111 protein-coding genes, 1 tRNA gene and 1 pseudogene (1 of these 113 running past the window's edge) are annotated in these 111,986 nt (G+C 66.0%); 32 read left to right on the top strand and 81 right to left on the bottom strand.

Annotated features, from left to right (window positions below; genetic code table 11):
• The 8 genes from ASD28_RS29715 to ASD28_RS29680 form a co-directional block, all read right to left on the bottom strand.
• On the bottom strand, positions 1-3,183 hold the 5' portion of the coding sequence (locus ASD28_RS29715; RefSeq protein ID WP_056137126.1) for an efflux RND transporter permease subunit. The gene continues 57 nt to the left of window position 1, outside the view; only the first 3,183 of its 3,240 coding nucleotides appear in the window; it begins with the start codon at positions 3,181-3,183; the stop codon falls past the left edge of the window.
• Complete coding sequence (locus ASD28_RS29710) at positions 3,180-6,296, bottom strand: efflux RND transporter permease subunit (RefSeq protein ID WP_056137124.1); 3,117 nt, start codon at positions 6,294-6,296, stop codon at positions 3,180-3,182. The genes ASD28_RS29715 and ASD28_RS29710 overlap by 4 nt, the downstream gene beginning before the upstream one ends.
• Before the next feature lie 142 nt (positions 6,297-6,438).
• Positions 6,439-7,776 carry an efflux RND transporter periplasmic adaptor subunit gene (locus tag ASD28_RS29705; protein WP_056137122.1) on the bottom strand — a complete coding sequence of 446 codons (1,338 nt, stop codon included), beginning with the start codon at positions 7,774-7,776 and terminating at the stop codon, positions 6,439-6,441.
• Between the two features lie 289 nt (positions 7,777-8,065).
• Positions 8,066-9,937: a signal peptide peptidase SppA gene (sppA, locus tag ASD28_RS29700; protein ID WP_056137120.1), complete on the bottom strand. Its 1,872-nt coding sequence runs from the start codon at positions 9,935-9,937 to the stop codon at positions 8,066-8,068.
• 11 nt (positions 9,938-9,948) lie between these two features.
• Positions 9,949-11,424: a sodium:solute symporter gene (locus ASD28_RS29695; protein ID WP_056137118.1), complete on the bottom strand. Its 1,476-nt coding sequence runs from the start codon at positions 11,422-11,424 to the stop codon at positions 9,949-9,951.
• 45 nt (positions 11,425-11,469) lie between these two features.
• Positions 11,470-11,898: a hypothetical protein gene (locus ASD28_RS29690; RefSeq protein ID WP_056137117.1), complete on the bottom strand. Its 429-nt coding sequence runs from the start codon at positions 11,896-11,898 to the stop codon at positions 11,470-11,472.
• Between the two features lie 214 nt (positions 11,899-12,112).
• On the bottom strand, positions 12,113-13,606 hold the full coding sequence (locus ASD28_RS29685) for an NYN domain-containing protein (RefSeq protein ID WP_056137115.1): 1,494 nt from the start codon (positions 13,604-13,606) through the stop codon (positions 12,113-12,115).
• Between the two features lie 93 nt (positions 13,607-13,699).
• Positions 13,700-14,122 (bottom strand): DUF1810 domain-containing protein, encoded by a 423-nt coding sequence (locus ASD28_RS29680; RefSeq protein WP_056137112.1) that lies wholly within the window; start codon positions 14,120-14,122, stop codon positions 13,700-13,702.
• A 52-nt stretch (positions 14,123-14,174) separates the two neighbouring features.
• Between ASD28_RS29680 and ASD28_RS29675 the strand changes: the two genes are divergently transcribed.
• Both ASD28_RS29675 and ASD28_RS29670 read left to right on the top strand, forming a co-directional pair.
• Positions 14,175-14,384 (top strand): DUF3820 family protein, encoded by a 210-nt coding sequence (locus tag ASD28_RS29675; RefSeq protein WP_056137110.1) that lies wholly within the window; start codon positions 14,175-14,177, stop codon positions 14,382-14,384.
• A 72-nt stretch (positions 14,385-14,456) separates the two neighbouring features.
• Positions 14,457-14,870: an ester cyclase gene (locus ASD28_RS29670; protein ID WP_056137107.1), complete on the top strand. Its 414-nt coding sequence runs from the start codon at positions 14,457-14,459 to the stop codon at positions 14,868-14,870.
• A 12-nt stretch (positions 14,871-14,882) separates the two neighbouring features.
• Here the strand turns inward: ASD28_RS29670 and ASD28_RS29665 are convergent, their stop codons facing one another.
• Complete coding sequence (locus ASD28_RS29665; protein ID WP_056137106.1) at positions 14,883-15,320, bottom strand: MarR family winged helix-turn-helix transcriptional regulator; 438 nt, start codon at positions 15,318-15,320, stop codon at positions 14,883-14,885.
• Between the two features lie 155 nt (positions 15,321-15,475).
• Here ASD28_RS29665 and ASD28_RS29660 point away from each other — a divergent pair, with 155 nt between their 5' ends.
• From ASD28_RS29660 to ASD28_RS29630, 7 genes are all read left to right on the top strand, one after another.
• Positions 15,476-16,177: a pirin family protein gene (locus ASD28_RS29660; protein WP_056137105.1), complete on the top strand. Its 702-nt coding sequence runs from the start codon at positions 15,476-15,478 to the stop codon at positions 16,175-16,177.
• A gap of 134 nt (positions 16,178-16,311) precedes the next feature.
• Positions 16,312-16,692 (top strand): response regulator transcription factor, encoded by a 381-nt coding sequence (locus ASD28_RS29655; RefSeq protein WP_056137104.1) that lies wholly within the window; start codon positions 16,312-16,314, stop codon positions 16,690-16,692.
• Between the two features lie 10 nt (positions 16,693-16,702).
• The gene (locus tag ASD28_RS29650; protein ID WP_056137103.1) at positions 16,703-17,797 is read left to right on the top strand and encodes a HEAT repeat domain-containing protein; all 1,095 of its coding nucleotides are present in this window, start codon (positions 16,703-16,705) and stop codon (positions 17,795-17,797) included.
• Entirely contained in the window at positions 17,794-19,218 is a 1,425-nt protein-coding gene (locus tag ASD28_RS29645; RefSeq protein WP_156404005.1) for a glycosyltransferase, read from the top strand. Before ASD28_RS29650 ends, ASD28_RS29645 begins: the two co-directional genes overlap by 4 nt.
• On the top strand, positions 19,218-20,849 hold the full coding sequence (locus tag ASD28_RS29640) for a hypothetical protein (RefSeq protein ID WP_056137102.1): 1,632 nt from the start codon (positions 19,218-19,220) through the stop codon (positions 20,847-20,849). Before ASD28_RS29645 ends, ASD28_RS29640 begins: the two co-directional genes overlap by 1 nt.
• Before the next feature lie 102 nt (positions 20,850-20,951).
• A complete protein-coding gene (locus ASD28_RS29635) occupies positions 20,952-22,583 on the top strand; it encodes a family 43 glycosylhydrolase (RefSeq protein ID WP_056137101.1) in 1,632 nt (543 codons plus the stop codon).
• An 80-nt stretch (positions 22,584-22,663) separates the two neighbouring features.
• The gene (locus tag ASD28_RS29630) at positions 22,664-24,832 is read left to right on the top strand and encodes a bifunctional diguanylate cyclase/phosphodiesterase (protein ID WP_056137100.1); all 2,169 of its coding nucleotides are present in this window, start codon (positions 22,664-22,666) and stop codon (positions 24,830-24,832) included.
• On the opposite strand, the gene ASD28_RS29625 is transcribed toward ASD28_RS29630, so the two are convergent.
• Positions 24,805-27,090: a sensor histidine kinase gene (locus ASD28_RS29625; protein WP_056137098.1), complete on the bottom strand. Its 2,286-nt coding sequence runs from the start codon at positions 27,088-27,090 to the stop codon at positions 24,805-24,807. The genes ASD28_RS29630 and ASD28_RS29625 overlap by 28 nt on opposite strands.
• A gap of 215 nt (positions 27,091-27,305) precedes the next feature.
• On the opposite strand from ASD28_RS29625, the gene ribA reads away from it, so the two are divergent.
• Genes ribA through ASD28_RS29605 form a run of 4 tightly spaced genes read left to right on the top strand, consistent with a single transcriptional unit; the run spans position 27,306 to position 31,048 of the window.
• Complete coding sequence (gene ribA / locus ASD28_RS29620) at positions 27,306-27,953, top strand: GTP cyclohydrolase II (protein WP_056137096.1); 648 nt, start codon at positions 27,306-27,308, stop codon at positions 27,951-27,953.
• A 38-nt stretch (positions 27,954-27,991) separates the two neighbouring features.
• On the top strand, positions 27,992-29,416 hold the full coding sequence (locus ASD28_RS29615; RefSeq protein WP_082577664.1) for a serine protease: 1,425 nt from the start codon (positions 27,992-27,994) through the stop codon (positions 29,414-29,416).
• Positions 29,413-30,381: an FHA domain-containing protein gene (locus tag ASD28_RS29610; protein WP_056137095.1), complete on the top strand. Its 969-nt coding sequence runs from the start codon at positions 29,413-29,415 to the stop codon at positions 30,379-30,381. The genes ASD28_RS29615 and ASD28_RS29610 overlap by 4 nt, the downstream gene beginning before the upstream one ends.
• A gap of 19 nt (positions 30,382-30,400) precedes the next feature.
• Complete coding sequence (locus ASD28_RS29605) at positions 30,401-31,048, top strand: dihydrofolate reductase family protein (RefSeq protein WP_056137093.1); 648 nt, start codon at positions 30,401-30,403, stop codon at positions 31,046-31,048.
• A 53-nt stretch (positions 31,049-31,101) separates the two neighbouring features.
• Here ASD28_RS29605 and ASD28_RS29600 read toward each other — a convergent pair whose 3' ends face one another.
• Positions 31,102-31,413: a hypothetical protein gene (locus tag ASD28_RS29600; protein ID WP_056137091.1), complete on the bottom strand. Its 312-nt coding sequence runs from the start codon at positions 31,411-31,413 to the stop codon at positions 31,102-31,104.
• Positions 31,414-31,503: 90 nt separating this feature from the next.
• Here ASD28_RS29600 and ASD28_RS29595 point away from each other — a divergent pair, with 90 nt between their 5' ends.
• Together ASD28_RS29595 and ASD28_RS29590 are read left to right on the top strand one after the other, a co-directional pair.
• Entirely contained in the window at positions 31,504-32,577 is a 1,074-nt protein-coding gene (locus tag ASD28_RS29595; protein ID WP_229412319.1) for a sensor histidine kinase, read from the top strand.
• Positions 32,578-32,584: 7 nt separating this feature from the next.
• Positions 32,585-33,301, top strand: a complete 717-nt coding sequence (locus ASD28_RS29590; RefSeq protein ID WP_056137089.1) for a LytTR family DNA-binding domain-containing protein — start codon at positions 32,585-32,587, stop codon at positions 33,299-33,301.
• Here ASD28_RS29590 and ASD28_RS29585 read toward each other — a convergent pair whose 3' ends face one another.
• Positions 33,302-34,909, bottom strand: coding sequence for a protease pro-enzyme activation domain-containing protein (locus ASD28_RS29585; RefSeq protein ID WP_056137087.1), 1,608 nt, complete (start codon positions 34,907-34,909; stop codon positions 33,302-33,304).
• Between the two features lie 166 nt (positions 34,910-35,075).
• On the opposite strand from ASD28_RS29585, the gene ASD28_RS29580 reads away from it, so the two are divergent.
• Entirely contained in the window at positions 35,076-36,188 is a 1,113-nt protein-coding gene (locus tag ASD28_RS29580) for a Gfo/Idh/MocA family protein (RefSeq protein WP_056137086.1), read from the top strand.
• Positions 36,189-36,229: 41 nt separating this feature from the next.
• Here ASD28_RS29580 and ASD28_RS29575 read toward each other — a convergent pair whose 3' ends face one another.
• Together ASD28_RS29575 and ASD28_RS29570 are read right to left on the bottom strand one after the other, a co-directional pair.
• On the bottom strand, positions 36,230-37,165 hold the full coding sequence (locus ASD28_RS29575; RefSeq protein WP_056137084.1) for an SMP-30/gluconolactonase/LRE family protein: 936 nt from the start codon (positions 37,163-37,165) through the stop codon (positions 36,230-36,232).
• 44 nt (positions 37,166-37,209) lie between these two features.
• The gene (locus ASD28_RS29570) at positions 37,210-39,339 is read right to left on the bottom strand and encodes a hypothetical protein (RefSeq protein ID WP_056137082.1); all 2,130 of its coding nucleotides are present in this window, start codon (positions 39,337-39,339) and stop codon (positions 37,210-37,212) included.
• 307 nt (positions 39,340-39,646) lie between these two features.
• Here ASD28_RS29570 and ASD28_RS29565 point away from each other — a divergent pair.
• Positions 39,647-40,040: pseudogene (locus ASD28_RS29565) on the top strand (IS1595 family transposase); the annotation flags it as partial.
• A gap of 322 nt (positions 40,041-40,362) precedes the next feature.
• Positions 40,363-41,586, top strand: coding sequence for an acyltransferase family protein (locus ASD28_RS29560; protein ID WP_056137079.1), 1,224 nt, complete (start codon positions 40,363-40,365; stop codon positions 41,584-41,586).
• Between the two features lie 20 nt (positions 41,587-41,606).
• Here ASD28_RS29560 and ASD28_RS29555 read toward each other — a convergent pair whose 3' ends face one another.
• From ASD28_RS29555 to ASD28_RS29390, 34 genes are all read right to left on the bottom strand, one after another.
• Positions 41,607-42,170, bottom strand: a complete 564-nt coding sequence (locus tag ASD28_RS29555) for a phasin family protein (RefSeq protein ID WP_056137077.1) — start codon at positions 42,168-42,170, stop codon at positions 41,607-41,609.
• A gap of 186 nt (positions 42,171-42,356) precedes the next feature.
• Positions 42,357-44,270, bottom strand: a complete 1,914-nt coding sequence (locus ASD28_RS29550; protein WP_056137075.1) for a GGDEF domain-containing response regulator — start codon at positions 44,268-44,270, stop codon at positions 42,357-42,359.
• 84 nt (positions 44,271-44,354) lie between these two features.
• Positions 44,355-45,272, bottom strand: coding sequence for an ion transporter (locus ASD28_RS29545; protein ID WP_082577663.1), 918 nt, complete (start codon positions 45,270-45,272; stop codon positions 44,355-44,357).
• Positions 45,269-45,703 (bottom strand): VOC family protein, encoded by a 435-nt coding sequence (locus ASD28_RS29540; RefSeq protein WP_056137072.1) that lies wholly within the window; start codon positions 45,701-45,703, stop codon positions 45,269-45,271. Before ASD28_RS29540 ends, ASD28_RS29545 begins: the two co-directional genes overlap by 4 nt.
• A complete protein-coding gene (locus tag ASD28_RS29535; protein WP_056137070.1) occupies positions 45,693-46,247 on the bottom strand; it encodes an NADPH-dependent FMN reductase in 555 nt (184 codons plus the stop codon). The genes ASD28_RS29540 and ASD28_RS29535 overlap by 11 nt, the downstream gene beginning before the upstream one ends.
• Before the next feature lie 69 nt (positions 46,248-46,316).
• Positions 46,317-46,625: a hypothetical protein gene (locus tag ASD28_RS29530; protein ID WP_056137068.1), complete on the bottom strand. Its 309-nt coding sequence runs from the start codon at positions 46,623-46,625 to the stop codon at positions 46,317-46,319.
• A 3-nt stretch (positions 46,626-46,628) separates the two neighbouring features.
• Positions 46,629-47,852, bottom strand: coding sequence for an MFS transporter (locus tag ASD28_RS29525; RefSeq protein ID WP_056137066.1), 1,224 nt, complete (start codon positions 47,850-47,852; stop codon positions 46,629-46,631).
• A 92-nt stretch (positions 47,853-47,944) separates the two neighbouring features.
• Positions 47,945-48,457, bottom strand: coding sequence for a 2-C-methyl-D-erythritol 2,4-cyclodiphosphate synthase (gene ispF, locus ASD28_RS29520; protein ID WP_036230599.1), 513 nt, complete (start codon positions 48,455-48,457; stop codon positions 47,945-47,947).
• A 15-nt stretch (positions 48,458-48,472) separates the two neighbouring features.
• The gene (ispD, locus tag ASD28_RS29515) at positions 48,473-49,177 is read right to left on the bottom strand and encodes a 2-C-methyl-D-erythritol 4-phosphate cytidylyltransferase (protein ID WP_056137421.1); all 705 of its coding nucleotides are present in this window, start codon (positions 49,175-49,177) and stop codon (positions 48,473-48,475) included.
• 10 nt (positions 49,178-49,187) lie between these two features.
• Positions 49,188-49,880, bottom strand: a complete 693-nt coding sequence (locus ASD28_RS29510; protein WP_156404027.1) for a hypothetical protein — start codon at positions 49,878-49,880, stop codon at positions 49,188-49,190.
• A 10-nt stretch (positions 49,881-49,890) separates the two neighbouring features.
• Positions 49,891-50,448 carry an NUDIX domain-containing protein gene (locus ASD28_RS29505; protein ID WP_056137065.1) on the bottom strand — a complete coding sequence of 186 codons (558 nt, stop codon included), beginning with the start codon at positions 50,446-50,448 and terminating at the stop codon, positions 49,891-49,893.
• A 158-nt stretch (positions 50,449-50,606) separates the two neighbouring features.
• A complete protein-coding gene (locus ASD28_RS29500; RefSeq protein WP_056137063.1) occupies positions 50,607-51,038 on the bottom strand; it encodes a hypothetical protein in 432 nt (143 codons plus the stop codon).
• Between the two features lie 153 nt (positions 51,039-51,191).
• A complete protein-coding gene (locus ASD28_RS29495; protein ID WP_056137060.1) occupies positions 51,192-51,512 on the bottom strand; it encodes a DUF2818 family protein in 321 nt (106 codons plus the stop codon).
• Between the two features lie 7 nt (positions 51,513-51,519).
• Positions 51,520-53,046, bottom strand: coding sequence for an NADH-quinone oxidoreductase subunit NuoN (gene nuoN, locus ASD28_RS29490; RefSeq protein ID WP_056137058.1), 1,527 nt, complete (start codon positions 53,044-53,046; stop codon positions 51,520-51,522).
• Positions 53,047-53,067: 21 nt separating this feature from the next.
• Positions 53,068-54,591, bottom strand: coding sequence for an NADH-quinone oxidoreductase subunit M (locus tag ASD28_RS29485; protein WP_056137056.1), 1,524 nt, complete (start codon positions 54,589-54,591; stop codon positions 53,068-53,070).
• 16 nt (positions 54,592-54,607) lie between these two features.
• Entirely contained in the window at positions 54,608-56,725 is a 2,118-nt protein-coding gene (gene nuoL / locus ASD28_RS29480) for an NADH-quinone oxidoreductase subunit L (RefSeq protein ID WP_056137054.1), read from the bottom strand.
• Between the two features lie 45 nt (positions 56,726-56,770).
• Positions 56,771-57,079, bottom strand: a complete 309-nt coding sequence (nuoK, locus tag ASD28_RS29475) for an NADH-quinone oxidoreductase subunit NuoK (RefSeq protein WP_029757428.1) — start codon at positions 57,077-57,079, stop codon at positions 56,771-56,773.
• Positions 57,076-57,741, bottom strand: a complete 666-nt coding sequence (locus ASD28_RS29470) for an NADH-quinone oxidoreductase subunit J (protein WP_056137052.1) — start codon at positions 57,739-57,741, stop codon at positions 57,076-57,078. Before ASD28_RS29470 ends, nuoK begins: the two co-directional genes overlap by 4 nt.
• Before the next feature lie 26 nt (positions 57,742-57,767).
• Complete coding sequence (nuoI, locus tag ASD28_RS29465) at positions 57,768-58,256, bottom strand: NADH-quinone oxidoreductase subunit NuoI (protein WP_029757430.1); 489 nt, start codon at positions 58,254-58,256, stop codon at positions 57,768-57,770.
• 13 nt (positions 58,257-58,269) lie between these two features.
• Positions 58,270-59,337, bottom strand: coding sequence for an NADH-quinone oxidoreductase subunit NuoH (gene nuoH / locus ASD28_RS29460; protein WP_371831819.1), 1,068 nt, complete (start codon positions 59,335-59,337; stop codon positions 58,270-58,272).
• Between the two features lie 36 nt (positions 59,338-59,373).
• Entirely contained in the window at positions 59,374-61,704 is a 2,331-nt protein-coding gene (gene nuoG / locus ASD28_RS29455) for an NADH-quinone oxidoreductase subunit NuoG (RefSeq protein WP_056137049.1), read from the bottom strand.
• A 21-nt stretch (positions 61,705-61,725) separates the two neighbouring features.
• The gene (gene nuoF / locus ASD28_RS29450) at positions 61,726-63,021 is read right to left on the bottom strand and encodes an NADH-quinone oxidoreductase subunit NuoF (protein ID WP_056137046.1); all 1,296 of its coding nucleotides are present in this window, start codon (positions 63,019-63,021) and stop codon (positions 61,726-61,728) included.
• The gene (nuoE, locus tag ASD28_RS29445) at positions 63,018-63,494 is read right to left on the bottom strand and encodes an NADH-quinone oxidoreductase subunit NuoE (RefSeq protein ID WP_036230634.1); all 477 of its coding nucleotides are present in this window, start codon (positions 63,492-63,494) and stop codon (positions 63,018-63,020) included. Before nuoE ends, nuoF begins: the two co-directional genes overlap by 4 nt.
• 17 nt (positions 63,495-63,511) lie before the next feature.
• Positions 63,512-64,765: an NADH-quinone oxidoreductase subunit D gene (locus tag ASD28_RS29440; RefSeq protein ID WP_056137044.1), complete on the bottom strand. Its 1,254-nt coding sequence runs from the start codon at positions 64,763-64,765 to the stop codon at positions 63,512-63,514.
• Positions 64,765-65,358: an NADH-quinone oxidoreductase subunit C gene (locus ASD28_RS29435; protein WP_056137042.1), complete on the bottom strand. Its 594-nt coding sequence runs from the start codon at positions 65,356-65,358 to the stop codon at positions 64,765-64,767. Before ASD28_RS29435 ends, ASD28_RS29440 begins: the two co-directional genes overlap by 1 nt.
• A gap of 18 nt (positions 65,359-65,376) precedes the next feature.
• The gene (locus ASD28_RS29430; protein WP_036230641.1) at positions 65,377-65,853 is read right to left on the bottom strand and encodes an NADH-quinone oxidoreductase subunit B family protein; all 477 of its coding nucleotides are present in this window, start codon (positions 65,851-65,853) and stop codon (positions 65,377-65,379) included.
• Between the two features lie 3 nt (positions 65,854-65,856).
• Entirely contained in the window at positions 65,857-66,216 is a 360-nt protein-coding gene (locus ASD28_RS29425) for an NADH-quinone oxidoreductase subunit A (RefSeq protein WP_056137041.1), read from the bottom strand.
• Positions 66,217-66,513: 297 nt separating this feature from the next.
• Positions 66,514-66,598, bottom strand: a tRNA-Leu gene (locus ASD28_RS29420).
• A 210-nt stretch (positions 66,599-66,808) separates the two neighbouring features.
• The gene (secG, locus tag ASD28_RS29415) at positions 66,809-67,249 is read right to left on the bottom strand and encodes a preprotein translocase subunit SecG (RefSeq protein ID WP_056137038.1); all 441 of its coding nucleotides are present in this window, start codon (positions 67,247-67,249) and stop codon (positions 66,809-66,811) included.
• Positions 67,250-67,439: 190 nt separating this feature from the next.
• Positions 67,440-68,186: a triose-phosphate isomerase gene (tpiA, locus tag ASD28_RS29410; RefSeq protein WP_056137036.1), complete on the bottom strand. Its 747-nt coding sequence runs from the start codon at positions 68,184-68,186 to the stop codon at positions 67,440-67,442.
• A 99-nt stretch (positions 68,187-68,285) separates the two neighbouring features.
• Positions 68,286-69,272 (bottom strand): NAD(P)H-quinone oxidoreductase, encoded by a 987-nt coding sequence (locus tag ASD28_RS29405; protein ID WP_056137034.1) that lies wholly within the window; start codon positions 69,270-69,272, stop codon positions 68,286-68,288.
• Positions 69,273-69,584: 312 nt separating this feature from the next.
• Positions 69,585-69,911, bottom strand: a complete 327-nt coding sequence (locus ASD28_RS29400; RefSeq protein ID WP_036230653.1) for a KGG domain-containing protein — start codon at positions 69,909-69,911, stop codon at positions 69,585-69,587.
• Positions 69,912-70,080: 169 nt separating this feature from the next.
• Complete coding sequence (locus ASD28_RS29395; protein ID WP_056137032.1) at positions 70,081-70,695, bottom strand: tetratricopeptide repeat protein; 615 nt, start codon at positions 70,693-70,695, stop codon at positions 70,081-70,083.
• 62 nt (positions 70,696-70,757) lie between these two features.
• Positions 70,758-71,531 (bottom strand): GIN domain-containing protein, encoded by a 774-nt coding sequence (locus tag ASD28_RS29390; RefSeq protein ID WP_056137030.1) that lies wholly within the window; start codon positions 71,529-71,531, stop codon positions 70,758-70,760.
• Between the two features lie 303 nt (positions 71,532-71,834).
• On the opposite strand from ASD28_RS29390, the gene ASD28_RS29385 reads away from it, so the two are divergent.
• Positions 71,835-73,187 (top strand): pitrilysin family protein, encoded by a 1,353-nt coding sequence (locus tag ASD28_RS29385; protein WP_056137028.1) that lies wholly within the window; start codon positions 71,835-71,837, stop codon positions 73,185-73,187.
• A gap of 11 nt (positions 73,188-73,198) precedes the next feature.
• Positions 73,199-74,617, top strand: coding sequence for a pitrilysin family protein (locus tag ASD28_RS29380; RefSeq protein WP_056137026.1), 1,419 nt, complete (start codon positions 73,199-73,201; stop codon positions 74,615-74,617).
• A 33-nt stretch (positions 74,618-74,650) separates the two neighbouring features.
• On the opposite strand, the gene ASD28_RS29375 is transcribed toward ASD28_RS29380, so the two are convergent.
• The 12 genes from ASD28_RS29375 to rpsO form a co-directional block, all read right to left on the bottom strand.
• The gene (locus ASD28_RS29375; protein WP_056137417.1) at positions 74,651-74,839 is read right to left on the bottom strand and encodes a hypothetical protein; all 189 of its coding nucleotides are present in this window, start codon (positions 74,837-74,839) and stop codon (positions 74,651-74,653) included.
• Between the two features lie 79 nt (positions 74,840-74,918).
• Positions 74,919-76,811, bottom strand: coding sequence for a response regulator (locus ASD28_RS29370; protein ID WP_056137024.1), 1,893 nt, complete (start codon positions 76,809-76,811; stop codon positions 74,919-74,921).
• A gap of 10 nt (positions 76,812-76,821) precedes the next feature.
• Entirely contained in the window at positions 76,822-78,159 is a 1,338-nt protein-coding gene (locus tag ASD28_RS29365; protein WP_056137022.1) for a sensor histidine kinase, read from the bottom strand.
• A complete protein-coding gene (locus ASD28_RS29360; protein WP_056137020.1) occupies positions 78,156-79,184 on the bottom strand; it encodes a SpoIIE family protein phosphatase in 1,029 nt (342 codons plus the stop codon). Before ASD28_RS29360 ends, ASD28_RS29365 begins: the two co-directional genes overlap by 4 nt.
• Entirely contained in the window at positions 79,172-79,639 is a 468-nt protein-coding gene (locus ASD28_RS29355) for an anti-sigma regulatory factor (protein ID WP_082577662.1), read from the bottom strand. The genes ASD28_RS29360 and ASD28_RS29355 overlap by 13 nt, the downstream gene beginning before the upstream one ends.
• Positions 79,639-79,995, bottom strand: coding sequence for an STAS domain-containing protein (locus tag ASD28_RS29350; RefSeq protein ID WP_056137019.1), 357 nt, complete (start codon positions 79,993-79,995; stop codon positions 79,639-79,641). Before ASD28_RS29350 ends, ASD28_RS29355 begins: the two co-directional genes overlap by 1 nt.
• A gap of 9 nt (positions 79,996-80,004) precedes the next feature.
• Complete coding sequence (locus tag ASD28_RS29345; protein WP_056137018.1) at positions 80,005-80,874, bottom strand: STAS domain-containing protein; 870 nt, start codon at positions 80,872-80,874, stop codon at positions 80,005-80,007.
• A gap of 336 nt (positions 80,875-81,210) precedes the next feature.
• Positions 81,211-81,423 carry a hypothetical protein gene (locus ASD28_RS29340; protein WP_056137016.1) on the bottom strand — a complete coding sequence of 71 codons (213 nt, stop codon included), beginning with the start codon at positions 81,421-81,423 and terminating at the stop codon, positions 81,211-81,213.
• A 182-nt stretch (positions 81,424-81,605) separates the two neighbouring features.
• Positions 81,606-81,929 carry a type II toxin-antitoxin system RelE/ParE family toxin gene (locus tag ASD28_RS29335; protein WP_056137014.1) on the bottom strand — a complete coding sequence of 108 codons (324 nt, stop codon included), beginning with the start codon at positions 81,927-81,929 and terminating at the stop codon, positions 81,606-81,608.
• A gap of 8 nt (positions 81,930-81,937) precedes the next feature.
• Positions 81,938-82,213 carry a type II toxin-antitoxin system Phd/YefM family antitoxin gene (locus tag ASD28_RS29330; protein WP_056137012.1) on the bottom strand — a complete coding sequence of 92 codons (276 nt, stop codon included), beginning with the start codon at positions 82,211-82,213 and terminating at the stop codon, positions 81,938-81,940.
• Between the two features lie 162 nt (positions 82,214-82,375).
• A complete protein-coding gene (gene pnp, locus ASD28_RS29325) occupies positions 82,376-84,484 on the bottom strand; it encodes a polyribonucleotide nucleotidyltransferase (protein ID WP_056137010.1) in 2,109 nt (702 codons plus the stop codon).
• A 226-nt stretch (positions 84,485-84,710) separates the two neighbouring features.
• Positions 84,711-84,980 carry a 30S ribosomal protein S15 gene (gene rpsO / locus ASD28_RS29320; protein WP_056137414.1) on the bottom strand — a complete coding sequence of 90 codons (270 nt, stop codon included), beginning with the start codon at positions 84,978-84,980 and terminating at the stop codon, positions 84,711-84,713.
• Positions 84,981-85,169: 189 nt separating this feature from the next.
• On the opposite strand from rpsO, the gene ASD28_RS29315 reads away from it, so the two are divergent.
• The 4 genes from ASD28_RS29315 to ASD28_RS29300 all read left to right on the top strand — a co-directional run bounded on the left by ASD28_RS29315 (position 85,170) and on the right by ASD28_RS29300 (position 87,985).
• Positions 85,170-85,673 (top strand): hypothetical protein, encoded by a 504-nt coding sequence (locus ASD28_RS29315; RefSeq protein ID WP_056137008.1) that lies wholly within the window; start codon positions 85,170-85,172, stop codon positions 85,671-85,673.
• A 14-nt stretch (positions 85,674-85,687) separates the two neighbouring features.
• A complete protein-coding gene (locus ASD28_RS29310) occupies positions 85,688-86,194 on the top strand; it encodes a hypothetical protein (protein WP_056137007.1) in 507 nt (168 codons plus the stop codon).
• Positions 86,195-86,258: 64 nt separating this feature from the next.
• A complete protein-coding gene (locus ASD28_RS29305; protein ID WP_056137005.1) occupies positions 86,259-87,008 on the top strand; it encodes a hypothetical protein in 750 nt (249 codons plus the stop codon).
• 356 nt (positions 87,009-87,364) lie between these two features.
• On the top strand, positions 87,365-87,985 hold the full coding sequence (locus tag ASD28_RS29300) for a phasin family protein (protein ID WP_056137004.1): 621 nt from the start codon (positions 87,365-87,367) through the stop codon (positions 87,983-87,985).
• An 80-nt stretch (positions 87,986-88,065) separates the two neighbouring features.
• On the opposite strand, the gene pssA is transcribed toward ASD28_RS29300, so the two are convergent.
• The 6 genes from pssA to ASD28_RS29270 form a co-directional block, all read right to left on the bottom strand.
• On the bottom strand, positions 88,066-88,926 hold the full coding sequence (gene pssA, locus ASD28_RS29295; RefSeq protein WP_056137002.1) for a CDP-diacylglycerol--serine O-phosphatidyltransferase: 861 nt from the start codon (positions 88,924-88,926) through the stop codon (positions 88,066-88,068).
• A gap of 85 nt (positions 88,927-89,011) precedes the next feature.
• The gene (locus tag ASD28_RS29290) at positions 89,012-89,776 is read right to left on the bottom strand and encodes an SIMPL domain-containing protein (protein WP_056137000.1); all 765 of its coding nucleotides are present in this window, start codon (positions 89,774-89,776) and stop codon (positions 89,012-89,014) included.
• 221 nt (positions 89,777-89,997) lie between these two features.
• Positions 89,998-91,014, bottom strand: a complete 1,017-nt coding sequence (gene ilvC, locus ASD28_RS29285) for a ketol-acid reductoisomerase (protein WP_056136998.1) — start codon at positions 91,012-91,014, stop codon at positions 89,998-90,000.
• Between the two features lie 73 nt (positions 91,015-91,087).
• Positions 91,088-91,579 (bottom strand): acetolactate synthase small subunit, encoded by a 492-nt coding sequence (gene ilvN, locus ASD28_RS29280; RefSeq protein ID WP_056136997.1) that lies wholly within the window; start codon positions 91,577-91,579, stop codon positions 91,088-91,090.
• Positions 91,579-93,303 carry an acetolactate synthase 3 catalytic subunit gene (locus ASD28_RS29275; protein WP_056136995.1) on the bottom strand — a complete coding sequence of 575 codons (1,725 nt, stop codon included), beginning with the start codon at positions 93,301-93,303 and terminating at the stop codon, positions 91,579-91,581. Before ASD28_RS29275 ends, ilvN begins: the two co-directional genes overlap by 1 nt.
• Before the next feature lie 372 nt (positions 93,304-93,675).
• Positions 93,676-94,302 carry a glutathione S-transferase family protein gene (locus ASD28_RS29270; RefSeq protein WP_056136994.1) on the bottom strand — a complete coding sequence of 209 codons (627 nt, stop codon included), beginning with the start codon at positions 94,300-94,302 and terminating at the stop codon, positions 93,676-93,678.
• Positions 94,303-94,468: 166 nt separating this feature from the next.
• On the opposite strand from ASD28_RS29270, the gene ASD28_RS29265 reads away from it, so the two are divergent.
• Genes ASD28_RS29265 through ASD28_RS29250 form a run of 4 tightly spaced genes read left to right on the top strand, consistent with a single transcriptional unit; the run spans position 94,469 to position 96,773 of the window.
• A complete protein-coding gene (locus tag ASD28_RS29265) occupies positions 94,469-95,038 on the top strand; it encodes an RNA polymerase sigma factor (protein WP_056136992.1) in 570 nt (189 codons plus the stop codon).
• The gene (locus ASD28_RS29260) at positions 95,035-95,463 is read left to right on the top strand and encodes a DUF3619 family protein (protein WP_056136990.1); all 429 of its coding nucleotides are present in this window, start codon (positions 95,035-95,037) and stop codon (positions 95,461-95,463) included. The genes ASD28_RS29265 and ASD28_RS29260 overlap by 4 nt, the downstream gene beginning before the upstream one ends.
• A gap of 3 nt (positions 95,464-95,466) precedes the next feature.
• The gene (locus ASD28_RS29255; RefSeq protein WP_056136988.1) at positions 95,467-96,234 is read left to right on the top strand and encodes a DUF3106 domain-containing protein; all 768 of its coding nucleotides are present in this window, start codon (positions 95,467-95,469) and stop codon (positions 96,232-96,234) included.
• A 29-nt stretch (positions 96,235-96,263) separates the two neighbouring features.
• The gene (locus ASD28_RS29250) at positions 96,264-96,773 is read left to right on the top strand and encodes an RDD family protein (protein ID WP_082577661.1); all 510 of its coding nucleotides are present in this window, start codon (positions 96,264-96,266) and stop codon (positions 96,771-96,773) included.
• 1 nt (position 96,774) lies between these two features.
• On the opposite strand, the gene ASD28_RS29245 is transcribed toward ASD28_RS29250, so the two are convergent.
• Both ASD28_RS29245 and ASD28_RS29240 read right to left on the bottom strand, forming a co-directional pair.
• Entirely contained in the window at positions 96,775-97,278 is a 504-nt protein-coding gene (locus ASD28_RS29245; RefSeq protein ID WP_056136987.1) for a thioredoxin family protein, read from the bottom strand.
• 10 nt (positions 97,279-97,288) lie between these two features.
• Positions 97,289-97,981 carry a cytochrome c biogenesis CcdA family protein gene (locus tag ASD28_RS29240; RefSeq protein ID WP_056136985.1) on the bottom strand — a complete coding sequence of 231 codons (693 nt, stop codon included), beginning with the start codon at positions 97,979-97,981 and terminating at the stop codon, positions 97,289-97,291.
• 173 nt (positions 97,982-98,154) lie between these two features.
• Between ASD28_RS29240 and ASD28_RS29235 the strand changes: the two genes are divergently transcribed.
• The 3 genes from ASD28_RS29235 (at position 98,155) to ASD28_RS29225 (ending at position 100,728) form a co-directional block, all read left to right on the top strand.
• A complete protein-coding gene (locus tag ASD28_RS29235) occupies positions 98,155-98,898 on the top strand; it encodes a response regulator (protein WP_056136984.1) in 744 nt (247 codons plus the stop codon).
• Positions 98,895-100,196 (top strand): ATP-binding protein, encoded by a 1,302-nt coding sequence (locus ASD28_RS29230; RefSeq protein WP_056136982.1) that lies wholly within the window; start codon positions 98,895-98,897, stop codon positions 100,194-100,196. The genes ASD28_RS29235 and ASD28_RS29230 overlap by 4 nt, the downstream gene beginning before the upstream one ends.
• A 61-nt stretch (positions 100,197-100,257) precedes the next feature.
• A complete protein-coding gene (locus ASD28_RS29225; RefSeq protein WP_082577689.1) occupies positions 100,258-100,728 on the top strand; it encodes a MarR family winged helix-turn-helix transcriptional regulator in 471 nt (156 codons plus the stop codon).
• 3 nt (positions 100,729-100,731) lie between these two features.
• Here ASD28_RS29225 and ASD28_RS29220 read toward each other — a convergent pair whose 3' ends face one another.
• On the bottom strand, positions 100,732-101,337 hold the full coding sequence (locus ASD28_RS29220) for a TetR/AcrR family transcriptional regulator (RefSeq protein ID WP_056136979.1): 606 nt from the start codon (positions 101,335-101,337) through the stop codon (positions 100,732-100,734).
• Positions 101,338-101,419: 82 nt separating this feature from the next.
• On the opposite strand from ASD28_RS29220, the gene ASD28_RS29215 reads away from it, so the two are divergent.
• Positions 101,420-102,157 carry a 3-oxoacyl-ACP reductase family protein gene (locus ASD28_RS29215; protein WP_056136977.1) on the top strand — a complete coding sequence of 246 codons (738 nt, stop codon included), beginning with the start codon at positions 101,420-101,422 and terminating at the stop codon, positions 102,155-102,157.
• Here the strand turns inward: ASD28_RS29215 and ASD28_RS29210 are convergent.
• The 12 genes from ASD28_RS29210 to iscR form a co-directional block, all read right to left on the bottom strand.
• Positions 102,085-103,113 (bottom strand): hypothetical protein, encoded by a 1,029-nt coding sequence (locus tag ASD28_RS29210; RefSeq protein ID WP_056136975.1) that lies wholly within the window; start codon positions 103,111-103,113, stop codon positions 102,085-102,087. The genes ASD28_RS29215 and ASD28_RS29210 overlap by 73 nt on opposite strands.
• A 68-nt stretch (positions 103,114-103,181) precedes the next feature.
• Positions 103,182-103,901, bottom strand: a complete 720-nt coding sequence (locus ASD28_RS29205) for a S4 domain-containing protein (protein WP_056136973.1) — start codon at positions 103,899-103,901, stop codon at positions 103,182-103,184.
• Complete coding sequence (gene ltaE, locus ASD28_RS29200) at positions 103,898-104,935, bottom strand: low-specificity L-threonine aldolase (protein WP_056136971.1); 1,038 nt, start codon at positions 104,933-104,935, stop codon at positions 103,898-103,900. The genes ASD28_RS29205 and ltaE overlap by 4 nt, the downstream gene beginning before the upstream one ends.
• Positions 104,932-105,807 carry an SAM-dependent methyltransferase gene (locus ASD28_RS29195; RefSeq protein ID WP_056136969.1) on the bottom strand — a complete coding sequence of 292 codons (876 nt, stop codon included), beginning with the start codon at positions 105,805-105,807 and terminating at the stop codon, positions 104,932-104,934. The genes ltaE and ASD28_RS29195 overlap by 4 nt, the downstream gene beginning before the upstream one ends.
• Entirely contained in the window at positions 105,794-105,988 is a 195-nt protein-coding gene (iscX, locus tag ASD28_RS29190; RefSeq protein ID WP_036230754.1) for a Fe-S cluster assembly protein IscX, read from the bottom strand. The genes ASD28_RS29195 and iscX overlap by 14 nt, the downstream gene beginning before the upstream one ends.
• 16 nt (positions 105,989-106,004) lie before the next feature.
• Positions 106,005-106,343, bottom strand: a complete 339-nt coding sequence (fdx, locus tag ASD28_RS29185) for an ISC system 2Fe-2S type ferredoxin (protein ID WP_056136967.1) — start codon at positions 106,341-106,343, stop codon at positions 106,005-106,007.
• Between the two features lie 208 nt (positions 106,344-106,551).
• Positions 106,552-108,456, bottom strand: a complete 1,905-nt coding sequence (gene hscA, locus ASD28_RS29180; RefSeq protein ID WP_056136965.1) for a Fe-S protein assembly chaperone HscA — start codon at positions 108,454-108,456, stop codon at positions 106,552-106,554.
• Between the two features lie 95 nt (positions 108,457-108,551).
• On the bottom strand, positions 108,552-109,067 hold the full coding sequence (hscB, locus tag ASD28_RS29175; RefSeq protein ID WP_056136963.1) for a Fe-S protein assembly co-chaperone HscB: 516 nt from the start codon (positions 109,065-109,067) through the stop codon (positions 108,552-108,554).
• A gap of 16 nt (positions 109,068-109,083) precedes the next feature.
• Positions 109,084-109,407 carry an iron-sulfur cluster assembly protein IscA gene (gene iscA, locus ASD28_RS29170; protein ID WP_056136961.1) on the bottom strand — a complete coding sequence of 108 codons (324 nt, stop codon included), beginning with the start codon at positions 109,405-109,407 and terminating at the stop codon, positions 109,084-109,086.
• Between the two features lie 103 nt (positions 109,408-109,510).
• Positions 109,511-109,909 carry a Fe-S cluster assembly scaffold IscU gene (gene iscU, locus ASD28_RS29165; RefSeq protein WP_056136959.1) on the bottom strand — a complete coding sequence of 133 codons (399 nt, stop codon included), beginning with the start codon at positions 109,907-109,909 and terminating at the stop codon, positions 109,511-109,513.
• A 31-nt stretch (positions 109,910-109,940) separates the two neighbouring features.
• Complete coding sequence (locus tag ASD28_RS29160) at positions 109,941-111,197, bottom strand: IscS subfamily cysteine desulfurase (protein WP_056136957.1); 1,257 nt, start codon at positions 111,195-111,197, stop codon at positions 109,941-109,943.
• On the bottom strand, positions 111,197-111,694 hold the full coding sequence (gene iscR / locus ASD28_RS29155; RefSeq protein ID WP_056136955.1) for a Fe-S cluster assembly transcriptional regulator IscR: 498 nt from the start codon (positions 111,692-111,694) through the stop codon (positions 111,197-111,199). Before iscR ends, ASD28_RS29160 begins: the two co-directional genes overlap by 1 nt.
• Between the last annotated feature and the right edge of the window lie 292 nt (positions 111,695-111,986).

Raw genomic sequence — 111,986 nt, 5'->3', positions numbered from 1 at the left:
GTCCGCGTTGCGGCGGCGGAGCTTGTCGAGGTAGACGTAGACGACGGGTGTGGTCAGCAGCGTCAGGAGCTGGCTCGCGACCAGGCCGCCGATGATGGCGATGCCCAGCGGCTGGCGCAGCTCGGAGCCCTCGCCGAAGCCGATCGCCAGCGGCAGCGCGCCCAGCGCCGCCGCCAGGGTCGTCATCAGGATCGGGCGGAAGCGCAGCAGGCACGCCTCGCGTACGGCCTCCGTGGCCGACAGGCCGCGCGCGCGCTCCGCTTCCAGCGCGAAGTCGATGATCAGGATCGCATTCTTTTTCACGATGCCGATCAGGAGGAACACGCCGATCAGCGCGATGATGGAAAACTCCATGTGGAACAGCAGCAGCGCCAGCACGGCGCCCACGCCGGCCGACGGCAACGTCGACAGCACCGTGATCGGATGCACCAGGCTTTCGTACAGGATGCCGAGGACGATGTAGATGACGACGATGGCGGCGAGGATCAGCAGCGGCTGCTGCTGGCTCGATTCCTGCGCCTGCTTGGCCTGGCCCTGGAAGCTGCCGCGCACATTGGTCGGCATGCCGATATCGGCCTCCGCCTGCTTGACCGCCTGCTGCGCTTCCGACAGCGAAAAACCCTGCGCGAGGTTGAACGAGATCGTCGTCGCCAGCTCGCCGTCCTGGTGGTTGACTGAGCTCGGCGTCGAGCGCTCCGCGAAGTGGGCGATGGCGGACAGCGGCACCATCGTGGTGGCGGACGACGACAGCGCCGCGCCGCCGGACGGATCGCGCGCGGCCGTCAGGTTCGCGGGCGCGGCGGGCGTGCCGGCGGCGGCCGTGGGCGCGTTCTTGGCCGGCACATACACGTCGTCCAGCGCGGCCGGCGAGCGCGCATACTGCTGCGCGACGCCCATGATCACGTGGTACTGGTTCAACTCGTCGTAGATGTTGGCGACCTGGCGCTGGCCGAACGCGTCGTACAGCGCGTTGTCGATGTCCTTCGCGCTGATGCCGAGGCGCGCGGCCGTCTGCTTGTCGATGTCGACATAGGTCTCGACGCCGTTGTCCGCCTGGTCGGTGTCGACGTCGGTCAGCGCCTTCTGCCCCTTCATCGCGTCCGCCAGCTTCGTCGCCCACGTTTTCAGGTCGGCGCGGTTGTCGCTTTTCAAGGTGTACTGGTACGTGGAGTTCGACTGGCGCCCGCCCATGCGCAGGTCCTGCACGGGGTTCAGGAACAGCTGCACGCCCGTCACCTGCGCGAGCTTCGGCCGCAGGCGCGCGATCACGGCCTGGCCGCTCTCGCCCTTGGCGCGTTCGTCGACGGGTTTCAGATTCAGGAACATGAAGCCGCCGCCCGCGCGCGAGCCGCCCGTGAAGCCGACGACGGTGTCGACGGCCGGATCGCTCTTGATGATGTTCACGAGCTGGCGCAGCTTGCCCTGCATGGCCTGGAACGAGATGCTCTGGTCCGCGCGCAGGCCGCCGTTGACCTGGCCCGTGTCCTGCTGCGGGAAAAAGCCTTTCGGCGCGGCCGAGAACAGATACACGTTCAGGCCGACGACGAACACGAGGATCAGCATCACGAGCGGCTTCATGTCGAGCGCCCAGTCGAGCGCGTGCTCGTACGACTTCAGCACGCCGTCGAAGGCCCGCTCGGCCCAGCGCGCGAGGCGGCCCTGCTTGCGGCCCACGTGGTCGTGCAGCGCCTGGCCCGGTTTCAGCAGCATCGCGCACAGCATCGGCGTCGTCGTCAGCGAGATCACGAGCGAGATCATCACGGCGGCCGACAGCGTGACGGCGAATTCGCGGAACAGCCGGCCCACCTGGCCGCCCATGAACAGCAGCGGGATGAACACGGCGACGAGCGACAGGCTGATGGACAGCACCGTGAAGCCCACTTCCTGCGCGCCCAGCAGCGCCGCCTTCATGCGGTCCATGCCCTGCTCGACGTGGCGGCTCGTGTTTTCCAGCACGACGATGGCGTCGTCGACGACGAATCCCGTCGCCACCGTGAGCGCCATCAGCGACAGGTTGTTCAGGGAGAAGCCCAGCAGGTACATCACGCCGAAGGTGCCCAGCAGCGAGACGACGGTCGCCACGGCCGGCACGACGGTCGCGCGCACGCTGCGCAGGAACACGGAGACCACGAGCACGACGAGCAGGATCGAGATCATCAACGTCATCTCGATCTCGTGCAGCGACGCGCGGATGGAATTGGTGCGGTCCGACGCGACCTGCATGCGCACGTCCTGCGGCAACTGGGCCTGCAGCTGCGGCAGCAGCGCGCGCACGCCGTCCACGGTCTCGATGACGTTGGCGCCCGGCTGGCTCGTCACCAGCACGATCACGGCGGGCTGGCCGTTGAACAGGCCCAGCGTGTTGATGTTCTCGACGCCGTCCCAGACCGTGGCGACGTCCTGCAGGCGGATGGCGGAACCGTTGCGCCATGCGACGACGAGGCCCTTGTAGTCGGCCGCCGTGCGGCCATTGGTCGGCGTGTTCGCCTGCGAATAGATCTGCAGGCGCATGCCCTGCCCTTCCAGCGCGCCCTTCGGCCGGTTGGCATTCGTCGCCTGGATGGCGGCGCGCACGTCCTCGGTCGACAGGCCGTACTGGTTCAGCTGGTACGGGTTCAGGTCGACGCGCACGGCCGGCAGCGAGCCGCCGCCGATCTCCACGTCGCCCACGCCCTTTACCTGCGCGAGCTTTTGCTGCACGACGTTCGACACGTCGTCGTAGATCTGGCCGGGCGAACGCGTCTTCGACGTCAGCGCCAGGATGATCACGGGCGCGTCGGACGGATTGGCCTTGCGGTACGTCGGATTGCTGCGCAGGGTGGCCGGCAGGTCGGCGCGCGCCGCGTTGATCGCGGCCTGCACTTCGCGCGCGGCGGAATCGATCTGGCGCGTCAGGTCGAACTGCAGGTTGATGCGGGTGGAGCCGTTGCCGCTGCTGGACGTCATCTCGTTGACGCCCGCGATCACGCCCAGCCGCCGTTCCAGCGGCGTGGCGACCGACGTCGCCATCGTGTCCGGACTGCCGCCCGGCAGGTTGGCCGACACGGAGATCGCCGGAAAGTCGACCTGCGGCAGCGGCGACACGGGGAGCACGAAGAACGCGCCGATGCCCGCCAGCGCGATGCCGATGGTCAGCAGCACCGTCGCGATGGGCCGCTTGATGAACGGCTGCGAGAGACTCATGCGCCCGCTCCGCCGGGTTTCACCGCGCCGCCGGGTTTGGCGGGTTCCGCGCCGCTCCAGCGCCGCGCGAGGCGGTCGAACGCGAGGTAGATGACGGGCGTCGTGAACAGCGTGAGCAGCTGGCTGACGATCAGGCCGCCGAAGATCGCGAGGCCCAGCGGCCGGCGCAGCTCGGCGCCCTCGCCCCAGCCGAGCATCAGCGGGATGGCGGCGAACAGCGCCGCCAGCGTCGTCATGATGATCGGACGGAAGCGCAGCATCGCGGCCTGGTGGATCGCCGTCCGCGGGTCCTTGCCCTCGTCGCGCTCGGCCTCGATGGCGAAGTCGATCATCATGATCGCGTTCTTCTTCACGATGCCGATCAGGAGGATGATGCCGATGATGCCGATGACGCCGAGGCCCTGTCCCGTGATCCCCAGCGCCAGCAGCGCGCCGACGCCGGCCGACGGCAGGGTCGACAGGATGGTCAGCGGGTGGATGTAGCTCTCGTACAGCACCCCCAGCACGATGTACACGCAGACGACGGCCGCGAGGATCAGCCACAGCTGGTTCGACAGCGACGCCTGGTACGCGCCGGACGCGCCGAGGAACGTCATGGTCACGGAGCCCGGCAGGCCGATCTCCTGCGCGACTTCCTTGATCGCGGCGACGGCGGTGCCCAGCTTGATGCCGGACGCGGTGTCGAAACCGATGGTCGTCGCCGGGTATTGCGCCACGTGCGTGATCTGCAGCGGCGCGGCCTGCTCCGTGATGGAGGCGATCGCGGACAGCGGCGTCGGCGCACCGGAGCCCGTGCGCAGCTGCAGGTCCGACAGCGCGTCGAGCGACATCTTGTCGTCCTGCTGCGCTTCCAGGATCACGCGGTACTGGTTCGTCTCCGTGAAGATGGTCGACACGATGCGCTGGCCGAACGCGCTGTACAACGCGTCGTCGACGTTCGACGCCGTCACGGACAGGCGCGACGCGCTGTCGCGATCGATGTTGACGTAGGCGGCCGCGCCGGTGGCGCCCGCGTCCGTGACGACGTTCGCCAGCTCCTTGCGGCGCGCCATCGCGTCGACCATCTTCTTCGCCCACTCCGTCACCGTCTTCGTGTCCGCGCCCTCGATCGACAGGCGGTACTGGGTCGGTCCCGTCTCGGCGTCGATGGTGAGGTCCTGGGTCGGCTGCAGGTACAGCGTGACGCCGGCCACGTTCTGCGCCACGCGGCGGCGCAGGCGGTTCATGACGTCCTGCTGGTCGTCGTGCTTCGCCTTCAGGTTGATCAGCATGGTGCCCGTGTGGAGCATCGTGTTGTTGGCGGCATCCACGCCCACGGTCGACGCGAGCGATTCGACGTCCGGGTCGGCCAGGATCTCGCGCGCGGCGGCCTGCTGCATCTCGGCCATCGAACTGTACGAGATCGCCTGGCGCGCTTCCACGCGCGCCTGCAGCTGGCCCGTGTCCTGCGTGGGGAACAGGCTTTTCGGGATGAACGTCCACAGGATCGCCGTCAGCACGAGCGTGCCCAACGCGACGAGCAGGGTCAGGCCCTGGCGCGCGAGGACCCAGTTCAGGCCGCGGTCGTAGTGGCCGACGGTCCAGTCGAAGAACGACTGGAACTGACGCTCGAAGCCCGACCTGTGCGACTTGTCGTGCTGCGTTAGCCAGCGCGCCGACATCATCGGCACGAGCGTCAGCGACACGACGGCCGAGATCAGGATCGTGATGGCGAGCGACACGGCGAATTCGCGGAACAGCCGGCCCACGACGTCGCCCATGAACAGCAGCGGGATCAGCACGGCGATCAGCGACACGGTCAGCGAAATGATGGTGAAGCCGATCTGCGTGGCGCCCTTCAGCGCGGCGTCCATCGGCTTCTCGCCTTCCTCGATGTAGCGCGAGATGTTCTCGATCATGACGATGGCATCGTCGACGACGAAGCCCGTTGCGATCGTCAGCGCCATCAGCGACAGGTTGTTCAGGCTGTACCCGAGCAGGTACATGATGCCGAACGTGCCGACGAGCGAGATCGGCACCGCGAGGCTCGCGATCACGGTGGCGCGGATGCTGTGCAGGAACGCGAAGATCACGAGCACGACGAGGACGACGGCCAGCACGAGCTCGATCTGCACGTGTTCGACGGAAGCGCGGATGCCGTTCGTGCGGTCCGACAGCACGTCCATGTGGATGCTCTGCGGCAGGCTGGCCTGCAGCTCGGGCAGGCGCTGCTTGATGGCGTCCACGGTGGCGATCACGTTGGCGCCCGGCTGGCGCTGCACGTTCAGGATGATCGCCGGCTTCATGTTCGCCCATGCGCCCAGCTTGACGTTTTCCGCGCTGTCGACGACCTTCGCCACGTCGCCCAGGCGCACGGGCGCGCCGTTCTTGTACGCGACGATCAAATTCGTGTAGTCGGGCACCGTCACCAGCTGGTCGTTGGCGTTGATGGTGTAGGCGCGCAGCGGGCCGTCGAAGCTGCCCTTGGCGCTGTTGGCGTTGGCGTTCGTGATCGCGGTGCGCAGCGTGTCCAGACCGAGGCCGTTGGCGGCGAGCGCCTCGGTGTTGGCCTGGATGCGCACGGCCGGACGCTGGCCGCCCTGCAGGGTGACGAGGCCCACGCCCGTCACCTGGCTGATCTTCAGCGCGAGACGCGTGTTGACGAGGTTCTGCACCTCCGTCAGCGGCATCGAATCGGACGTGATGGCGAGCGTCAGCACGGGCGCGTCGGCCGGGTTGACCTTGGCGTAGACGGGCGGCGCCGGCAGGTCGGTCGGCAGCAGCGAGCCGCCGGCATTGATCGCGGCCTGCACTTCCTGCTCGGCCACGTCGAGCGTCTGCCCAAGCGTGAACTGCAGGGTGATCACGGAGACGCCGGCCGCGCTGTTGGAACTCATGCGCGCCAGGCCCGACATCTGGCCGAACTGGCGTTCCAGTGGCGCCGTCACGGTGCGCGCCATCACTTCCGGACTCGCGCCCGGGTACAGCGTCTGCACCTGGATCGTCGGGAAGTCGACCTGCGGCAGCGCGGACAGCGGCAGGAATTTATAGCCGACGAGGCCCGCCAGCACGATCGCCAGCATCAGCAGCGACGTGGCGACGGGGCGGCGGATGAACGGTGCGGATGGGCTCATCGACCATCTCCGTCACACGCGAGACCGTCGCCCCGGCGCAGGCCGGGGCCTAAGTTTTTCGAGCCGACGCGGTGCGAGCAGTACTTGGGTTCCCGCCTGCGCGGGAACGACGTGCACAAGTCACGGGTTCCAGCAAACTGCATCATTGCGCCGCCCCTTCCTGCTGGCGGCGGCGGTGCTGGCCGCCCTGGCCCTGGCCCTGCTTCGCGCCAGCGGCACCGGCACCGCGCGCCGGATGCTCGCCCGGCAGCGTCACCTTCGCGCCATCCTTCAGGCGGTCGGCGCCTTCCGTGATGACGGTCTCGCCGCCTTTCAGGCCGCTCGTGATCTCGACGCGCTCGGCATCCTCCTCGCCCCGCTTCACGTTCGTCAGCTTCACCGTGCGGGTCTGCGGATCCAGCACGTAGACGTAGTCGCCGTTGGCGCCGTGGCGCAATGCCGTCACCGGCACCGTGATCGCGTTCTTGATGACGTTCACCTGCAGGCGGACGTTCACGAACTGGTTGGGGAACAGCTTGGAGGCCTCGTTGCCGAAGCGGGCCTTGGCCTTGACGGTGCCGGTCGAGGTGTCGACCTGGTTGTCCAGCGCCATGAAGCGGCCCTGCGCCAGCTCGCGCGTGCGGGTGCGGTCCAGCGCCGTCGCGGGCAGCGTGGCGTTCGCGTTGATGCGCGCCTGGATCGCGGGCAGGTGGTCCTGCGGCACGGCGAATTCGACGTCGATCGGCGATTGCTGGGTGATGACGGCGATGCCGTTCGCATCGCTGCTGGCCACCAGGTTGCCGATGTCCACCGTACGCAGGCCCACGCGTCCGGCGATCGGCGCGCGCACCTGCGTGTAGCCGAGGTTGATCTGGGCGATGCCTTCGGCCGCCTTGTCGGTCGTGACGGCGCCCTGCAGCTGTTTCACGAGGGCCGCCTGCGTGTCGACGTCCTGGCGCGCGATCGAGTCCTGCTGGAGCAGGGTCTGGTAGCGGGACAGCAGGACCTTGGCCGATTCGAGCTGGGCCTCGTCGCGCTGGCGCTGGCCCGTCGCCTGCAGCAGCGCCATCTGGGACGGGCGCGGGTCGATGGTCGCCAGCACCTGGCCCTGCTTGACGAGCTGGCCTTCCGTGAACAGGATTTTCTGCAGCACACCACCGACCTGCGGCCGCACGGTCGCGACGGCGGCCGGGGTCACTGTGCCGAGGGCGTCCAGCACGATCGGGATGTCGGCATGCTCGGCCTTGCCGACGCCGACCGTCGTTGCCGGCATGCCGCGCCCGCCGCCCGGACCACCGCGGCCCGCCCCTGGTCCGCCCGCGCCCTGCCTGCCCGCGCCGCCGGGCGCGCCCTGCGGCTGCTGGTGCACGAGGTGCCAGGCGAGCCAGCCCAGGCCGCCCATCGCGACGATGGCGATGAGGATCCCGATGATGCGGGTGCGGCGCGAGCGCTTGGGGTGGGTCGGGGTTTTATTCTTGTCGGGTGTGACGGTCGAATCCATGCTGATCCCTGGTGGCCGAGTGTTCAAAAGCACAATAAAAGTTCCCTTGAATGTAGCACGCCCAAGAGGGACTTTATGTTTCGTAACGTACGGACAGCCAATCGTTCAGCCTGGTGAGCGGGCGACGTGCCCGGGCGTGGATAGTTGCATCTTTACATGGCTTTACACCAAAGCCGCCTACATGCGGGGAGATCGAAACAAAACGGGCGCGGGAAGATTCCCGCGCCCGTGTTGCCGTGTATGGTTGCCCGACTACATGCTGTTACAAAGATTAACGCTCCGGAAAGGTTCAGGGCACCCCGCACAGGCAGTGCGTGACGGCCGCGAACGGCTGTTTGCGGTCCGCGACGGCCGACAGCCAGCCGAGGTCCCTGGTGATGCCCGCCGTCGCGTTGCCGCCCAGCGCGGCCGCGCCGAGGTCGACCGGCAGCAGGCCCAGCTTCACTTGCACGTTCAGGATCTGCGCATTCGACAGGCCCATGCGCTCGAGCACGCGCTCGGCCAGCGTGGTCGGCTGCTCGGCATACATGACGCGGAAATCGTCGCCCAGCCTGGCGCGCTTGGCGGCCGAGCGCAGCGCGTCGCCGTAGCTGCCCAGGCGGTCGACGAGGCCGCGTTCCTTGGCCTGCGTGCCCGTCCACACGCGGCCCTGGCCCACTTCGTCGATCTTGGCCGGCGTCGTCTTGCGCGCGATGGCGGCCTTGGTCGTGAACTCGTCGTACACGTGGTTGATGCTCGACTGGATCAGCTGGCCGAAGCGCGGATCGAGGGGACGCAGCGGATTGTAGGCGTCCGCGAGCCACGTGGTCGTCACGCCGGCTGTGTGGATGCCGAGTTTGTCGACGACCTTGTCCGCGGTCGGGAGGATGGCGAACACGCCGATCGAACCGGTGACGGTGGACGGGTCGGCGATGACTTCGTCGGCCGCCATCGAGATCCAGTAGCCGCCCGACGCGGCCACGTCGCCCATCGACACGACGACGGGCTTGCCGGCCGCGCGCGTCAGTTCCAGCTCGCGCCGGATCAGTTCCGAACCGTAGGCGCTGCCGCCCGGCGAATTGACGCGCAGGACGACGGCCTTCACCGACGAATCCTCGCGCACGCTGCGGATCAGGTTCGCCGTCGAGATGCCGCCGACCATGCCGGGGCCGCCCGTGCCTTCCGTGATGTCGCCGGCCGCGACGACGACGGCGACCGCGTCGCCGAACGGCTTCTCCGGATTGCGCGCCATGTAGTCGCCGAAGCTCACCTGGCGGAAGCTCTTGATGTGGTCGTCGTACGCACCGCGCTTGATGAACATGTCGCGCACTTCGTCGCGGGTCTTGACGCCATCGATCAGCTTCCAGTCCAGCGCCACCTTGGCCGCGTTGCCGTTGGCCGCCTGCAGGCGCTGCGGCAGCTCGTCGATGCCTTTCGCGATCGACCCCGCCGGCAGCTTGCGCGCCTTCTCGACTTCGGCCGTGTACGCGGTCCACAGCCCGTTGTACAGGAACGCGTCCGCCTCCTGCGCGGCCTGCGACGGGCCGTTGCCGATGAACGGCTCCGCGAAGCTTTTATACGTGCCGACCTTCATCAGGTTGACGGTGACGCCGACCTTGTCCAGCGCGTCGCGGTAGTAATTGCGGTGGCGGCCGAAACCTTCGATCAGCACCATGCCCATCGGATGCAGGTAGATCTCGCTGGCGTGCGCGGCGATCAGGTAGCGCTTCTGGTCGAAGTTGCCGCCCCAGACGACGACGCGCTTGCCGGCCGCCTTCACGCGCTCGATGCCCGCGCCGATCTCGCGCACGGAGGCAAGGCCGCCACCATCCAGCTCGTCCAGCAGCACGAGGACTTCGTTCACGTTGCTGTCCTTCGCGGCGCCGTCCAGCGCCTTCAGCACGTCCGGCAGGCGCACGAGGCGGCGGCCGTTGCCCGCCAGGCCGGCGACGACGGAATCGCGCACGCTGCCCGCGCGTTCCTCGACCAGTTCGCCCTTCAGGTCGAGCACGAGTGCCGTCTTGGGCGCCAGCGGCTTGAGGCCGCCGCCGAACAGGGCCCAGAAGAAGGCGATCAGGATGACCAGGAAGATGAGGTTCAGCACGAAGCGGCGGGTGGCGTCGAGGCCGCGCCACAGCGCGCCGATGCCGCGGCGCAGGGAGGAGAAAGGCTTGAATGACATTGAGGCTCCGGCTAGTTGAGTTTCGGTTCGGTCAGTGCGGACGGCTCGGCGCGGCGCGAGATCGCGAACAGGCCGGCGAATACGAGGGCGCCGTTCACGATCAGCAATTCGAGGCCGAGGCGGTAACTGCCCAGCAGCGCATGCTGGTTATACTCCAGCAGCGCGCACACGATCGGCGCACCGATGGTCACCACGGGCACGAGGCGGTCGTGCAGCGTCCGCGTCGTCATCATGCCGAAGGCGAACAGACCGAGCAAGGGTCCGTATGTATAGCTGGCCAGTTTCAGGATGACGACAATCATGCTGGGATTGTCCACCCATTTGAACACGAGCACCATGGCCAGGAACAGCGCGGCGAACGCGAGGTGCACATGGCGGCGCAGGCGCACGCGCTGGCGTTCCGTCAGGTCGATGCGGCGCTTGATGCCGAGGATGTCGATGCAGAACGTGGACGTCAACGCCGTGATGGCGCCGTCGGCACTGGGAAACAGCGCCGAGATCAGCGCGACCAGGAAGATGATCTGCACCGCGGCGGGCAGGTGGCCCATGACGACCGCCGGGAAGATCTTGTCACCCGTCGCCGTCACGCCGGCGCTGGGCGCGTACAGGTACAGCAGGCCGCCCAGGAACAGGAAGGCGCACAGCACGACGACCAGCACGGCCGTGAGGCTCAAGAGGTTCTTCTGCGAATCCTGCAGGGTCTTCACGGAGATCGTCTTCTGCATCATTTCCTGGTCCATGCCCGTCATCGTCAGCACGATGAAGACGCCGGCCACGATCTGCTTGAGCCAGTAGCCGGGGCTGTCCGGGTCGTGCGTGAACACGCGCGCGAGGCCCCTGTCCTGCATCTGCCGCAACGCCTCGGGGATCGTCAGGTCGAGCTGGCCCAGCATGAACGCGACGCAGGCGAACAGGCCGGCCAGCATGCACGTCGTCTGCAGCGTATCGGTCCAGACGATGGTCTTCACCCCGCCCTGGACCGTGTACAGCAGGATCATGCCGAGGATGACGAAGGTCGTGAGCCAGAACGGGACGCCGAGGCTGTCGAGGATGATGGTCTGCAGGACCGCGACGACGAGGTACAGCCGCGCCGTGGCGCCGAACAGGCGCGACAGGATGAAGAACCCGGCGCCGCTCTGGTAGGCGCGCCGGCCGAGGCGCACGTCGAGGTAGTGGTAGATCGAGGTCAACCGGAGGCGGTAGTACAGCGGCAGCAGCAGGTAGACGACCGCGATGTAGCCGATCACGTAGCCGATGAGGATTTGCGCATAGCCGAAGCCGTCGGCCCCGACTGCGCCAGGCACGCTGATGAAGGTGGCGCCGGACAGCGTGGTGCCGACCATGCCGAACGCGACGAGCATCCAGTTGCTGCTCTTGTTACCGATGAAAAAACTGTCGTTGTTGGCACCCCGCCCCGTGGCCCAGGCGACGCCGAGCAGCAGGGCGAAATACGCGATGAGGATGCAGAAAAGTAAAGCCGGGGACATCGGGGATCCAAAAAGTTATCTGATCGCCCGGCAATATACCTGATATTAGATCCCCTGCCCCGGCATCCGCTCGAACGGTCCGATGCATGCCTCCATCGTCTCGTCGCGGCACATCACGAAGCGCGCGCCGGACGGGTGGAAGCGGATGTAGTTGGTGGCGCGCGTGCCCGGCTTCATGATCTCGCCGGAGCAATCCTGCTTGCCGTTGTCCTTCACGATCTTGTCGTCGAGTTTATAAAACCCCTTGGCGCTGGGCTGTTCGGCGACCGTGAATTCGCTTTCCGACACTTCGTCCGCGCTTTTCACGAGCGTGGTGCCGTCGCCGCGGAAGTGGTACGTCTCGGAACAGCCGAGCTGCGGGATCGCGAGGATCCAGATGCCCAGCAAGGGATGCGCCGCGGAAGGTGCGGCTGCCTGGGACGGCAGCACGGCGGTGGCGAGGAGGCAGGCGAAGAGACCGGTGAGCGTGCGCATGGTGGGCCTTTGCATGACAGTGGACGCGGGGGCGTTATTGTCATTATTGCACAGGCCCGGATGGGACGCGCGCGCAGCTAATCGTCGTTCCCGCGAAAGCGGGAACCCATGCTGAGCGACAGGAGATCGCTACGTCGGATGCCTTGCGGGCCTGTCCGACGCTCGAATCCGGAAATTCAGCATGGATTCCCGCGTGCGCGGGAATGACGGTGTATCAGCCGTTCTCCGGCGGCGTCTTCGGCTTGGCCGGCCGGCGCGGTGCGCGCGCGGCCGGCTTGCGCGACGGCGCCTTGTGCGACGGGCGGGCCGACTTCTTGCGGGCCGATTTCGCGCCCTGCTCCTCGTCCTCGCCTTCCGCCGCAACGGACTCGGCGGGCGCAGCTTCCGCGACGGCAGCCTGCGCGTCCAGCGCCGCGGCGCTGTCTTCCTGCGCCACTGCCTCCGCGGTCACGGCCGTGCCCGCGGCCTCTTCCTTGCGCTTGCGCGGCGCGCGCGTCGCGCGGCGGCGTTCCTTCACCGGCGCGGGCGCGTCTTCGGCGGCGCCGACGGGTTCCTCGGCTGCAACGACAGGCTCCGGCGCCTCGGCCAGGTCCGGCGTCGGCGCGGGCCAGGTGGCGATCGCGGCTTCCTCGGACACCGGCACGGCGTCCTGCACCGCTTCCAGCGCGGGCGCGGGTGCCTGTCCTTCGCGGCCCTTGCGTCCGCGGCCGCCGCGGCGGCGCGGTTCGCGGGCGGCGGCCGGGATTTCCGTCGGCTGCTCGCCCTGGGTTTCCGCCGCCAGTTCGTCGCCGGCTTCCTGGGCGGCCGGCTCGGACGCCACCTGCGGCTGCTCGACGGCCGGCTCCAGCGGCGCGGCATCGACCGGCTGCAGGTCGACCTGGGCGTTGGCGCCGCGGAAGACATAGGTGCCGGATTTTTCGTCGCGGCCGAATTCGAACAGGCCGCGCGTCTGCGCCTCTTCCAGCAGGTTGCCGAACGTGCGGAAACCGTAATAGGTCTCGGAGAAGTCCGGACGGCGGCGCTTCAGCGTGTCCTTCAGCAGCGAGGCCCAGATCTTGCCGGTGTCGCCGCGTTCCGAGACGAGCGCGTCGAAGGTCTCGACGACCATCTCCAGCGCCTGCAGCTTGCGCGCTTCCATGTCTTCGCGCTTGCGGTTGTTCTCGTCCGACGGCCGGCGGCCCTGCTGCGGCTGGGCCTTGCGCTCGTCGCGCTTGGCGGCGGCGCGGCGTTGTTCGCGCACGAGGTCGTCGTAGAAGATGAATTCGTCGCAGTTGGCGACCAGCAGGTCCGACGTCGACTGCTTGACGCCCACGCCGATCACCCGTTTCGCATTCTCGCGCAACTTGGAGACGAGCGGCGAGAAGTCCGAGTCGCCGGAGACGATCACGAACGTGTTCACGTGCGATTTCGTGTAGCACAGGTCGAGCGCGTCCACGACCATGCGGATGTCGGCGGAATTCTTGCCCGACTGGCGCACGTGGGGGATTTCGATCAGTTCGAAGTTCGCTTCATGCATCGTCGCCTTGAAGCCCTTGTAGCGATCCCAGTCGCAATAGGATTTCTTGACCACGATGCTGCCCTTGAGCAGCAGGCGTTCGAGGACGGGCTTGATGTCGAACTTCTCGTAATTCGCATCGCGCACGCCGAGTGCGACGTTTTCGAAGTCGCAGAACACCGCCATGCTGATATTGTCTGGAGATGAAGCCATGTGTGTTGTTGTGTGGTTGGTAGACAAGCTGACCACGGATTATACGCAACAACGTCGGCGGCGCCGTCGCGGACGCGTCCGGTGTCCGCGCGATCAGCCCAGCCGCTCCAGCGTGGCCGGGTCGGGACGGCCGTCGAAGAACTGGTCCAGGCAGGTCTGGAAGACCGCTTCGTGGGGCGCGACGTCGGCAAACAGGGTCATCGAGGAATGGAATTTCAGGTTGTCCGGGTGGCCGAAGATCTCGTCGACGCCACGGTCGTCGTGGCCCGCGACGGCCGTCGCGCAGGCGCGCAGGCGCGGGCCCAGCACGGGGTGCGCGAGATAGGCCGCGGCTTCGTCGGCGGAACGGATCGCGTAGCGCTGCGCCATCGCGCTGTGGCCCAGCCCCGCGATCTGCGGAAAGATGAACCACATCCAGTGAGTGCGCTTGTGGCCGGCGCGCAGCTCGGCCAGCGCCGCGTCGTAGACGCCGTGCTGGGCTTCCACGAAGCGTTCGAGATTGAAGTCGGTTGCCATCGAGTGTCCTCCTGACCGCATGCTACGCCATGTTTGTTAAAGTGGCGCCACCATGAAACCCGAACACCTCACCCTCCTCCTCACCCGCGAAATGCCCTACGGCAAGTACAAGGGCCGCACGATCGCCGACCTGCCCGGCCACTACCTGGGCTGGTTCGCCCGCGAAGGCTTTCCCAAGGGCGAGCTGGGCGAGCTGCTCGCCCTCATGTACGAACTCGACCATAACAACCTGCGCAGCCTGCTCGATCCGTTGAAGCGTTGAAGCGTTGACTATACAGTCCAGCCTGTATATTATCGGACGCGTCCACCGTCGGACAGTGACCGAGGAATTCCCATGCCCCATGCAGACCCGAAGGATGTCGTACGCCGTTTCAACCTGGATGTCATCGAGCGCGGCGACCGCGCGGCCTTCGAGGCGTTGATGCTGCCGTCGTTCGTCAACCGCACGGCGCCTCCCGGCGCGGCGGATGGCCCGGAAAGCATGTGGCAAACGTTCGACCACGTGCTGCGCCCGGCGCTGTCGGACCTGCGGGTCGAGATCCACGACCAGGTGGCGGAAGGCGCGAAGGTCACGTCGCGCAAGACCATCCGCGGCCGCCACACGGGCACGCTGCTGGGCGTCGCCGCGACGGGCCGCGACGTGGCGATCGACGTCATCGACATCGTCCGGGTCGAGGACGGCCGCTACGCCGAACACTGGGGCGTGAACACGCTGGCGGCCGTGCTGGCCGGCCTGCGCCAGGGCTGACCGGGGAAAAGCTCAGCGTGCCGGATCGGCCAGGCGCTCGATCAGGCGGACGGCCGCGCGCAGTTCGGCGCATTCGCCGGGCGTCAGCCGCTCTGCGATGGTGTCCGCGATGTGGGCGGCGCGCGTGGCGCGCATCGCGCGCAGCCGCTCGCGTCCCTGCGCCGTGACGGCGAACAGCACGCTGCGGCCGTCCTGCGGGTCCGGCGTGCGCTCGATGAGACCGTCTTCTTCCAGTTGCGCCGTCACGAGGCGCATGCTCTGGTGCTTGACGTTGCGGACCTGGGCCAGCGCGGCGATGTTCGCCGGGCCGCCACGGTCGAGCAGTTCCAGCGTGTCCGAACCGGCGGAACGGGGCGTGTCCGTGTCGTAGCGGACGGACCGCACGAACGCGCTCACGGCGCTGCGCAGCGCTTCGGCAAGGTCGACGACGTCGGGGCTCGGGCGGGTCATGGCTTTCCTTTAGACGGGGCGGGCGGAGTGTACCGCATGGGCCGGCACCATCATCGAATTTTTCGATGCAAGAACGGAAAATAACTCGTTTTTCAACAGCGCAGGCTGTCCCTATACTGGCTTCCATCGACACCCGAACACACAAGGAGCAGATCATGATGGAAGTCCGCAGGAGCGAAGAACGGGGCGCCGCCCACCACGGCTGGCTGATGTCCAAGCACAGCTTTTCGTTCGCAGATTATTTCGACCCGCGCCACAGCGGCTTCGGCCCGCTGCTGGTGATCAACGAAGACCGCGTCGCCCCGGGCGCCGGCTTCGGCACGCACGGCCACCGCGACATGGAGATCATCTCGTACGTGCTGGACGGCGCGCTGGAACACAAGGACAGCATGGGCACCGGCTCCGTGCTGCACTACGGCGACGTGCAGCGCATGAGCGCGGGCAGCGGCGTGCGCCACAGCGAGTTCAACGGGTCGAAGACGGATCCCGTGCACTTCCTGCAAATCTGGATCGAGCCGGACACGAAAGGCATCCCGCCCAGCTACGAGGAAAAGCATTTTTCGACCGACAGCAAGAAGGGCAAGCTGCGCCTGGTCGCCTCGCGCGACGGCCGCCAGGACACCGTGCTGATCCACCAGGACGCGTCGATCTACGCCGCCATCCTGGACGAAGGCGACAAGGTCGAACATGCGCTCGACAGCGAGCGCCTGGCCTACGTCCACGTGATCCGCGGCGACGTCACGGTCAACGGCGTGCCGCTGAAGGATGGCGATGCGCTCAAGATCGGTGGCGAGGAACGGGTCGTGTTCGACAAGGCCGAGGCGGCGGAACTCCTGCTGTTCGACCTGCCGGCCTGACCGGCTGCGTGCCAGACTGCCAACGGGTCGCAAAAAAGCGGCCGTTGGTAGTCGTGCGCCCGCCACAATCGCGCGTCGAATGTTAAATGCCCCCGGTATAATGAAGCCCTACAGCAACTTTCGACTCCAACAACATGAGCGCACAACCCAGCGTCCTCGTCGTCGAGGATGACGTCCACATCGCCCACGTCCTCGGCTTCATGCTCGAGCGCCAGGGTTATCGCGTCATCCACGTGGCCGACGGCCGCGCCGCCGTCCAGCACGTCGTGTCGCAGCCGGCGCCGGACCTCGTGCTGCTGGACGTGATGCTGCCGTACGTGGACGGGTTCGAGATCGTGGGCCTGATCCGCGCGCAGGCCGGCTGGGAAGCCGTCCCCGTCCTCATGCTGACAGCCAAGAACACGGAGCGCGACACCGTGCGCGCCCTCGACGCCGGCGCCAACGACTTCATCATCAAGCCGTTCCAGCCGCAGGAATTGCTGGCGCGCCTGCGCCGCTTCCTCGCAGTTTCGTGAACCCGCCCGCATGATCCTGCCGACGGGAGGCGAAATTCCCACCCACGCGCTGGCGGCCGCGTTCACGGCGCCCGCCGATCCGGTCCTGGCGGCGGCCTACTGGACGGGCATCGGCGCCCTCCTCCTGACCCTGCTCCTCGGCGCGCAGATCATCCGCCTGCGCATGGCCCTGCGCCGGCGCGAACGCCGCGCGGCGCGCGCGCTGGCGCGCTGGCGTCCCGTCCTGAATGCGGCCATCGTCGGCGAGACGCCCGCAACGCTGCCGTCGCTCGCCAAGGCGGAGCGTCCGCACTTCATCAAGCTGTGGGTCCATCTGCAGGCCTCGCTGCGCGGCGAAGCGGGCGCCGCCCTGAACGACGTCGCGCGCCGCCTCGGCGTGGAGCGCGACGCGCGCGCCATGCTCGCGCGCGGCCCGCGCACGGAACGCCTGCTCGCGACGCTTCTCCTGGGCCACCTGGGCGACCGCGACTCGTGGGACACGCTGCGCACGCTGGCCGAAAGCCCCGACGTGACCCTGTCGCTGTCCGCGCTGTGGGCGCTCGTGCGCATCGATCCGCACGCGGCCGCGGACTACCTCACGCCGCTGTTCGTCGCACGCGACGACTGGGCGATGTCGCACGTGGCCGGCATCCTGAAGGAAGCGAGCGCGCCCGTCGCCGGCGTGCTGGCGGACCTGCTGCCGGCCCTGCCGCCGGCGCGTTTGCCGCGCGCGCTGCGCATCGCGGAAGCGCTGCGCATCGACCTGCCGGCGGACACGCTGTCCGCAGCCCTCGCCAGCGCCGATCTCGAACTCGTGACGGCCGCGCTGCGCATCGTCGCCACGCCCGGCCTGCGCGACCAGGTGCGTGGCCTGCTCGCGCATGCGGACTGGCAGGTGCGCGTGCTGGCCGCCAAGGCGCTGGGCCGCATCGGCGAGGCATCCGACGTCGACCGCCTCACCGCCCTGCTGGCCGACCGCGAGTGGTGGGTGCGCTACCGCGCCGCGCAGGCCATCGTCGACCTGCCCTGGTTGGGGCGCGCCCAACTCGACGCCCTGCGGGCATCGCTCACCGACCGCTTCGCCGCCGACATCCTGGGCCAGGTCATCGCCGAAAGGGCCGCATGATGACGCACCACCTGCTCATCCAGTTCGTCACCTGGTTCGTCCTGTGCTACTTCATCCTGCTCAACGGCGGCTACCTCGTGCTGAACATGCTGTCGCTGCGCACGCTGCACCGCAAGGGCCAGGAAGAGATGCTCGACGATTTGCCGCGCGCCTATTCCGGCCTGGAGCCGCCCGTCAGCATCCTCGTGCCCGCGTATAACGAGGAAGCGACGATCGCGGCCTCGGTGCGCTCGATGCTGCAGCTGACGTATTCCGAATACGAAGTGCTGGTCGTGAACGACGGCTCGAAGGACGACACGCTCGCCGTGCTGAAGCGCGAATTCGGCCTGCTGCCCTTCCCCGAAGCCTACCGCCGCCAGATCAGGACGAAGGACATCCGCCAGGTCTACCGCTCCACGCGCTTCCCGAACCTGCGCGTGATCGACAAGGACAACGGCGGCAAGGCCGACTCGCTGAACGCGGGCATCAACGCCTCGCGCTACCCGCTCGTGTGCGGCGTGGACGCCGACTCGATCCTGCAGCGCGACAGCCTGGAAAAGGTCACGGAGCCGTTCCTGCGCGACCCGACCGTCGTCGCGACGGGCGGCACGATCCGCGTGGCCAACGGCTGCGAGGTGACGGGCGGTTTCCTCACGAAGGTCGGCCTGCCGAAGAACGTGTGGGCGCTGTTCCAGGTCGTGGAATACCTGCGCGCGTTCCTGTTCGGGCGGCTCGGCTGGTCGTCCGTGAACGGCATGCTGATCATCTCCGGCGCGTTCGGCGTGTTCCGCAAGGACACCGTGATCATGGCGGGCGGCTACCGTCCCGACACGATCGGCGAGGACATGGAACTGATCGTCCGCATGCACCGCCTGCTGCGCGAGAAGCGCCAGCCGTACAAGGTCGAATTCGTGCCCGATCCCGTGTGCTGGACCGAGGCGCCGGAAGACTACAAGACGCTGAAAAACCAGCGCATCCGCTGGCAGCGCGGCCTGGCCGAGAGCCTGAACGCCAACTGGGGCCTGATGTTTTCGCGCAACGGCGGCGTGCCGGGCTGGCTCGCCTTCCCGTTCATGCTGCTGTTCGAGTGGCTCGGCCCCCTCGTCGAAGTGGGCGGCTACATCTTCATGACCTGGTCGTTCCTCACGGGCGAGATCTCGTGGCAGGCGTTCACCACGTTCATGTTCGTCGCGATCGGCCTCGGCATCCTGCTGTCGGCCTCGGGGCTGCTGCTGGAAGAGATGTCCTTCCACATCTACCCGCGCGGCAAACAGCTGCTGGCGCTGGCCGCCGTCGTGCTGCTGGAGAACCTCGGCTATCGGCAACTCAACACGATGTGGCGCCTGATCGGCCTGTGGCGCTGGGTCATGCAGAAGGAATCGACGTGGGGTACGATGAAGCGCAAGGGCGACTGGCAGGCCAGCACGCCGAAAGGTCCCTGATGATCCATCGATTCCTGTTGCCCCTGCTCGCCATGTCCATGCCGGCCCACGCCGCCACGCTGCACCAGTGCGCCGCCGCGGCGGGAGGAACGGCGCGCTACGTCGTCGACGACCAGCCCCACAGGCCGGGCTGCACGAGCGTGGCGCTGCCGCCCGGCGCGCAGGTCGAGACGGTGTACCCGCTCGCGCCCGGCGAGACCCCGGAGAACACCATTTTCCTGCACGGCAACGTGGCCGACGGCCGCTTCGCCGTCAGCGAGCACGAACTGCCGTCGTCGAAACCGGGGCCCGAACGGCCGGAACCCATGCCCCTGCACGCGAACCTGCTCACGCGCATGCGCGCGCGCACGTTCGGCGTCGAGGAACGCGTGCAGGCGACATTGGCGGACGGCCGCCTGCAAGTGACCTGCCGCCCCGGCCAGCGCGCCGCCGGCGTGCTCCTCACGGGACCGTGGTTCATGACGCGCGCGAACGCGCTGCTGGCCGCCACCTGGACGGCGCAGGGCGGATCGTTCACGTGGCAGGTGGCCGACGATGCCCGCCGCGCGCGCGACGACGCGTTCGACCTGGGCATCGCCACGCCGGACGCGAAGGCCGCGCGCTTCGTGCTGCCGGCGCGACTGGACCGCGCCGGCTGGCGCCAGTTCGTGCTGTTGTGCCCCGCGACGCAGGCAAGCATCGACGTGGACGCGCTCGCGCTGGAACCGGCCGCGGCGTCCGCACCGGCACCCCGTTCGACGTGGGTCTGGCGCCCCGGCGACTGGATCGACGGCGGCCCTGCCCTGCTCGACTGGGCCGCGGCCCAGGGCATCGGCGAACTGTTCGTCACGGTGCCGCTGAAGGACGGCGCCGCCGTGCGCGCGCCCGACCTGCTGGCCGCGTTCGTGCGCCAGGCGGGCGCCAAGGGCATCGGCATCCATAGCGTCGACGGCGACCCGCACATGGTGCTGGCGGACGCCATCCCGGCCGTCGCGAAGCGCGTGCAGGCCTATGCGGCCTACAACGCCGCGCAGCCTCCGGAAGCCCGTTTGCGCGGCGTCCAGTTCGACGTGGAGCCCTATCTGCTGCCGGACAACGTGCTGCCCGCGGCCAGGCGCGACGCCGCCTATATCGACATGGCACGCGCCGTGAAAGCGGCGGCCGGCGAGACGCTGCGCGTGGAATTCGTCGTCCCGTTCTGGTGGGGCAAGAACCAGGCGCTGCTGGATGCGCTGGCGCCCCACGCGGACGGCCTCGCCGTGATGGATTACCGCACCGACCGCGAGCAGATCGTCGATTTCGCGATCCCGTTCCTCGACTGGGCCGGCGCCCACGGCCGCCGGGTGCGCATCGCGCTCGAAGCGGGGCCCATCGATCCGGAAGTCCAGCGCCGCTACGTGCGGGCCGCGGACGGTCCCGGCGACCTGCTGGCCGTGGACGTCGCCGGCCGCCAGGTGCTGGCCCTGCTGCGCCAGCCGCTCGCCGCGCCCGATGCCCGGGTCTACCGCCTGCAATCGACGCGCGCCATCGACGGCAGCGCCACCACCTTCCACAAGGACAAGGCCGCCCTGCTGCGCCTGTTGCCCGGCCTGGAAGCGGAATTCGGCGCGTGGGACGGCTTCGGCGGCATCGCCGTCCACGAGCTGCGGTAACGGCTTCGCGTCAACTGCGGCAAGCGCCGGCCGGCCTTGTCGATGAAATCGTTTTCATATAATCTTGACGACGATCGTCACGCACAAGACCTGGAGACCCGCTTGACCAACCCATCCCGCCGCAACGCCTTCAAAACCCTGCTGGCCGGCGCCGGCGCCGCATCGCTCCCCATCCTGCCCGCGCAAGCCGCTGCATCCGGAACCGCCGCCTGCGCGCCCGCCTTCCCGGGCTGGGGCCGCGGAATCGAAGGGCAGCGCAAGGCCGACCGCGGCGACGGCACGTACGTCAACCCGATCATCGCGGGCGACCACCCGGACCCGACGATCCTCAAGGACGGCAAGGACTATTACATGACCTTCTCGTCCTTCTTCTCGTACCCGGGCATCGTGATCTGGCATTCGACGGATCTCGTGAACTGGGCGCCCGTCGGCCCGGCCCTGAAAAAGCCGCTGGGCACGATCTGGGCGCTCGACCTGTGCAAGCACGACGGCCGCTACTTCATCTACATCCCGGCCGCGCCGGACGGCAATGCGTGGTCGATCTACGCCATCTGGGCCGACCGCATCGAGGGGCCGTGGAGCGACCCGGTCGATCTGAAAATCTCGGGCTGCATCGACCCGGGCCACGTCGTGGGCGAAGACGGCAAGCGCTACCTGTTCGTCAACGGCATCCGCCGCATCCGCCTCACGGACGACGGCCTCGCGACCGACGGCACCGTCGAACCGGCCTATCAACCGTGGCGCTATCCGGAAGACTGGGTCACGGAGAACTTCGCGCCGGAAGGCCCGAAGCTGCTGCGCCATGGCGACTACTTCTACCTGATCACGGCGGTGGGCGGCACGGCCGGTCCGGTGACGGGCCATATGGTGATCGCGGCCCGCTCGAAGTCGATCGACGGGCCGTGGGAGCACTGCCCGCATAACCCGCTCGTGCGCACGACCGGCACCAATGAACCGTGGTGGTCGCGCGGCCACGCGTCGCTCGTCGAGGGACCGGGCGGCGACTGGTGGATGATCTACCACGGCTACGAGAACGGTTACCGCACCCTGGGCCGCCAGACCTTGCTCGAGCCGATGGAATGGACGGCCGACGGCTGGTTCCGCGCGCAAGGCGGCGACCTTTCGAAGCCGATCAGGAAGCCGCGCGGCGGCAAGGCGGGGCCGAACGGCTTCGCGCTGTCCGACGATTTTTCGAAGGACCGCTTCGGCGTCCAGTGGTCGTTCCACGACCCGGCGCCGGACGAGATGACGCGCGTGCGCTTCGCGAACGGCGGCCTGGAAATCCGGGGCAAGGGATCGATGCCGGTCGACAGCACGCCGCTCACGTGCGGCGTCGGCGACCGGTCGTACGAGGCCGAGATCACGCTCGACCTGGCCGGCCCGGCCGAGGGCGGCCTGCTCCTGTACTACAACCCGAAGGCATTCGTCGGCGTGGGCTTCACGCCGGATACGGTCAAGACGTACCAGTACGCCGAGGAGCAGCCGTGGGCGCGGCGTCCGCAAGCGATTTCCAGCGTCCGCGTGCGCCTGACGAACGATGCGAACGTGGTGACCTTCCGTTACTCGTTCGACGGCGGCAAGACCTGGATCCTGCACGGCACGCGCATGGAAGTGTCGGGCATCCACCACAACGTGTTCGGCGGCTTCTTGAGCCTGAAAGTGGGCGTGTACGCGGCGGGCAAAGGAACCGTGCGCCTGCGTGATTTCCGCTACCACGCGCTGCCGTCGGGTTGACGCGACAAAAGCGGCCCGGGCGCGCGCCACGGGTGTTCCGGAACTGCTAGCATGCGCGGGAATCGTAACCAAAAGTCCACATGACCGCGAACCCGCCAAGCACCCGCCGCGCCGGCGACGTCCCCGACGACGCCCAACGCCGCTTCGACGATCTGCTCGCCCACCTGCCGGCCGGCGTCGTGATGCACGATGCCGCGGGCCGCGTGGTGGCGGCCAACCGCCAGGCGCTGGCGCTGCTCGGGCGCACCGAGTGCGAGGCGCAGGAAGCGCCGGGCGGCGACGACGCCTGGCATTTCGTGCGCGCGGACGGCTCGCGCATGCCGCCCTCCGAATATCCCGTGAACGCGGTGCTGCGCACGGGCGCCAAGGTATCGGACTTCGTCGTCGGCGTGTCCCGCCCGGCCCACGGCGACGTGCGCTGGGCGATCTGCAACGCGTATCCGGAGCGCGACGAGCATGGCGCCATCCACCGCGTCGTCGTCTGCTTCACGGACTGCACGGCCCTCAAGGACGCGGAACAGTCGCTGCACAAGTCCGAGGAGCGCATGCGTCTCGCGCTGCAGGGCTCGACCGATGCGCCGTGGGACTGGGACCTCGTCACGGGCGAACTCTATTACTCGGCGCGCTACTGGGAAATGCTCGGTTACGTGCCCGGCGAGATGCGGGCCGATCCCGAGGCATGGGTGCGCCTGACGCATCCCGAAGACCGCGCCTGGGTGGCCGCGTTCCTGGAAGACTTGCTGGCCGGCCCGCGCCAGGCCTACAGCATCGAATTCCGCCTGCTCCACCGCGACGGCCACTACGTCCCCGTGCTGAGCCGCGGTTTCATCCTGCGCGACGGCACCGGCAAGGCGCTGCGCCTGTCCGGCACGAATACCGACCTCACGGAACGCAAGGAGGTCGAACACCGCATCCACGAACTGGCGTACTTCGACCAGTTGACGGGCCTGCCGAACCGGCGCTTCCTGATCGACGAGCTGGGGCAGATCCTCGCGCGCAACGGCCGCGCGGGCCGCCACGGCGCCCTGCTGTTCCTCGACCTCGACAACTTCAAGCTGCTGAACGACACGATGGGGCACGACGTCGGCGACCTGCTGCTGCGCGAGGTGGCGCGGCGGCTGCGCCGGGCGCTGCGCGAAGGCGATCACCTGGCGCGCCTGGGCGGCGACGAGTTCGTGATCGTGCTGGAAAACCTGGGCGCCAGCCCGGACGAGGCGACTGTCGAAGTCCATGCCGTGGGCCGCAAGATCCTCGACGTACTGGGCGAGCCGTTCGAGCTGGCCGGGCGCCAGTGCGCCAGCAGCCCGAGCATCGGCGTCACCCTGTTCGACGGCGCGCCCACCAGCATCGACGCGCTGCTGCGCCAGGCCGACCTCGCGATGTACCGCGCCAAGGAAGAGGGCCGCAACACGCTGCGCTTCTTCGATCCCGGCATGCAGGCGGCCGTCGACCGTCAGGCCGCGCTGTCGGCCGCGTTGCGCACCGGCCTCGCGCGGCGCCAGTTCGTGCTGTACTTCCAGCCGCAGTTCGGCCATGACGGGAGTCTCGTCGGCGCGGAGGCGCTCGTGCGCTGGCAACGCGGCGTCGATGAAGTGGTGGCCCCGGGCGAATTCATCGGCGCGGCCGAATCCGGCGGCCTGATCGCCGCGCTGGGGATGGACGTGCTGGAACAGGGCTGCCACGCGCTCGCGCGCTGGGCCAGGGCGCCGCATCTCTCCAGGTTGAAGCTCGCGGTGAACATCAGCGTGCACCAGTTGCGCGACCCGGATTTCCCGCACGCCGTCGCCACCCTGCTGGCCGCGACGGGCGCGCCCGCCGACCGCCTCACGCTGGAACTGACGGAGAGCGTCTTCGCGCGCAACCCGGACGACCTGGTCGACCGCATGCAGCAGCTGCGCAGGCTCGGCGTGCACTTCGCGCTGGACGATTTCGGCACCGGCTATTCGTCGCTGGCCTACCTGGCCCGCTTTCCGCTGGCGGCGCTGAAGATCGACCGCTCGTTCGTGCAGGACGTCGACCACGACCCGAACGCGTCGTCGATCGTCGAAGCGATCATCGCACTGGCACGCAAGCTGCATCTGGCGACGATCGCCGAAGGCGTCGAACTGGATGCGCAGCACGCGTTCCTGGCCGCGCACGGCTGCGACGTGATGCAGGGCTATCTGCTGGGCCGCCCCGTCGCCATGGACGAATTCGAGCGGCGCTACGGCCGCGCGCAGGCTCAGGCCGCGAGCGGGAGCTCGACGTAGAACGTGGTGCCGATGCCCTCGGCGCTGTCGAACCAGATATTCCCGCCGAGTTCCTCGACGATCGTCTTGCAGATCGACAGGCCGAGGCCCGTGCCGCCCTGGCGGCGCGAATCGGCGCCGTCGGCCTGGGCGAAGCGCTGGAACACGCGCTCGCGGAACGCTTCCGGAATGCCCGCGCCTTCGTCGGCCACGGCCAGGCGTACGTGCTCCGCGCCCGCTTCGACCTGCGTGCGCACGGTAGATCCCGGCTCGGAAAACTTGATCGCGTTCGACAGCAGGTTCGTGAGCACCTGGGCCAGGCGGTCGCGGTCGACGTCCACGCGTGCGTGTTCCGCGCCGGGCGCCGCCACGCACGAGAGTTCGATGCCGGACTGCGTGGCGAAGCTCTGCATCGCGGCGACGGCATCCTCCGCCAGCGGCAGCAGCGGCTGCACTTCCTTCTCGAACGCCATGCTGCCGGCGTCCATCTTCTGGATGTCCAGCACGTCGCCGACCAGGCGCACGAGGCGTCCCGAGCTCGCGTTGGCGACGTCCACGAGGCCTTTCGCATCGGGCGGCAGCTCGCCCGCCATGCCGTCGGCCAGCAGCGCCAGCGACGCCGAAATCGCCGTCAGCGGCGTGCGCAGTTCGTGCGACACGGTCGACACGAATTCGTCCTTCATCCGTTCGACTTCCTTGCGCGCCGAGATGTCGTGCACGAACGCGGAGAAGAACAGGCCGTCGCCCGTGCCGGCCAGGCCCAGCGTCATTTCGACGGGGATTTCGCGGCCGTCGCGCGCGAGCAGGATGCGTTCGACGCGCTGGCCGAGGATGTCCAGTTCGCCCGTCTCGAGGAAGCCGGAGAGCAGTTCGCGCGAGCGGGCGCGGAAGCGCTCCGGCATCACGAGTTCCGAGACGACGCGCCCCAGCGCCTCGTCGCGCGACCAGCCGAGCATCTTCTCGGCCGCCGAGTTCCAGTCGCAGATGCGGCCGCGCATGTCGATGCCGACGAACGCATCCTGCGCCGTCTCGATGATGGTGGCGATGCGCTGCTCGTTGGCGCGCACGCTCGCCAGGGCCTGTTCCAGCTCGCGCGTGCGCTGGGTGACGCGCGCTTCCAGCGTCGCGTTCAAGTCTTCCAGCGCGCGCCGGCGCCGCACGAGGTTCGCCACCAGGGCGTTCAGCGTGGTGGCCAGCGCGCGCACCTCCGCGTAACCGCCCCGCCGGATTTCGATGGGAGTCGTCTCGCCCGCGCGGATGCGCTGCGCGGCATCGGCCAGGTCGCCCAGCGGCCGCGTGATGCGGCGCGCCAGCCACATGCCCGCCAGCGAAAATGCGCCCGCCAGCACCACGCCGGAGGCCAGGCCGTATTCGCGCAGGCGGCGCACGGGGGCGAACGCGTCGTCGACGTTCTGGCGCACGAGCACGGTCCAGCCCAGGCCGGGATACGCGCCGTAGCCGTGACCCAACTGGTAGCCGACGAGGTACGAACGGCCGTCCGGCCAGGTCTCGACGACGTAGCCACCGCGCCGCTGCGCATGGGCGGCCTTCAGGCTCGGCAGGGTCAGGCGCCGGCCCGCCACGTCGGCCGGTCCGAGCAGCACGTTGCCGTCCGCATCCACGATCAACGCCTCGACCTGGCGCCTTGCGGCAATCCCGGCCATCACGGAACGCTCGACGTCGCGCGCCCATTGCCAGGACAGGTGCGCGCCCAGCACGCCGCGCGTCACGCCCTCGTCGTCGACGTAGGGAAAGGCGACGTCGACGAAGCGCCAGGGCTCGTCCTGCCTGGGCAGGTAGCGCGCGAGCAGCACGGCTTCGTGCACGTCGCCCGCGTGGATGCCGCGCAGGGCATTGCGGAACCACGGGCGCTTGGACACGTCCGCGCCTTCCAGCAGGCCCTCGGCCGAGACCTGCACCTTGCCATCCAGGCCGGCCAGGCCGATCCAGCTGTAGTAACCGAGGCTGTGCTGGATGCCGTCCAGCGTGGCGCGGCGGCGCTCCTGCGGCTGCCCTTCGGCCAGCACACGGCGCCGGGCCAGCAGGCTCACTTCGCGGTAGCGTTCGAACATCCCGCGTTCCAGCTTGTCGGACGTCTGCATCGCCAGCTCGGCCAGGCCGTGGCCGATGCTCGTCTGCACCTGTTCCGCCGACTTGCGTTCGATGATGGACGTCAGCACCAGCGTGAGGACGACGGACAGCAGCACGAAAGCGAGGGCGAGCCAGGCGCCGAGGGCGCGCGGGAGCAGGCGGCGGATGGATTTCAGGGGATTTGGCATGGCGATTTGGAGCCTAGCACAGCCAAGATTCCGTGCGGGAATTGTGTTGCACCACGTGAACACCCGCGATGCATTGTTGTATTTCCGACCAGCAGCACCCATATCGGATGGAGAGGCGGACGGGCCGCGAAGGGGCCGATTACACGGCCATGTCCGATTTCCGGTAAACTCGCCTGTTACGTAACCATTATTCGCGCTATCGCCCAGGAAAAGCCATGCAAGACAATGCCACCGCGCCGTCCAACCTCGTCGACTACGTCACGTCGTGCTCCCTGCCGACGCCATGGGCGCAGTTCACCCTGCATGCGTTCGTCGAGCATTCGACCGGCAAGGAGCATCTGGCGATGACGCTGGGCGACCTGTCCACGGGCGACGCCCCGCTGGCGCGCATCCACTCCGAATGCCTGACGGGCGACGTGATGTTCTCGCAGCGCTGCGACTGCGGCGCCCAGCTGGAATCCGCGCTGCGCCGCATCGCCGACGAAGGCCGCGGCATCCTGCTGTACCTGCGCCAGGAAGGCCGCGGCATCGGCCTCGTGAACAAGATTCGCGCCTACCGCCTGCAGGAAGCCGGTGCCGACACGGTCGAGGCGAACCTGCAGCTGGGCTTCCACGCCGACGCGCGCAACTATGAACTCGTGCTGCCGATGCTGGAACAGTTCGGCATCGAGGCCGTGCGCCTGATGACGAACAACCCGCGCAAGATCGACGCCCTCGGCAAACTGGGCATCAAGGTCGCCGAGCGCGTGCCGCTGCTCGTCAACCGCAACGTCTACAACGAGAATTACCTGAACACCAAGCAGGCCAAGCTGGGTCACATGATGACCTCGGCCACCGAAGCGGTGCTCGACGGCGAAGCGTAATCCCTCGCCGCGGGCGGTTCTGGCAAGATGGAGGCACCATGCGCCTCCCATCCGCCGCCCTTGCCGCCCTCGTCTTCGGCGCCGCCGCTTCGCTTGTCGCCGCTTCACTAGCCGGTGCTGCGGGCAAGGCGGACCAGCGCGCGAAACCGGCGCCGCAGCCACCGCTCGTGATCCCGCCCGCCACGCCGCCCGCGACGACGCCACCCGCGCCCGGCCCCGGCGAGACGGACGAAACGGCCGCCCTGCCCACGCCCTCCAGCGCCGCGCAAACCCTCTATTCCGCCGCCAGCGCCGACCTGCTGCAGATCCGCATGTTGCTGCGCAACGGCCGCAGCCAGTCCAGCGTCGGCTCCGGCTTCCTCGTCGGCACGGGCAACCTCGTGCTGACCAATTACCACGTCGTGTCGCAGATGGCGCTCGACCCGGACGTCTACCTCGGCGAATACGTCGACACGGACGGCAAGAGCGGCCCCATCGAACTGCTTGCGGTGGACGTGCTGCACGACCTGGCCGTCGTGCGCGTAAACCGCAACGGCACGGGCTTTTTCCAGGTCGGCGACAAGCCCGTGAAACTCGTGCAGGGCCAGTACCTGTATTCGCTCGGCAATCCGCTCGACCTCGGCTTCGCGATCTCGGAAGGCTCGTACAACGGCATCGTCACGCGCAGCTTCTATGAGCAGCTGATTTTCACGGGCCCCATCAACTCCGGGATGAGCGGCGGGCCCAGCGTGACCGCGGCCGGCGTCGTGGCGGGCGTGAACGTCTCCAAGCGCCGCGACGGCGAGCTGGTCAGCTTCCTCGTGCCCGTCAAGTATGCGCAGGCGCTGCTGCGGCAGGCGTCGGCGCAGCCGCGTCCGCCCAAGGATTTCAATCCGCTGATCGGGCAGCAATTGCTGGCGCACCAGCGCGCGCTGATCGACCGCCTGCTGGCCGAGCCGCTGTCGATGCGCGCGATGGGGCCGTACCAGGTGCCCGTGCGCGAATCGCAGCAGTTGCGCTGCTGGGGCCGCTCGAACTTCCGCGCCGAGGCCGAGTACACGGTCGACTCCGTCAGCTGCGCGATGGAAGCGGCGATCTACGTGTCGGATACGCAGCAGACGGGCCACGTGTCGATGACGCACCAGGTGCTCCGTTCGAGTTCCCTGCACCCGCTGCAGTTCGCCGTGCTGGCAAGCAGCCGGTTTCGCGTCGACAGCATCGGCACCGGCCGCGACACGCGCCTGACGCGGCCCGCCTGCGCCGAGATGTTCGTGCACACGGCGACCTTGCCCGTGCGCGCCGTGACGTGCGTGCGCGCCTACCGCAAGTTCGCCGGGCTGTACAACTTCACGTTGCTGGCCGCCAGCACGGACGATCCGCACGCCAGCCTGCAGAGCCGGCTCGACCTGGCGGGCGTCTCGTACGAGAACGGCATGCGCGCGACGCGGGCATTTTTATCGGCACTTGGACGGAGCCGCAGATGAACGGCCCATGGTTCGTCGAGCTGCTGGCCAGGAACGGCGACGTGCTGCACCGCCAGCGCGTCGACGGCCTGCCGATCCGCATCGGGCGCGGCTACGACAACGACGTGATCCTCGACGACGACTACGCGGCCGCGGCGCACGCCGTCGTCGAGCAGGATGCATCCGGCCGGCTGCTGCTGCACGACCTGGGCACCCGCAACGGCATCGTCATCCAGGGCAAGCGCCGGCAGGACGCCGAGCTGACGGGCGGCACGGTCGTCCGCATCGGCCACACGGCGCTGCGCGTGCGCGCGGCCGACTTCCCCGTCGTGCCGGAACTCCTCGACCGCACGTTCCACGGCTGGGAAGGCGTGCTGCCCGCCGCCGCGGGCCTGGCGCTCGCGGGCGGCGTGGCCCTGCTGGCGCGCTGGCTCAGCGACACGGAATATTTCCAGCTGGCGCGCTACGCGGAGGCGCTCGCGGGCGGACTCGCGGCCGCGCTGCTGTGGGGCGGCATCTGGGCGTGCGCCAACCGGCTGTTCGCGCGCCACGCGCGGCTGGGCCGGCACGTGTTCGTGTTCGGCTGCGGCGCCGCGGCCCTCGCCGGCTATGCGCTGCTGGGCAGCACGCTCGGCTACGCCTTGTCCGCCGAAGGGTTCACGCATTACGCCTCGCACGTCGCCACAGTGCTGCTGGCCGGGATGATTTATTTTCACCTGTGCACGATTCGCCCCCGCAATCGCACCCGCTACCGCTGGGTCTGCGCCGGCCTTGCCGTGCTATGCTCCGGGCTGATTCTGGCTGGCAATGTGCAGCGCACGGGCCGTCTATCGGACGAGTTGTACATGTCCGTGCTGATGCCGCCCGCCATCCGCGTGAGCCCCGACCATGGCGTGGACGAGTTCATGCGCGACGTGGAAGCGATGAAGGGCCCGCTCGACCGTAGCCGCGGGCGCAAGCCGGGCGATGACGAGATCAACGATTGACGCACGGAGGAGACGAACGATGTCCAGACTGAAGGTCCAGAGCTTTTCCATTTCCCTCGACGGCTTTGGCGCCGGCCCGAACCAGAGCCTGCAGAATCCGATGGGCGAAGGCGCCGGCGGCTTGCATCAGTGGTTCCGCGGCACGCGCACGTTCCAGCGCATGCTGGGCGATGCATCGAAGGGAACCGATGGTCCGGACGAGGACTTCGCCGCGCGTGGCTTCGAGAATGTCGGCGCGTGGATCCTGGGCCGCAACATGTTCGGTCCCGTGCGCGGCCCGTGGCCGGACGACGAGTGGAAAGGCTGGTGGGGCGACGAGCCGCCCTACCATGTGCCCGTGTTCGTGCTCACGCACCACGCCCGGCCCCCGCTCGAGATGAAGGGCGGCACGACCTTCTACTTCGTCACGGACGGCATCGAGGCCGCCCTCGCCCGCGCAAAAGAAGCCGCGGGCGGCAAGGACGTGCGCCTGGGCGGCGGCGTATCGACCGTCCGGCAATACCTGCAGGCGGGTCTCGTGGACGAGATGCACCTGGCCATCTCGCCCGTGCTGCTGGGATCCGGCGAAGCGCTGCTGGCCGGCATCGACCTGCCCGCGCTCGGGTTCAAGGTCGCCGGGCATGTGGCGACGGAGGCGGCCACGCATGTGGTGTTGAGCAAGGAGTAAGATCCTGCGACGCTAGCACGTCGCCCCCGCGCAGGCGGGAACGACGGTGGTTCCTACGTCAACGGGATCGTCAGCCGCGCGATCTCGACCGAGCCGCCCTCGTCGAAGATGGGACAGCGCTCGCCGATCTCGACGGCTTCGTTGAAATCCGCCGCCTCGACGACCGAATAGCCGCACAGCGAACTGGCGGATTCCTTCGGCCCGAGCAGGCGGCGCGGCACGTCGACGGCGCTGTGCGTGAGGCTGCCGCGCTCGAGGACGCGCGAACCCATGCCGTCGAACCACGCGGCCCAGCGCGACAAATCGTGGCGCGTATCCGCATCGGCGCCCGGTTTGCCGTGGTACACGAACAGGAAACGTTCCATGGCTTTCTCCTGGGGTTGGTTTGATCGGCTCGACGTTAGCAGAAGCGCGGCGGCCGCGACGCACCTGTGCCTTTTGACAATCTCTCGGTGATGGCCGATTATCCCCGCATGACCTTCCTGCGCCGCAACGCCGTCTTCGTGTCCGCGTGGATCCTGTTCTGGATCCTGATGATGCTCGTCGCCGTGCAGGACTTCATGCGCAACGAGCACAGCCACGCGATCTGGAAACCGCTGCTGTGGGAAGGGTCGTCGGCGCTCGTCGTGACCCTGCTCGCCCTCGTGCAGTTGCGCTGGTCGCACACGGACGACCATCTGCTCGGGACGCCCTGGCGCTGGTTCGCGCGCCAGTCGCGCTGGCTGTCGATGTACTGGATCGCGTTCGTCCCCCTCGCCTTCAGCCTGCGCCATGGCGTGTATGCGCTCGTCGGCGAAACCTACCGGCACGACCCCGTGCCGCAGCTGTTCCTGTACGAATCGATGAAGATCACGATCTTCTTCGGCCTGTTCATGGCGATCCGCTTCGGCGTGCAGTCCTACCGCGCCCTGCTCGACGCGCGGCTGCGCGCGGAACGTTCGAACACGCTGCTGCGCCAGGCGCAATTGCAGCGGCTGGGCCAGCAGATGCAGCCGCATTTCCTGTTCAACGCGTTGAACACGGTGTCGGCACTGATCTGGACGGACCCGGTCCGCGCTGACGCGACGCTCACGCAACTGGCCGATGTGCTGCGCGAAACGCTGGCCCTGGGCGACCGCCACGCGGCGCCGCTCGCCACCGAGTTGCGCCTCGCGCGCGGGTACGCGGACGTGATGGCCGAGCGCTTCGCCGACCGCGTGGCCATCGCGTGGCAGGTCGACGACGCGCTGCTCGACCGCGAAGTGCCCGTGATGAGCCTGCAGCCGCTGCTGGAAAACGTGTTCAAGCACACGGTCGAGCGGCGCCGCGGGCAGACGCACATCGCCGTCTCCGTCCGCCGCGAGGGCGACGAGATCGTGCTGGGCGTCGAGGACGATGCCGGCAAGCTGGCCGCGACGGAACGCCCCGGCGGCATCGGCTTGTCGAACCTGCGCGCCCGCATCCAGGCACTGTACGGCGACGCGGGCCGGCTCGACATTACGGCGCGGCCGCAAGGGGGCGTGCGCGCGGAGATGAGGTTGCCTTGCTGAGGTTCGTATGCGTCTGCTGATCGTCGACGACGAGCGCCCTGCGCGCCTAAAACTGCGCCACCTGCTCGCGCAGCAGGACGGCATCACGGCCGTCGAGGAGGCGGCCGACGGCATCGCTGCCCTGGAGCGGATCGCCAGCTTCCGCCCGGACGCGCTGCTGCTCGACATCGAGATGCCCGAGCTGTCCGGCATCGAACTGGCGGCATCCCTGCCGGAACCGGCGCCGCTCGTCGTGTTCGTGACGGCGTACGAACGCTACGCGTGCCAGGCGTTCGACTGCGACGCCATCGATTACCTGCTCAAGCCCTACGACGGCGACCGCCTCGCGCGCGCGCTGGCGCGCCTGCGCCGGAAGCTGGCGGCCGGCGCCGACGGCCAGCCGGCCGCGCTGCCGCGCTCGCCGTTGGAGCAATTGCTTGTGAGTGAACGCGGCGTCACGCGTGTCGTGCGCGTCGCGGAGATCCAGTGGATCGAGACGGCCGACAACTACGTCGTGCTGCACACGGCCGCGGGCAGCCCGCTGCTGCGCCAGACCCTCGCCGGCCTCGTCGACCGGCTCGGCACCGGCTTTATTCGCTGTCACCGGCGCGCCGCCGTGCAAGTCGGCTGGATCGAACGGGTGGTCACGCTGGACAAGGGCGACGGCGAATTGCTGTTGCGCGGCGGCGCACGGGTGCCGTGCAGCCGCCAGTACCGCGCCGACGTGATGGCGCGGTTGGGGTGATCAAGCTTCGAGTGCGGCCAGCAGCGTCGAGCCGACGGGCACGCCCCAGCCCGTGCACGCATCCCAGCCCGCCCCGGCCGCATAACCGCCGTTGTCGCCGCTCGTGATGTCGCGCATCGCGCCGCTGCCCGCCAGCGGGCCGTACAGCAGCGGATTGAGCCAGCCCACGTGCTGCGGCAGCTTCTGGTTCAGCAGCGCGACGAGCCCCGCATACAGCGGCGACACGGCGCTCGTGCCGCCGATCGTGGTCGTCAGGAAGTCGACCCGCACCCGGTAGCCCGTCGCCGGGGACGCATTGCCGGCCACGTCCGGCACGCCGCGCCCGACGTGTCCGCCCGGGTTGATCGACGCCGGCACGCGCGCATCCGCCTGCCAGGACGGCAGCGCGAACTTGTCGCTGACGCCGCCGCCCGTCGCACTGGTGGTGGGATCGTCATTCCACACGGTCTCGCTGGTGATGGTATGGCCGCTGACCGTCAGGCGCGTGCCGCCGCAGCCCAGCACGTACGGGCTCGACGCGGGGAAGTCCGCATGCGCGAGGCCGTCCGGCGTTCCGTTCTGCGGGTTCTGGTCGTGCGCGCCGGCGTCGCCCGCCGCGCAGCACACCGTCACGCCCAGCGCGGCCGCGGCCTCGAACGCCTGGTCCATCGCGGCCAGGCCCTGGTCCGTCCATTCCGATTCCGGCGCGCCCCAGCTGATCGAGATCACGGACGGCTTGCGCACGTCGTCGTGGACGGCGGCCGCGATCGCATCGACGAAGCCCTGCTCGCTGTTCGGCGCGAAATACACGGCGAAGTCGGCCTTCGGCGCGACGGCGCCCGCGACCTCGATGTCCAGCATGACCTCGGCATCGGCGCTCCACGGCAGCGACGGGCTGTTCTTGCCGCCGTCGACAGACACGGCCGTCACATGCGGCGCCGGCAGGCCGAGGCTCTTGAAATAGGCTTTCAGGTCGGTGCTGCGGTAGCCGCCGCCCAGTTCGATGATGGCGATGCACTGGCCGCTGCCGTCCAGGCCGGCCGGAAAGTCGTACAGCTTCGCCATGTCGATGCCCGTGAAGCCGGATGCAGCCTGCGCGTCGGACGGCTCGGCGCCGGGTGACATCGAGGCCAGCATCGCGGCCTGCGCGGATTCTTTGGAGAACTTGAAATGGGGCCGTGCGATCGGGACGTCGTCGATGCCGAACACGCCTTCGACGATGCCGTCCAGCTCGGGCGGCACGTGCACGGGCGCGGTGCGGCGGCGCGAGATCCCGGCCGCGTGCTCGACCCGCTCGATCGCCGTGCCGAACGCGGCGGTCACCCGGCCAGCCGTGCCGGACAGGACGATGCTGCGCGCGGCCGGCCGGCGTTCGACGACGACAAGCCCGGCGCGCTGCGCGAACGCGGCGACGGCGTCGAGGTCGGCATCGCTGGCGCCATGCTGCGCGGCGAATTCGGCGCGCGTGAGATAGCGCCGCTGCCCCGGTTTCGCGTCGAGCGAATGGGGCGCGAGCGGCGCGCGGCGGCGCACGAACACGGTGACGTCGATGCGTTCGTCGTCCGGCGCCGGTCCGAGGGACCGCATGTCGGCGCTGGTTGCGGGCACGCTGCCCTGGAGTTTGACCATGATTCACCTCGCTGGAAGATGGCCCGGCCGGTCCGGGCACCATTTGTCAGTGTGCGCCTCGGGGTGGGTTGACTCTTGATTGGCGCCAATTGTGGGCGAGCCCGTGCATTCGTATTAAAATGAGAACGCGACTGTGAGCGCTAACATCGATAACAAAGGAGACGTGATGATCGACAGGAATCGGCGAGGTCTGGTCCTTGCCGCCGGCGGCGTGCTGGCGGCGGGTGCGGTGGGTGACATGGCATGGGCGGCCCCGCCCGATCGCAAGCTCGGCTATGCGATCGTCGGGCTGGGTTCCTATGGCCTGGGCATCGTCATCCCGCAATTCAAGAACTGCAAGAACAGCAAGCTCGTCGCGCTGGTCAGCGGCGATGCCGCCAAGGCGAAGCGCGTGGCGCAGGAATACGGCGTTCCGGAAAAGAACCTCTACAACTACCAGAACTACGACGAGATCCGCAACAATCCGGACATCGACATCGTCTACGTCTGCCTGCCCGTCTCGATGCATGCCGAGTACACGATCCGCGCGGCCAAGGCCGGCAAGCATGTGCTGTGCGAAAAGCCGATGGCCGTGTCGTCGGCGGAATGCGAGTCGATGATCGCGGCCTGCCGCCAGGCCGGCAAGAAGCTGATGATCGGCTACCGCTGCCACTTCGAACCGTACAACCTGGAAGCGCGCCGCATCGCGCGCGCGGGCGAGATCGGCAAGCTGCGCTACTTCCGCTCCGAGCACGGCTTCAACTTCCGCGACCCGAACGCCTGGCGCCTGAAAAAGGCGCTGGCGGGCGGCGGCTCGATGATGGACATCGGTATCTATGCCCTCAACGCGGCGCGCTACATGACGGGGGAGGAACCGACCGCCGTCTATGCCCAGGAAACGACGGACCGCAAGGACCCGCGCTTCCGCGAGGTCGAAGACATGATCGGCTTCCAGCTGGAGTTCCCGTCCGGCGTGATCGGCTCATGCCAGTCGATGTACAGCGCCAACCAGAACCACATCCTGCTGGTGGGAGATAAAGGCCGCATCGAGATGGAACCGGCGACCGGGTACCAAGGCAACCGGATGTGGGTCGGCGGCAATGGCCGCGACAAGGAAGTCACGCCGCCGCCGGGTCCCGGCGCCACGCAATGGGCCGGCCAGCTGGACCACATGGCGCAATGCGTGCTGCAGGACCGCGAGCCGATCGTCGGCGGCCAGGAAGGCCTGCGCGACCTGCGCATCATCGAGGCGATCTACCAGTCGGCGCGCGAGCAGAAGCGCATCGTGCTGAAGGCCTGACGCCATCACGTGCGCGTGCGACCGCACGCGCACCGCGTCTGTCAGTACGGCGATCCGGTGACGTCCAGCCGGATCTGCCACACGGCGCCGGCGCCGGTCAGGAACAGGGTCTTGCCGTCGGCGCCGCCGAACGCGGCATTCGTCACGTTGGCGTCCGTGCGGATCGTCGCCAGCTCTTTCCCCTGCGGCGAGAACACGCGCACCCGCCTGGCCGGGTGCTCGGTCACATAGATATTGCCGTGGCAATCGACGGCCATGCCGTCCGGGATGTCGAGCCCTTTGACGAGGTCTTTCCCCTGCCCCGGCACGCCGTTCACGATCGGGTGGGCGCGCAGGAAGCCGTCGCCCGCGTTCACGTACAGCACGTCGCCGGCCGGAGACAGCGCGACGCCGTTCGGATTCGGCCGGCTGCCGTCCACGAGCGTAATCTTGCCGTCCGTGCCCACGCGATAGACGCCCGTGACGGGCTGCCCGCCCGGCGCCGCCGCCTTCTGGAAATCCGGGTCCGTGAAATAGATCGTGCCATCTTTCGCGATGGCGATGTCGTTCGGCGAGTCGAACACCTGGCCGTTATATTCCCCGGCCAGCGTCGTGCGCTTGCCGTCCGCCATGGCATAGCGGGACAGCGCCTTGTACTTGTGCGTGGCCGCGACGAGGTCGCCGTGCGCATCGACGGCCAGGCCGTTGCTGCCGCTGTCCTCCACCACCGTCGTCACCGTGCCGTCCGCCGCCAGCTTGCGGATGCGCGACGGGAAGCCGGGCCCGAGGCTGAAATCGGAAAAATACAGCGCGTCCTTGATCCACACGGGGCCTTCGTACAGGCCGGCCTCGGTGCGCGACGGCTTGACGCTCGCGACGCGCTCCGCGCGCAGTTCGCCGGACGGTGCCGTGCCGCAGGCGGACGCGGCGTGGCTGCTTGCCGCATACGACAGGGCCAGCAGGAGGCCAGGGAGGGCGAGGACGGTACGCGCTTGCATGGAAAGCCTTTCGTTCGATGGTCGGAGAAATTGATTGTAGCGCGTCAATCGTTTTCCGTGTCCAACGCAATCTTGCGATCCTCCTTGTAGCGGCACAGGTCGATCCGCGGCGAGGCGTCCGCCCGGCACCAGCCCAGGCCCTGGCGCCGCCCTTCGCCATCGATGCCGCCGACGAACACGAGCTTGTCGGCCACCGGCCACTGGTACGCGCCGTAGTGCCATGTGCCGCGCATGGGGGCGGCGTGGGCGGGTACGAACACGCCGTCGCCGTGCGCCTCGCCCTGCACGAACGTGGCTTCCAGCCGCCCTTCCTTCGTCACGAGGACGCCGGGGCCGGATGGCACGGCATCCTCGACGCCGCCCTCGTACGAGACCATCTTGCCGCCGGCCGGGAAACTGATGCGCCCGGTGCCACGGGCCATGCCCGCCGCGAACGCGCCCTCGTACGCGACGCCCCGCTCGCTCACCAGCTTGCCGTGCCCCGACGGCTGGCCCTGCACGAAGTCGCCTTCGTAATAACTGCCTTCCGGACGCAGCCACTTGCCCTTCCCGTCCGGTTTGCCGCTGGTCACAGGGCCTTCGTAGACGGCGCCGCTCGCGTAGCGCAATCCTTTACCGTCCGGCGTCGCACTGGAGGCCATGTCGGCGACGAGTTCCAGGTTTTCCATCAACAACGCGTCGAGCGGATTCTTGCCCGCCGCATCGAACGCGACGGCGCTGCGGATGCTCTTGACCGCTTCCGGCAATTGCTTGTTGCGCAGGTAGAGGTGCGCCAGTGCGCGCAAACTGCCTGGCGCCGGTTCGTATATGACGAGGGTGTCCAGGCCGGCGATTCCTTCCTGTACCGGTCCGATGTCGGGCGCAAGCTTGTACGCATGGCCCAGGGTGAAGTAGGCCAGCGGATTGGACGGATCCGCCGTGATGGCGCGCCGGGCCAGGTCGCGCGCCTCCTTCAGCGGCGCTTCCCAGCCGGGCACGCCGGTGTCGTGCATCGCGGCCGCCGCCATGTCCAGGCCTTCGGCGCGCGCGGCGAGCAGGTTTGCATCGTTCGGGTAGCGCTTCAGCAACGCATCCAGACGCGCCATGCCGTCGTCGACGACGCGGCGATTGACGGCAAGGATGGTCGCCTTCGGATCGTCCGGGTGGAGCTTGAGATTCGTCTCGACCAGTTCCCGCATCATGTTGGCGTCGTGCTTCGCGAAGCGGGGCACCACGTCGGCCAGGACGGCGTAGGTCGCAGGACGGTCGAGCTTCGTGACCTTCACCTGGACTTGCGGCAGGTCGAGCCCATCCTTGCCCGTCGAGAATCCGCGGGCCATCAAGCGGCGCTCCACGTAGCGCCGCATGTCGACATCGAGTTCCTCGTACGACTTCTTGAAAGCGATGCGCACGGCCTGGTCTTCGGACAGCCCCATATTATGCAGGCGCAGGTAGTGCGCGAGTTGCCTGCGCAATTCGGGGCTCGAATTGAAGTAGTGGATCGCGTACTTTGCGCAGGCATAAAAGCGGGCCATGTCGATCTTGCCGGCCCGCGTGCTGTTGTCGTAAGAGAGTTTGTTCGTGTTGAACAGCCATTTGGTATCGAGGTTGATCCGGCCCGCCCGGTCGACCAGCCAGTCCTCGCGATGGCTGCCTTCCACCGGATGGCCGAACCATGCCATGCCGTCCTGGATGACCAGGGACGACCAGTACTCCGACATCCCTTCGTCGTACCAGCGCGGATACGCCGTCGTCTCGGGCGAATAGTGCAGGAGGAAATGGTGGTATTCATGCAGGATGATCGCGCGCGACACGTCGCTTGCCGCCGCCGACGTGACGTAATCCTCGATCCTTGCGACGGCCGCGTAACCAAGGCGCGACAACTGGAACACCCCGGCCATGTTCTGGGGCAGCCCCAGCGTCGCGAAGCTGCTCCGGCCCATCGCGACGATCGTCAGCGGCGGCCCGGCCAGTGATTGCGCACCGCGCACGCGGTTCGAGATGTATCGCAGGTTTTCCAGGTCGACGATCATGTGGCGCGCAACGTCTTCCGGCTGGTCGGTGACCACCCGAAAATTCGGGCTGTCGATTTCGATCCAGTTCTGGTCGACGAGATCGTTGATGTTGCCGGCTTGCGCCAGCGGCATCGCCAGGAACAGGAGGGACAGGGCGCGGCCGAGAAGATTAGTTTTCATGAGCGGGAACAGGAATTGAATGCTTGCAATACAGCATTCCATTCTAGATCGTACGTACGCGCTCAAACATCACCAATTGTCTCAGCCATATTATTCGAAATTTGTATGATTGATATCTGAAAATCAAATTGGATTTATTTCTTGTGCCCCTGCATACTCCGAACCGTCTCCTCTATCTTCCTCCAAGAAAATAGATTCAAGCCCGCCGCAAGCGGGCTTTTTTTTGGCTGTGTTCGCGCTATTTATGTGAACTGAAATTCGTTGCAGAGGTCATACGCATCGTCGAGTTAACTCATGAGGAGTGACGATGCGCGGCGGCGCCGCCAAGCGGCGCGGTATCAATCGGGAACACGATTGCCTGCTCGTCGCGCACGACCGCAGCGGCCGTACGCTTGATTTCCATACGGGGCGCGGCCAGGTGACGGTGGGGCAATTGCATGAGTGCCTCAAACCAGTGCTGCCGGACGACGCCCTCTTGATCACCGACGGCGCCATCGTCTATCAGCATTTCGCGGAGCAGGCCGGCATCACGCATGAAGCGGTGAACGTGAAAGCGGGCGTTCGTGCGCGCGGCGCGATCCATGTACAGAACGTGAACAGCTGGCACAGCCGGTTCAAAAGCTGGCTGGTGCGGTTTCGCGGCGTGGCGAGCCGCTACCTGATCCATTACTCGGGCTGGCAGCGCGTGCTGGACGATCGTCNAACGTGAACAGCTGGCACAGCCGGTTCAAAAGCTGGCTGGTGCGGTTTCGCGGCGTGGCGAGCCGCTACCTGATCCATTACTCGGGCTGGCAGCGCGTGCTGGACGATCGTCCGCTCACGAAGCCGGCTCATCTGCTGTGCGCTGCGGTCCAGCTCGGCTAGGCGAGCGGGTTACCGAACTACCGCGAACACAGCCTTTTTTTTGCATCCGTCCGGCCTGCCCCAGCCGGCTCCCGCCTCGCCACAATCCACTCGCATCGCGACCTGCGCCGATCTAGTCTGACGTCGTTTCCTTCATCGACCAACCGACGACGATCCGCCATGAACACCCGACATCTTCCACGCCATCACTTCCTCGACTGGGTACGCATCATCGCCTTCTTCCTGCTGATCCTGTATCACGTGGGCATGTATTACGTGACGTGGGGCTGGCACGTGAAGAGCCCGCACGCCGGCACCGCCCTCGAACCTTTCATGATGCTGTCGTCGCCGTGGCGGCTGCCGCTGCTGTTCCTCGTGTCCGGCGTCGCTTCCAGCATCATGCTGGCGAAGCTGCGGCCCCTCGCCTTCCTGCGCAAGCGCAGCTGGCGCCTGTTGATCCCCCTGCTGTTCGGCATGCTCGTCATCGTGCCGCCGCAGTCGTATCTCGAAGTCGTCGAGAAGCTCGGCTATGCGGGCAGCTACGCCGACTTCATGCGGCTGTACGTGCGCGGCTACCACGGCTTCTGCCAGGACGGCTGCCTGATCCTGCCGACCTGGAACCACCTGTGGTTTGTCGCCTACCTGTGGGCCTATACGGCCGTCCTCGCGCTCGTCGTGCTGGCCCTGGGTCCGCGCTTCGACGGTCTCGCCGCCGTGCTCGGCCGCGTGCTCGAGGGCTGGAAGATCATCGTCGTGCCGGCGGCCGTGCTGGCGCTGGCGCGCATCCTGATGCTGAACCGTTTTCCGGTCACCCACGCGCTCGTGGACGACTGGTACAACCATGCGACGTACCTGCCGGTCTTCCTGCTCGGCGCCCTGATGGCGCGCGTTCCCGACTTCTGGCTCCGTGTCGCGGCGCTGCGCTGGACGTGTCTCGCGCTGGCCCTCGCCGGCTGGGCCCTCCTGATGCTGTGGATCGCGCTGGACAACGCCGGCGGCATCGACGGCACGCGCTGGGAAATGCTCGCGAAGCCGATGCGCGCCGATTACGCGCTGCTGGCGTGGAGCGCGATCCTGGCCGCCTGTGGCTTTGCCCAGCGCCACCTGGACCGCGACGGCCCCGCCCGGCGTTACCTGACCGAAGCCGTGCTCCCCGTCTATATCCTGCACCAGAGCCTGATCGTCGTCCTGGCCCATGCATCGAAACCGCTGCACCTTGCGCCGGGCCTGGAAGCCGTGCTGCTCGTCGTGCTCGTGACGGTGCTCAGCTTCGCCGGCTTCGAGATCGTGCGGCGGGTGCCGTTGCTGCGTCCGCTGTTCGGCCTCGGGCCGCGCATCCGCACCGCGGCCCCGGCTGCACAGGACATCATCGCGCCGCACCCGGTAGCCGGGCGCGGCGTGTAAGATCCGGGAACTGCGCCGGGTCAGTGTGTGGCGGCCCGCTGGTCCTTGCTGCCCTGCTGCTGGCTCGGCGGCATTTGCTGCGTCTGGCCCGTGCTGCCCGATGCGTGCGGCTGGGCGGCACCATTGCCCGGCCGGATGAACGGATCGCTGAACTGGCGCACGGTTTCCTGCTGGGCGCGCAGGCCGCGCTCCGTCTGCTCGGTGGCGTCGCGCGCCACCTCGTCCGCCAGGGCGCGCGCGGTGCGGGTCGTGTTCTGCACGTGCTGCTCCGTCACGCGGGCCAGCTCGACCTGGGAGTCGGCCGCCAGGCGCGCGATGTGCTGCTGGTAGGCGCGCAGCTTGTCCGTCGTGGGCTGCGTGCGCGCCGTGGCGGCGCTCAGCAGCTCGGACTGGCGGTCGGCGCTCAGCACGTGCTTGCTGGCCAGGGTCGTTTCTTCCAGCATCGTCTGCATGAGCTGGATGTTCAGGTCGCACATTTGCTGGAACGAGCTGAACAGCGACTTCGACATGTCGTTCAGGAACGCGGTCTGGGCATCGATGTGGGTGCGCACCGCCGGGGCGATCGTTTGTGGAAATGGATACATGGTTTTGCCTCGCAAAGTTTTGGGTTGAACGGGCCGCAGCAGGCGCCGCGGCGCGAAGCTCACAGACTAAGGGCGCGAGGCTGGTTACCTTTGATCTGGGCTAAGCGTGCCGGGCTTGTCGGCCTGAAGTAGCGAATGTCGGTCTGAACTTTGCAGCGGTCCAAGTTCCTGCACTCATGAGACAGACTAGCGCGCAATCGCCCCCACCCTGGCGCCCCCGTTCGGCGTCAGGTTTCTCTGGTCGAGCAACCGCGTCATCACCTCCGCCGGCACTGCCTGGCTATAGTAATAGCCCTGCGCGGCCAGGCAGCCGTGCGCCGTCAGGAAGGAGACGTGCTCGGGACTGTCGACGCCTTCCGCGATCAGGTTCAGGTGCAGGCTGTGCGCCATCGCGATGATCGCCGTGACGATCGCGGCGTCGTGCGCCTGCTCGTTGATCCCGATGACGAACGAGCGGTCGATCTTGAGCGCGTGGATGGGGAAGTTCTGCAGGTAGGCGAGGCTGGAGTAGCCGGTGCCGAAATCGTCGATGGACAGCTGGACGCCCATGGCGCTCAGCCGGCGCATGACGGCGAGGTTGTCGTCGCTGGGCTGCATCGTCAGGCTTTCCGTCAGCTCGAGTTCGAGCGCGTCGGCAGGGACGCCCGTGTCGCGCAGCACCTGGGCCACGAATTCCGTCAGGTTGGCCTGGGTGAACTGGCGCGCCGAGAGGTTGACGGCGATCCGCATGTCCGGATGGCCGCCGTCGCGCCAGCGCCTCAGTTGCGCGCAGGCCTGGCGCAGCACCCATTCGCCGATCGGCACGATGATGCCGGTTTCTTCGGCGATGGCGATGAATTCCGCGCAGGAGCGGGCCGCCTTGCCGGGCGGCGTCCAGCGCAGCAGCGCTTCCGCCGAGAAGATCCGGCCGCTCTCCATGTCGACCTGCGGCTGGTAGTACACGGAAAACTCGTCGTGGGCGAGCGCCTGGCGCAGCTGGCTGGTCGCCGCCATGCGCCGCTTCGCCGCTTCGTGCAGGGCCGGTGTGAAGAACTGGTATGTGTTGCGTCCCTTCTGCTTGGCCTGGTACATGGCGGCATTGGCCGCGCGCAGCAGCGCGGACGCATCGCTGCCGTCGGACGGGAACAGGCCCAGGCCGATACTGGCGCTGACGTGCAGTTCGTGGTCTTCGACGTGGAACGGCCGGCTCAGGGTCTCGAGGATCTTGCCCGCCACGAGCGCGGCGTCGTTGCTGCACCGCAGGGCCGCGAGGCAGATCCCGAACGCGTTCCCGCCCAGGCAGCCGAGGCTGTCGCCCTCGCGCGTGCATTGCTGCAGGCGCGAGGCGACGGCCTGCAGCAGGCGGTCGCCGATCCGCTCGCCGAGGGAATCGTTGATGGTCTTGAAGTGGTCCAGGTCGATGTGCAGTTGCGCGACCATCTCGTCCTGGTGGCGCCGCGCCTGGGCGACCGCCTGGTTGACCCGGTCTTCCAGCAGCAGGCGGTTGGGCAGCCCCGTCAGCGCATCGTGGTGCGCCATGTAGTCGATGCGCCGCTCCGCCTGGTTGTAATCGGCGATCTTCTGTTCCAGCCTGGCGTTGGTCCGGACCAGCTCCGCGGTGCGCTCGGCCACGCGCTGCTCGAGGAGATCATTGGCGGCCAGCAGCTCGGCTTCCGCGCGCCGCAACTGCGCGTTCTGTTCGGCGAGACGTTTCTGCGCGCTGCGCAGTGCCAGATGGGTCGTGACGCGCGCCCACACTTCGTCGATCTGGAACGGTTTGGTGACGTAGTCGACGCCGCCCGCCGCGAAGCCGGCCACCTTGTCGTGGGTCTCGGACAGCGCCGTCATGAAGATCACGGGGATGTCGCGCGTACGGGGAGACGCCTTGAGGCGCCGGCACGTCTCGAAACCGTCCATGCCGGGCATCATCACGTCGAGCAGGATCAGGTCCGGCTGCACGAATTCCGCGCGGGCCAGGCCCTCCTCGCCTTCTTGCGCGACCGCCACCCGGACCTGGCGCCCCTCGAGATACTCGACGAGGATGCCCACATTGGCCGGCGTATCGTCGACAATCAGGACGGTCGGGGTGCCCACATCCTGGGGCGCGACAGAAGTCGTCATATCGGTTCCGTCCACTGGTCCATCGATTCGCGGAGACTTACGCTGTAATGACGATTCTATCCGATTCTAACATTAGAGCAACCCTCATTTTGCGCCAGCGCGGTGCACCGGCAGCACCGTCCCGCAATCCTTGCAGAACCGGGCGGTGGCGTCGTGGCCGCCGCTGCCGCACGCAGGACAATGCAGGGCCGAACGCGCCGGCCCCGTCCTTCGGTCGCCGCGGCGCAGCGTCATCTCGGCCGTCACGATCCCGGTCGGCACGGCAAGGATGCCCCACCCCATCAGCATCATGAACGAGGCGATCGCCTTGCCCAGGTTGGTATGCGGCGTGATGTCGCCATACCCGACGGTGGTCATGGTGACGGTTGCCCAGTACATCGCGACGGGGATGCTCGTGTAGCCGTTCTGCGGTCCCTCGACGACGTACATGACGGTGCCGAGGATGAGGATCGCCATCAGCACGACGGACAGGAACACGAGGATCTTGCGCCGGCTGGCGGCGAGCGCTTCGCCCAGGCGCGTGTACTCCTCGATGTACAGGGTCAGCTTGAAGATGCGGAACACGCGCAGCAGGCGCAGGATGCGGATGTCGAGCAGCAGTTCGGTGCCCGGCATGAGCAGCGAAAAATACGACGGCAGCACGGCCAGCAGGTCGATCACGCCGTAGAAGCCGCCGGCATAGCGCCACGGCCGCTGCACGCACACGAGGCGCGCCACGTATTCCACCGTGAACAGCGCGGTGAAGCCCCATTCGAACGCGTTCAGCAGGTCGGCATGGTCGCGGTGCAGCCGCGGCACGCTGTCCAGCACGACGACGAGGATGCTGAGCAGGATGGCGCACACGAGGGCGATGTCGAAGCGCCGCCCGGCCGGGGTGTCGGCTTCGAAGATGACGTCGTACATGTGCCGCCGCCACCCGGGCGGCGGCTTGCCGTAGGCGACGGGCGCCTGCGACACATACGGTGGCACATTCGGCGGCGCGCTGTCGTCTTCCTGCCTCATGGCGCGGTCGGCGGCCCCTTCAGCTCGATCATGTTGCCTTCCGGGTCAGCCAGGTAGATCGACGGGCCTTCTCCTTCGGCGCCGAAGCGCGACGCGGCCGGCCCTGCCTCGATGCCGTGCGCGGCCAGGTGGGCGCGGATCGCGTCTTCGTCGAACGGCTCCACGCGGAAGCAGAAGTGATCGACATTGCGCCCTTCCGTGCCCGGCGCCGCGCCGCCCGCCGCCCCCAGCTTGCCGGAAATCGGGATCAGGTCGACCATCGAACTGCCGGCGCGCAGCTGCACGAGGCCGATCTCGTCCTGGCGCCGCACTTCGCGGCAGCCCAGCACGTCGCCGTAGAAGGCCTGCATGCGCGCGAGATCCACCACGCGCAGCACGATGTGATCGATTTCGCGGATCGCGATCGGACTCTTTACGGCATCAGTCGGCATGGCGCTCCACCCACGTCGCAAAACACTCCATGAACTGCTGCAGGAAGGTTTTCAGGCCTTCGTCCGTCAGCGTGTCGCCGTCGAACTTGTTGGCCACGCCGCCGATGTACGCTTCCGGCGACTGCATGCACGGCATGTTGAGGAAGACGAGGCACTGGCGCACGGCGTGGTTGGCGCCGAAGCCGCCCAGCGCACCCGGCGAGTTGGACACGACCGCACACGGCTTGCCCGTCCACGCGGCCTGGCCGTACGGGCGCGAGCCGACGTCGATGGCGTTCTTGAGGACGCCGGGCAGCGAGCGGTTGTATTCCGGCGTGCAGAACAGGACGCCGTCGGCGTCGCGGATGCGGCCGCGGAACTCGGTCCAGGTGGCGGGCGGCGTGTCGGTCTCGTCATCCTGGTTGTACAGCGGCAGCCCGGAAATGTCGACGATCTCCAGTTCGAGCGTGGGCGGTGCGGCCAGCATCAGGCTCTTGGCCAGCTTGCGCGTAAACGCTTCCTTGCGCAGGCTGCCGACGAGCACTGCAATCTTCCTAGTTGCCATGACGGTCCTTTCGGTCTTGATGGGTCGGATGATGCCCAGAGTGTAACGACTTTCGGCCAACCGTGCGGATCAGATGCGCCGGCGCCGGTATTCGTCCAGGAACGAGCGCACCTCGCGCGCCGTCAGCACGCGCACCGGATCGCCATGCCACGCATACAGGAACGGCGGCCCGCCCGCGCGGTCCGTCAGCTTGGCGCGGATGAGGAACCGGGTGCCGGCGCGATAGCGCTCGGGGTCGGACAGCGCCCGTGCACACTGCACGCGCATCGACGTCGCGTACGCCTGCCCCGCCATCGGCTTGATGCGCAGCCGGCCCGTGCGCGGGTCCGGTACCGATTCGACCGCCACGTCGCGGTAGGCCCAGGGATCGCGTGCCATGCGTTACGCCGCCACGGCCGCGGGGGCCGGCTTCGCCTCGCGGATCGGCAGGTTGACGAAGGCGGCGGCGAGCGCCAGCGCGATGTCCGCGTACCACATCCACGAGTAGTCGCCGAACTTCACGAACGCGAGGCCGCCCAGCCAGGCGCCGAAGAAGCCGCCGATCTGGTGCGACAGCAGCGTCAGGCCGAACAGGGTGGCGAGGTAGCGCATGCCGAACAGCTTGCCGACGAGGCCCGCCGTGGGCGGCACCGTCGCGAGCCACGTGAAGCCGAGGGCGGCGGCGAACACGTAGAACGTCCAGGCGGATTTCGGCGCCAGCAGGTATGCCGCGATGATCACGGCGCGGCTGCCGTAGGTGAACGCCAGCAGCCATTTCATGCGGTAGCGCTGCGCCAGCGCGCCCGCCGCCAGCGACCCGGCGATGTTGAACAGGCCGATCAGGCCCAGCGCCGTCGCCGAGACGCCCGCCGGCAGGCCGCACAGCGCGACCTCGCCCGGCAGGTGGGTGACGAGGAAGGCGATGTGGAAGCCGCACGTGAAGAAGCCGGCGTGCAGGCACAGGTAGCTGCGGTCGCGCATCGCGTCGCGCACCTGGCGTCCCAGCGTAAGGTCGGACGAAAGCGCGCCGTGGCCGACGACGGACTGCGCCGGCGGCTTGCCGCGCAGCGGCCACGCGAGCGGGATGGTGAAGAGGCTCGTCGCGGCCAGCGCCAGCATCGCCGTGATCCACCCGGTGGTCGCGATGAGGAACTGGACGAGCGGTGCGAACACGAACTGGCCGAACGAACCGCCCGCGTTGATGAAGCCGGACGCGAACGCGCGCCGCTCGGCCGGCAGGCGCTGCGCGGTGGCGCCGATGAGGATCGAGAAGCTGCCCGCGCCCGCCCCGCTCGCGGACAGGATGCCCAGCGTGACGAGCAGGCCCCATTGGGTGGAGACGAAAGGCGTCGCCGCGAGCCCGCCGGCCAGCAGCACGGCGCCCAGCACGATGACGGGCATGGAACCGTATTTGTCGGCGACGGCGCCGAAGACGGGTTGCGAGGCGCCCCACATGAACTGGCCGACGGCCATGGCGAAGCTGATCGACGCGACGCCGAGGCCCGTCGCCGTGTTCAGCGGCGACAGGAACAGGCCCGTCGTGAGACGCGCCGCCATCGTGATCATCAGGATGGCGCTGGCGGCCAGGATCAGCGTCCAGGCCGCACGTGGCGTGGTGGTGGTCATGTCGTCCCCGTTGTTATCGTCAGACCGACGATGTTACAACGGAAACGCCAAAGAGGTTGAAGGTGGGCACGCCGTGCCCACCGAACGACTGATCAGCCCGCCGCGCGGATCAGGAGCACGGTCGCCTGCGCCGCCATGCCTTCTTCGCGGCCGAGGAAGCCGAGTTTTTCATTGGTCTTGGCCTTGATGTTCACCTGCTGGGGCGACGCGCCGATGTCCTCGGCGATGCGCGACACCATCTGCGGGATGTGCGGCGCCATCTTCGGCTGCTGCGCGATGATGGTCGCGTCCACGTTGCCGATGGTGTAGCCGGTGCCCAGGACGCGGTTGGCCGCTTCGCGCAGCAGCACGCGCGAGTCGGCGCCGGCGAACATCGGGTCGGTGTCCGGGAAGTGCTTGCCGATGTCGCCGAGGCCGGCGGCGCCCAGCATGGCGTCGATGATGGCGTGCAGCAGCACGTCCGCGTCCGAGTGGCCGAGCAGGCCCAGCCGGTGCGGGATGGTGACGCCGCCGACGATCAGTTTGCGCCCTTCGACGAGGGCGTGGCAGTCATAGCCGGTACCGATGCGGAACGGCGGGGTCGGGTTGTACGATGCGAGAGCCATGATGTTCTTTACACGCTATACGAATTCAGGTTGGGACACTGCCAGGTACATCTCGGCGATCCGGATATCGTCCGGCAATGTCACTTTGAGATTGCGGGGATGCCCTTCCACCAACTTGGGGCTCAATCCGAGGGCTTCAACCGCACTGGCATCATCGGTAATCGAATCCGGATCTTTAGCCGCCGCCAGCGCTTCGCGCAGCAATTCATAGCGGAACATCTGCGGGGTCTGCGCGAGCCACAGGCCGTTGCGGGGCACGGTACCGGCCGCTTCGCCGTCGATGCAGCGCTTGACCGTGTCGACGACCGGCAGCGCCAGCAGGCCGCCGGCCGGGTGGTCGCCCGTGCCCGTGATCAGTTTTTCGATCAGTTCGGCAGTCAGGCCGGGACGCGCGGCGTCGTGCACGAGCACCCGGTCGGCGGGCGACAAGGTGTTGGCGAGCACGGCCAGGCCGTTGCGCACGGATTCCATGCGGCTCGCCCCGCCGCAGCGCAGAACCGTCACGCCGTGATGGGGCGCGACGGCGTCGATGTACGGGTCGTCCGGGCTCACGACGACGAATGTGTGCGCGATGAGCTCGCTGGACAGGAATGCGTCGAGCGTGTGCCTGAGCATGGGCTTGCCGCCGATTTTCAGGTACTGCTTGGGGCTCGTGGCCCCCATCCGGGCGCCGACGCCGGCGGCGGGAATGAGGGCGAAATAACGTGGTGCTTGAGTCATGTTGTTCAATCTACGATCGGGAACGTCTTGTCGATCCAATAAGAGACTGTACCTCACCTTGGCAAACTTTGCTCAGACGCGCGTACTCCGCCGGACTGTCGATCGCGGCCTGCAAGCGTTCGACACGTCCCATCTCGGCCTTAATGTACGGCATCCAGTTGCGGTCGATTTCGCGCTGGAGCAGCGTGCGCGACTCGCCGGCGCGCGCATACAACGGTTTGCCGGCAAAGCGGCCGCCGAGGCGTGCGCGCACCCGCTCTTCCACTTTCGGCAGATAGTCCAGGTAAGACTTGAGATGGCGCATTTCGTGCGCAAGTATCTCGTCATACGTGCACGAGTCCGGCTCGAATTCGCGGCTGACGTACACGACGATGGGCTGGTAGTACAAGGTCACCGCGATGCGCGGCATCACGCATTCGGCCGCGCCGTCCGGCGACGTGAGCAGGGTGCCGTCGACCTGGATCGCGACGCGCGACTCCGTGCGCGTGAGGCCCAGCACGTAGCCGTTGCGTACGCCGGGCCGCTTCATGCGCGTCAGGTCGCGGTAGGACACCGTATTGTCGACGCGCCAGCCGCTCTCGCGCGTGGAGAACGTCGCGCCGGCATCCCGGGCCGCGGCTTCGCAACTCGCCTCGAACGGCGTGCGGGCGGATGCGAAGCCGCTCCAGGCGAGCAGCATCAAGCCGAGCGCGGCCGGGCGCACAGGCTTCAAACTAAGCCGGCGTCCAGGTGCCGGCGGCGATCTTCTCCAGCCAGAACGTGCCGATCACGGTTTTCACATCCGTGATGTCGCCCCGTTGCACCATCTCCAGCATCTCGGGGATGGTCGCCGTGAAGGTCTCGAGGAATTCACCATCGTCCAGCTTCGCGTCGCCCGCCGTCAGGCCGCGTGCGAGGAACAGGTCGAGGTGCTCGTCCGAATACGCGATCGCGTTGTGGATCGTGCAGACGAAATGCCAGTCGGTGGCGGTGTAGCCGGTCTCTTCTTCCAGTTCGCGCTTGGCGCAGGCGAGCGATGCCTCGCCCGGATCGATCTTCCCGGCCGGGAATTCGATGAAGACCTGGTCGTTCGGATAGCGGAACTGGCGTTCGAGCAGCACGCGGCCGTCGTCGAACAGCGCGAGGATCACGACGGCGCCGGGATGGCGGATGAATTCGCGTTGCGTGATCTTGCCGTCGGGGAGTTTCACGCGGTCGCGCGAGACTTTGAGGAAGTTGCCGTCGTAGGCGAGCTGGCCGTCGATTTTTGTTTCTTTGAGGTGGTCGTCCATGGGCGGTCCGGAAGTCGTGGTGAACACGGCCGCACCGGCGGTGCGGCGAGCCCGAAGTATAAAACAATCAATCGTTCCTCCGCTTTTACGCAGAGCTAACGTATTGAGCCTTGCCGTTGGATTTCTGCTTCGCCGGGCCGGCTTCGACGCATCAATCTTCACTCAAGAGCACATCCATCAATCTTCTTGATAACCTCGAATTTCTTGGAAATCTTTTCCTTCATTGCTTTGAACTTCTCAAAATCGGGATCGGTAAAACCAGGTTCGTAGCGCATCTTCTTCTCTTGCGCGATCTCTTCCTCCAGGCGCTGAACCTCGACATTGGTAAGTTTCTTGTCTTTCACTTCGTAGCGGAAGTTCTCGTAGTCCCCATATCCACCAAAAGAATTCTTGGCATTGAACTGTCCACACACGTCACCAACAGTATTTACCTTGATGTTCTTGAACTGAGCGGAAGCCGGGTCTTTAAGAATTTCCTTGACTGCCGCTTTCGCTTCTTCGACGGGCGACTTTGCTTTCGCCGCGCAGGTAACCGGGCTCACTGCTGCACAGACTATGAGACATACGATTTTTACATGGTTATGTTTCAAGTTTCTCTTCCTTGCGTTATCGATAATCAGTTTGAATCCGCGTAAGCATCGGCCGTGCCGAAGATGCTCCTTGGAAACAATGTACCATGATCGTGCGTGCGTGCACGATCACCGCGTCGATGACACGAGGGTCAGCAGGAGATGTGCGCGGCGTCAGCCGCGGCGCTTGCGGAGGTAGCGCAGGACGAAGCCCGGGAAGGCCAGCACGAGAAACAGGCAGGCGGTGATCGCGTAGAACTCCCAGGTCTGGGGAAACGCGGTACCGATGCGGGATTCGAGGCCGCGGGCCAGCAGGCCGACGACGAAATACAGGACGATCAACTCGAGCAGGCGCACGACGAAGTATTTCGCGTGCGCCTTGTTGAGTGCCGGCTTCATGGGAATGAAGCCGAGCACGCTCTCGTTGAGGAACGGCAGGTTGGCGAACGCGAGTGCGACCGCGATCACCAACCAGCTGGCCAGGGAGGCATCCACCGTGGCCTTAGGACTTCAGGGTTGCGGACATGGCCGACAGGCAGGCCGCCAGCAGCGGGCCTGGCAGGATGCCCAGGACCACGACGAGGATGCCGTTCAGCGACAGCACGACGCGCATGTCCAGCGGGGTCGAGATCGGCGATGCATCGGCCACCTCGTCGAACCACATGACTTTCACGACGCGCAGGTAGTAGAACGCACCCACCAGCGACGCGGCCACGGCGATGATCGCGAGCCACAGCTGGCCCGAACCGACGACGACGTCCAGCACGGCCCACTTGGCCATGAAGCCCATCATCGGCGGCACGCCGGCCAGCGAGAACATCAGGGCGGTCATGACGAGCGCGTACCACGGGCTGCGCTTGGCCAGGCCCTTGAAGTCGGCCACTTCTTCCGCTTCGTGGCCCGAGCGCGCCAGCATCATGATGATGCCGAAGGTGCCCAGCGTGGTCAGCACGTAGGTGATCGTGTAGTACATCGACGCGCTGTAGGCGTTGGCGATGTTCGCGGCATTCGTGGCATCGCGGGTACCGACGACGCCGGCCATCATGCCCAGCAGGACGAAGCCCAGCTGTGCGATGGTCGAGTATGCCAGCATGCGCTTCAGGTTGGTCTGCGCGATCGCGGTCAGGTTACCGACCAGCAGCGACAGCACGGCCAGCGCCAGCAGCATCTGCTGCCAGTCGATCGCCAGCGGCAGCAGGCCTTCGACCAGGATGCGGATCATCATCGCGAACGATGCCAGCTTCGGCGCGGCGCCCAGCAGCAGCGTGACGGCGGTCGGCGCGCCCTGGTACACGTCCGGGACCCACATGTGGAACGGCACGGCGCCCAGCTTGAAGGCCATGCCGGCCACGACGAACACGAGGCCGAACACGAGGATCGTGTGGTTGGCGGCGTTGCTCGACACCAGCTTGGCAATCGTCGTGATGTCCAGCGAACCGGTGGCGCCGTAGATCATGGAGATACCGTACAGCATGAAGCCCGAGGCCAGCGAACCCAGGATGAAGTACTTCATCGAGGCTTCGGTCGAGATCGCGTGGTCGCGGCGCATCGCCACCAGCGCGTACAGCGACAGCGACATCAGTTCCAGGCCCAGGTAGATCGGCAGCATGTTGTTACCAGAGATCATGATCATCTGGCCCAGCAGCGTGAACAGCGCGAGCACGTAGAACTCGCCGCCCATGTTGCCAGACATCATGCCGCGCTCGCCGGCGTACTGGCGCGAGTACACGAGGGTCACGCCCACGGCCAGGTACGTAAAGAGCTTGAGCAGGTTCGCCATCGGGTCCGACACGAACATGTTGTAGAACGTGTAGGTCGTATGCCCGGCGGTGAAGTCGCCGTAGGTGATCACGGCGCAGCCCACCAGGGTGAGCAGCGACAGTGCGTAGGTCAGCGTGCGCTTGCCTTCCTTCTGGAACATATCGATCAGAAGGATGGCGCAGGACGCGATGACCAGGAAGATTTCTGCAGAGACCGGCCCCAGGTTGTTGGCGGCCAGCACGGCTTGGGTGTTAATCATCGGATTCATATCGTTGTTTGTGCCTCAATCTCAGTGCGCGGCGACGGCAGCCACTGCCTGCGGCAGCTTGCTGACCGACACGTGCTGCAGCAGGTCCGCGACCGACACCTGCATCGTGTCGGTGAACGGCGCCGGATACAGGCCCATGTAGATGGTCAGGATCGCGAGCACGCCCAGCATGAAGAACTCGCGGCCGTTCAGGTCGGTCAGTTCGGCCACGTGCTTGTTGCCGATCTTGCCGAACACGACGCGCTTGACCATCCACAGCGAGTACGCCGCGCCCAGGATCAGGGCGGTGGCGGCCAGCAGGCCGGTCCAGAAGTTGAACTTGACGGCGCCCAGGATGACCATGAATTCGCCCACGAAGCCCGACGTCGCCGGCAGGCCGCAGTTGGCCATCGCGAACAGCACGGAGAACGCGGCGAACTTCGGCATCACGTTGACGACGCCACCGTAGTCGGCGATCTGGCGCGAATGCAGGCGGTCGTACAGCACGCCGATACACAGGAACATGGCGCCCGACACGAAGCCGTGCGAGATCATCTGCACGATACCGCCCTGCACGCCGATCTCGTTGAAGATGAAGAAGCCGAGCGTGACGAAGCCCATGTGGGCGATCGACGAGTACGCGACCAGTTTCTTCATGTCGACCTGCACCATCGCGACCAGGCCGATGTAGATCACGGCGATCAGCGACAGCACGATGATCAGCGGGGCCAGGTAGTGCGAGGCGTCAGGCGCGATCGGCAGCGAGAATCGCAGGAAGCCGTAACCGCCCAGCTTCAGCATGATCGCGGCCAGCACGACGGAACCGCCGGTCGGCGCTTCCACGTGGGCGTCCGGCAGCCAGGTGTGCACCGGCCACATCGGCACCTTGACGGCGAAAGCCATCAGGAACGCGACGAAGATCAGGACTTGTTCCTTCATCGTCAGCGGCAGGTTGTGCCATGCCAGGATGTCGAAGCTGCCGTTCGATTTGTTGTACAGGTAGATGATCGCGATCAGCGTCAGCAGCGAGCCCATGAACGTGTACAGGAAGAACTTGAACGACGCATACACGCGGTTCGGGCCGCCGAACACGCCGATGATGATGAACATCGGGATCAGCGTGGCTTCGAAGAAGAAGTAGAACAGCAGGCCGTCCAGCGCGACGAACACGCCGATCATCAGGCCCGACAGCAGCAGGAACGACCCCATATACTGGGCGACACGTTCCTGGATCACTTCCCACGCGGAGATCACCACGATGATCGTGATGAAGGCCGTCAGCGGCACGAACCAGAGGCTCAGGCCGTCGATGCCGAGGTAGTACTGGATGTTGAAGCGCGAAATCCAGGCGGCTTTTTCCACGAACTGCGGGCCGTGGGCCGTGTTGCTGAATTGCGTGAACAGCGGGATCGTCGGCAGGAAGCTGATGATAGCACCGGCCAGCGCCAGAAGGCGGGTGAAGCCCGCGCGGCTGTCGCGACCGACGGCCAGCACGATGACGCCGCACAGGATCGGCAGCCAGACGGACAGGCTCAGGTAAGGAGGAAAGGTCGAAATAGACTGCATCTTGTTTTTCTCTCTTTTAAGCGTGCCAGAACGGGAAGAAGTACAGCAGCGTACCCAGCACGCCCAGGATCATCACGAACGCATAGTGGTAGATGTAACCAGTCTGGAACGTGCGGACGACGGTCGAGAACCAGCCCACGACCTTCGCGGAACCGTTGACGACGAGGCCGTCGATCAGCGCGCGGTCGCCGACCTGCCACAGGCCCTTGCCCAGCAGGCGTGCGCCGCCGGCGAACACGACTTCGTTGAACTTGTCCATGTAGTACTTGTTGTCCAACAGCGTGTGGATCGGACGCAGCGCCTTGTAGAAAGCGGCCGGCACGCGCGGATTGATCATGTAGCAGTAGAACGCGGCGACGACGCCGGCCAGTGCGAGCCAGAACGGGAGCGACGTGAACGAATGCATCCCCATCGCGGCGGCGCCGTGGAACTCGTGCGCCAGTTCTTCCATCGCCGGGTGGCGTTCCGCGTTGATCGTGATGACGCCTTCGAAGAACTTACCGTACAGCATCGGGCCGATCGCGAAGAAGCCGATGATGACGGACGGGATCGCCAGCAGGATCAGCGGCAGGGTCACGACCAGCGGCGACTCGTGCGGCTTCTGGCCCGGGGCCAGGCCGTGGTGGCCGTGATCGTCCTCGTCTTCTTCATGATGGGCAGTGGCCTCGTGCAGCGCGGTCGGGTCCTTGCCTTCGCCGTTGTGTGCGTGGTCGTCGTGGTGCGCGTGGTGATCGTCATGAGCATGCGCCTTGCCGAAACGCTCCTCGCCGTGGAAGACCAGGAAGTACATGCGGAACGAGTAGAACGCGGTCACGAACACGCCGGCGATGACGGAGAAGTACGCGAAGCCCGAACCCCACAGGTGCGAGGCGGCGACGGCTTCGATGATCGAATCCTTCGAGTAGAAACCGGCGAAGAACGGCGTACCGATCAGTGCCAGCGAACCCAGCAGCGACGTGATCCACGTGATCGGCATGTACTTGCGCAGGCCGCCCATGTTGCGCATGTCCTGGTCGTGGTGCATGCCGATGATGACGGAACCGGCACCGAGGAACAGCAGCGCCTTGAAGAACGCGTGGGTCATCAGGTGGAACACGGCGACGTTATAGGCCGACACGCCCAGTGCGACCGTCATGTAGCCCAGCTGCGACAGCGTGGAGTACGCGACGACGCGCTTGATGTCGTTCTGGATGATGCCCAGGAAGCCCATGAACAGCGCGGTGATCGAGCCGATGACGACGATGAACGACAGTGCCGTATCCGACAGTTCGAACAGCGGCGACATGCGGGTCACCATGAAGATGCCGGCGGTAACCATCGTCGCGGCGTGGATCAGTGCCGAGATCGGGGTCGGGCCTTCCATCGAGTCCGGCAGCCAGACGTGCAGCGGGAACTGCGCCGATTTGCCCATCGCGCCGATGAACAGGCAGATGCAGGCAGCCGTCAGCAGCGGCCAGGTGGTGCCCGGCACGAACATGGCCGACAGCGCGCCCGCCTTGGCGAACGTCTCGTCGTAGTTCATCGTGCCGGTCGCGGCCAGCAGCAGGCCGATGCCGAGGATGAAGCCGAAGTCGCCGACGCGGTTCACGAGGAACGCCTTCATGTTCGCGAAGATCGCGGTCGGACGCGTGTACCAGAAGCCGATCAGCAGGTACGAGACCAGGCCCACCGCTTCCCAGCCGAAGAACAGCTGCAGGAAGTTGTTGGACATGACCAGCATCAGCATCGAGAACGTGAACAGCGAGATGTACGAGAAGAAGCGGTTGTAGCCGTCGTCTTCCGCCATGTAGCCGATCGTGTAGATGTGGACCATCAGCGAGACCGACGTGACGACGCACATCATCATCGCGGACAGCGCGTCGATCTTGAAGCCGACCGACATCTTCATGGTGCCGATCGTCATCCAGGTGTAGACGTCGCCATTGAACGTGGCGCCGTCGATGACCTGGTTCAGCGTCATGATCGAGATGACCATGGCAATGAAGACGCCCAGGATGGTCGCGGAGTGCGACACGACCCGGCCGACGACGTTGCCGAAGAACTTGGTGCCGAGCAGGCCGGCGATCGCCGAGCCCGCGAGCGGCGCCAGTGGCACCGCCAGCAAGAGATTAGGGTTAATAATTTGCCCCGCCATGTTGAACCTTTTGTGTATTTATCAGGAGGTTGACAGACAAACCGCTTAGCCCTTCAGGCTGTCGAGGTCTTCCACGTTGATCGTGTCCAGGTTACGGAACAGGACCACCAGGATCGCCAGGCCGATCGCCGATTCGGCGGCCGCGACAGTCAGGATGAAGAACACGAAGATCTGCCCTGCCGCGTCGCCCAGATAATGCGAGAACGCCACAAAGTTCAGGTTCACCGCCAGCAGCATCAGTTCGATGGCCATCAGCAGGATGATGATGTTCTTCCGGTTCAGGAAAATGCCGATCACGGAGATCGCGAACAGGATCGCGCCCAGGATCAGGTAGTGAGCGAGCGATAAAGTCATTGCGCCTCCTTGTTGGCAGCAGCGGCGGCCGCAGCGGCAGCAACAGCCGCGTCGTCGATCGCCTTCTGGTTCACCGTCTGCATCTTGACGATCTTCAGACGGTCGTTACGCTTGACGCGGACGGCGAGGCCCGGGTCGATGGCTTTGGTGTCCTTGCGCTTGCGCAGGGTCAGCGCCACGGCGGCGATGATGGCGACCAGCAGGATCAGGCCGGCGATCTCGAAACCGTAGATGTACTGGGTGTAGATCAGGCGGCCCAGTTCATGGGTGCCGCCGATGTGGCCCACAGTCGCCTCGGTCGGGGCATCGCCCTGGCCCAGGAAGCCGCGCCACAGGACGGCGGCCATCTCCAGCACGATCAGCGCGCCCACGCCGGACGCCACCGGGAGGTAGCCCCAGAAGCCTTCGCGCATGCGGTCGATATTAATGTCGAGCATCATCACGACGAACAGGAACAGCACCATGACGGCGCCGACGTAGACCAGTACCAGCACGATGGCCAGGAACTCGGCCTTGAGCAGCATCCAGATACCGGCAGCGTTGAAGAACGCGAGCACCAGGAACAGCGCGGCGTGGACCGGGTTCTTGGCGGTAATGACGCGCAACCCGGCCAGCACCATCACGGCCGAGAAGACGTAGAACAGAACAGTTGTGAAATCCATGACGTTACGCAGGAGCCCTTTTTTTGTTAGCGGTACTTGGCATCGGCTTCGCGTGCAGCGGCGATGTCGTTCTCGTAGCGATCGCCCACGGCCAGCAGCATTTCCTTGGTGTAGTACAGGTCGCCGCGTTTTTCGCCGTGGTATTCCAGCACCTGGGTCTCGACGATCGAGTCGACCGGGCACGACTCTTCGCAGAAACCGCAGAAGATGCACTTGGTCAGGTCGATGTCGTAGCGCGTCGTGCGGCGGGTGCCGTCTTCGCGCTGCGCCGATTCGATCGTGATGGCCATCGCCGGACACACGGCTTCGCACAGCTTGCACGCGATGCAGCGCTCTTCCCCGTTCGGGTAGCGGCGCAGCGCATGCAGGCCGCGGAAGCGCGGCGAGATGGGGGTCTTTTCTTCCGGATACTGAACCGTGATCTTGCGCGAGAACGCGTACTTGCCGGTCAGGGCCAGACCTTTAATCAGCTCGGACAGCATCAGGCTGCCGAGGATCTCTTTAACTCGTGTCATTTTGTGTGCTTCCTTACTTCCAGATGTTCCACGGCGTCTGCATCCAGCCAGCCACCAGCACCAGCCAGATCAGGGTCAGCGGAATGAACACTTTCCAGCCGAGACGCATGATCTGGTCATAGCGGTAGCGCGGGAACGTGCCGCGGACCCAGATGAACAGCGAGACGATCAGGAACATCTTCGCGAACAGCCAGAAGAATCCGCCGATGGCGCCGAATTCCAGGAACGAGAACGGTGCGGACCAGCCGCCCAGGAACATGATAGCTGCCAGCGTGCCGACGAGGATCATGTTGGCGTACTCGGCCAGCATGAACATCGCGTACGACATGCCCGAGTATTCGACCATGTGGCCGGCCACGATTTCCGATTCGCCTTCCACCACGTCGAACGGGTGGCGGTTGCACTCGGCCAGGCCGGACGTGATGTAGATGATGAACAGCGGCAGCAGCGGCAGCCAGTTCCACGACAGGATGTTCACGCCGTGGGCGGCGAACATGCCGCGCTCCTGGCTTGCGACGATGTCCGAGAAGTTCAGCGAGCCCGACACCATCAGCACGACGACCATCACGAAGCCCATCGGGATTTCGTACGAGATCATCTGCGCCGATGCGCGCATCGCGCCCATGAACGAGTACTTCGAGTTGGCCGACCAGCCGGCGATGATGATGCCGTACACCTCCATCGACGTGATCGCCAGCAGCAGCAGCAGGCCGGCGTTCACGTTGGCGAGGGCCGCTTGCGGGCCGAACGGGATGACCGACCATGCGGCCAGCGCCGGCATGATGGTCATCAGCGGGCCGATCACGAACAGGCTCGCCGTGGCTTTCGCCGGGATCACGATTTCCTTCAGCAACAGCTTCAGGGCGTCCGAGATCGGCTGCAGCAGGCCGCCGGGGCCGACGCGGTTCGGGCCGATACGGATGTGAATCCAGCCGATCAGCTTGCGCTCCCACAGCACGAGATAGGCCACGAGGCCCATCAGCGGCAGCAGGACGACGACGATTTTCAGCAGCGTCCACACGAGCGGCCAGGCCGTCGTGCCGAGCAGGCTCGCGCCGCTGCTGTTCAGGTTGTTAATCATGTCAGGTACCGACATTTTGCTTGGGCTCCCCTGCTTTTATGCTTTAGCTACGTTGATCGGACCGAACATGTCGCCCAGTACCGAAGTCGATTCGTGGGCGGCCGCGACGCGCACGACGTTCGCCGGCAGGCGTGCGTCGATGTTTGCGCTCAAGACGACACTGCCCTGCCCTTGCGATACCGTGACCTGGTCGCCGGCGTTGACGCCCAGCTTTTCAGCCAGTGCCGCCGAGATGGTCGCCAGCGGCGCCTGGCCGTCGGCCGTGCGCAGCAGCGGTTCGGAACGGCGCGCGACGGCGTCGGCGAAGTGGATCGGCACATCGGCCAGGCGTTCCAGTTGCTCGCCATTGCCGAAGAACGCGCCGGCCGGAGCGATCTTGGCGACGTTGTTCAGCTTGGCGGACAGGTCGGTGTTGCCCTTGCCCAGCGCTTCGTCGCGGATAGCTTCCGAGTTCTCGTAATCGAAGCCTTGCAGGCCCAGCAGGTTGCCCAGCACGCGCAGCACTTTCCACGCCGGACGGGTTTCACCCAGCGGCTTGACGGTGCCGTTGAAGCTCTGTGCGCGGCCTTCGCAGTTGACGAACGTACCGGCGGTCTCGCTGAACGGCGAGATCGGCAGCAGCACGTCGGCGTAGTCGGTGCCGTGCTTGAAGGCCGACATCGCGACGACCATCTCGGCGCCACGCAGGGCCTTGACGGCTTGCGCCGGGTTGGCGGCATCCAGTTCCGGCTCGGCGTTCAGCAGCACGTAGGCCTTCTTCGGCTGTGCGAACAGGTTCGCGGCATTCTTCGACGTGGCATTGACCAGGTAGCCACCGACCGTGTTGGCGGCGTCGACGAAGTAGCCGAACTTGGCGCCCGTCTCGGCGGCGATCCACTCGGCGACGGCGTGCAGCTTCGATGCCTGCGGGTGGTACATCGCGGCATTGCCCAGCAGGACAGCGCCCGGCAGGTCGGCGGCGTTTTCCACGACCAGCGTCGCGGCAACGGCTTTCGCAGCGTCGCCGGCGGAGACTCCCTCGAAGCCGGCCGGCGCCTGGACACCTTTCGCAGCGGCGACGGCGACGGCGATTTCCGTCAGCGCGGCCAGCCAGTCGCTCGGTGCGGCGATCATGCGGTTCGCGGTCGGGATCAGGTTGTCGTCGGCCGAACCGTGGACGATGGACAGCTTGGCGCCCGACTTGACGGCGGCGCGCAGGCGCGTCGCGGCCAGCGGGTGGTCCTTGCGCAGGAACGAGCCGACGACCAGCACGCGCGACAGGGTCGACAGTTCGGCGATCGGCATGCCCAGGTGCGGGACGACTTTGCCGTCCAGCGCGAAGTCGGTCTGGCGCAGGCGGAAGTCGACGTTCTCGATGCCGAAGCCACGCATGGCTTTCTGCAGCAGGAACAGTTCTTCGACCGTCGAGTGCGCGGTACCGATCGCAGCGATGCTGTCGGCGCCGTGCTCGTGGCGGATGTTGCGCAGGCCGTGGGCGACGTATTCCAGCGCCGTCTGCCAATCGGTCTCGATCCACTTGCCGTCCTGCTTGATCATCGGCTGCGTGAGGCGCGAGGCGTTGTCGAGGGCTTCGTACGAGAAGCGGTCCTTGTCGGAGATCCAGCACTCGTTGATGTTCTCGTTTTCCAGCGGCAGCACGCGCATCACCTTGCCGCCCTTGACCTGGACGATCAGGTTCGAACCGAGCGAGTCGTGCGGCGACACCGAACGGCGGCGCTGCAGTTCCCACGGACGTGCCGAATAGCGGAACGGCTTCGACGTGAGTGCGCCGACCGGGCACAGGTCGATCATGTTGCCCGACACTTCCGAGTCGACCGACTTGCCGACGAACGTCGTGATTTCCGAGTGCTCGCCGCGGCCCAGCATGCCGAATTCCATCACGCCGGCCACTTCCTGGCCGAAGCGCACGCAGCGGGTGCACTGGATGCAGCGGGTCATCTCTTCCATCGAGATCAGCGGACCGGCTTCCTTCGGTGCCACCACGCGCTTTTCTTCCGCGTAGCGCGACTCGCCCTTGCCGTAGCCGACTGCGAGATCCTGCAGCTGGCATTCGCCGCCCTGGTCGCAGATCGGGCAATCCAGCGGGTGGTTAATCAGCAGGAATTCCATGACGGATTTCTGCGCCTGCACGGCCTTGTCGCTGTGCGTGCGCACGATCATGCCCGGCGAGACCGGGGTGGCGCAGGCAGGCAGCGGCTTCGGCGCTTTTTCCACTTCCACGAGGCACATGCGGCAGTTGGCCGCGATGGACAGCTTCTTGTGGTAGCAGAAGTGCGGGATGTATGTTCCCAGTTTGTTTGCGGCGTCCATCACCATCGAACCTGGTGGGACTTCGACTTTCTTGCCGTCTAATTCGATTTCAACCATTTGATCGTTACCTGACCTGGTTTAGAGGTAAGTCGGCACCAGGCAGTGCTTGTGCTCGACGTGATATTCAAATTCTTCGCGGAAGTTCTTGATCATGGCGCGAACCGGCATCGCGGCGGCATCGCCCAGCGCGCAGATGGTGCGGCCCTGGATGTTGTCGGCGATCGAGTTCAGCATATCCATGTCTTCCGGACGACCCTGGCCATGTTCGATGCGGTGGACCATGCGGTACATCCAGCCCGTACCTTCACGGCACGGCGTGCACTGGCCGCACGATTCCTCGTAGTAGAAGTAGGACAGGCGCAGCAGCGACTTGACCATGCAGCGGGTCTCGTCCATGACGATCACCGCGCCCGAACCCAGCATCGAACCGGCCTTGGCGATCGAGTCGTAGTCCAGGTCGGTCTGCATCATGACGTCGCCGCGCACCACCGGTGCCGACGAACCGCCCGGGATGACGGCCTTGATCTTCTTGCCACCACGCATGCCGCCAGCCAGCTCCATCAGCTTGGCGAACGGGGTGCCCAGCGGGACCTCGTAGTTGCCCGGACGCTCGACGTCGCCGGAGATCGAGAAGATCTTCGTGCCGCCGTTGTTCGGCTTGCCCAGCGCCATGTAATCGGCGGCGCCCATGTTCAGGATGAACGGGACGGCTGCGAACGTTTCCGTGTTGTTGATCGTGGTCGGCTTGCCGTACAGGCCGAACGAGGCCGGGAACGGCGGCTTGAAGCGCGGCTGGCCCTTCTTGCCTTCCAGCGATTCCAGCAGCGCGGTTTCTTCGCCGCAGATGTAGGCGCCGTAGCCGTGGTGCGCGTGCAGCTGGAACGAGAACTCCGAACCCATGATCTTGTCGCCCAGGAAGCCGGCGGCGCGCGCCTCTTCCAGCGCCTCTTCGAAGCGCAGGTATTCCTGGAAGATCTCGCCGTGGATGTAGTTGTAGCCCACGGTGATGCCCATCGCGTACGCACCGATGGCCATGCCTTCGATCAGCGCGTGCGGGTTGTAGCGGATGATGTCGCGGTCCTTGAACGTGCCCGGTTCGCCTTCGTCGGTGTTGCAGACGAGATATTTCTGGCCCGGGAACTGGCGCGGCATGAAGCTCCACTTCAGGCCGGTCGGGAAGCCCGCGCCGCCGCGGCCGCGCAGGCCGGACGTCTTGAGGTCGGCGATGATCGCCTCGGGGGTGATCTTCTCTTCCAGGATGCGGCGCAGCGCGGAATAGCCGCCGCGCTTGACATAGTCTTCCAGGTGCCAGTTGTCGCCGTTCAGATCCTTCAGGATCAGCGGATTGATGTGGCGGTCGTGCAGGCTGGTCATTTGTTCAGTTCCTCCAGCAGGGCGTCGATCTTCTCGTCCGACATGAACGAGCACATGCGGTGGTTATTCACCAGCATGACCGGCGCGTCGCCGCAGGCGCCCATGCACTCGCCTTCCAGCAGGGTGAACTGGCCGTCTTCGGTCGTGTCGCGGAAATTGATGCCCAGGGCATCCTTGATGCGCTGGGCGGCACGCTCGCCGCCCGACAGGGCGCACGGCAGGTTGGTGCACACGGTGATCTTGTGCTTGCCGACCGGCTTGATGTTGTACATGTTGTAGAAGGTGGCGACTTCCTGCACGGCGATGGCGGGCATGCCGATGTAGTCGGCCACTTCCTGCATCGTTTCCGGCGACAGCCAGCCCTTTTCGACCTGCGCGTGGGCCAGCGCGGCCATCACGGCCGACTGGCGCTGGTCGGCCGGATACTTGGCCAACTCGCGGTCGATTTTTTTCAAGCACTGCTCAGATAACATAATCTTTTCTACCCTTCTTATCGGTCGATCGAGCCGAACACGATGTCCTGCGTACCGATGATGGTGACGGCGTCGGCGATCATGTGACCGCGCGCCATTTCATCGAGCGATTGCAGGTGGACATAGTCCGGGGTGCGGATCTTCAGGCGGTACGGCTTGTTGGCGCCGTCCGAGACGATATAAATGCCGAACTCGCCCTTCGGATGTTCGACCGCTGCGTAGGCTTCGCCCGGCGGGACGTGGAAGCCTTCGGTGAACAGCTTGAAGTGGTGGATCAGCGATTCCATGTTGGTCTTCATGTCCACGCGCGACGGCGGGGCGACCTTGTGGTTGTTCGTCATCACCGGGCCCGGGTTCGCCTTCAGCCAGGCGACGCACTGCTTGATGATGCGGTTGGCCTGGCGCATTTCCTCGATGCGGACCAGATAGCGGTCGTACGAGTCGCCATTGGTGCCGACCGGGACGTCGAATTCGACCTTGTCGTAGGCGGCGTACGGCTGGAGCTTGCGCAGGTCCCAGGCGATGCCCGAACCGCGCAGCATCGGGCCCGAGAAGCCCATGCCCATCGCGTCTTCCGGCGTCACCACGCCGATGCCGACGGTACGCTGTTTCCAGATACGGTTGTCGGTCAGCAGGGTCTCGTATTCGTCGACATAGCCGTCGAAGCGCTTCGTGAACGACTCGATGAAGTCCAGCACGGAACCGTGGCGCGTCTCGTTCAGCTCGTCGATGGCCTTCTTGCTGCGCAGCGGCGATTCGCGGTGCTTCGGCATCACGTCCGGCAGGTCGCGGTACACGCCGCCCGGGCGGTAGTAGGCCGCGTGCATGCGCGCGCCCGACACGGCTTCATACACGTCGAACAGGTCTTCGCGGTCGCGGAACGCGTACAGGAACGGGCCCATCGCACCGATGTCCAGCGCGTGCGCGCCCAGCCACATCAGGTGGTTCAGGATACGGGTGATCTCGTCGAACATCGTGCGGATGTACTGCGCACGGATCGGGACGTCGATGCCCAGCAGCTTCTCGATGGCCAGCACGTAGCCGTGCTCGTTGCACATCATCGAGACGTAGTCGAGGCGGTCCATGTACGGCACCGACTGCAGGTAGGTGCGGGTCTCGGCCAGCTTCTCGGTGCCGCGGTGCAGCAGGCCGATGTGCGGGTCGGCGCGCTGGATGACCTCGCCGTCCAGTTCCAGCACGAGACGCAGCACGCCGTGCGCTGCCGGGTGCTGCGGACCAAAGTTCAGGGTGTAATTCTTAAGCTCAGCCATTATTTCATCCCGTAGGTTTCTTCGCGGATCACACGCGGAATGTTCTCGCGCGGCTCGATCGTCACGGGTTGGTAGATCACGCGTTTCTGCTCGGGGTCGTAACGCATCTCGACATAGCCCGAGATCGGGAAGTCCTTGCGGAACGGGTGGCCGATGAAGCCGTAGTCGGTGAGGATGCGGCGCAGGTCGCCGTGGCCCTCGAACAGGATGCCGAACAGGTCGAACGCTTCACGCTCGAACCAGTTGGCGTTGCGCCAGACGCTCGTGACGGAGTCGACCAGCGGCATGTCGTCGTCCGGGCAGAACACGCGGACGCGCACACGCCAGTTGTGCTCGATCGACAGCAGGTGCGACACGACCGCGAAACGCAAACCGTCCCACGTGCCTTCGCCGTAGGACTGGTAGTCGACGCCGCACAGGTCGACGAGTTCCTGGAAACGCAGCGCGGGATCGTCGCGCAGCTTTTGCATGGAGGCCAGGTAGTCACTGGCCTTCACCACTACCGTTACTTCGCCCAGCGCCACGGTAATGGCAGCGCCCTCGCCCAGAGCATTCTTCAGGGCGAGTTCGAGGGCTTCGATTTTTGTCGTCATGGTTGAAACCGGCTTGGATTATCGCGCGATGGTATTGGTGCGCTGGATCTTATTCTGGAGCTGGATGATGCCGTACAACAGGGCCTCGGCGGTCGGCGGGCAGCCCGGGACGTAGACGTCGACCGGCACGATGCGGTCGCAGCCGCGCACGACGGAGTACGAGTAGTGGTAGTAGCCGCCGCCGTTGGCGCACGAACCCATCGAGATGACCCAGCGCGGCTCGGCCATCTGGTCGTACACCTTGCGCAGCGCAGGTGCCATCTTGTTGCACAGGGTACCGGCCACGATCATCACGTCGGACTGGCGCGGCGACGGGCGGAACACAACGCCGAAACGGTCGAGGTCATAGCGCGCGGCACCCGCGTGCATCATCTCGACCGCACAGCATGCCAGGCCGAACGTCATGGGCCACATCGACCCGGTACGCGCCCAGTTGATCAGTTTGTCGGCTGTGGTAGTGACAAAACCTTCGTTTAAAACGCCTTCAATAGCCATGGCTTATTCCCAATCAAGGGCACCTTTCTTCCAGATGTACCAGAACCCGACGATGAATTCGACGATGAACACCATCATCGTGAGGAATCCAGGCAGGCCCAGGTCGCGCATCGAAACGCCCCAAGGGAAGAAGAATGCCGTTTCCAGATCAAACAAAATAAACAGGATCGCGACCAGGTAGTACCGGACGTCGAACTTCATGCGCGCGTCTTCGAAGGCTTCGAAGCCGCATTCATACGGAGAGAGCTTGGCGGGGTCGGGACGATGCGGACCGACGACACGGCCCAACACCTGCGATGCGACGCCGACGACGGTGCCGATCACGATGAAGAGTAAGACGGGGAAGTAGTTCTCGAGGTTCACGATGAAGCCTTAGTTGAACGATCGGTTGAAAAAACACTGCAGGGGCTGCAGTACCGCATCGCGCAATCCTGGCTATTGGCCTACACCAGGATCGTACGACTGGAGACTCTCAATCACCTGTTCCGCGTTGCCGATCCCGACCTTCGAGGCTCGCCGCACGTTCGTACGACCGGGCTTCTCGGGCCAGAAGGGCCGCCGCAGGGGACGGTTCTTCAAAGCCTCCGACAGATCCTCGTAAAAAAGCCAGCTAGTGCTAACGAGCGGAAGCTCATGCGCCCTAGCTGGCTTCTTGTATCTTGGTGCCGACGGCGAGACTCGAACTCGCACAGCTTGCGCCACTACCCCCTCAAGATAGCGTGTCTACCAATTTCACCACGTCGGCTGGAGACCAGTATTCTACTCTGACTTAGCAGCATTTTTCAATGCTCAAATTGCGCTAAACCAAGAAAAAATACTCTTTTTCTCAACTTTTTTAAAACCCGTGTTTACGGCGAACCGAGTCGAGAGTCCGGTCGCCGGCGCTGGCGGACCGAAGCCCGCAGAATGTTACACCACCCTGCTCGCGCTTGCAGGAAGTGGCCGCGCCGCAAAATTACTTGACAGGCGCGGGTGCCGGAGCAGCCGGTGCGGCTGCCGGTGCAGGCGCCGGCACGTCTTGCGTGGCCGACGGTGCAGGTGCAGCAGGTGCCGGAGCCGGCGCGGTCGTCGGGACGGCATCGCCTGCGCCGGCAGGAACCTTGGCGGCCGGGACCGTCACGCGTTCCATCACGCCGCCGCCGACACTCGCGTGCGGACGGTTGGTGCCGAAGTACGCCAGGCCCAGCGTCGACGCGAAGAAGATCGCGGCGGCGACGGCCGTCGATTTCGACAGGAAGTTCGACGAACCGCTGGCGCCGAACAGGCTGCCGGACGCGCCGGAACCGAAGGCGGCGCCCATGTCCGCACCCTTGCCGTGCTGGACGAGCACGAGACCGATGATGGCCAGCGCGGAGATGACCTGTACGACGACGATCAGATTGAACAACACGTTCATTGTTTATTCCATTCCAAGGTTGACTACGTTTGCAAAAACTTTGCACCACGTCGTCCCTGCGAAGGCTGGGACCCAATTTTCCAAGCATCGTGGCAGCGCCCGAAACTTGGGTTCCCGCCAAGGCGACCGGCCAGGGCGGGAACGACGTTTTTGCTTCATCGCCCGGATGGAATTTCCAACCCGGCACTATTCAGGCGGCGTGTATGATGGCAAGAAAATCTTCCGCCTTCAAGGCCGCGCCGCCGATCAGCCCGCCATCGATATCCGGCTGGGACAGCAGTTCCTTCGCATTCTCCGGCTTCATGCTGCCGCCGTACAGGATCGGCACGACTTCCGCCGCTTCCGCGTTGCGCGCCTTCAGTTGCGCGCGCAATTGCGCATGCACTTCCTGCGCCATCGCCGGCGTCGCGTTCCTGCCGGAGCCGATGGCCCACACGGGCTCATAGGCCACGACGATTCTTCCCACCGATGCCGCGTCGAGCGCTTCCAGCACCGCGTCGAGCTGGGCGCCGACCACCTGCGCCGTCTCGCCCGCCTCGCGCTGCTCCAGCGTTTCGCCGACGCACACGATCGGGGTCATCCCTTCGGCCAGTACCGCCTGCGCCTTCTTCGCCACCAGCGCGCTGTCTTCGCGGTGGTAGGCGCGGCGCTCGGAATGGCCGACGATCACGTAGCGGCAACCGAACTCGGTCAGCATCTTCGCGCACACTTCGCCGGTGTACGCGCCGAACGCGTGCATCGACACGTCCTGCGCACCCCAGGCGACCGGCGTACCGGTCAGCACGTCTTCGCACTGCTGCAGGAATGGTGTCGGCACGCAGACAGCGCACACTGCACGCGCATTGTCGAGGCCGGCGACGATCCCCTTCAGCAAAGCTTCATTGGCCGCGCGGCTGCCATTCATCTTCCAGTTGCCTACGATGAGCTTGGCACGCATTACAACCTCACGGTCAAATAACCCGTTATTGTAACGGGCGTTGAAAAGCCGGTCAAACCGGGCCGGGCATGGTTGTTCAGTCGATTATTCATTGTCTTATCAGTGTTCGGCGACACGCAGCATGATCTTGCCGACGTGCGCGCTGCTTTCCATCAGCGTGTGCGCGGCGGCGGCTTCCTCGAGCGGGAACGTCTTGTAGATGACGGGCTTGATCTGGCCGGCCGCCAGCAGCGGCCACACGCGCTCGCGCAGTTCGCGCGCGATCCGCGCCTTGAACGCGACCGGGCGCGGACGCAAGGTGGAACCCGTGATCGTCAGGCGGCGACGCAGCACCTGGCCCAGGTCGACGTTCGCCTTCGCCCCGCCCAGCAGGGCGATGATGACGATGCGGCCGTCGTCCGCCAGGCATGACACCTCGCGCGCCACGTAGTCGCCGCCCACCATGTCGAGCACGACGTCGACGCCCTTCCCGCCCGTCAGTTCCTTGACGATGGGCGCGAAGTCCTCGGTCTTGTAGTTGATCGCCCGCTCGGCGCCCAGGTCCTCGCACGCGCGGCATTTGTCGGCGCTGCCCGCCGTCGCGAACACGCGGTGGCCCAGCGCCTTCGCCAGCTGGATCGCCGTGGTACCGATACCGGAGCTGCCGCCCTGGACGAGCAGGGTCTCCCCTTCGCCCAGCGCGCCGCGCTGGAACACGTTGCTCCACACGGTGAAGAACGTCTCCGGCAGCGCGGCCGCCTCGAGTGCGCTCAAGCCTTGCGGCACCGGCAGGCATTGCGCCAGCGGCGCCGCGCAGTACTCGGCATAGCCGCCGCCCTGCACGAGGGCGCAGACGAGGTCGCCTTTCTCGAACCCGCTGCCGGACAGGTCGCCGTCGACGATCTCGCCGGCCACTTCGAGGCCGGGCAGGTCGGACGCGCCGGGCGGCACGGGATACTGGCCCAGCCGCTGGAACACGTCGGGCCGGTTGACGCCGGCCGCGTGGACGCGGATGAGGATTTCACCCGGCTTCAGCTCGGGCATGGGGCGCTCGCAAGGCTGAAGCACCTCGGGCCCACCGGGTTGGACGATTTCTATTGCACGCATGGCATAACCTAGTTAAATGATGAGCAATGGTACCCCATCGGACCCGATCACCCAAGCATGCCGCGCCAGAAAATGGCTGCTATCGCTAACAATGAGCAAGAAACTGCTCATTTAATGGAAGAATGTAGTAAATTTACTGCTCGACTCACAGATCGTGTAGTAGCCGGACGGACGCATGAAACGACACCGCCAGCCTCGAAGGGCTGGCGGTGTCGTGAACATTGTGTGTGCGATATAGAACGGCCAGGCAGCATGCGAACTCGCCGGCGGCGCCGGCGCACGCGGCCTGCCTGCGGCGTTCAGCGCATCACATTACTTCTTGTCATTCTTGTGGCTCTGCGAGCCGGCCTTGGCGTGCTGCTCGGGCGTGCCGCCGCGGGTGCTGTTACCGCTTTGCTGGCTGCCGCCACCCTGGCTCTGCTGGCTGCCGCCGTCGTTCTTGTGGCTCATCGAGCCGGCACGGCGTGCCTCTTCCGACGTGAACTCGTGGGCGTTGCCCGAGGCGTGCGCAGCCTTGCCGCCTTCCGAGGCGATTTCGCGCTGCTTCTGCGGGTCCATCGATGCGAAACCGCGGTTGCTGGTATCGCCGCTCTGGTTGTTGCCCTTGTTGCCGCCCTGATTATTGCCTTGGTTTGCCATGATTGCCTCCAATGGATGCGTTGTCGTACAGCTCGTGAAAACTGCTTGAGGGGTTCTCATCGTAGTCCCGCAAAGGCGAGCGGGACACCAAGGTTTGGCCATGCGCGCGTAGGACGACGCCCCATACCAGCGTCGGCATCGTCCTTACATTTGAAGGTAACAAAACTGTTCAGGAACCGCCGCTGCCCGTGTGCGATTGCGTCGGCAGCGGCGTGCCCGGTTTCCAGTTGCGCGACATCGATTGCGCTTCGTCGATCTGTTCCTGGCTCATCTGCTTGACGAGCGAAGCGCGCTGCTCGATGGCATTGCGGTGGCCGTTGGCGGCCGCCAGGTTGCACAGCATGTACGCGATGACGAGGTCTTGCGGCATGCCCGCCACGTGGTAGCGGTACATCAGGGCGAGCGCGTGCTGGGCGTCCGGATGGCCCTGCTCGGCGGCCTTGCGGAACCACTGCACGGCCAGTTTCTGGTCCTGGGGCACGGCATTGCCCGTGTAGTACATGGCGCCGATCACGTATTGCGCGTCGGCCTTGCCCTGCACGGCCGCCTTGTAGTGCCAGGCGAACGCCTGCTTGTAGTCGCGCGGCACGCCGCGGCCCATGTAGTACATCAGGCCCAGCAAATGCTCCGCGTCCGCGTTGCCGGCCTTGGCAAGCGGTGTGATTTCCTTCAGGGCCAGCGCATAGTTGCGGGCATTGTAGGCATTGGCGCCCTCCGCGAGGCCCGCCATCGCACTACCGTGCAGGCCCAGCGCGAACAGGATCGCAACGGTCAGTTTTCTCATCGTCTCGTTCGGATTCGTGAGGCCTCGCCTCTTTGTTCTTTTGTTTCGAGATAAATCTTCTTTTACTTCCAGCTCACTTTCCCCAGCCCGTCGACCGCGACCTTGCGGTTCTGGGGCTTGCCGTACACCGTGACGGAACCCATGCCGGACAAATTCAGGTTCGCGTTCTGGCGCGCCGTCACGCGCGCGTTGCCGAGGCCGGACAGGTCGATGTCGACGGAGTCCGCGTTACACTGCTGCGCGTCCAGGTTGCCCAGGCCGCCCAGGTCGGCCTTCAGCCATTTCGCGCGTCCCGCCAGCGAGATGTATCCGGCACCCTGCAGGTTCAGTTCGACGCCCTCCCCGTTCAGGCCCTGCATCTCCATGCTGCCGATGCCGCCCAGGCTTGCCCGCACGAGGCGGTAGCTGCCCGCGATCTTCATCGAGCCGGCGCCGTCCAGGGTCAGTTCCAGCTCGTCGCCGGAAAAGCCGGAAATGTCCGTCGTCCCGAGGCTTTCGGACGTCACCGCCCGTAGCGCCGGCAGCACGAGTTCCGCATGGAGCGAGCCGGTGCGCACGTGGCCGCGGATGTCCGTATCGATGTTCAGCGTATCGCCGTTCTGCGACGTCATCGTGCGCTCCAGGTAGCGCGATTCGCCCTTGAGCGTCAGGGCCGGCGTGGCACCCTGGCGGATCTTCAGGTCGACGGCGCCGTCGACCTTGACCCGTACGACGCGGGCATCGACGGGCCGCGTTTCGGTCGCGAGGTCCGGGGCGGCATGCGCGAGCCCAAGGACGAACAACTGCGCGACACACAGGGCGGCACCGACGGGGGCGAGCGAGAAAATCCTGTTCATCCGATTCTCCGAATTCCTGTTTTTGTTTTGTAAGGGTTGGTGTTTATGGAAAACAGGATAAACGGACGGCCCCGCCCGGCCCAGCGGATTGCGACGAACTGCAAAAATGACCACCTGAACGACATGGGGGCGGGCTGGCATGCATAGGCGAGCCGGTCATTATCGCGCGCCGGGCTGCCTTCAAATGTCACCGTTTGTCACCATTTGTCGCCGATGTATGTATCAACATTTCATGCCGGCCCTGCATTTGTTGCGTTAAGATAAATTCGATGCCCTGACCCATAACTTCATAAAAGGTGATCAATGCGCCTGCGCTACCTGCCCGCCCTGCTGGCCGGGTTGTCACTCTCGCTGACCTCGCTCGCGGCGACCAGCGACCAGTGGACCCTGCCGGTCAACGTCAAGAAGCTCGACAACGGCCTGACGGTCGTCGTCTCCGAAGACCATGGTTCGCCGACCGTCGGCGTATCCGTCGTGTACCACGTCGGCATGCGCCTCGAGCCGCGCAACCGCACGGGCTTCGCCCACCTGTTCGAGCACCTGATGTTCCAGGGCACGCCGAACGCGCCGAAGGGCGTGTTCGACCGCGCCATCACGGGCGGCGGCGGCAACAACAACGGCTCCACGCGTCCCGACTTCACGAACTACATCGAGACGGCGCCCGTGTCGTCGCTCGAGCCGATCCTGTGGCTCGAGGCCGACCGCATGAAGACGCTCGACTTCAACCCGGCCACGCTGAAGAACCAGCAGGACGTGGTCAAGGAAGAGATCCGCGTGAACGTCAAGAACAAGCCGTACGGCGGCTTCTTCTGGCTCGACATCAGCCAGCTCGCGTTCCAGAAATGGGAGAACAACCACGACGGCTACGGCAGCTTCGAGGACCTCGAAGGCGCGAGCCTCGACGACGTGCGCGCCTTCCACCGCGACTACTACGGTCCGAACAACGCCGTGCTGGCGATCGCCGGCGACGTCACGCCCGCGCAGGCCTTCGCGCTCGCGCAGAAGTACTTCGGCGGCATCGCGGCCCGCCCCGTGCCGAAAGGCTCCGACTTCACGGAAGGCCTGAACACACAGGAAAAACGCATCGAACAAAGCGATGCGCTGGCGCAGGTGCCGGCCGTCGCCGTCGGCTGGAAAGTGCCGCCGCCGGGCAGCGCGGACCAGGCGCCGATGGCCGTGCTGTCCGAACTGCTGGCCGGCGGCGACGCGTCGCTGTTCTACCTGAATCTCGTCAAGGGCCGCGAGATCGCGCTGAACGTCCAGGGCGGCTTTGGCCTCACCGGTCCGTTCGAATACGGCGGCCCTACCCTGTTCACCGTGTTCGGCCTGTACAAGCCGAACAGCAGCGCCGACGCGATGCTGGCCGCGATGGACGAGCAGATCGCGAAAGTCGTCAAGGACGGCGTCGATGCCGCCACGCTGAAGCGCGTGAAGACCCGCATGCTCGCGGACTGGAACAACGACCTGGAAAACATCCTGTCGCGCGCCGACATGCTCGCCAAGCTGCAGACGCTGTGGGGCGACGCCAACGTCGTCAACAAGGTGCCGGGCTGGATCGAGGGCGTGACGTCCGCCGACCTCCAGCGCGTGGCCGCCACCTACCTGACGAAGGCGAACCGCACCGTCATCGACCGTAAACCGGCAGCAAAGAAATGAGGAGCGCATCGATGAACAAACTGATGCTGACGATGATCGTGGGCGCTTTGTTCGCCCACCCGGCGCAAGCCGCGGACGTGCCGAAGGACGCGATGCCGGCCGCGATGCCGGCCTATGCGAAAGACAAACCCCTGCCCGTCCCGCACATCGGCAAGAAGACCCTGGCCAACGGCCTGCAGGTGTGGATCGTGCCGCGCACGGGCATCCCGCGCGTGGACATGGTGCTGGCCGTGCGCGACGCGGGCCTCGTCGCGGACGATGCGAAACACCCGGGCTTCGCCAACCTGCTGGCCGGCCTGCTTAACGAAGGCACGGCGAAACGCGACTCGCGCGCGATCGCGGAAGCGGCGCAGGGCATGGGCGGCTCCGTGGCCGCCGGCGCCGGCGCGGACGGCATCGCGGTCCAGGCCAGCGCGCTCGCGTCGCAGGCCGGGCCGATGATGCAGTTGCTGGCCGAAGTCGTGCGCACGCCGGCCTTCCCTGCCAACGAAGTGGCGCTGGCCAAGGCGAACGCACTGCAAAGCCTGCGCGTGTCGGAGACGACGCCGCGCTTCCGCGCCGAGCGCGCGATCAGCCGTGCGATCTACGGCGATCACCCGTACGGCCACATGACGCCGACGGCGGAATCGATCGAGTCGACGACGGAAGTCCTGCTGCGCACCGAGCACGCGAAACGCTTCCGTCCGGAGCGCGCGCTGCTCGTGATCACGGGGCGCATCAAGGAAGCGGATGCCCTGAAACTCGCGCAGAAGGCGTTCGGCGACTGGAAGGCGAGCGGTCCGGCCACGGCCGACGTGCCGAAGGCCCCGGCCACGGCAAAACCCGTGCGCCTGCTGCTGGAACGGGGCGGCAGCGTGCAGTCGACGCTGCGCCTGGGCAGCCCCGGCATCGCGGCGACGGCGTCCGACCAGATCCCGCTGCGCCTGGCAAGCACGATCCTGGGCGGCGGCTTTTCGAGCCGGGTGAACATCAACCTGCGCGAGGAGAAGGGTTACACCTACGGCGCCTCGGCCGGCGCGCGCCTGCTGCGCGAAGGCGGCGGCATCGTCGGCGGGGCGGACGTGCGCAACGAAGTCACGGGCGCCGCACTGACCGAGTACTTCAACGAGTACAAGCGCATCGGCGCGGACCTCGTCCCGGCGGACGAGATGAAGATGCACAAGCGCTACGTGGCGGGCGGCTACCTGCTGAGCAACCAGATGCAGCGCGCCGTCGCGAACACGCTGTCCAGCAACTGGCTCGTGGGCCTGCCGGCCGAGTTCCTGGGCCAGTACGTGCCGCTGATCGAAAAGGTCACGCCGGAACAGGTGCGCGACGTGGCGAAGAAGTACTTCGCGCCGGAGAACCAGTCCATCGTCGTGGTGGGCGATTCGAAGGCCGTCGGCGAGCAGCTGAAGGCGTTCGGCGACTTTACGGTCACCGACAAGTAACCGCACCAGCCCCCGGGCGCAAGTCCGGGGGTTTTACTTCTTCGCCGACTGCTTCGACCCGCCGCCCGACGACTGCTTCGTCTCGCCGTGCTCCGCGCGCTGCTTGTTCACGATGCGCGACGCGACCTCTTCCTCGCGGCCGGGATAGCGGTGTTCCTTCTTGAATTCCGTCTCGAGCTTCTTGTACTCGCGCTCGCGTTTCGGGCTGGCTCCCTTGGGCATGATGGCCTCCATCGGTGGCAATGATGGCGCCAGATTAGGCCGATGCAGCGCGAATGTACGTGCGCTGACGCACGTTCCATCAACCCTGCAATGCCTTTTCCAGATCCTCCAGCTCGGCCGGCTTGACGAGGTGCGCATCGAACCCGGCGTCCTGCGCCTTGCGCCGGTCTTCCGGTGAACCGTAGCCGGTATGCGCGACGAGGCGGGTCGAGGCCAGCTGCGGATGCCGCTTGAGCATGCGCGCCAGTTCGTAGCCGTCCACGCCCGGCAGGCCGATGTCGAGCACGATCACGTCCGGCCGCAACGCCAGCGCCATCTGCACGAGGTTGCCGGCATCCGCGGTCGTGTGCGCCTCGTAGCCCATCTCGGCCAGCAGGAAAGCCATCATCTCCATCGCATCGACGTTGTCGTCGACGAGCAGGATCTTGCGGCCGCCCGACGCCGGCGCCGGTGCGCCGGACGGCGCCTCGGCCGCCTGCGCGCCCTGCTCCGCCGTGCGCAGCACCGGCAGCTCGACGGTGAACGTGGAGCCGAGGCCGATGCCGGGGCTCGTGGCGGACAACCGGCCGCCGTGCATCTCGAGCAGGCGCGAGACGAGCGACAGGCCGATGCCGAGGCCTTCCGGTGCGCGGTCCGGCGGGACGGCGGCCTGCGCGAACATGCCGAAAATGCGCGACAGGTTGTCCTCGGCGATGCCGATGCCGTTGTCCTGCACGGCAATGCGCACGACGGCGTCCTGCAGCGTCACCTCGACCCTGATCCTGCCGCCCTTCGGCGTGAACTTGGCCGCATTGTGCAGCAGGTTGCCCATCGATTGCGCGAGGCGCACCGGGTCGCCCCTCAGCCAGATCTGGCGGTCCGGCTGGACGACGTCCAGCTTGTGCTCGCGCGCCGCGATCAGCGGGCCGGCCGTTTCGACCGCCTGGGCGATCACGCCTTTCAGCTCGACCTCTTCCTGGCGCAGGACGATCTTGCCCTCGGAGATGCGCGCCACGTCGAGCAGGTCGTCGACGAGGTGGGCGAGATGGTCGACCTGGCGCGTGATGACGTCGCGCGCGCGCGCCTGGTGCTCGCTGGCGCCGTTGCCGGACGCGCCCAGCAGCGCCGCCGCATTGCGGATCGGCGACAGCGGATTGCGCAGCTCGTGCGCGAGCGTCGCGAGGAATTCGTTCTTGTTGGCGTCGGCCGCGCGCAGCAGGGCTTCCATCTCCTTGCGGCGCGTGATGTCGCTCGTCACGCGCGCCACGCGGTACACCTCGTCGCGCCGGTCGCGCACGGGGAACAGGCGGTCGCGCACCCAGCGCGGCGAGCCGTCCGGCATCATCACGCGGAATTCGGCTTCGTAGTGCGGCGCGGTCTGCAGCGCATCCCACAGCGACGCGACGTAGGCGCGGTCGTCCGGATGCACGGCCGAGAGCCAGCTGCCCGGCTCGCGTTCCAGCGTGTCGATGGGGCGGCCCCAGATCGTCGCATAGGCCGGGCTGACGTATTCGAGCGCGCGCGCCGGCACGGAGAACATCCAGAACACGTCCTCGATGTTGTCGGTGAGCTGGCGGAAGCGTTCCTCGCTGTCGCGCAGCGCGCTCTGGGTCTGGCGCATGCGCAGCAGCGCGTTGACGTTGGCGACCAGTTCGTCGGCCTCGATCGGCGCCGCGAGATAGTTGTCGGCGCCGCCTTCCAGGCCGCGGATCTTGTCGGCGCGGCCCGTCAGCGCGGCCGACGTCTGCAGCACGAGGACCATCGCGCTGTCCGGGTCGGCCTTGATGCGGCGGCACACCTCGATGCCGTTGATGTCCGGGAGCTTCACGTCGAGCAGCACGAGCGCCACGCCGCCGCGCTTGACGACATTCAGCGCATCGGTCCCGTTGCTGGCCTCGACGACGTCGAAGCCGGCGCTCTGCAGGATGCGCGTCTTGGCGTAGCGGGCGCCGTCGTTGTCGTCGACGTTGAGGATCAAAGTCGGGGTAGTCATGTTGCGTTCCTCAGATTCCAGCGTTGCGCTGCACAGTTTGGGCCGGGAAGAAGCGCGGCAGCACGAGGCTGAAGGTGGAGCCGACGCCGGGCTGGCTGACCACGTCCACGCGGCCGCCGAGTAGATCCGCCAGCTTGCGGCACAGGGGAAGGCCGAGGCCGGTGCCCTTGCTGCGCCGCTGCAGCGGGTGTTCGATCTGGCTGAACTCTTCGAAGATCAACTGCAGGTTGTCCGGGCTGATGCCGATCCCGGTATCGGCCACCGCGAACGTGATCGTGTCGGCCTCGGGATCGTGGAAGGCCGACACGCGCACCGCGCCCTGCTCGGTGAATTTCAGGGCGTTCGAAATGAAGTTGCGCAGGATCTGCGCGATCTTGCCCTCGTCCGAATCGAATGCCTCGACATAGTCGCACGGTTCGAAGATCAGATCGACCCGCGCATCGTCGACGAGCGGACGGAGCATGCCCTTGAGCGCGCGGAACAGGTTGTCCACGACGATGGGCGCCACCACCACCTCGACGCGGCCCGCCTCGATCTTGGCCAGGTCGAGCAGGTCGTTGACGAGTTCCGACAGGTCGGCTGCGGCGGCCTCGATGAAGCGCACCTGGCGCTCCTGTTCCGGCGTCAGGTCGCCGTCCATGCGGTCCAGCAGCAGCTTGGCCAGCGCGCGGATCGACGACAGCGGCGTGCGCAGCTCGTGGCTCGTGTTCGACAGGAAGCGCGACTTCATCTCGTCGGCGCGGCGCAAATGGTCGGCCTTGTCCTCGATCTCGGCGTACAGCGCGACGATGCCGCGGTTCGTGTCTTCCAGTTCGCGCGTCAGCGACAGCAGGTCTTCCTGGCGCTCGCGCAGTTCAGCCAGCGTGGCGACCAGTTCGCGGTTCTGCAGCTCCAGTTCGTTGTACGTGTTCGCGACGGGGCTGTCCTTGGCCAGCTGCCCCGCGACCTCGGCCAGGCGCGCATGGTCGATCCACAGCTGCGGCGGCAGCGCCTTGCGCATCGTGATCACGCCGGCGCCCTGCTCGTCCTCGGCGACCTCGCACTCGTCCATCAGGCGGTGCGCGGTGACGACGGCATCGTCCGGCAAGCTGCCGTGCGCGCCCTTGCCGCCGCTGATCGTCACCTCGAGCGACTGGCGCCGGCCCGCCTCGCGGATCAGGAACGCGGCGCGGCCGCCGAAGCCGGCCTGGCAGGCGCCGCGCGCCACTTCCGAGACGGCGGTGGCGATGCGTACCTGGTCCTGCTGCGAAAACCCGAGCAGGTGCGAGACCTGGCGCGCGCGCTGGCGCACGAGCACGACGTCCTGCTCGTCGTCGAGGCCCACGGCGAGGATGCGCTGGACGTTCATGACGTTCTCCGGCGCGCGACCAGCACCATCGCATCGTCGCGGCGGCGGATGAAGTCGCGCATCAGCACGGCCGCCACGAGCGCGGGCGCGTGCACATGCAGGCCCGGGTACGCGCCGATGTCCCACTGGGTCTGGATGCCGTCCGAGGCCAGCACGCACAGCGCGCCGGGCGGGAACGGCGCGGTGAATTCCTGTACCTTGCGCATGTTGTGGCCCACGATGCCGTTGTGCGAGACGAGCGCGCGGCGCGCCGTGCCGTCGAACACGACGGCGGCCACGTTGCCGATGCCGGCGAAACGGATGTCGCCGCCGCTGTAGTCGATCCTTGCCACGGACATCGCGGCACCGCGCGTGATGCGCAGCAGTTCGTGCGCCGTCTGCAGCACCTCGGCAGGCCGGGCGGCCGGACGCTTTTGCAGCGCCTGGATGGCGCCGGCGGCGGCCTTTGCCGCTTCCGGCCCGTGACCGAGTCCGTCTACGCCGACCAGGGTGGCGCCATCGAGATCGCAGGTGACGCCCCAGCCGTCGCCGCTCTCTTCCTCGCCAGCGAGCGGCGTGCACAGCGCGCCCACTTCGATGCCGCAGGGCTCGGGTGGCGCGGCGCCCTGCCAGACACGCATGAAGAAGGCGCTGCCGCCGCCGTGCCGGGTCCACGCGTCGAATTCATCGGCCTGGCGGCGCAGCGCACCGAGGCCCGTGCCCGCCGTGCCGGCCGTCGAGACGCCGTCGCGCAGCGCGAAATCGAGGTCGGCGATGCCGGGCCCGTTGTCGATGGCGACGACATCCACGCCCGGCATCGCGACGCCGGACTGCGTGCGCATGATCGTGACGGTGCCCTCGCCCGCGTGCTTGAGGATGTTGGTGGCCGCTTCCGTGATGATGATCGCGAGGCGGCCGGCCTTGACGTCGTCGAAGCCGAGCGCGTCCGCCAGCTTCTGCCCGGCGCGGCGTGCGGCCGAGACGTCGCTGGCGTGGGTGATGGCGAAGTTGAGCTGCGGGGACAGCGAACTGATCAGCGTTTCCATTTGACGACCGACACCGCAGTGCCCTCCCCCGCGCGGGAATCGATGTCGAATTCGTCGACGAGGCGTTTCGAACCGCCGAGGCCAAGCCCGAGACCGCCGCCCGTCGTGTAGCCGTCGCGCAGCGCCATCTCGAGGTCGGGGATGCCGGGACCGTTATCGACGAAGATCAGGCCGACGCCTTTGCGGAAGCCGTCCGTCAGCGCATCGAGGTAGACCATGCCGCCGCCGCCGTACTTGAGCGTATTGCGCGCCAGCTCGCTGGCCGCCGTCACGAGCTTGGTCTGGTCGACGAGCGACAGCGCGATCGCGACGGCCCGTTCGCGCACGTGCTTGCGCAGCGCGACGACGTCCTCGTCCGAGCGCAGCGGCAGCGCCGTGCGTTCGGTGCGGTCCTGGCGGTGCCGCTCGAGCAGTTCGGACTCGAAGACCACCGCGTTGTTGAGAGCAGCGCTCATCAAAAATCAGTCTTTCCCAACAGGGCCATGCCCTTCTCGACGTTGAGTGCCGTCTTCACGCCGTGCAGCGTGAGACCCAGTTCGACCAGCGTGATCGCGACGGCCGGCTGCATGCCGACCACCACGGTCTGCGCATCGAGCACGCGCGCCATCGCGGCCGTGTTGCTGATCATGCGGCCGATGAACGAGTCCACCAGGTCGAGCGCCGAGATGTCGATCAGGACGCCCTTGGCGCGGTCGCGCACGATGCGTTCGGTGAGGTCGTCCTGCAGGGTCATCGCCAGGCGGTCGTGCATGTCGACCTGGATCGTCACCAGCAGGAGGTCGCCCATGCGGAGGATCGGGATGCGTTCCATGCGCGGTCCTTATGCGTGGGCGGTGCGTTTGATGACGGACGTGCCGGTGCGCTCGAGCGCGACGAGGAACGCGTCCGCCAGCGTGGCCTTCGTCACGACGTCTTCCAGGTTCACGCCCAGGTGCACGATGGTCTGCGCGATCTGCGGACGGATGCCGCTGATGATGCAGTCGGCGCCCATCAGGCGCGCGGCCGCGATCGTTTTCATGAGGTGCTGCGCGACGAGCGTGTCGACGGTCGGCACGCCGGTGATGTCGATGATGGCGATCGCGGCGCCCGTGTCGACGATCTTCTGCAGGATGTTCTCCATCACCACCTGGGTGCGCGCCGAATCCAGCGTGCCGATCAGCGGCAGCGCGAGGATGCCATCCCACAGTTTGACGACGGGCGTCGACAGTTCCAGCAATTCCTGCTGCTGGCGCACGATGATCTGGTCGCGCGCGCGCTGGAACACTTCGATGGTGTACAGGCCCATCTTGTCGAGCAGCGAGCTGATGGTCCACGAGGCCGATGCGAGCGCGGCCGGGTCGCCCGCGAAGCCTTCGTTCAGGCGCGTGAACAGCGGCTGCTTCAGCGAGAACACGAAGGTCGCCGTCTCGCTGGGAGTCGAGCCGTTCCTGGCGCGGGTCGACGAGATCTCGCTCAGGATGTCGCGCACCTCGTCCCACGAACGGTGGTCGATGTTCTGCAGTTCGCCGCCGCGCGTGGCCTGGGCGAACGCGGCCAGGAATTGCTGGCAGTGCTTGCGCAGCTGGTCTTTCGAGACGACGCTCGACCGCACCGTCAGCGCTTCCAGCTGCTCGATCCACTCCGAGCCGATGTCGGCCTGATGATCCTGGATGAGCTGGCTGATGCGGTTCGCGTAGTCCTGGGTCGTCATCTGTATTCCTTTTTTGGAGTGAAAGGTTGTGCCGTTTGGGCCAGTTTGCGGCCCCGGCAATTCTGTCAAATGACCAACTATACCACCCATTTCCTGCACAACACGACACGATAGGCGGGGAAACCTCGATATATTCTGCAGCTTTGCAGCATGAGGCGTCAAAGGTTTACCGTAGTGGTAACTTTGGGAAACTTCTTTTGGTGAAGGCGCGGGAAATGCAAATTCTGTGGAGCGGCAGAAACAAAAAACCGCCAGGCTCACGCACTGGCGGTTTTAGTTGCTGACGAACAGGGAAACTACATGCGGTGACGATGGGCAATGCTGCATGACGCCGGCTCAGGCACGTTTTGCTTTCTGTTCAGCCGTCAGGCGTTTGCCGACGACGACGATGGTGATCAGCGGGGATTCCATCACGGGCGCAGCCGACACGACGGCGCGGGGCGCGGCAATTTCCAGCGGCGCGGCGGGTGCGGCGATCGCGTTCGCCACGCTGGCGACGACGACGACGGCTGCGACAAAGATCGATTCCATGTTCTTGGCGATGTTCATTTCTCTTCTCCGGTTCGTTTGGTGTAAGGACATTATGCGAACGGATGAGATATAAATCCAATTTCATGTTCAAATACTGAGCATTTCCAAAAGGAATATCTCGGCAATCGACTACGACTGAGATATCACATTGATGAATGAGTTAATCCAAGACCATGAATGAGATGGCGGGAAAGGTTGGTTCACGCATCGGCCAACAGCCGTCGACGCAGGAGTGCCTCGAGATCGCGGCTCGTATGACAAACAATGTGAATGTAGAACGCTTCGCTCGCGCGTTCGAAGATGATGCGATGCTGGCCCGCAAGAAGCTCGCGATACTGATCCAGCTGGAGCTCTTCCAATTCCGGCACGTAGGTACCCTTCGAAGGCCAGTCCTTGAGTGAACCGGCTTCGTCCCGGATCTGTTCAGTGACCTTCTTGACGAATGCGGGCGACTGATACCGCTTCAGGTACGCGCGGATTTCAAGCACATCGTCGCGCGCGGCATTCGTCCAGATGATGTTCATGGAGGCGTTCAGCTTTCCTTGTCTTCCGCGTCGAACCGGGCAAAGAGATCTTCATGATCGGTTACCTCGCCTTTTTCGATTTGCTTCTGGCCATGCGCCAGAATGCGGAGCATCGTGAGCTGATCCTGCATTTTTTGATAGCTCAAGGGATCCTGGATGACAGCCTGAACCTTGCCGTTCACGGTAATCATCACAGGCTGACGCGTCTCCTGAACCTGCTTGACCACATCGCTGGTGTTCGTTTTCAGGTAGCTGATGGGCTGAATGTTCTGCACGAAGTTCATGGTGCCTCCACGGTCGATGACGACATCCTACCATAGACCTAAATTCAGCACCAAATTTGGCACCAGGCAGGCTTGAGATAGGCCCCGCCAATAAAAAAAACCGCCAGGCTCACGCACTGGCGGTTTTCGTAGTCTGGACGCCGCGGCGTCCGGAGGCAAGGCTTACTGCGCCGCTGCCGCCGCGTCATCCGCAGCCGCTGCCTTCATCGACAGCTTCAGGCGGCCGCGCTCGTCGGTCTCGAGGACCTTCACGCGCACTTGCTGGCCTTCTTTCAGGTAGTCGGCGACGGCGTTCACACGCTCGTTGGCGATCTGCGAGATGTGCAGCAGGCCGTCCTTGCCCGGCATGACCTGGACGATGGCGCCGAAGTCCAGCAGCTTCAGCACGGTGCCGTCGTAGGTCTTGCCCACTTCGACCGATGCGGTCAGCTCTTCGATACGGCGCTTGGCTTCCTGGCCGGCGGCGGCGTCGACCGACGCGATGGTCACGATGCCTTCGTCGGTGATGTCGATCTGCGTGCCGGTCTCTTCGGTCAGCGCGCGGATCACGGCGCCGCCCTTGCCGATCACGTCACGGATCTTTTCCGGGTTGATCTTGATGGTGATCAGGCGCGGTGCGAAGTCCGACAGTTCCGTCTTCACAGACGGCACGGCCTTCTGCATCTCGACCAGGATGTGCTGGCGGGCTTCCTTGGCTTGCGCCAGCGCCACCTGCATGATTTCCTTCGTGATGCCCTGGATCTTGATGTCCATCTGCAGCGCGGTGATGCCCGCGGTGGTGCCGGCGACCTTGAAGTCCATGTCGCCCAGGTGGTCTTCATCGCCCAGGATGTCGGTCAGGACGGCGAACTTGCCGCCTTCCTTGATCAGGCCCATCGCGATGCCGGCCACGTGGGCCTTCATCGGGACGCCGGCGTCCATCAGTGCCAGGCAGCCGCCGCAGACGGACGCCATCGACGACGAACCGTTCGACTCGGTGATTTCCGACACCAGGCGGACCGAGTAGCTGAACTCTTCCGGCGACGGCAGCGCGGCGACCAGCGCGCGCTTGGCCAGGCGGCCGTGGCCGATTTCGCGGCGCTTCGGCGTGCCCACGCGGCCGGTTTCACCGGTGGCGAACGGGGGCATGTTGTAGTGCATCATGAAGTCGTCGGTGTACTCGCCCATCAGCGCGTCGATCTTCTGGCTGTCGCGGCCGGTGCCCAGCGTGGCGATCACGAGGGCCTGGGTTTCGCCGCGGGTGAACAGCGCGGAACCGTGGGTGCGCGGCAGGACGCTCGTGCGGATCGAGATCGGACGCACGGTGCGGGTGTCGCGGCCGTCGATGCGCGGCTCGCCTTCCAGGATCTGCGAACGCACGACCTTGGCTTCCATGTCGAACAGGATGTTGCCGACTTCGGCTGCATCCGCTTCGACGCCCTGCGCGGCCAGGCCGGCCAGCACTTCGGTCGACAGCGACTTCAGTTTTTGCTGGCGCGCCGATTTTTCGCGGGTCTGGTAAGCGTCGCGGATTTTCGCGTCGGCCAGTTGCGCGACTTGCGCGATCAGTGCTTCGTTCTTCGGTGCCGGCGCCCATTCGACTTCCGGCTTGCCGCCTTCTTCGACCAGCGCGTGGATCGCGTCGATGACGGCCTTCATCTGCTCGTGGCCGTAGACGACCGCGCCCAGCATGACTTCTTCCGACAGCTGCTGCGCTTCGGATTCGACCATCAGCACGGCGTGTTCGGTACCGGCGACGACCAGGTCCATCTGCGAGGTCTTGAGCTGGGTCGTGGTCGGGTTCAGGATGTACTGGCCGTTCGCGTAGCCGACGCGGGCCGCGCCGATCGGGCCGTTGAACGGGATGCCGGCGATGCACAGGGCGGCCGAGGCGCCGATCATCGACGGAATGTCCGGATCGATTTCCGGATTGACGGACAGGACGTGGATGATTACCTGGACTTCGTTCAGATAGCCTTCCGGGAACAGCGGACGGATCGGACGGTCGATCAGGCGCGACGTCAGCGTCTCCTTCTCCGACGGACGGCCTTCACGCTTGAAGAAGCCGCCCGGGATCTTGCCCGCGGCGTAGCTCTTCTCGATGTAGTCGACGGTCAGCGGGAAGAAATCCTGGCCTGGCTTGGCATCCTTCTTGGCCACGACGGTCGCGAGGACGACGGTGTCTTCGACCGACACGAGGACGGCGCCACTGGCTTGACGGGCGATTTCGCCGGTCTCGAGGGTGACGGTATGGTCGCCGTACTGGAAGGTTTTCGTAACTTTGTTAAACATGGGTAATCCCTTTCTATTTGCCGACAGATTTTCAGGCGCTGTCGTTCACCTCGACTACATTTTTTTCCTTCGGGGTCAGAGCACGGTGTTCACGGTTGTGCTCTGACCCCGACTTACTTCAAAGAAAAACTCAACGACGGCCAAAACGAAAAATGCCCGCGACAGTGAAACTGACGCAGGCATTTCGAAGCTTGGGCCGTCTGGCGCAATGCTCGGGAACTGCTGATTACTTACGCAGGCCGAGTTTGGCGATCAGGTCGCGGTAACGGTTCAGATCCTTGGCCTTCAGGTAAGCCAGCAGGCTCTTACGACGGTTGACCATCATGATCAGGCCACGACGGGAGTGGTGATCCTTCTGGTGTTCCTTGAAGTGGCCGTTCAGTTCGTTGATGCGGGCGGTCAGCAGTGCAACCTGGACTTCCGGCGAACCGGTGTCTTTGTCGCCGCGTGCGTTGTCCGCGATGATCGCGGCCTTGTTGATGTTTTCTACGGTCATGATGTTGCCTTTCACATGCGGTGCAAGAGTCGGAACCCAGCGCACCGTGAATTGATAAAAAACCTGGCCCGAAGGCCAAGACCGGGAAGTATATGGGAAAAGCGCGGGCGAGGCCAGTTTTTCCGCCGCTTCCGTTAAAATCGGCGGGTTGGCGATGCCACAATGGCATGCCCGCTGAACCGTACATACATGAAAAACACTCTCATCCGCACCGCCGCCGTCCTGGGCATCGCCCTGTCCCTGTCTGCCTGCTCGACCTTCAACCGCACGCCGCCGGCCGGCACGCCGCTGGCCGACGTGACCGCGAAGCTGGGCAAGCCGGACGCCGTCTACCCCGATCCCGCCGGCGGCCAGGTGCTGGAATACCGCGGCCAGCCGATGGGCCAGTACAACCACATGGCACACATCGGCGCCGACGGCCGCCTCGTGGCGTACGAGCAGGCGCTCACCAGCGAGAACTTCGCCAAGGTGCAGCCGGCCCGCTGGACGAAGGACGACGTGCTGCGCAGCTTCGGCCGCCCCGCCGAAGTCTCGCGCGACCGCGCGACGGGTGACGAAGTCTGGTCGTACCGCTACAAGCAGGACGGTGTCTGGAACTCGTACAGGAACATCTATTTCAACGTCCGCGGCGAAGTACGGCGCACGGACGACACGCCGGATCCGCTGCTCGACGACCGTTCGAAGGGCCTGTAACCCAGGAGATTGCGATGATGAACCCGCTCCGTTCGACCCTGCGCGTAACCGCCCTGGCGCTGGTCCTGTCAGGCTGCACGACGATCTTGCGCCAGCCGCCGCCCATCGGGGCGCCGCTGGCCGCCGTCACTGCGCAGCTCGGGCAGCCGAACGCCGTCTATCCGGACCCCGCCGGCGGCCAGGTGCTCGAATACCGTGGCCAGCCGATGGGCCAGTTCCAGTACATGGCGCGCATCGGCCCGGACGGCCGCCTCGTCTCGTACGACCAGGTGCTCACGAGCGAGAACTTCGGCAAGGTCAAGGTCGACCGGTGGACCAAGGACGACATCCTGCGCAATTTCGGCCGCCCGGCCGAGGTGTCGCGGGTGTACGCGCACGACTACGAAGTCTGGTCGTACCGCTACAAGGAAGCGGGCGTGTGGAACTCGATGATGAACGTGCACTTCGATGCGCAGGGCGTCGTGCGCCAGATGCTCAACGGGCCCGACCCGCTGTACGACGACCGTTTCCGCCGCCGCTGATCCAGGCCGGCGGCGCAACAATGTGTGAGGATGTGGCGATCGGCGCTGGCTATACTGGGCCGACATGATCGCCACCGCCCCTGCCCTGCTCCCGCCGCGCGACCGCCGCCACGTCGGCATCGCGGTCACTCTCGTCGTGCATGCCGTCCTGGTCCTGGGCTGGCAGATGACGCGCCGGCCGCCCACCGTCGCGCCCGATCCGCCGCGCTCGACGATCCAGTGGATCCGGCTGCCGGCGCCCGCCGCGCCCCAGCCGCGGCGCGAACAAGAGGAACAGGCGCCCGCGCGCCCGCAGGCAGCGCCGCGCGCAGGCGCAATCACCCTGCCCCGCGTGACCGTGCCGGCCGCACCCGCCGTGGCGCCGCCCGCGGCCGACACGCCCGCGGCCGACCCGCCCGCCGCCGCGAGCACGCCCGCGGCACCGCCGCCGCCCTCCGCCGGCGCCGCCATGCTGGAACGCGCCCGGCGCGACGTCGGCGCCATCGACCGCGCGCTGCGCAAGGAAAACAATCCGTATATCGTCGCACCGCCGGACAGCCCGCAGATCCGCCTGCGCAGGGGCATCCAGGCCGCGGCCGACATGGCGCCGAACGCGTGGTACCAGGCGCCGAAGGTGGCGGAACTCGTCAACAACACGGGCGACGGCGCGCGCCGCGAGCGCGTGATCTCGGGCGGTGGCACCTATTGCATGACGGAGCGCGCGCCGACGACGAGCATCGACATGATCGAGAAGCACGGCAAGTGGCGTCAGACCAATTGCCCGGAGCACGAATCGACGGCCAGCTCGCAGGAATGGCGCACGGCCCGGGATTGACACCCGGACGCTCGCTCAAGTCATGGCGCCACGCGCCGCCAACCCGTTTCATACTTCCACGACAGACCTGCTGCAATGCAGCAATTCCTCATAAATTTCCCGGCGAATATGAGGCGAAAAATATATTGGCCGAAAACGGCGGAAGTTTATGATTCAGGACAGAAACGTCGTGCGCACGATTGAAACCGACATTGAAAAGTCATGAAAAGCGTCTAGTCTAACGAACTCGCGCTAGAACGCATATGTGCTGAGCAGTGCGATTGTGCGATGCAAAATCTAACTATCAATTGATTTCTGGCATCTTTGTGCCACAGCGTCGCAATTTTCAGACCGGATACACTTTCATGAGGTCACACATGTTCCTATTCTCGCAATCCGTTACGCCCGCAGTTCGTTCGCACCTGGATGCACAGGTTGCGTTTCTCAACGACATGTCGAAATCGTGGTCGCGTTCGATCCAGAACATCGTCGAAGCCAACATCCAGCTGGGCCAGACCTTGCTGGAAGAAACGAATATCGCCAGTCAACAACTGATGACCACAACGCATCCGACCGAGGCCATCTCGGCCGCCGCATCGCGCGCCCAACCGGCGGCGGAAAAGATTCGCGCCTACCAGCAGCATCTCTCGCGCGTCGTGGCGGACTCCCAGGTCGAACTGGCCCGTGTCGCCGAGCAGCACGTGCCCCAGGCGTCGCGCACGGCCAAATCCCTGGCCGACGAGGTGTCTCGCGCAGCCTCCGAAGAAACGCAGAACAGCCTGCGCACCCAGCAGGACACGCTGAAGAACTTCCGCGATCCGTTCCAGCAGGGTGGCGGGAATGGCAGTGCCCACCGCGGCAACCTGCAAAGCGGCGGCAACGGCGCGGAGGCCGGTGTCCGCGTCGAAGCCGATGCGCGTGACGGCACGATCCAGGGCAACGTCCAGGGCAGCCAGCAGGGCCAGCAACATGGCAAGTCGACTGGCAAGGCAAGCTGACGCCCGATAGAAATGACAACGGGACCGCGCACGGTCCCGCTTCGCATGACGCCCTCCGGGGCGTTTTTCGTGGGGCGGCCTCAGCGCCGCTCGCTCGGATCCAGCGCCTCTTCGTCCGTCTGGACGATGCTGACGGGCTTGCCCTTCGCGAGCCGGTACAGATACACGGCATAGCCCGACAGGCCATACAGGACGAACAGCGGCCACAGCACCTTGGGCGGATCGATCGCCAGCAGCGCCAGCGCGAGCGCGATCAGGAACACGACGATGAACGGCACCGACTTGCGGAAATTGACGTCCTTGAAGCTGTAGAACGGGACATTGGTCACCATCGTCAGGCCCGCGAACAGCGTGATGCCCCACGAGATCCAGTCGACCTTGCGCGCGCTGACGTTGATGTCCGGGTCCGTCATCATCATCACGAAGCCGACGACCAACGCAGCAGCGGCCGGGCTCGGCAAGCCTTGGAAGAAGCGCTTGTCGACGACCTCGATATTCGTGTTGAAGCGGGCCAGGCGCAGCGCGGCGCCGGCGCAGTAGACGAACGCGGCGATCCAGCCCAGCTTGCCCAGGCCGCGCAGCGACCATTCGTAGATGACGAGGGCCGGCGCGGCGCCGAACGAGACCATGTCGGACAGGCTGTCGTACTGCGCGCCGAACTCCGATTGCGTGTTCGTCAGGCGGGCGACGCGGCCGTCCAGGCTGTCCAGCACCATCGCGATGAACACGGCCCAGCAGGCGTGGTCGAAGCGCTGGTTCATCGCCATCACGATCGCGTAGAAGCCGCCGAACAGCGCGGCCGTCGTGAAGGCGTTCGGCAGCAGGTAGATACCCCGGCGCGGGCGCGACGCGGCGGCGTCCGTCTTGCGGACGCGGCTGAAGCGGGCGAAGCGGGGCGCCTTGATGGCGCCGGGTTTGCGGCGTCGGGGTAGTGTCGGCATAGGTTTCTTTTTCTCAACAATGCACCGAGGAGGCGCGGACCCCGCCATTATAAGGTCCGCCCCCCGTGTTAGCGAACGGCTACCTTCAGCGGAATTTCACCTTGCCGACCAGGCGCATCTGCAAGGTCGTCTCGCCCGGCTCGAAGCTGGGTTCCGGCATCTCGGCCATGTCGGCGCGCTTGGCCGACATGCGCATCATCTGCGGTGCCGCGGCCTCGGCCTGGCCGCCCGCGTAATTGCCGCTGCCTTCGAAATCGACCGTGTCGATGACGGCGTCGTTCACGTTGCGGCCCATCGCGCGCGCGATGGAGGCGATGCGCTCGTTCAGGTTGCGGTAGGTGGCGGCAATGCGCTCGTCGTCCAGGCGTTTCTGCAGCTCCGGGCTCAGGTGATAATCGATGCCGTTCAGGTTGACGACTTTCTGCGCGGCGGCGGCCGTCTTCGGCAGCGCCTGCAAGTTGCGCGTTTTCACTTCAAGATATTGCCCGACGCGCCAGCCGATCGGGACGCGGCGCGCGGCAGGATTCGCCAGCGGACGCGGGCCGTCCGGCACTTCCGGATAGACGGGATAGGTGTAATAGCCGACCGTTTTCAGTTCCGCCTGCGGATCTTCGCGGCGTACGATCTCGGTGCCCTGCTTCATCTTCTGGTTGGCGCGGGCCGTGGCTGCCGCGCGATCCTTGTCCTGCTCCTCGACGGCGAAGGTGACGGTCGCCTCGTCGTTGGCATGTTTCACTTCACCGAACGCGGGCACGATGACCAAGGTGCCGCTCGTGGCGGGCGCGGACTGGGCTTGCGCGGACAACGCGGACGCCAGCGCGGTCAACAGGACGAGTTTTTTGATGGACATTGTTGTTCTCCTTGATTGCATGCGCGGCTGTTGCCGCGGCAGGAGAACGATAACCGGTTTGACGTAAAAGTCGAGTTTATGTAATGGAAAGTTGCAATTGATTGCAAAGCAGTGCAAAAACGCCGCCCCCGCGGAGGCGGGGGCCCAAGTTCAGCGTTTCGACAACGCTACATTGGCCCCCTGCCTGCGCAGGGGCGACGGTACAACAGCTAACGACTTGATCAGTTCTTCGACTGGTCGACCAGCTTGTTCTTGGCGATCCACGGCATCATCGCGCGCAGCTGTGCGCCGACCGTCTCGATCTGGTGCTCGGCGTTCAGGCGACGACGCGAGATCAGGGTCGGGGCGCCGGCCTTGTTTTCCAGGATGAACGACTTGGCGTATTCGCCGGTCTGGATGTCCTTCAGCACGGCGCGCATCGCGTTCTTGGTGTCTTCGGTCACGACGCGCGGGCCGGTGACGTATTCGCCGTATTCCGCGTTGTTCGAGATCGAGTAGTTCATGTTGGCGATGCCGCCTTCGTAGATCAGGTCGACGATCAGCTTCAGCTCGTGCAGGCACTCGAAGTAAGCCATTTCCGGAGCGTAGCCGGCTTCCACCAGCGTCTCGAAGCCGGCCTTGATCAGCTCGACGGCGCCGCCGCACAGCACGGCCTGTTCGCCGAACAGGTCGGTTTCGGTTTCTTCACGGAAGTTGGTTTCGATGATGCCGGCCTTGCCGCCGCCGTTGGCCATCGCGTACGACAGGGCGATGTCGCGGGCTGCGCCGGACTTGTCCTGGTAGACGGCGACCAGGTGCGGCACGCCGCCACCCTGGCGGTAGGTGCCGCGCACGGTGTGGCCCGGGGCCTTCGGTGCGACCATGATGACGTCGAGGTCGGCGCGCGGCACGACCTGGCCGTAGTGCACGTTGAAGCCGTGCGCGAACGCCAGCACGGCGCCCTGCTTGATGTTCGGTTCGACGTTGTTCTTGTACACGTCGGCGATGTTCTCGTCCGGCAGCAGGATCATGACGACGTCGGCGGCTTTCACTGCCTCGTTGACTTCAGCGACCTTGATGCCGGCCTGTTCGACCTTGCCCCACGAGGCGCCGCCGCGGCGCAGGCCGACGGTGACGTTGACGCCCGATTCCGTCAGGTTCTGGGCGTGTGCGTGGCCTTGCGAGCCGTAGCCGATGATGGCGACATTCTTGCCTTTGATGAGGGAGAGGTCGCAGTCTTTGTCGTAGAAAACTTTCATTTTTAATCCTGTACTTTTCGTGTGTCGTTATTTTGTTTGGTGGACGCAGGGCCCACCGAATGAATCGCCAGCGTCAAACCTTGAGGATGCGCTCGCCGCGGCCGATGCCGGACCCGCCCGTGCGGACGGTTTCGAGGATCGAGGCGCGGTCGATGGCGTCGATGAAGGCGTCCAGCTTCGTCTTCGCGCCCGTCAGTTCGATCGTGTACGTTTTTTCCGTCACGTCGATGATGCGGCCGCGGAAGATGTCGGCGGTGCGCTTCATTTCTTCGCGCTCCTTGCCGACTGCCCTCACCTTGATCAGCATGAGCTCGCGCTCGATGTGCTGGCCTTCGGTCAGGTCGACCACCTTCACCACCTCGATGAGGCGGTTCAGGTGCTTGGTGATCTGCTCGATGATGTCGTCCGAACCCGTCGTCACGATGGTCATGCGCGACAGGGTAGCGTCTTCGGTCGGCGCCACGGTCAGCGTCTCGATGTTGTAGCCGCGTGCCGAGAACAGGCCCACCACGCGCGACAGCGCGCCGGCTTCGTTTTCCAGCAGGACGGAGATGATGTGTCGCATTACAGGTCCTCCGATCCGAGCAGCATTTCCGACAAGCCTTTGCCCGTCTTGACCATCGGCCAGACGTTTTCGCTACGGTCGGTAATGAAGTTCATGAACACCAGGCGGTCCTTCATGGCGAACGCTTCGCGCAGCGCGCCGTCGACGTCGCCCGGCTTCTCGATGCGCATGCCGACGTGGCCATACGCTTCGGCCAGCTTCTCGAAGTCCGGCAGGGAATCCATGTACGACTCGGAGTAACGCGAACCGTAGTCGAGTTCCTGCCACTGGCGCACCATGCCCAGGAAGCGGTTGTTCAGGAGGATGATCTTCGGCGTCAGGTGATACTGCTTGCAGGTCGCGAGTTCCTGGATGTTCATCTGGATCGAACCCTCGCCCGTGATGCAGGCCACGGTCGCGCCCGGATTCGCCATCTGCACGCCCATCGCGTACGGCAGGCCCACGCCCATCGTGCCCAGGCCACCGGAATTGATCCAGCGGCGCGGCTTGTCGAACGGGTAGTATTGCGCGGCCCACATCTGGTGCTGGCCCACGTCCGACGTGATGAACGCGTCGCCGCCGGTGACTTCCCAGACTTTTTCGACGACGGACTGCGGCTTGATCAGCTCATCCGAGGTCGCATAGCGCAGGCACTCGCGGCCGCGCCAGTCTTCGATCTGCTGCCACCACTTCTGCACGGCCGGGTTCGGACGCTGCTCGGCGGCATCCAGCTGCGACAGCAGTTCGACCAGCACGTCCTTGACGTTGCCGACGATGGGGATGTCCACTTTCACGCGCTTCGAGATCGACGACGGGTCGATGTCGATGTGGATGATCTTGCGCGGGTTCGACGCGAAGTGCTTCGGGTTGCCGATCACGCGGTCGTCGAAGCGGGCGCCGATGGCGATCAGGACGTCGCAGTGCTGCATCGCCATGTTCGCTTCGTAGGTGCCGTGCATGCCCGGCATGCCGACGAATTTCCTGTCGGTGGCGCGGTAGGCGCCCAGGCCCATCAGCGTGTTCGTGACCGGGAAGCCGAGCTTGTCGACCAGCTTGTTCAGTTCGTTCGATGCATTGGCGAGGATGACGCCGCCGCCCGTGTAGATCATCGGACGCTCGGCCGCCAGCAGCAGCTGCACTGCCTTGCGAATCTGGCCGGCGTGGCCCTTGTCGACGGGGCGGTAGGAACGCATCTCGACCTCTTTCGGGTACGAGTACGTCGCCTTCTGCATGCTCACGTCCTTCGGGATATCGACGAGGACCGGACCCGGACGGCCGGTGCGTGCGATATAGAAGGCCTTCTTGATGGTATCGGCAAGGTCTTTGACGTCCTTGACGAGGAAATTGTGTTTCACCACCGGGCGCGTGATGCCCACGGTGTCGCATTCCTGGAATGCGTCCTGGCCGATCGCATTGGTCGGAACCTGGCCGGAAATCACGACCATCGGAATCGAATCCATGTATGCGGTGGAGAGGCCGGTGACGGCATTGGTGACGCCCGGACCGGACGTGACCAGGCATACGCCCACTTCATTCGAGCTGCGCGAATACGCGTCGGCCGCGTGCACGGCTGCCTGCTCGTGGCGTACCAGGATGTGCTGGAATTTGTCCTGCTTGAAGATGGCGTCGTAGATGTAGAGAACCGCACCGCCGGGGTAACCGAAGACGTGCTTCACGCCCTCTTCCGCCAGGCAACGGACTACGATCTCAGCGCCCGTGATGGGAGCTGCTGCGTCGTTACTCATGATACGTTTCCTTTCAAAACCCATAGGGAGATTGATCGGATGCTCGTCCCTGACGAGATACGTGTCACGCAACAGTGCTCATGCTTCCCTTCTCTCTGCGGTCACGTCGATCTTTCAGGATGCCGTAGGATCCTTACGAACCGGCGCTGGACGCAACTCGTTCAGCTTGAGTTACTGTAGCGGAATGCGAATCTCTCGCGCTTGTGGCACGGGTTGGAGCAAACTGCCTACATTGTGAAAGCGCGTCATGCCCAGGTTGACGTTGTGTGACAAGCTGGCTTGACAATAAGCTTCGGGGGTGCAAAGCGTTCCATACCTTACTGCGTTGCACCATTCTGGTCAAGATAAATAATTATTTTTTCAAGCGCGCTTTCACACAATATTGTCCGGCAACCACGCGCGGGCGGCGGGTCGTACCTCAAGCCGCGCCATCCAGGCCGCGATGGCAGGATAGCCGGGACGCGCGTCCATCGGCGTCTTGCGCCAGCGGTGCGCGGACAGGCCGAGCACGATGTCGGCCAGCGAAAACGCCCCGCCCGCCACGTAGTCGCCTGCCGTTTCCAGGTGCCGCTCGAGCAGGCCCATCTGGCGATTCCAGCCGGCGATGCTCGCGGCGATCTGGACCGGATCCTGGTGCGCAGGACTGTTGCGCAGCAGGCCCATGAACGCGTAGCGCCACGCATTGTTCAACTCCGTCGCCTGCCAGTCCATCCACTGCTCGACCTTCGCGCGGGCCAGCGCATCGGCGGGCAGCAGGCGTCCGTCGCCGTAGCGTGCGGCCAGGTAGCGGCTGATCGTGTTCGACTCCCACAGCACGACGTCGCCATCGACCAGCACCGGCACCATCGCGTTCGGATTCAGCGCGAGGAATTCCGGTTCCTGCGTGGAGCGGAAGCCGCTGCCCCAGTCTTCACGTTCGAACGCGATGCCGAGTTCGCTGGCAGTCCACAAGACCTTGCGGACGTTGATCGAGCTTGCCTTGCCGAGGATGCGCATCACGTCTATCTCCTGAACAATGTTAATCCGACCATTCTAGAGTCAATAAGGGAAGACCGCACACGCGACCCTGCCGGTTTCGGGTGCGGTCATCCGTAAATTTTGCTAGCATTCGAAAGTTTTCCGAAAAGCCACAGGCAACGTACCGGTGGCGCCCACCACTTATCGCATGGCCACTGATAAAGAACTCAACGACTTCCTCGAGAGTGTCGAGCGGCGCGCCTTCAAGCAGGCGGCGTACGCGGTCCGCAAGGACGAGGCAGCGCTCGACATCGTTCAGGACGCCATGATCAAGCTCGCGGAGAAATACGGCGACAAGCCCCTGGCCGAATTGCCGATGCTTTTCCAGCGCATCCTGCAGAACACCATCCTCGATTACTTCCGCCGCGAAAAGGTCAGGAATACCTGGATCAGCCTCTTCGGAGGCCTCGGCCGCCGCGACGACGACGACGAGGATTTTGATATACTGGCATCTTACGAGGCCGAAGAAGGAACGTCCGCCGCGGAGTCGAGCGCGGATCAGGTCGAACGTGCGGAAACCCTGCGCCTGATCGAGGAAGAGATACAAAAGCTCCCGGCGCGTCAACGGGAAGCGTTCCTCATGCGTTACTGGCAGGACATGGATGTGGCCGAGACGGCCCAAGCGATGGGATGCTCCGAGGGCAGTGTAAAGACGCATTGCTCTCGCGCTACGCATTCCCTGCAAAAAGCCCTGGAGGCCAAGGGAATTAAATTATGAACACCGACGACATCAACCTGGCGTACAAGATCCGCCATGCCCTGAACGAGAACCTCGACAACCTGCCGGCCTCGACGACCGACCGCCTGGCCGCCGCGCGCGCGGCCGCGCTCGCACGAAAACGAGCACATGCTACCGCTGCGCCAGTACGCGCCAACCAGCAGCGTGCGTCGTTCGACCTGGGCGCGCTGTTCTCGATGCAGTGGGTGGCGCGTGCCGCCGTCGTCGCGCCGCTGCTGCTGATGGCGGCCGGCATGGTCGGCGTGTACCAGTACGAACGCGAGCAGCGTGCGGCCGAGCTGGCCGAGCTGGATGCGGCCGTGCTGTCCGACGACCTGCCCCTGACCGCCTACACCGACCACGGTTTCAACGCTTACCTGGCGCAACAGCAGCAAGCACAACAACAGCCGCAGCGAGCCCAGTAAAGGATGACGGCTAACAAGCTCAAGGTTGCCGGCGCCGCCGCCGCCGTCGTGCTCGTTGGCGCGGCCGCACTGACCCTCCACCAGCAAGGCGGCTTCCTTCCCGCATCCGGCCCGACCGCGCGCGATGCGGCCGACGCCACCACCGCCTCGACGCAGCCCGCCAAACCGGCCACCGGCAGCCACAAGGGCGGCGACAAGTCCCTGTGGCGCAGCCTGACGCCGGCCCAGCAGGTGGCCCTGCAGCCGCTGCAGGCCGAATGGGACCAGATGGATGGCGTGCGCAAGCAGAAATGGCTGCAGCTCGCGAACCGCTTCGCCACGCTGAAACCGGAAGAGCAGCAGCGCGTTCACGAACGCATGCGCGCATGGGCCAAGCTGACGCCCGAGCAGCGCGAACTGGCACGCGAAACCTATACGCGCACCCGCAAGATCGCCCCCGAGCAAAAGAACGCCACGTGGGAAAGCTACCTGCAACTGCCGGAAGACCAGAAGAAGAAACTGGCCGCCTCGGCCACGGCCCGCAAGACGCCCCGCGTCGTGCCATCCCAGGCCAACGGCAAGGTCGTCGCACCGCTGGGCCAGGGCGCGACGTCGTGCCCGGCCGGCATGATCAAGAACACCGTCTCGGCCGCCCCGCCGTGCGTGACGCCGCCGCCGCCTCCGGCGCCGGTGCAGCCCGCACCGGCGCAGCCGCCCGCCAATCCCCAGCCCGCACCGGAGCCGGAAAAGCAGGTCCCGGCCAACTGGGGCATCACGCCGAACAACGCCTAGACAGGATCACCGTGCACGACACCCCGAGCATGACTCCGACCATAAAGCGCCGCCTGACCGCGATGGTCTACGAGACCTTCCTGTTGCTGGCGGTGGAGATGCTGGCGGTCGCGCTGTTCCTCATCGTCACGCGCAACAATCACGCGCCCGTGTTCCAGTACGCGATGAAAGTCTGGCTGTTCGTCGTCACCGGCGCGTATTTCACCTGGGGCTGGACCAACAGCGGCCACACCCTCGCGATGAAGACGTGGCGCATGCAGGTCGTCACGACCGGCGGCGCGCGCCTGCCGCTGCGCATGGCCATCGTGCGCTACCTGCTGGCCTGGGGCTGGTTCCTGCCCGCCCTCCTCGCCTGCACGGCACTGGGCCTGAAGGACAAGGCCCAGATCGGCACGGCCGTCGCAGTGGGCGTGCTGGCGTGGGGTCTCACGGCCTTGTTCGACCGCGACCGCCAGTTCCTGCACGACCGCCTGGCCGGCACGCGCCTGGTGCAGCTGCCGAAGCCGGTGAAGGCCGGTGCCCCCGCCGAAGCGGCGTAACTCACTGCTGCGCCAGCAGCTTGCGGATCGTCGCCTCGGTCTGCGCATAATCCCCTTCGCCGAAGTGCGTGTAAACGACTTCGCCCTTCTTGTCGACGAGGTAGAACGCCGGCCAGAACTGGTTGTTGTACGCGCTCCAGGTGGCATACCGGTTGTCCTGCGCGACCGGGAAGGTAATCCCGTTGCGCTGCACGGCCGTCTTGAGGTTGTTCAGGTTGCGCTCGAAGCCGTATTCCGGCGTGTGCACGCCGACGACGACCAGCCCCTGGTCCTTGTACTTCTGGTGCCAGCCTTTCACATACGGCAGCACATGCTGGCAGTTGATGCAGTCGTAGGTCCAGAAGTCCACGAGCACCACCTTGCCGCGCAGCTGCTGCATGCTCAAAGGCGCGCTGTTGATCCAGTTGTCGATGCCCGCGAATTCCGGTGCGGGTGCGGCGCTTGCACTCAGGCTTGCGCCGGTGGCGACGAAGGCGGCGGCGGCGATGAGGGAACGGATTTTCATGGTGAACTCCTTACAGGGTTGGGAAGATGGACGGGATATGCGCGGCGATCTGCGTGTCGATCTGGAACCAGATCGCGGCCGCGCTGGCCAGCACGAGGACGCCGAACGCGCGCTGCAGGGCCACCGCATGACGGGCCACGCCGCGCACCCGCTGGACGATGGCCTGGCCGCCGTGGATCAGCGCCAGCATCGGCAGCGCGGCACCGAGCGCATACAGGCCGACGAGCTGCACGGCTCTACCGGGATCGTGCGCCCGCACGACGAGGGCGAGGATCGAGGCGAGGACGGGCCCCGCGCACGGCGTCCACACGGCGCCCAATGACAGGCCCAGCACGAACGCGCCGCTCTGCTGCGGCACCGCATCGGTGCCGCGCAGCTTCGCCCATAGCGGGCGGACGGTGTCGACGAGGAGGTCCCACGGCCGCGACCAGATCCGCAACAGGCCCGATACGCCCAGCAGCAGGATCGCGATATTCCGCAGCGTCTCCTGCGCTAGCTGCGCCGCGCTCGACACGGCGCCCAGCGCCAGCGCGAACGCGGAAAACGACAGCACGAAGCCGGCCACGATCAAGAGCGGACGGCGGCGGCTCGACTGTTCCACGGTCGCGCCGAGTAAAAACGGCAGCACGGGCAGCACGCACGGCGACGCCACCGTGGCCAGGCCGGCCAGCAGGGCCAGCGGGGATTCGATCGGGTTGGTCATGAGAGCCTCCTTGTTGTGTGAGACGCCATTGGACACCTGCGGTGTGTACGCGATGTGTCCGCAACCTCCCATTTTTGTCAGGCCATGTGTCCTGTCCAGCGCCCGACACATTCGGACATAATGACGCCGCGACGTCGCGCTACAGTAGCCCTGCAACCAACGAAGGAGAACCCATGAACGAGTCCGATCACGTCCTGGTCGTCGACGATGACCGCGGCATCCGCGAACTGGTCGGCGCCTATCTGGAAAAGCAGGGCCTGCGCGTCACGCTGGCTGCCAACGGCCGCGAGATGAGAAACGCGCTGATGCACGCGACGCCCGACCTGGTCCTGCTCGACATCATGATGCCCGGCGAGGACGGCCTCACCTTGTGCCGCGAACTGCGCGCGGGGAAGCACCGCGCGATCCCGATCGTGATGCTGACGGCGCGCGACGACGAGACGGACCGCGTCGTCGGCCTGGAACTCGGCGCCGACGACTACGTGCCGAAGCCGTTCGCCGTGCGCGAACTGCTGGCCCGCATTCGCGCCGTCCTGCGCCGCACGCGCATGCTGCCGCCGAATTTGCAGGTGACGGAGGCCGCGAAACTGATCGCGTTCGGCGACTGGCGCCTCGACACGGTCGGCCGCCACCTGCTCGACGACAACGGCGTCGAGGTCGCGATGAGCGGCGCCGAGTATCGCCTGCTGCGCGTGTTCCTCGACCACCCGCAGCGCGTGCTGTCGCGCGACCAGCTGATGGGCCTCACGCACGGCAACGACGCGGAATTCTTCGACCGCTCGATCGACCTGCTCGTGAGCCGCCTGCGCCAGCGCCTGGGCGACGGCGCGCGCGAACCCCGCTACATCAAGACCCTGCGCAACGAGGGCTATGTGTTCTCGGCCGAGGTGACGATCCTGGAAGGCCGGTCGACATGAACAGCAACTGGTGGCCGCGCAGCCTGTATGCGCGCCTCGCATTGATCTTGTGCGCGGGCCTCGCAGCGGCGCAGGGCCTGTCCGTCGCGCTCACGTTCACGGAACGCGACCAGGCGACGACGAACCTGATGATGGGATATGTGGAACGCGAGGTCGCGAGCTCGGTCGCCCTGCTCGACCTGCTGCCGGCGGCCGAGCGCCCGGCCTGGCTGCCACGGCTCGCGCGGCGCAGCTACCGCTTCATCCTCGGGCCGGGCGAAACGGTAGGCGCGATGCCGGACGAGAAGCTGTCGGCGCAGATCGCGCACTCGATCGAACAAGGCATCGGCCGCAGCTATCCGCTGTCCGTGAACGGCCTCGGCAACGAGGGCCGCATGCAGGTCCACCTGCGCCTGACGGACGGCTCTCCCTTGACCATCGACGTGCAGCCGATGCGCGGCGTGCCGCTATCGCCATGGCTGCCGTACATGCTCGCGGCGCAGCTGGCGATCCTCGCCGCGTGCTGCTGGTTCGCGGTGCGCCAGGCCGTGCGTCCGCTGCGCGTGCTGGCCGAGGCAGCCGATGCGCTCGGGCCGGACCTGCGCCCCGTCGAGCTGCCGGAACGCGGCCCGTCCGAAGTGCTGCGCTCGGCGCGCGCGTTCAACGCCATGCAGAAGCGCATCGCCGCGTACGTCGACGAGCGCGTGCGCATCCTGGCCGCCATCTCGCACGACCTGCAAACGCCGATCACCCGCATGCGCCTGCGCGTGGACATGATGGACGACGAAGCCCAGCAGCCGCGCCTGCGCGCCGACCTGGAAGAGCTGCAAGGCCTGGTCAAGGACGGCATCGGCTACGCGCGCGCGATGCACGGCGAACGCGAGCCGGCGCGCGCCATCGACCTCGACGCCCAGCTCGACAGCCTCGTGCTGGACTACCGCGACGCGGGCAGCGCCGTGAACCTCGACGGCCGCATCGGCGCACCGGTGCACACGCGCCCGAAAGCGCTGCGGCGGATCGTCGGCAACCTCGTCGACAATGCGTTGCGCTACGGTGGCGGGGCCGACATCGTCGCCGGGCGCGACCGCCAGGGCGCAGTGCTCATCCGCGTGCTGGACAACGGTCCCGGCATCCCCGCCGGGCAGCTGGAAGCCGTGTTCGAACCGTTCTTCCGGCTGGAGGCATCGCGCAACCGCGACACGGGCGGCACGGGGCTCGGGCTGGCCATCGCGCGCCAGCTGGCGGGGAGTCTCGGCGGGACGCTCACCTTGCACAACCGGCCGGAGGGCGGGCTGGAGGCGCGGCTGACCCTGCCGTGACCTGCACGATTCCGGAATTTCAAGTACGATAATCGTTATCGCGATAATTTTATGGATGATCATGCCTGCCGATAACGACACCCGCGCCAAAGCCGCCCGCATGGCGGACTTCATGTGCTTTGCCATCTACTCGACCAATCTGGCGTATTCGCGCGTGTACAAGCCCGTGCTGGACGCGCTGGGCCTCACCTATCCGCAATACCTGGCGATCATCGCGCTGTGGGAGCAGGACCAGCTGACCGTCAAGGCCTTGAGCGAAAAGCTGTTCCTCGAACCGAGCACGGTGACGCCGATGCTCAAGCGGCTGGAAGCGATGGGCTATGTGCGCCGCGAGCGCGACAAGGAAGACGAGCGCAACGTCCGCATCTCGCTCACGGACGCGGGCCGCGCGCTGCGCGAGAAGGGACTGGGATTCGGCAAGCAGACGGTCGCCGCGTCCGGCCTGGGCCCGGAAGAATTCCCGCAGCTGCAGAAGGCCATCGTGCAATTGCGCGACAACCTGATCGACGCGGCCGCCAGGACGGAAGGCTGACGCTCAGACTTCCGCGACGGGCGCCGCGCGCGCCTTCAATGCGGCCATGACGAAGTCCACCGTCGCGCCGAGTTGCGCGGCGCCGGCGCCCGCCTTCGCGCTGATGCGCATGCCGCGGATGGCCGTGTGGACGAAATGCGCCGCGGACGCCGGATCGAGGCCGGGCGCCAGTTCGCCCGCCCGGCGCGCACGCACGAGGACCTGCGCGAAGATGTCTTCCGTGACCCGTTGCGAGCGCTCGACGAGCGCCTGCACGCCGGCGTCGGCCTGCCCGAATTCCGCGATGGCGTTGACGCTGAGGCAGCCGCGCGCGCGCAGGGCCGCGTCCGCACCGGCGATCTCGCGCAGGAACGCTTCCAATGCACCCAGTGGCGACTGTCCGGCCCCAAGACGGTGCTGCAGCGCCGCGCCGCCCGTGTCCGTGTAGTGCGTGAACGCGGCGAGATAGAGCTGCTTCTTGTCGCCGAACGTGTCGTACATGCTCTGGCGGCCGATGCCCATCGCGCGCACCAGGTCGTCCGTGGACGTCGCCTCGTACCCCTGCTCCCAGAACACCCGCACCGCCGCATCGAGCGCCGCGGCCGGGTCGAATACCTTCGTTCTTGCCATCGTTTTTATCTTGACTAGTCAGTCCAGAATGAAAGTATAATCGATTCTCCATTTTGGACCAATCAGTCAAGAAAGGCTCACCATGACTTCCCTCACCGGCAAGATCGCATTCGTCACCGGCGGTTCGCGCGGCATCGGCGCCGCCATCGTCCGCCGCCTCGCGGCAGACGGCGCCACCGTCGCGTTCACCTACGTCAGCGCGCACGACCGCGCATTGCAGCTGGCCGCCAGCATCGACGCCGCGGGCGGCCGCGCCCTGCCCCTGCGCGCGGACAGCGCCGACGCGCAGGCGCTGCAGCGGGCCATTGCGGGCGTGGCGACGCAGTTCGGCCGCATCGACATCCTCGTCAACAGCGCGGGCATCCTCGTCCACAAGGACCTCGCCGAGACGACGCTGGAAGATTACGACCGCATCGCGGCCGTCAACGTGCGCGCCCTGTTCGTCGCCACGCAGGCGGCCGCGCCGCACATGGGAGAAGGCGGGCGTGTCGTCAACATCGGCAGCATGGTGGCGGACCGCGCGGGCAGCCCGGGCGTGGCGTTGTACGCGATGAGCAAGGCGGCCGTGGCCGGCCTCACGCGCGGGCTCGCGCGCGACCTCGGGCCGCGCGGCATCACGGTGAACAATGTGCAGCCGGGGCCGACGGAGACGGAGATCGTCGCGGACGAATCCGTGCGCGCTTACCTGCGCGCGCAGATCCCGCTGGGGCGGATGGGGCAGGATGCCGAGATCGCGGGGCTGGTGGCTTACCTCGTAGGGAGCGAGGCGGGGTATGTCAACGGGGCGTCGTTGACGATCGACGGCGGATACGTGGCCTGACCGGCTTGCATGCCGTAGCCGCTGGCCTTGAGGATCGCGCCGGGATCGCGCAATTCGATGAGTTCACGGATCGCGGCGCGCTTGTCGGACGCGCGCGCCACGTACGCTTCGGCGATGCGCATGCCGATCCAGTAGCCGGCCTCGCAAGGCCAGCCCTCGGGCGCGGAACCGCAGTTCGCGAACCAGCGCCGGAAGCGAGGGCTTGCGACCAGCCGGTTGATATCGCCGCCGCCTCGGATGGCTTCGCGGTCGCGCTGAAATGCCTGCCACAGCGAGGCTTCCTGCGGCCGCGCCCAGGCGTCGCGCTCCGGACGCGGGATCGCACCCGTGACCAGTGTCGCAAGATAATCGGCGACGCCCTCCGTCAAGGCCTGGCCCAGCAGGAAATCAGCCAGTTTCACCGGGGTATCGCCGTCCTGCCAGGTGTGGACCGTTTCGTGCGCAAAGAAGCCGCGCATCGTGGTGCGGAACTGCTCGGGCGTGGTTCCGGGCGGACAGGTCACCTCGAGGCCGATCACCTGCCTGTCGCCGCTGGCCGTGCCGCCCGACGTGCGGGCGCCGAAGACGACGTCGATGGCGGGCAGTGGGCGTTCCGGCACCAGGCCCGCAAACGCGAGATAGATCGCGCGCAGGTCGCTGCGCAGGGCCGGCAGCTGCGGCAGGCATTCGCGGATCGCGTAGCGGTAGCTGTCGGGATGCGCGGCGACCGTCTTTGCCAGGCGCTGCGCGTCGATGATCCGCGGCGCCGGCGTGAAGACCTTGACGCCGGGCCCAGCCCCATCCAGATAGCCGCGCTGCAACGCATCGGCCGTCGGCACGGCGCCATCCTTCATGAGACTCGCGAAACGCAGCGCGTCGCGCGCGTCGATGTCGACCGTCAGCGGATCGACGCCCGCGGCCAGGACGACGCCCGTCCATAGCGACAGCACGGGCAGAAGCAGCTTACCGAACTTCATCCATTGATCCTCTCTGTAGCGCACGCGCGCGCGACGCAGTGTACAGGAGGGGTTGCCTTTCTGGCAAATCAGAACCGTTCGGTCTCGGGCACATACCGCCAGCGCCCAACCGGCAGCTGGCCCAGCGCCACGCGTCCGATGCGCAGCCGGCGCAGTGACTTGACGGTCAAGCCGACCTCGGCGCACATCGCTTCGACCTGCCCGGGCCGGACGTCCTTGCCGGCCAGGCGCAGCCGCGCCTCGCTTTGCCAGCTTGCCTTGAGCGGCACGGTCGCCCTGCCCTTCACACGCATGCTGGCGTTCAACCGCGCGAGACCATCCTCCAGAATCGCGCCCGTCACCTCGGCCACGTATTCCTGTTCGACGCGCGCGCCGTCTTCGACCAGCTTGCGCGTCACGCGCCAGTCCTGGCTCAGCACGAGCAGGCCGCTCGCTTCCGGTTCCAGCGGCGTGACTATCGTCAGCCGCGACAAATGCCGGCGCAGATAACGCGAACCCGGTGCGTTGGGCGATGCGGCCAGCGTCTCGGGCGCGATCAGCGCGAGCGCCCCGGCCGCATCGATGCCGGCCGGCTTGTGCAGCACGATCGTCACCGGCGCCGGCTCGACGGGTTCGGCGCCCGGCAGCAGCGCCACCGTCTGCGCAGCGGTCACGCGCGTCGCGGGGTCTTCGACGACGACGTCATCGACCGTCACCCAGCCGCCCGCGATATAGCGCTCGGCCTCGCCGCGCGAGCACGGCACCGTTTCGGCCACGCGCTTGGCGAGGCGGATTCCTTCGTCACTCATTGTGCTTTCCAGTCGCGGAAGAACGCCTCGAACGCGGCGATGGTCGTCTTCACATCCGCGGCCGTCACGTCCAGGTGCGTCACGAGGCGCGTATGCGGGCCGATCGAGGCGCGGATGCCCTGGCGGCTCAACGCCTCGCGCAGAGGCGCGCACGCGGCGTCCGGGATCTCGACATAGAAAATGTTCGTCTGCGGCGTCGTCACCTTCAGCGGCTCGATGCGCGCGAGGCCGGCGGACAGGTCGGCCGCATTTTGATGGTCCTCGGCGAGGCGCTCGACGTTATGCTCCAGCGCGTAATGCGCCGCGGCCGCGATGACGCCGGCCTGGCGCATGCCGCCGCCCAGCATCTTGCGCCAGCGCTTGCCCTGCTCGATGAACGCTTTGGGGCCCAGCAGCACGGAACCGACCGGCGCGCCGAGGCCCTTCGACAGGCACACGGACACGGTGTCGAAACCGGCCACCGCCTCCCGCAGCGAGATGCCCTGCTTGACGGCCGCGTTGCAGACACGGGCGCCGTCCAGGTGCGTGACCAGGCCCTTCGCATGCGCGAAATCCGTCGCCGCCTTCAGGTAGTCGCGCGGCAGCACGCGGCCGCCGATCGTGTTTTCCAGCGCCAGCACGCGGGTGCGCGCGAAGTGCATGTCGTCCGGCTTGATGTACGCGGCGATGTCGGAGACCGCGATCGAACCGTCCGGCTGGTTGGCGATCGGCTGCGGCTGGATCGAGCCCAGCACGGCGGCGCCGCCGCCTTCGTACTTGTAAGTGTGCGCTTCCTGGCCGACGAGGTATTCGTCGCCGCGGCCGCAATGCGTCATCAGCGCGATGAGGTTCGTCTGCGTGCCGCTCGGCGCGAACAGGGCCGCTTCGAAGCCGAACAGTTCGGCCGCGAAGTCCTGCAGGCGGTTGACGGTGGGGTCGTCGGCGTAGACGTCGTCGCCGACGGCTGCAGCGGCCATCGCGGCGCGCATCGCGGCGGACGGTTGGGTGACGGTGTCGCTGCGCAGGTCGATCCAGCGGTCGTGGTGGTCGCTCATGTCGTTGGCTCGCTTGTCGTTGGCTCAGTATAGAAACGCGAAGAGAGTTCCCCGAGGCCGACTTCCGCCAGCACCTGCTGCAGGCGCTCCGCCGGCCGGCGGCGCGGCAGGTTCTTGTACGTGGCGACGATCAGCTCGTTCTTCATCGAGTGCTCCCAGCCCACCAGCTCCGTCACGGTGACCTGGTAGCCGTGCGCCTCCAGCTGCAGGCAGCGCAGCACGTTCGTGATCTGGCTGCCGAATTCGCGCGTGTGGATCGGGTGGCGCCAGATTTCCGTCAGCGCGCTGCGGCCCAGGTCCTTGCCTTTATTCTTGCGCAGCACGGACGCGACTTCGGCCTGGCAGCACGGCACCAGCACGATATGCTTCGCGTGCTTCTTCAGCGCGAAATCGATGGCATCGTCCGTCGCCGTGTTGCAGGCGTGGAGCGCCGTCACCACGTCGATCGTGGCCGGCAGCTTGTCGGACTCGGTGGACTCCGCGACGGACAGGTTCAGGAACGACATGCCCGGAAAGCCCAGGCGTGCCGCCAGTTCCGTCGACTTCTGCACGAGTTCCTCGCGCGTCTCGATGCCGTAGATATGGCCGCCGTTCTCCCTGCCCTTGAAGAACAGGTCGTACAGGATGAAGCCGAGGTAGGACTTGCCGGCGCCGTGGTCGACCACGGTCGCACTTTCCCCGACATCCTTCAGCAAGGGCTCGATGAACTGGACGAGGTGGTAGACCTGCTTCAGTTTGCGGCGGCTGTCCTGGTTCAGTTTGCCGTCGCGCGTGAGGATGTGCAGTTCCTTCAGCAGTTCGATCGACTGACCCGGCTTGATTTCCGGGGCCAGTTGATAAATTGTCGGGGCTTCTTTTTTAGCGGGCTTCATCGATCCATGCTGCCTGGATGGCTTCCAATACGCGTTCGCCGCCGCGCGTGCGGTCGTCGTCGAAGCCGTCCAGCGCGACGACCCAGTTATGCAGGTCGACGAAGCGCACGGTGGCCGGATCGACGTCCGGGTGCTGTTCGTACAAGGCCTCGGCGATGGCCGTGACATCGGTCCACTTCATGTGTCCCCCGTCGTGATCAGTGGTTCTCGGCTGCGTGGTTGATCGTGTACTTCGGGATCTCGACGACGAGGTCTTCGTCGGCGATGATGGCCTGGCAGGACAGGCGCGAGTTCGGCTCGAGGCCCCAGGCCTTGTCGAGCATGTCCTCTTCCTTTTCCTCCTGCTCGTTCAGCGAATCGAAGCCTTCGCGCACGACCACGTGGCACGTCGTGCATGCGCACACGCGGTCGCAGGCGTGTTCGATCTCGATGTCGTTCTCGAGTAGCGTGTCGCAGATCGACTTGCCGCTCTGGCCTTCGAGCACGGCGCCTTCGGGGCAGAAGACGGGATGGGGGAGGATGACGATTTGTGGCACTTCTTGACCTCTTGTGTTTGTTTATTTTCGGGATACGGACCATGGCCCGCACCCCTAAAACCGTCGTCCCCGCGGAGGCGGGGACCCAATTTCTGTTGCCGAAGTCGATAGCTCGGCCACTCCGCAAACGATACGAGTTCCGTTGCTGAACTTGGGTTCCCGCCTTCGCGGGAACGACGCTGGTTTATGTCTTCGAACGCTCGGGAAATCAGACCTGATCCAGCGCCTTGCCGGCCAACACCTTGCGCACGCTCTTGTCCATGCGCCGCGCGGCGAATTCCTCGGTGCCGCGCGCCAGTGCCTGCACGGCGTCGTGCAGCACGTTCTGGCGCGAGTCCGCGTCGATGGACGTATCGTTCGAGCGCGCCGTCGCGTCGCGCACGCCCTGCATCAGTCGCGCGATCGCGCCCTGCTCTTCTTCGTCGAGCAGCTCGGTGTCGGCATCCAGCGCGGACTGCGTCGCCAGCAGGATGCGCTCGGCCTCGACCTGTTCTTCGCGCAGCGCGCGCGCGACCATGTCCACTTGCGCCGAGTTGTACGAGTCCTGCAGCATGCGCGCGACTTCGTCGTCGCCGAGGCCGTACGACGGCTTCACGGTGATCGACGCTTCCACGCCGGAGCGCGTCTCGCGCGCCGACACGGACAGCAGCCCGTCCGCGTCGACCTGGTACGTGACGCGGATGCGCGCCGCGCCGGCCGCCATCGGCGGAATGCCGCGCAGCTCGAAGCGCGCCAGCGAACGGCAGTCGGACACGAGCTCGCGCTCGCCCTGCACCACGTGCACGGCCAGCGCCGTCTGGCCATCCTTGAAGGTCGTGAATTCCTGCGCGCGGGCGCACGGGATCGTCGAGTTGCGCGGGATGATCTTCTCGACCAGGCCGCCCATCGTCTCGATGCCGAGCGACAGCGGGATCACGTCCAGCAGCAGCCAGTCGTCGCCGGCCGCGCGGTTGCCCGCGAGGAGGTTCGCCTGGATGGCGGCGCCCAGCGCGACGACCTTGTCCGGGTCGATGTTCGCGTGCGGGATCGTCTTGAAAAAGTCGCCGACGGCGCGGCGGATGTGCGGCATGCGCGTGGCGCCGCCGACGAGCACGACGCCATCGACGTCTTCCACGGACACGTCCGCGTCGCGCATCGCCTTGCGCACGGCGTTCATCGTCTTCGCGACGAGCGGCTGCGTGATCTCGGCGAAGGTCTTCGCGGTGATCGTCACCTGCACGACTTCGCCCGATTTCAGGATCGCCTCGACGGTCGTCTCTTCGTTCGTCGACAGCAGTTCCTTGGCCTGGCGCGCCTTGACCATCAGCGTGGCGGTGTCGACGTCGGACAGCGGCGCGAGGCCGGCCTGCTGGGTGATGTAGCAGAACAGGCGCTGGTCGAAGTCGTCGCCGCCGAGCGCGGAATCGCCGCCCGTGGACAGCACTTCGAACACGCCTTTCGACAGCTTGAGGATCGAGATGTCGAACGTGCCGCCGCCCAGATCGTACACGGCGAACACGCCTTCCTTGCCGTGGTCGAGACCATACGCGATGGCGGCGGCCGTCGGCTCGGACAGCAGGCGCAGCACGTTCAGGCCGGCCAGCTGGGCCGCGTCCTTCGTCGCCTGGCGCTGCGCGTCGTCGAAGTATGCCGGTACCGTGATGACGGCGCCGACCAGTTCGTCGCCGAGCGCGTCTTCCGCGGTCTGGCGCAACGTGGCCAGGATCTGCGCGGAGACCTCCACCGGCGACTTCACGCCGGCCACGGTCTTCAGCTGGACCATCCCGTGACCGCCTTCGCGGCCACCATCGACAAAGTCATACGGCAGGTTCTCGACGTGCGCGATGTCCTTCAGGCCGCGGCCCATGAAGCGCTTGACGGAGACGACGGTGTTCTTCGGATCGGTGGTGCGGGCCGCCATGGCCTTGTAGCCGATATTGGCGTGGCCGTTCGGGAGGTAGCGCACGATCGACGGCAGCAGCGAGCGGCCGTCCTCGTCGGTCAGCACTTCCGGGATCGAATGGCGCACGGTCGCGACGAGGGAATTGGTGGTGCCCAGGTCGATGCCCACCGCCAGCCGGTGCTGGTGCGGCGCGGTCGACATGCCGGGTTCGGAGATCTGCAATAGTGCCATGGTCGTGTTACCTGGTTTTATTATTGGATACGTTCGCGGCGCGTTGCGTAACGTTCGCGTATGTTGGCGTTACGCGTGGGCCCGGAGAGCCCACCCTACGACTCTAATGCCTCGAACGCGTAATGCAATTCGTCGCCGAATTTATCGAGGAACATCAGCGCCCGCACGCCCTGCGCCGCCTGCTGGTAGTCCCCGGCGTCGAGCAGCTTGCCGACCTGCGCCAGGCGCTGCTTGCGCTCGCCGCGGATGCGCGCATCGAGCTCGTCGAGCGCGCCGGCATCCTTCGCGTCGCGCGCGTCGGACAGCGCTTCGCGCAGCTCCATCTGCTCCATCAGGAAGTCCATCGGCATCGCGGTGTTCGACTCGGTCTGCAGGTCGACGCCATTCAGCTCGCACAGGTAGCGCGCGCGCAGCATCGGGTTGCGCAGGGTCTGGTAGGCCTCGTTGGCACGCGTGGCCCATTGCATCGCGACGCGTTTTTCCGCGTCGCTCGCGTTCACGAAGCGGTCCGGATGGACGCGGCCCTGGACTTCGCGGTAGGCCGCGTCCAGCGCGTCCATGTCGACGTCGAACCTGGCCGGCAGCTGGAACAGCTCGAAATGGTTTTGCACGTTCCGGCGCTCCCGGTCAGACGCGGAAGCTTTCGCCGCAACCGCAATTGTCCTTGACGTTCGGGTTGTTGAAGCGGAAGCCTTCGTTCAGGCCTTCGCGGGCGAAATCGAGCTCGGTGCCGTCGATGTACGCCAGGCTCTTCGGATCGACGAAGACCTTCACGCCATGCGATTCGAAGACCGTATCTTCGGCACTGGCTTCGTCGACGTATTCCAGCTTGTAGGCCAGGCCGGAGCAGCCGGTCGTGCGCACGCCGAAACGCAGGCCCACGCCCTTGCCCCGGCGTTCGAGGTAACGGTTGATGTGCTTTGCGGCTTTTTCGGTCAGGGTCACAGCCATATCTGATTCTCCAGCTTCGGTGGGACCGCGATCAACCTGGTGCGCGTCGCTCGCTACGGTTTCTCGCGGTCCGTGAGGGTACGTGTTTTTTATGAAAACCCGCTTATGCGGCTTTTTCTTCGGCGCCGTGCTTCTGCTTGTAGTCGGCGACGGCCGCCTTGATGGCGTCTTCGGCCAGGATCGAGCAGTGGATCTTCACCGGCGGCAGCGCCAGTTCTTCGGCGATCTGCGTGTTCTTGATGGACAGGGCTTCGTCCAGCGACTTGCCCTTGACCCATTCGGTCACGAGCGAGCTCGATGCGATCGCCGAACCGCAGCCGTACGTCTTGAATTTCGCGTCTTCGATCACGCCGGCTTCGTTCACCTTGATCTGCAGCTTCATCACGTCGCCGCAGGCCGGTGCGCCGACCATGCCGGTGCCGACGTCGTCGGAATTCTTGTCGAACGAGCCGACGTTGCGCGGGTTTTCGTAGTGGTCCAGGACCTTGTCGGAATATGCCATGGTAGTGCTCCTTGGTGTTCTGTTCGGTGAATTAGTGGGCTGCCCACTGGATCGAGTTCAGGTCAATGCCATCCTTGTGCATTTCCCACAGCGGCGACAGTTCGCGCAGCTTGCCGACTTTTTCCTTCAGCAGCTTGATGGCGAAGTCGATGTCTTCCTCGGTCGTGAAGCGGCCGATGGTGAAGCGGATCGAGCTGTGCGCCAGCTCGTCGCTGCGGCCCAGGGCGCGCAGCACGTACGACGGTTCCAGCGACGCCGAGGTGCAGGCCGAACCCGACGACACGGCGATGTCCTTGACGGCCATGATCAGCGATTCGCCTTCGACGAAGTTGAACGACACGTTCAGGTTGTGCGGGACGCGGTGTTCCATGTCGCCGTTGATGTAGACCTCTTCGATCTCCAGCAGGCCCTTGGCCAGGCGGTCGCGCAGCGCCTTGATGCGCGCGAGTTCGGTGTCCATCTCTTCCTGCGCGATGCGGAACGCTTCGCCCATGCCGACGATCTGGTGCGGAGCCAGCGTGCCCGAACGCAGGCCGCGCTCGTGGCCGCCACCGTGCATCTGCGCTTCCAGGCGCACGCGCGGCTTGCGGCGCACGTACAGGGCGCCGATGCCTTTCGGACCGTAGGTCTTGTGCGCGCTGAAGCTCATCAGGTCGACCTTCAGCTCTTCCAGGTTGATCTCGACCTTGCCGGTGGCCTGCGCCGCGTCGCTGTGGAAGATGATGCCCTTCTTGCGGCACAGTTCGCCGATTTCCTTGATCGGCTGGACCACGCCGATCTCGTTATTCACGAGCATCACGGAGACGAGGATCGTGTCCGGACGCATCGCCGCTTCCAGCTGCTCCAGCGTGATCAGGCCATTGTCCTGCGGCTCCAGGTAAGTTGCCTCGAAGCCCTGGCGTTCCAGTTCGCGGACGGTGTCCAGCACGGCCTTGTGCTCGGTCTTCACCGTGATGATGTGCTTGCCCTTGGACTTGTAGAACTGCGCCGCGCCCTTGATCGCGAGGTTGTTCGATTCGGTCGCGCCCGAGGTCCAGATGATCTCGCGCGGATCGGCGCCGACGAGCGCTGCGACTTGCGCGCGCGCCTCTTCGACGGCCGCCTCGGCGCTCCAGCCGTAAGCGTGGCTGCGCGACGCCGGATTGCCGAACTGCTCGCGCAGGTACGGAATCATCTTGTCCGCCACGCGCGGATCGATCGGCGTCGTGGCCGAATAATCCATGTAGATCGGGAAATGCGGCGCAGTCACGAAGCTCTGCTCGATTTTTTTGTCCAAGGGCGCGTTCATCAGTTCACTCCAATATGCTTAGCTTCAGTATTGTCCGACGGCGCGTGGCGATGCATCACCACGACGTTCTGTTCTTTCTGCTTCTGCTGGTCGACGAGATCCTGCAAGGTCACCGAGTCGAGGAAATCGACCATCTTCGCGTTCAGCGTGGCCCACAGTTCGTGGGTCATGCAGCGGGTGCCGCTGGCGGCATCGGCGCCGTGACAGTTTTCCTTGCCGCCGCACTGGGTCGCATCGATCGGCTCGTCGACGGCGATGATGATGTCCGCGACGGTCACCTTGTCGGCGCTGCGCGCGAGGCTGTAGCCGCCGCCCGGGCCGCGCACCGACTCGACGATCTCGTGCCGGCGCAGCTTGCCGAACAATTGCTCCAGGTACGACAGCGAAATGGCCTGGCGCTGGCTGATGCCCGACAGCGTGACCGGACCATTGCCCTGGCGCAGGGCGAGGTCGATCATCGCGGTAACAGCAAAACGGCCTTTGGTGGTCAGACGCATCAGAACCCCGGTTGGTTTTCCAGACAGTGTTAAAATCTTGCTTCTCTTCAACCGCCCAGGCTCTCGTCTGCTTTCATCCGTCCCTCGGGACGTTGAGAAAAACCTGATTAGTTGATCGATTTAGTCAAGTATAGCGTATTTCGCCAGCCTTTGCTTGGCCCCCTCTTTTTTAGCCGCGGTGCAGCAAACGCCTCGACAATTCGGGGTCAGAGCCTGACCCTTCCCCACATATTTTTCTTGTAGGTGGACGGGGTTGCTGTTAGCTTCCGGTGAAAAAAGCTGGTGCATGCAT

It is taken from the genome of Massilia sp. Root133 (genome assembly GCF_001426525.1).
GTDB classification, from domain to species: domain Bacteria; phylum Pseudomonadota; class Gammaproteobacteria; order Burkholderiales; family Burkholderiaceae_D; genus Telluria; species Telluria orientalis.
Note: the sequence above shows the minus strand (reverse complement) of the source record. Positions and strands in the feature narration are given on the sequence as shown.

Excerpts from the sequence above, each read along its gene's own strand:
- ASD28_RS29710 (WP_056137124.1), bottom strand. The coding sequence starts at position 6,296 with ATGAGCCCATCCGCACCGTTCATCCGCCGCCCCGTCGCCACGTCGCTG.
- ASD28_RS29705 (WP_056137122.1), bottom strand. The coding sequence starts at position 7,776 with ATGGATTCGACCGTCACACCCGACAAGAATAAAACCCCGACCCACCCC.
- sppA (WP_056137120.1), bottom strand. The coding sequence starts at position 9,937 with ATGTCATTCAAGCCTTTCTCCTCCCTGCGCCGCGGCATCGGCGCGCTG.
- ASD28_RS29695 (WP_056137118.1), bottom strand. The coding sequence starts at position 11,424 with ATGTCCCCGGCTTTACTTTTCTGCATCCTCATCGCGTATTTCGCCCTG.
- ASD28_RS29690 (WP_056137117.1), bottom strand. The coding sequence starts at position 11,898 with ATGCGCACGCTCACCGGTCTCTTCGCCTGCCTCCTCGCCACCGCCGTG.
- ASD28_RS29685 (WP_056137115.1), bottom strand. The coding sequence starts at position 13,606 with ATGGCTTCATCTCCAGACAATATCAGCATGGCGGTGTTCTGCGACTTC.
- ASD28_RS29680 (WP_056137112.1), bottom strand. The coding sequence starts at position 14,122 with ATGGCAACCGACTTCAATCTCGAACGCTTCGTGGAAGCCCAGCACGGC.
- ASD28_RS29675 (WP_056137110.1), top strand. The coding sequence starts at position 14,175 with ATGAAACCCGAACACCTCACCCTCCTCCTCACCCGCGAAATGCCCTAC.
- ASD28_RS29670 (WP_056137107.1), top strand. The coding sequence starts at position 14,457 with ATGCCCCATGCAGACCCGAAGGATGTCGTACGCCGTTTCAACCTGGAT.
- ASD28_RS29665 (WP_056137106.1), bottom strand. The coding sequence starts at position 15,320 with ATGACCCGCCCGAGCCCCGACGTCGTCGACCTTGCCGAAGCGCTGCGC.
- ASD28_RS29660 (WP_056137105.1), top strand. The coding sequence starts at position 15,476 with ATGATGGAAGTCCGCAGGAGCGAAGAACGGGGCGCCGCCCACCACGGC.
- ASD28_RS29655 (WP_056137104.1), top strand. The coding sequence starts at position 16,312 with ATGAGCGCACAACCCAGCGTCCTCGTCGTCGAGGATGACGTCCACATC.
- ASD28_RS29650 (WP_056137103.1), top strand. The coding sequence starts at position 16,703 with ATGATCCTGCCGACGGGAGGCGAAATTCCCACCCACGCGCTGGCGGCC.
- ASD28_RS29645 (WP_156404005.1), top strand. The coding sequence starts at position 17,794 with ATGATGACGCACCACCTGCTCATCCAGTTCGTCACCTGGTTCGTCCTG.
- ASD28_RS29640 (WP_056137102.1), top strand. The coding sequence starts at position 19,218 with ATGATCCATCGATTCCTGTTGCCCCTGCTCGCCATGTCCATGCCGGCC.
- ASD28_RS29630 (WP_056137100.1), top strand. The coding sequence starts at position 22,664 with ATGACCGCGAACCCGCCAAGCACCCGCCGCGCCGGCGACGTCCCCGAC.
- ASD28_RS29625 (WP_056137098.1), bottom strand. The coding sequence starts at position 27,090 with ATGCCAAATCCCCTGAAATCCATCCGCCGCCTGCTCCCGCGCGCCCTC.
- ribA (WP_056137096.1), top strand. The coding sequence starts at position 27,306 with ATGCAAGACAATGCCACCGCGCCGTCCAACCTCGTCGACTACGTCACG.
- ASD28_RS29615 (WP_082577664.1), top strand. The coding sequence starts at position 27,992 with ATGCGCCTCCCATCCGCCGCCCTTGCCGCCCTCGTCTTCGGCGCCGCC.
- ASD28_RS29610 (WP_056137095.1), top strand. The coding sequence starts at position 29,413 with ATGAACGGCCCATGGTTCGTCGAGCTGCTGGCCAGGAACGGCGACGTG.
- ASD28_RS29605 (WP_056137093.1), top strand. The coding sequence starts at position 30,401 with ATGTCCAGACTGAAGGTCCAGAGCTTTTCCATTTCCCTCGACGGCTTT.
- ASD28_RS29600 (WP_056137091.1), bottom strand. The coding sequence starts at position 31,413 with ATGGAACGTTTCCTGTTCGTGTACCACGGCAAACCGGGCGCCGATGCG.
- ASD28_RS29595 (WP_229412319.1), top strand. The coding sequence starts at position 31,504 with ATGGCCGATTATCCCCGCATGACCTTCCTGCGCCGCAACGCCGTCTTC.
- ASD28_RS29590 (WP_056137089.1), top strand. The coding sequence starts at position 32,585 with ATGCGTCTGCTGATCGTCGACGACGAGCGCCCTGCGCGCCTAAAACTG.
- ASD28_RS29585 (WP_056137087.1), bottom strand. The coding sequence starts at position 34,909 with ATGGTCAAACTCCAGGGCAGCGTGCCCGCAACCAGCGCCGACATGCGG.
- ASD28_RS29580 (WP_056137086.1), top strand. The coding sequence starts at position 35,076 with ATGATCGACAGGAATCGGCGAGGTCTGGTCCTTGCCGCCGGCGGCGTG.
- ASD28_RS29575 (WP_056137084.1), bottom strand. The coding sequence starts at position 37,165 with ATGCAAGCGCGTACCGTCCTCGCCCTCCCTGGCCTCCTGCTGGCCCTG.
- ASD28_RS29570 (WP_056137082.1), bottom strand. The coding sequence starts at position 39,339 with ATGAAAACTAATCTTCTCGGCCGCGCCCTGTCCCTCCTGTTCCTGGCG.
- ASD28_RS29560 (WP_056137079.1), top strand. The coding sequence starts at position 40,363 with ATGAACACCCGACATCTTCCACGCCATCACTTCCTCGACTGGGTACGC.
- ASD28_RS29555 (WP_056137077.1), bottom strand. The coding sequence starts at position 42,170 with ATGTATCCATTTCCACAAACGATCGCCCCGGCGGTGCGCACCCACATC.
- ASD28_RS29550 (WP_056137075.1), bottom strand. The coding sequence starts at position 44,270 with ATGACGACTTCTGTCGCGCCCCAGGATGTGGGCACCCCGACCGTCCTG.
- ASD28_RS29545 (WP_082577663.1), bottom strand. The coding sequence starts at position 45,272 with ATGAGGCAGGAAGACGACAGCGCGCCGCCGAATGTGCCACCGTATGTG.
- ASD28_RS29540 (WP_056137072.1), bottom strand. The coding sequence starts at position 45,703 with ATGCCGACTGATGCCGTAAAGAGTCCGATCGCGATCCGCGAAATCGAT.
- ASD28_RS29535 (WP_056137070.1), bottom strand. The coding sequence starts at position 46,247 with ATGGCAACTAGGAAGATTGCAGTGCTCGTCGGCAGCCTGCGCAAGGAA.
- ASD28_RS29530 (WP_056137068.1), bottom strand. The coding sequence starts at position 46,625 with ATGGCACGCGATCCCTGGGCCTACCGCGACGTGGCGGTCGAATCGGTA.
- ASD28_RS29525 (WP_056137066.1), bottom strand. The coding sequence starts at position 47,852 with ATGACCACCACCACGCCACGTGCGGCCTGGACGCTGATCCTGGCCGCC.
- ispF (WP_036230599.1), bottom strand. The coding sequence starts at position 48,457 with ATGGCTCTCGCATCGTACAACCCGACCCCGCCGTTCCGCATCGGTACC.
- ispD (WP_056137421.1), bottom strand. The coding sequence starts at position 49,177 with ATGACTCAAGCACCACGTTATTTCGCCCTCATTCCCGCCGCCGGCGTC.
- ASD28_RS29505 (WP_056137065.1), bottom strand. The coding sequence starts at position 50,448 with ATGGACGACCACCTCAAAGAAACAAAAATCGACGGCCAGCTCGCCTAC.
- nuoN (WP_056137058.1), bottom strand. The coding sequence starts at position 53,046 with ATGAATCCGATGATTAACACCCAAGCCGTGCTGGCCGCCAACAACCTG.
- ASD28_RS29485 (WP_056137056.1), bottom strand. The coding sequence starts at position 54,591 with ATGCAGTCTATTTCGACCTTTCCTCCTTACCTGAGCCTGTCCGTCTGG.
- nuoL (WP_056137054.1), bottom strand. The coding sequence starts at position 56,725 with ATGGCGGGGCAAATTATTAACCCTAATCTCTTGCTGGCGGTGCCACTG.
- nuoK (WP_029757428.1), bottom strand. The coding sequence starts at position 57,079 with ATGACTTTATCGCTCGCTCACTACCTGATCCTGGGCGCGATCCTGTTC.
- ASD28_RS29470 (WP_056137052.1), bottom strand. The coding sequence starts at position 57,741 with ATGGATTTCACAACTGTTCTGTTCTACGTCTTCTCGGCCGTGATGGTG.
- nuoI (WP_029757430.1), bottom strand. The coding sequence starts at position 58,256 with ATGACACGAGTTAAAGAGATCCTCGGCAGCCTGATGCTGTCCGAGCTG.
- nuoH (WP_371831819.1), bottom strand. The coding sequence starts at position 59,337 with ATGATTAACAACCTGAACAGCAGCGGCGCGAGCCTGCTCGGCACGACG.
- nuoG (WP_056137049.1), bottom strand. The coding sequence starts at position 61,704 with ATGGTTGAAATCGAATTAGACGGCAAGAAAGTCGAAGTCCCACCAGGT.
- nuoF (WP_056137046.1), bottom strand. The coding sequence starts at position 63,021 with ATGACCAGCCTGCACGACCGCCACATCAATCCGCTGATCCTGAAGGAT.
- nuoE (WP_036230634.1), bottom strand. The coding sequence starts at position 63,494 with ATGTTATCTGAGCAGTGCTTGAAAAAAATCGACCGCGAGTTGGCCAAG.
- ASD28_RS29440 (WP_056137044.1), bottom strand. The coding sequence starts at position 64,765 with ATGGCTGAGCTTAAGAATTACACCCTGAACTTTGGTCCGCAGCACCCG.
- ASD28_RS29435 (WP_056137042.1), bottom strand. The coding sequence starts at position 65,358 with ATGACGACAAAAATCGAAGCCCTCGAACTCGCCCTGAAGAATGCTCTG.
- ASD28_RS29430 (WP_036230641.1), bottom strand. The coding sequence starts at position 65,853 with ATGGCTATTGAAGGCGTTTTAAACGAAGGTTTTGTCACTACCACAGCC.
- secG (WP_056137038.1), bottom strand. The coding sequence starts at position 67,249 with ATGAACGTGTTGTTCAATCTGATCGTCGTCGTACAGGTCATCTCCGCG.
- tpiA (WP_056137036.1), bottom strand. The coding sequence starts at position 68,186 with ATGCGTGCCAAGCTCATCGTAGGCAACTGGAAGATGAATGGCAGCCGC.
- ASD28_RS29405 (WP_056137034.1), bottom strand. The coding sequence starts at position 69,272 with ATGCGTGCAATAGAAATCGTCCAACCCGGTGGGCCCGAGGTGCTTCAG.
- ASD28_RS29400 (WP_036230653.1), bottom strand. The coding sequence starts at position 69,911 with ATGGCAAACCAAGGCAATAATCAGGGCGGCAACAAGGGCAACAACCAG.
- ASD28_RS29395 (WP_056137032.1), bottom strand. The coding sequence starts at position 70,695 with ATGAGAAAACTGACCGTTGCGATCCTGTTCGCGCTGGGCCTGCACGGT.
- ASD28_RS29390 (WP_056137030.1), bottom strand. The coding sequence starts at position 71,531 with ATGAACAGGATTTTCTCGCTCGCCCCCGTCGGTGCCGCCCTGTGTGTC.
- ASD28_RS29385 (WP_056137028.1), top strand. The coding sequence starts at position 71,835 with ATGCGCCTGCGCTACCTGCCCGCCCTGCTGGCCGGGTTGTCACTCTCG.
- ASD28_RS29380 (WP_056137026.1), top strand. The coding sequence starts at position 73,199 with ATGAACAAACTGATGCTGACGATGATCGTGGGCGCTTTGTTCGCCCAC.
- ASD28_RS29375 (WP_056137417.1), bottom strand. The coding sequence starts at position 74,839 with ATGCCCAAGGGAGCCAGCCCGAAACGCGAGCGCGAGTACAAGAAGCTC.
- ASD28_RS29370 (WP_056137024.1), bottom strand. The coding sequence starts at position 76,811 with ATGACTACCCCGACTTTGATCCTCAACGTCGACGACAACGACGGCGCC.
- ASD28_RS29365 (WP_056137022.1), bottom strand. The coding sequence starts at position 78,159 with ATGAACGTCCAGCGCATCCTCGCCGTGGGCCTCGACGACGAGCAGGAC.
- ASD28_RS29360 (WP_056137020.1), bottom strand. The coding sequence starts at position 79,184 with ATGGAAACGCTGATCAGTTCGCTGTCCCCGCAGCTCAACTTCGCCATC.
- ASD28_RS29355 (WP_082577662.1), bottom strand. The coding sequence starts at position 79,639 with ATGAGCGCTGCTCTCAACAACGCGGTGGTCTTCGAGTCCGAACTGCTC.
- ASD28_RS29350 (WP_056137019.1), bottom strand. The coding sequence starts at position 79,995 with ATGGAACGCATCCCGATCCTCCGCATGGGCGACCTCCTGCTGGTGACG.
- ASD28_RS29345 (WP_056137018.1), bottom strand. The coding sequence starts at position 80,874 with ATGACGACCCAGGACTACGCGAACCGCATCAGCCAGCTCATCCAGGAT.
- ASD28_RS29340 (WP_056137016.1), bottom strand. The coding sequence starts at position 81,423 with ATGAACATCGCCAAGAACATGGAATCGATCTTTGTCGCAGCCGTCGTC.
- ASD28_RS29335 (WP_056137014.1), bottom strand. The coding sequence starts at position 81,929 with ATGAACATCATCTGGACGAATGCCGCGCGCGACGATGTGCTTGAAATC.
- ASD28_RS29330 (WP_056137012.1), bottom strand. The coding sequence starts at position 82,213 with ATGAACTTCGTGCAGAACATTCAGCCCATCAGCTACCTGAAAACGAAC.
- pnp (WP_056137010.1), bottom strand. The coding sequence starts at position 84,484 with ATGTTTAACAAAGTTACGAAAACCTTCCAGTACGGCGACCATACCGTC.
- rpsO (WP_056137414.1), bottom strand. The coding sequence starts at position 84,980 with ATGACCGTAGAAAACATCAACAAGGCCGCGATCATCGCGGACAACGCA.
- ASD28_RS29315 (WP_056137008.1), top strand. The coding sequence starts at position 85,170 with ATGAAAAACACTCTCATCCGCACCGCCGCCGTCCTGGGCATCGCCCTG.
- ASD28_RS29310 (WP_056137007.1), top strand. The coding sequence starts at position 85,688 with ATGATGAACCCGCTCCGTTCGACCCTGCGCGTAACCGCCCTGGCGCTG.
- ASD28_RS29305 (WP_056137005.1), top strand. The coding sequence starts at position 86,259 with ATGATCGCCACCGCCCCTGCCCTGCTCCCGCCGCGCGACCGCCGCCAC.
- ASD28_RS29300 (WP_056137004.1), top strand. The coding sequence starts at position 87,365 with ATGTTCCTATTCTCGCAATCCGTTACGCCCGCAGTTCGTTCGCACCTG.
- pssA (WP_056137002.1), bottom strand. The coding sequence starts at position 88,926 with ATGCCGACACTACCCCGACGCCGCAAACCCGGCGCCATCAAGGCGCCC.
- ASD28_RS29290 (WP_056137000.1), bottom strand. The coding sequence starts at position 89,776 with ATGTCCATCAAAAAACTCGTCCTGTTGACCGCGCTGGCGTCCGCGTTG.
- ilvC (WP_056136998.1), bottom strand. The coding sequence starts at position 91,014 with ATGAAAGTTTTCTACGACAAAGACTGCGACCTCTCCCTCATCAAAGGC.
- ilvN (WP_056136997.1), bottom strand. The coding sequence starts at position 91,579 with ATGCGACACATCATCTCCGTCCTGCTGGAAAACGAAGCCGGCGCGCTG.
- ASD28_RS29275 (WP_056136995.1), bottom strand. The coding sequence starts at position 93,303 with ATGAGTAACGACGCAGCAGCTCCCATCACGGGCGCTGAGATCGTAGTC.
- ASD28_RS29265 (WP_056136992.1), top strand. The coding sequence starts at position 94,469 with ATGGCCACTGATAAAGAACTCAACGACTTCCTCGAGAGTGTCGAGCGG.
- ASD28_RS29260 (WP_056136990.1), top strand. The coding sequence starts at position 95,035 with ATGAACACCGACGACATCAACCTGGCGTACAAGATCCGCCATGCCCTG.
- ASD28_RS29255 (WP_056136988.1), top strand. The coding sequence starts at position 95,467 with ATGACGGCTAACAAGCTCAAGGTTGCCGGCGCCGCCGCCGCCGTCGTG.
- ASD28_RS29250 (WP_082577661.1), top strand. The coding sequence starts at position 96,264 with ATGACTCCGACCATAAAGCGCCGCCTGACCGCGATGGTCTACGAGACC.
- ASD28_RS29245 (WP_056136987.1), bottom strand. The coding sequence starts at position 97,278 with ATGAAAATCCGTTCCCTCATCGCCGCCGCCGCCTTCGTCGCCACCGGC.
- ASD28_RS29240 (WP_056136985.1), bottom strand. The coding sequence starts at position 97,981 with ATGACCAACCCGATCGAATCCCCGCTGGCCCTGCTGGCCGGCCTGGCC.
- ASD28_RS29235 (WP_056136984.1), top strand. The coding sequence starts at position 98,155 with ATGAACGAGTCCGATCACGTCCTGGTCGTCGACGATGACCGCGGCATC.
- ASD28_RS29230 (WP_056136982.1), top strand. The coding sequence starts at position 98,895 with ATGAACAGCAACTGGTGGCCGCGCAGCCTGTATGCGCGCCTCGCATTG.
- ASD28_RS29225 (WP_082577689.1), top strand. The coding sequence starts at position 100,258 with ATGCCTGCCGATAACGACACCCGCGCCAAAGCCGCCCGCATGGCGGAC.
- ASD28_RS29220 (WP_056136979.1), bottom strand. The coding sequence starts at position 101,337 with ATGGCAAGAACGAAGGTATTCGACCCGGCCGCGGCGCTCGATGCGGCG.
- ASD28_RS29215 (WP_056136977.1), top strand. The coding sequence starts at position 101,420 with ATGACTTCCCTCACCGGCAAGATCGCATTCGTCACCGGCGGTTCGCGC.
- ASD28_RS29210 (WP_056136975.1), bottom strand. The coding sequence starts at position 103,113 with ATGAAGTTCGGTAAGCTGCTTCTGCCCGTGCTGTCGCTATGGACGGGC.
- ASD28_RS29205 (WP_056136973.1), bottom strand. The coding sequence starts at position 103,901 with ATGAGTGACGAAGGAATCCGCCTCGCCAAGCGCGTGGCCGAAACGGTG.
- ltaE (WP_056136971.1), bottom strand. The coding sequence starts at position 104,935 with ATGAGCGACCACCACGACCGCTGGATCGACCTGCGCAGCGACACCGTC.
- ASD28_RS29195 (WP_056136969.1), bottom strand. The coding sequence starts at position 105,807 with ATGAAGCCCGCTAAAAAAGAAGCCCCGACAATTTATCAACTGGCCCCG.
- iscX (WP_036230754.1), bottom strand. The coding sequence starts at position 105,988 with ATGAAGTGGACCGATGTCACGGCCATCGCCGAGGCCTTGTACGAACAG.
- hscA (WP_056136965.1), bottom strand. The coding sequence starts at position 108,456 with ATGGCACTATTGCAGATCTCCGAACCCGGCATGTCGACCGCGCCGCAC.
- iscA (WP_056136961.1), bottom strand. The coding sequence starts at position 109,407 with ATGGCTGTGACCCTGACCGAAAAAGCCGCAAAGCACATCAACCGTTAC.
- iscU (WP_056136959.1), bottom strand. The coding sequence starts at position 109,909 with ATGGCATATTCCGACAAGGTCCTGGACCACTACGAAAACCCGCGCAAC.
- ASD28_RS29160 (WP_056136957.1), bottom strand. The coding sequence starts at position 111,197 with ATGAACGCGCCCTTGGACAAAAAAATCGAGCAGAGCTTCGTGACTGCG.
- iscR (WP_056136955.1), bottom strand. The coding sequence starts at position 111,694 with ATGCGTCTGACCACCAAAGGCCGTTTTGCTGTTACCGCGATGATCGAC.